The sequence below is a fragment of the Diaminobutyricimonas aerilata genome (genome assembly GCF_002797715.1).
Taxonomy (GTDB): Bacteria; Actinomycetota; Actinomycetes; order Actinomycetales; family Microbacteriaceae; genus Diaminobutyricimonas; species Diaminobutyricimonas aerilata.
The window spans coordinates 2,712,578-2,826,546 of the sequence record NZ_PGFF01000001.1; the positions used below are offsets into that span (position 1 = coordinate 2,712,578).

General features: G+C 70.8%; 109 protein-coding genes, 1 tRNA gene and 1 riboswitch (2 of these 111 running past the window's edge). Of the genes, 54 read left to right on the top strand and 56 right to left on the bottom strand.

Annotated elements, in window-relative coordinates:
• The 3 genes in view from cysS to CLV46_RS13080 are tightly spaced (at most 38 nt apart) and all read right to left on the bottom strand, a layout consistent with a single transcriptional unit that may run on beyond the window.
• A protein-coding gene (cysS, locus tag CLV46_RS13070; RefSeq protein WP_100366058.1) for a cysteine--tRNA ligase crosses the window boundary here: on the bottom strand, positions 1-829 show its 5' portion. The gene continues 590 nt to the left of window position 1, outside the view; only the first 829 of its 1,419 coding nucleotides appear in the window; its start codon is at positions 827-829; the stop codon falls past the left edge of the window.
• A 38-nt stretch (positions 830-867) separates the two neighbouring features.
• Positions 868-2,055: a 2-C-methyl-D-erythritol 4-phosphate cytidylyltransferase gene (gene ispD / locus CLV46_RS13075; RefSeq protein ID WP_100365179.1), complete on the bottom strand. Its 1,188-nt coding sequence runs from the start codon at positions 2,053-2,055 to the stop codon at positions 868-870.
• Between the two features lie 18 nt (positions 2,056-2,073).
• Entirely contained in the window at positions 2,074-2,556 is a 483-nt protein-coding gene (locus CLV46_RS13080) for a CarD family transcriptional regulator (RefSeq protein WP_100365180.1), read from the bottom strand.
• Positions 2,557-2,684: 128 nt separating this feature from the next.
• On the opposite strand from CLV46_RS13080, the gene CLV46_RS13085 reads away from it, so the two are divergent.
• The gene (locus tag CLV46_RS13085) at positions 2,685-3,269 is read left to right on the top strand and encodes a hypothetical protein (RefSeq protein WP_100365181.1); all 585 of its coding nucleotides are present in this window, start codon (positions 2,685-2,687) and stop codon (positions 3,267-3,269) included.
• Positions 3,270-3,604: 335 nt separating this feature from the next.
• On the opposite strand, the gene CLV46_RS13090 is transcribed toward CLV46_RS13085, so the two are convergent.
• Both CLV46_RS13090 and CLV46_RS13095 read right to left on the bottom strand, forming a co-directional pair.
• Positions 3,605-4,285, bottom strand: a complete 681-nt coding sequence (locus tag CLV46_RS13090; protein WP_100365182.1) for a response regulator transcription factor — start codon at positions 4,283-4,285, stop codon at positions 3,605-3,607.
• Positions 4,282-5,433, bottom strand: a complete 1,152-nt coding sequence (locus tag CLV46_RS13095) for a sensor histidine kinase (protein ID WP_100365183.1) — start codon at positions 5,431-5,433, stop codon at positions 4,282-4,284. Before CLV46_RS13095 ends, CLV46_RS13090 begins: the two co-directional genes overlap by 4 nt.
• A gap of 163 nt (positions 5,434-5,596) precedes the next feature.
• On the opposite strand from CLV46_RS13095, the gene phoU reads away from it, so the two are divergent.
• Together phoU and CLV46_RS13105 are read left to right on the top strand one after the other, a co-directional pair.
• Entirely contained in the window at positions 5,597-6,250 is a 654-nt protein-coding gene (gene phoU, locus CLV46_RS13100; protein ID WP_100365184.1) for a phosphate signaling complex protein PhoU, read from the top strand.
• A 164-nt stretch (positions 6,251-6,414) separates the two neighbouring features.
• On the top strand, positions 6,415-6,972 hold the full coding sequence (locus tag CLV46_RS13105) for a P-loop nucleotide/nucleoside kinase family protein (RefSeq protein WP_157802330.1): 558 nt from the start codon (positions 6,415-6,417) through the stop codon (positions 6,970-6,972).
• A gap of 197 nt (positions 6,973-7,169) precedes the next feature.
• Here the strand turns inward: CLV46_RS13105 and CLV46_RS13110 are convergent, their stop codons facing one another.
• A complete protein-coding gene (locus tag CLV46_RS13110; protein ID WP_100365186.1) occupies positions 7,170-7,913 on the bottom strand; it encodes a phosphoglyceromutase in 744 nt (247 codons plus the stop codon).
• 212 nt (positions 7,914-8,125) lie between these two features.
• On the opposite strand from CLV46_RS13110, the gene CLV46_RS13115 reads away from it, so the two are divergent.
• Both CLV46_RS13115 and CLV46_RS13120 read left to right on the top strand, forming a co-directional pair.
• Positions 8,126-8,899 carry a class I SAM-dependent methyltransferase gene (locus tag CLV46_RS13115; protein ID WP_100365187.1) on the top strand — a complete coding sequence of 258 codons (774 nt, stop codon included), beginning with the start codon at positions 8,126-8,128 and terminating at the stop codon, positions 8,897-8,899.
• Between the two features lie 31 nt (positions 8,900-8,930).
• Positions 8,931-9,731 carry a DNA/RNA non-specific endonuclease gene (locus CLV46_RS13120; RefSeq protein WP_100365188.1) on the top strand — a complete coding sequence of 267 codons (801 nt, stop codon included), beginning with the start codon at positions 8,931-8,933 and terminating at the stop codon, positions 9,729-9,731.
• A gap of 127 nt (positions 9,732-9,858) precedes the next feature.
• On the opposite strand, the gene ygfZ is transcribed toward CLV46_RS13120, so the two are convergent.
• From ygfZ to CLV46_RS13135, 3 genes are all read right to left on the bottom strand, one after another.
• Positions 9,859-10,968, bottom strand: coding sequence for a CAF17-like 4Fe-4S cluster assembly/insertion protein YgfZ (gene ygfZ, locus CLV46_RS13125; RefSeq protein WP_100365189.1), 1,110 nt, complete (start codon positions 10,966-10,968; stop codon positions 9,859-9,861).
• Positions 10,965-11,561 (bottom strand): nitrobindin family protein, encoded by a 597-nt coding sequence (locus CLV46_RS13130; RefSeq protein ID WP_100365190.1) that lies wholly within the window; start codon positions 11,559-11,561, stop codon positions 10,965-10,967. The genes ygfZ and CLV46_RS13130 overlap by 4 nt, the downstream gene beginning before the upstream one ends.
• A gap of 143 nt (positions 11,562-11,704) precedes the next feature.
• Entirely contained in the window at positions 11,705-11,965 is a 261-nt protein-coding gene (locus CLV46_RS13135) for a hypothetical protein (protein WP_100366059.1), read from the bottom strand.
• An 86-nt stretch (positions 11,966-12,051) separates the two neighbouring features.
• On the opposite strand from CLV46_RS13135, the gene CLV46_RS13140 reads away from it, so the two are divergent.
• The 7 genes from CLV46_RS13140 to pstB all read left to right on the top strand — a co-directional run bounded on the left by CLV46_RS13140 (position 12,052) and on the right by pstB (position 20,071).
• Positions 12,052-12,741 (top strand): winged helix-turn-helix domain-containing protein, encoded by a 690-nt coding sequence (locus CLV46_RS13140; protein ID WP_100365191.1) that lies wholly within the window; start codon positions 12,052-12,054, stop codon positions 12,739-12,741.
• 42 nt (positions 12,742-12,783) lie between these two features.
• Positions 12,784-14,958: an RNA degradosome polyphosphate kinase gene (locus CLV46_RS13145; RefSeq protein WP_100365192.1), complete on the top strand. Its 2,175-nt coding sequence runs from the start codon at positions 12,784-12,786 to the stop codon at positions 14,956-14,958.
• Positions 14,955-15,893, top strand: a complete 939-nt coding sequence (locus CLV46_RS13150) for an NUDIX hydrolase (protein WP_100365193.1) — start codon at positions 14,955-14,957, stop codon at positions 15,891-15,893. Before CLV46_RS13145 ends, CLV46_RS13150 begins: the two co-directional genes overlap by 4 nt.
• A 134-nt stretch (positions 15,894-16,027) precedes the next feature.
• Positions 16,028-17,128, top strand: coding sequence for a phosphate ABC transporter substrate-binding protein PstS (pstS, locus tag CLV46_RS13155; RefSeq protein ID WP_100365194.1), 1,101 nt, complete (start codon positions 16,028-16,030; stop codon positions 17,126-17,128).
• A gap of 132 nt (positions 17,129-17,260) precedes the next feature.
• A complete protein-coding gene (pstC, locus tag CLV46_RS13160; RefSeq protein WP_100365195.1) occupies positions 17,261-18,208 on the top strand; it encodes a phosphate ABC transporter permease subunit PstC in 948 nt (315 codons plus the stop codon).
• Positions 18,208-19,281 carry a phosphate ABC transporter permease PstA gene (pstA, locus tag CLV46_RS13165; protein ID WP_100365196.1) on the top strand — a complete coding sequence of 358 codons (1,074 nt, stop codon included), beginning with the start codon at positions 18,208-18,210 and terminating at the stop codon, positions 19,279-19,281. The genes pstC and pstA overlap by 1 nt, the downstream gene beginning before the upstream one ends.
• A 10-nt stretch (positions 19,282-19,291) precedes the next feature.
• A complete protein-coding gene (pstB, locus tag CLV46_RS13170) occupies positions 19,292-20,071 on the top strand; it encodes a phosphate ABC transporter ATP-binding protein PstB (RefSeq protein WP_100365197.1) in 780 nt (259 codons plus the stop codon).
• A gap of 75 nt (positions 20,072-20,146) precedes the next feature.
• On the opposite strand, the gene CLV46_RS13175 is transcribed toward pstB, so the two are convergent.
• The 3 genes from CLV46_RS13175 to CLV46_RS13185 all read right to left on the bottom strand — a co-directional run bounded on the left by CLV46_RS13175 (position 20,147) and on the right by CLV46_RS13185 (position 23,575).
• Positions 20,147-20,998 carry an anti-sigma factor gene (locus CLV46_RS13175; RefSeq protein ID WP_100365198.1) on the bottom strand — a complete coding sequence of 284 codons (852 nt, stop codon included), beginning with the start codon at positions 20,996-20,998 and terminating at the stop codon, positions 20,147-20,149.
• The gene (locus tag CLV46_RS13180; protein WP_100365199.1) at positions 20,995-21,597 is read right to left on the bottom strand and encodes a sigma-70 family RNA polymerase sigma factor; all 603 of its coding nucleotides are present in this window, start codon (positions 21,595-21,597) and stop codon (positions 20,995-20,997) included. Before CLV46_RS13180 ends, CLV46_RS13175 begins: the two co-directional genes overlap by 4 nt.
• Positions 21,598-21,850: 253 nt before the next feature.
• Entirely contained in the window at positions 21,851-23,575 is a 1,725-nt protein-coding gene (locus CLV46_RS13185; RefSeq protein WP_245866844.1) for a cytochrome c biogenesis protein DipZ, read from the bottom strand.
• Between the two features lie 209 nt (positions 23,576-23,784).
• Here CLV46_RS13185 and CLV46_RS13190 point away from each other — a divergent pair, with 209 nt between their 5' ends.
• Together CLV46_RS13190 and CLV46_RS13195 are read left to right on the top strand one after the other, a co-directional pair.
• Positions 23,785-24,441, top strand: coding sequence for a fasciclin domain-containing protein (locus CLV46_RS13190; protein WP_100365201.1), 657 nt, complete (start codon positions 23,785-23,787; stop codon positions 24,439-24,441).
• Between the two features lie 124 nt (positions 24,442-24,565).
• Entirely contained in the window at positions 24,566-25,909 is a 1,344-nt protein-coding gene (locus CLV46_RS13195) for an FAD-binding oxidoreductase (RefSeq protein WP_157802331.1), read from the top strand.
• A 159-nt stretch (positions 25,910-26,068) separates the two neighbouring features.
• Here the strand turns inward: CLV46_RS13195 and CLV46_RS13200 are convergent, their stop codons facing one another.
• Positions 26,069-26,701 carry a DNA-directed RNA polymerase subunit beta gene (locus tag CLV46_RS13200; protein ID WP_100365203.1) on the bottom strand — a complete coding sequence of 211 codons (633 nt, stop codon included), beginning with the start codon at positions 26,699-26,701 and terminating at the stop codon, positions 26,069-26,071.
• Positions 26,702-26,870: 169 nt separating this feature from the next.
• On the opposite strand from CLV46_RS13200, the gene CLV46_RS16795 reads away from it, so the two are divergent.
• Positions 26,871-27,038, top strand: a complete 168-nt coding sequence (locus CLV46_RS16795) for a hypothetical protein (RefSeq protein WP_170028574.1) — start codon at positions 26,871-26,873, stop codon at positions 27,036-27,038.
• A 146-nt stretch (positions 27,039-27,184) separates the two neighbouring features.
• Here CLV46_RS16795 and CLV46_RS13205 read toward each other — a convergent pair whose 3' ends face one another.
• A complete protein-coding gene (locus CLV46_RS13205) occupies positions 27,185-27,586 on the bottom strand; it encodes a hypothetical protein (RefSeq protein ID WP_100365204.1) in 402 nt (133 codons plus the stop codon).
• Positions 27,587-27,754: 168 nt separating this feature from the next.
• Here CLV46_RS13205 and CLV46_RS13210 point away from each other — a divergent pair.
• Positions 27,755-27,827: transfer RNA gene (locus CLV46_RS13210), tRNA-Lys, on the top strand.
• 288 nt (positions 27,828-28,115) lie between these two features.
• Positions 28,116-28,442, top strand: coding sequence for a hypothetical protein (locus tag CLV46_RS13215; protein WP_100365205.1), 327 nt, complete (start codon positions 28,116-28,118; stop codon positions 28,440-28,442).
• On the opposite strand, the gene CLV46_RS13220 is transcribed toward CLV46_RS13215, so the two are convergent.
• Positions 28,439-29,845, bottom strand: a complete 1,407-nt coding sequence (locus tag CLV46_RS13220; protein WP_245866847.1) for an MFS transporter — start codon at positions 29,843-29,845, stop codon at positions 28,439-28,441. The genes CLV46_RS13215 and CLV46_RS13220 overlap by 4 nt on opposite strands.
• A gap of 120 nt (positions 29,846-29,965) precedes the next feature.
• On the opposite strand from CLV46_RS13220, the gene CLV46_RS13225 reads away from it, so the two are divergent.
• Complete coding sequence (locus CLV46_RS13225; RefSeq protein WP_245866850.1) at positions 29,966-30,331, top strand: winged helix-turn-helix transcriptional regulator; 366 nt, start codon at positions 29,966-29,968, stop codon at positions 30,329-30,331.
• A 75-nt stretch (positions 30,332-30,406) separates the two neighbouring features.
• Here CLV46_RS13225 and CLV46_RS13230 read toward each other — a convergent pair whose 3' ends face one another.
• From CLV46_RS13230 to CLV46_RS13240, 3 genes are all read right to left on the bottom strand, one after another.
• The gene (locus CLV46_RS13230; protein ID WP_100365208.1) at positions 30,407-30,682 is read right to left on the bottom strand and encodes a hypothetical protein; all 276 of its coding nucleotides are present in this window, start codon (positions 30,680-30,682) and stop codon (positions 30,407-30,409) included.
• Between the two features lie 154 nt (positions 30,683-30,836).
• A complete protein-coding gene (locus tag CLV46_RS13235) occupies positions 30,837-31,748 on the bottom strand; it encodes an aldose 1-epimerase family protein (protein WP_100365209.1) in 912 nt (303 codons plus the stop codon).
• 4 nt (positions 31,749-31,752) lie between these two features.
• Complete coding sequence (locus CLV46_RS13240; protein WP_100365210.1) at positions 31,753-32,553, bottom strand: DeoR/GlpR family DNA-binding transcription regulator; 801 nt, start codon at positions 32,551-32,553, stop codon at positions 31,753-31,755.
• A gap of 48 nt (positions 32,554-32,601) precedes the next feature.
• Between CLV46_RS13240 and galT the strand changes: the two genes are divergently transcribed.
• From galT to CLV46_RS13280, 8 genes are all read left to right on the top strand, one after another.
• Positions 32,602-33,711 carry a galactose-1-phosphate uridylyltransferase gene (galT, locus tag CLV46_RS13245; protein WP_100365211.1) on the top strand — a complete coding sequence of 370 codons (1,110 nt, stop codon included), beginning with the start codon at positions 32,602-32,604 and terminating at the stop codon, positions 33,709-33,711.
• The gene (galK, locus tag CLV46_RS13250) at positions 33,708-34,868 is read left to right on the top strand and encodes a galactokinase (RefSeq protein WP_100365212.1); all 1,161 of its coding nucleotides are present in this window, start codon (positions 33,708-33,710) and stop codon (positions 34,866-34,868) included. The genes galT and galK overlap by 4 nt, the downstream gene beginning before the upstream one ends.
• 38 nt (positions 34,869-34,906) lie before the next feature.
• Positions 34,907-35,659 carry a LamB/YcsF family protein gene (locus CLV46_RS13255; RefSeq protein ID WP_100365213.1) on the top strand — a complete coding sequence of 251 codons (753 nt, stop codon included), beginning with the start codon at positions 34,907-34,909 and terminating at the stop codon, positions 35,657-35,659.
• Entirely contained in the window at positions 35,656-36,273 is a 618-nt protein-coding gene (locus CLV46_RS17005) for a 5-oxoprolinase subunit B family protein (protein WP_245866854.1), read from the top strand. The genes CLV46_RS13255 and CLV46_RS17005 overlap by 4 nt, the downstream gene beginning before the upstream one ends.
• Entirely contained in the window at positions 36,270-37,142 is an 873-nt protein-coding gene (locus CLV46_RS17010) for a 5-oxoprolinase subunit C family protein (protein ID WP_100365214.1), read from the top strand. The genes CLV46_RS17005 and CLV46_RS17010 overlap by 4 nt, the downstream gene beginning before the upstream one ends.
• A gap of 79 nt (positions 37,143-37,221) precedes the next feature.
• On the top strand, positions 37,222-37,902 hold the full coding sequence (locus CLV46_RS13270) for a DedA family protein (protein ID WP_100365215.1): 681 nt from the start codon (positions 37,222-37,224) through the stop codon (positions 37,900-37,902).
• Between the two features lie 76 nt (positions 37,903-37,978).
• A complete protein-coding gene (locus tag CLV46_RS13275; RefSeq protein WP_100365216.1) occupies positions 37,979-39,175 on the top strand; it encodes a sensor histidine kinase in 1,197 nt (398 codons plus the stop codon).
• Positions 39,172-39,846 carry a response regulator gene (locus CLV46_RS13280; RefSeq protein ID WP_100365217.1) on the top strand — a complete coding sequence of 225 codons (675 nt, stop codon included), beginning with the start codon at positions 39,172-39,174 and terminating at the stop codon, positions 39,844-39,846. The genes CLV46_RS13275 and CLV46_RS13280 overlap by 4 nt, the downstream gene beginning before the upstream one ends.
• A 183-nt stretch (positions 39,847-40,029) precedes the next feature.
• On the opposite strand, the gene CLV46_RS13285 is transcribed toward CLV46_RS13280, so the two are convergent.
• Positions 40,030-46,704: a DUF7507 domain-containing protein gene (locus CLV46_RS13285; RefSeq protein ID WP_100365218.1), complete on the bottom strand. Its 6,675-nt coding sequence runs from the start codon at positions 46,702-46,704 to the stop codon at positions 40,030-40,032.
• 304 nt (positions 46,705-47,008) lie between these two features.
• On the opposite strand from CLV46_RS13285, the gene CLV46_RS13290 reads away from it, so the two are divergent.
• A complete protein-coding gene (locus CLV46_RS13290) occupies positions 47,009-48,271 on the top strand; it encodes an acyltransferase family protein (RefSeq protein WP_100365219.1) in 1,263 nt (420 codons plus the stop codon).
• Here the strand turns inward: CLV46_RS13290 and CLV46_RS13295 are convergent.
• Together CLV46_RS13295 and glyA are read right to left on the bottom strand one after the other, a co-directional pair.
• The gene (locus CLV46_RS13295; protein ID WP_100365220.1) at positions 48,268-49,143 is read right to left on the bottom strand and encodes a bifunctional methylenetetrahydrofolate dehydrogenase/methenyltetrahydrofolate cyclohydrolase; all 876 of its coding nucleotides are present in this window, start codon (positions 49,141-49,143) and stop codon (positions 48,268-48,270) included. The two genes, CLV46_RS13290 and CLV46_RS13295, sit on opposite strands and share 4 nt — an antisense overlap.
• Before the next feature lie 2 nt (positions 49,144-49,145).
• A complete protein-coding gene (gene glyA / locus CLV46_RS13300) occupies positions 49,146-50,423 on the bottom strand; it encodes a serine hydroxymethyltransferase (RefSeq protein ID WP_100365221.1) in 1,278 nt (425 codons plus the stop codon).
• 30 nt (positions 50,424-50,453) lie between these two features.
• Positions 50,454-50,537, bottom strand: a riboswitch (ZMP/ZTP riboswitch).
• A gap of 479 nt (positions 50,538-51,016) precedes the next feature.
• Here glyA and CLV46_RS13305 point away from each other — a divergent pair.
• Positions 51,017-52,375 carry an HNH endonuclease signature motif containing protein gene (locus CLV46_RS13305; RefSeq protein WP_100365222.1) on the top strand — a complete coding sequence of 453 codons (1,359 nt, stop codon included), beginning with the start codon at positions 51,017-51,019 and terminating at the stop codon, positions 52,373-52,375.
• Positions 52,376-52,436: 61 nt separating this feature from the next.
• Here CLV46_RS13305 and CLV46_RS16725 read toward each other — a convergent pair whose 3' ends face one another.
• The gene (locus CLV46_RS16725) at positions 52,437-52,589 is read right to left on the bottom strand and encodes a toxin-antitoxin system YwqK family antitoxin (RefSeq protein WP_157802332.1); all 153 of its coding nucleotides are present in this window, start codon (positions 52,587-52,589) and stop codon (positions 52,437-52,439) included.
• Positions 52,590-52,907: 318 nt separating this feature from the next.
• On the opposite strand from CLV46_RS16725, the gene CLV46_RS13310 reads away from it, so the two are divergent.
• The 5 genes from CLV46_RS13310 (at position 52,908) to CLV46_RS13330 (ending at position 56,400) form a co-directional block, all read left to right on the top strand.
• Positions 52,908-53,330, top strand: coding sequence for a YciI family protein (locus CLV46_RS13310; RefSeq protein WP_100365223.1), 423 nt, complete (start codon positions 52,908-52,910; stop codon positions 53,328-53,330).
• A gap of 27 nt (positions 53,331-53,357) precedes the next feature.
• Positions 53,358-54,593: an RNA polymerase sigma factor gene (locus CLV46_RS13315; protein ID WP_100365224.1), complete on the top strand. Its 1,236-nt coding sequence runs from the start codon at positions 53,358-53,360 to the stop codon at positions 54,591-54,593.
• A gap of 328 nt (positions 54,594-54,921) precedes the next feature.
• Entirely contained in the window at positions 54,922-55,620 is a 699-nt protein-coding gene (locus CLV46_RS13320) for a serine protein kinase RIO (RefSeq protein ID WP_245866857.1), read from the top strand.
• A gap of 51 nt (positions 55,621-55,671) precedes the next feature.
• Complete coding sequence (locus CLV46_RS13325; RefSeq protein WP_100365226.1) at positions 55,672-56,061, top strand: MerR family DNA-binding transcriptional regulator; 390 nt, start codon at positions 55,672-55,674, stop codon at positions 56,059-56,061.
• Positions 56,062-56,073: 12 nt separating this feature from the next.
• A complete protein-coding gene (locus tag CLV46_RS13330) occupies positions 56,074-56,400 on the top strand; it encodes a thioredoxin family protein (RefSeq protein ID WP_100365227.1) in 327 nt (108 codons plus the stop codon).
• A gap of 4 nt (positions 56,401-56,404) precedes the next feature.
• Here CLV46_RS13330 and CLV46_RS13335 read toward each other — a convergent pair whose 3' ends face one another.
• Entirely contained in the window at positions 56,405-57,622 is a 1,218-nt protein-coding gene (locus CLV46_RS13335) for an MFS transporter (RefSeq protein WP_100365228.1), read from the bottom strand.
• 144 nt (positions 57,623-57,766) lie between these two features.
• Here CLV46_RS13335 and purU point away from each other — a divergent pair, with 144 nt between their 5' ends.
• From purU to CLV46_RS13350, 3 genes are read left to right on the top strand one after another with little or no spacing between them, the layout of a single operon-like run.
• Positions 57,767-58,621: a formyltetrahydrofolate deformylase gene (gene purU, locus CLV46_RS13340; RefSeq protein ID WP_100365229.1), complete on the top strand. Its 855-nt coding sequence runs from the start codon at positions 57,767-57,769 to the stop codon at positions 58,619-58,621.
• 13 nt (positions 58,622-58,634) lie between these two features.
• Positions 58,635-59,765 carry an N-acetylglucosamine-6-phosphate deacetylase gene (nagA, locus tag CLV46_RS13345; protein ID WP_100365230.1) on the top strand — a complete coding sequence of 377 codons (1,131 nt, stop codon included), beginning with the start codon at positions 58,635-58,637 and terminating at the stop codon, positions 59,763-59,765.
• Positions 59,766-59,818: 53 nt separating this feature from the next.
• Positions 59,819-61,210: a glucose-6-phosphate dehydrogenase gene (locus tag CLV46_RS13350; protein ID WP_100365231.1), complete on the top strand. Its 1,392-nt coding sequence runs from the start codon at positions 59,819-59,821 to the stop codon at positions 61,208-61,210.
• A gap of 13 nt (positions 61,211-61,223) precedes the next feature.
• Here CLV46_RS13350 and CLV46_RS13355 read toward each other — a convergent pair whose 3' ends face one another.
• The 8 genes from CLV46_RS13355 to CLV46_RS13390 all read right to left on the bottom strand — a co-directional run bounded on the left by CLV46_RS13355 (position 61,224) and on the right by CLV46_RS13390 (position 72,475).
• Positions 61,224-61,994, bottom strand: a complete 771-nt coding sequence (locus CLV46_RS13355) for a glucosamine-6-phosphate deaminase (protein WP_100365232.1) — start codon at positions 61,992-61,994, stop codon at positions 61,224-61,226.
• Positions 61,994-62,896 (bottom strand): ROK family protein, encoded by a 903-nt coding sequence (locus CLV46_RS13360; protein WP_100365233.1) that lies wholly within the window; start codon positions 62,894-62,896, stop codon positions 61,994-61,996. The genes CLV46_RS13355 and CLV46_RS13360 overlap by 1 nt, the downstream gene beginning before the upstream one ends.
• On the bottom strand, positions 62,893-64,287 hold the full coding sequence (locus CLV46_RS13365; protein WP_245866859.1) for a glycoside hydrolase family 3 protein: 1,395 nt from the start codon (positions 64,285-64,287) through the stop codon (positions 62,893-62,895). Before CLV46_RS13365 ends, CLV46_RS13360 begins: the two co-directional genes overlap by 4 nt.
• Before the next feature lie 2 nt (positions 64,288-64,289).
• Positions 64,290-65,198: a carbohydrate ABC transporter permease gene (locus CLV46_RS13370; protein ID WP_425430412.1), complete on the bottom strand. Its 909-nt coding sequence runs from the start codon at positions 65,196-65,198 to the stop codon at positions 64,290-64,292.
• Complete coding sequence (locus tag CLV46_RS13375; protein WP_100365235.1) at positions 65,195-66,172, bottom strand: carbohydrate ABC transporter permease; 978 nt, start codon at positions 66,170-66,172, stop codon at positions 65,195-65,197. The genes CLV46_RS13370 and CLV46_RS13375 overlap by 4 nt, the downstream gene beginning before the upstream one ends.
• Before the next feature lie 97 nt (positions 66,173-66,269).
• Complete coding sequence (locus tag CLV46_RS13380; RefSeq protein WP_100365236.1) at positions 66,270-67,532, bottom strand: extracellular solute-binding protein; 1,263 nt, start codon at positions 67,530-67,532, stop codon at positions 66,270-66,272.
• Between the two features lie 70 nt (positions 67,533-67,602).
• Positions 67,603-68,742, bottom strand: a complete 1,140-nt coding sequence (locus CLV46_RS13385; RefSeq protein ID WP_100365237.1) for an ROK family transcriptional regulator — start codon at positions 68,740-68,742, stop codon at positions 67,603-67,605.
• A gap of 133 nt (positions 68,743-68,875) precedes the next feature.
• Entirely contained in the window at positions 68,876-72,475 is a 3,600-nt protein-coding gene (locus CLV46_RS13390) for a S8 family serine peptidase (protein ID WP_100365238.1), read from the bottom strand.
• A gap of 303 nt (positions 72,476-72,778) precedes the next feature.
• Here CLV46_RS13390 and CLV46_RS13395 point away from each other — a divergent pair, with 303 nt between their 5' ends.
• Entirely contained in the window at positions 72,779-73,207 is a 429-nt protein-coding gene (locus CLV46_RS13395) for an Hsp20/alpha crystallin family protein (RefSeq protein ID WP_100365239.1), read from the top strand.
• A 58-nt stretch (positions 73,208-73,265) separates the two neighbouring features.
• On the opposite strand, the gene CLV46_RS13400 is transcribed toward CLV46_RS13395, so the two are convergent.
• The gene (locus tag CLV46_RS13400) at positions 73,266-74,231 is read right to left on the bottom strand and encodes a malate dehydrogenase (RefSeq protein WP_211282202.1); all 966 of its coding nucleotides are present in this window, start codon (positions 74,229-74,231) and stop codon (positions 73,266-73,268) included.
• Positions 74,232-74,305: 74 nt separating this feature from the next.
• On the bottom strand, positions 74,306-75,520 hold the full coding sequence (locus CLV46_RS13405) for an NADP-dependent isocitrate dehydrogenase (RefSeq protein ID WP_100365241.1): 1,215 nt from the start codon (positions 75,518-75,520) through the stop codon (positions 74,306-74,308).
• Between the two features lie 140 nt (positions 75,521-75,660).
• Between CLV46_RS13405 and CLV46_RS13410 the strand changes: the two genes are divergently transcribed.
• Positions 75,661-76,113 carry a GNAT family N-acetyltransferase gene (locus CLV46_RS13410; protein WP_100365242.1) on the top strand — a complete coding sequence of 151 codons (453 nt, stop codon included), beginning with the start codon at positions 75,661-75,663 and terminating at the stop codon, positions 76,111-76,113.
• Positions 76,113-76,430 carry an MGMT family protein gene (locus tag CLV46_RS13415; protein WP_100365243.1) on the top strand — a complete coding sequence of 106 codons (318 nt, stop codon included), beginning with the start codon at positions 76,113-76,115 and terminating at the stop codon, positions 76,428-76,430. The genes CLV46_RS13410 and CLV46_RS13415 overlap by 1 nt, the downstream gene beginning before the upstream one ends.
• 39 nt (positions 76,431-76,469) lie before the next feature.
• Here the strand turns inward: CLV46_RS13415 and CLV46_RS13420 are convergent, their stop codons facing one another.
• The 5 genes from CLV46_RS13420 to CLV46_RS13440 form a co-directional block, all read right to left on the bottom strand.
• Positions 76,470-78,275 carry an ABC transporter ATP-binding protein gene (locus tag CLV46_RS13420; protein ID WP_100365244.1) on the bottom strand — a complete coding sequence of 602 codons (1,806 nt, stop codon included), beginning with the start codon at positions 78,273-78,275 and terminating at the stop codon, positions 76,470-76,472.
• On the bottom strand, positions 78,272-80,047 hold the full coding sequence (locus CLV46_RS13425) for an ABC transporter ATP-binding protein (RefSeq protein ID WP_245866861.1): 1,776 nt from the start codon (positions 80,045-80,047) through the stop codon (positions 78,272-78,274). Before CLV46_RS13425 ends, CLV46_RS13420 begins: the two co-directional genes overlap by 4 nt.
• A 390-nt stretch (positions 80,048-80,437) precedes the next feature.
• Positions 80,438-82,051 carry a bifunctional phosphoribosylaminoimidazolecarboxamide formyltransferase/IMP cyclohydrolase gene (gene purH / locus CLV46_RS13430; RefSeq protein WP_100365246.1) on the bottom strand — a complete coding sequence of 538 codons (1,614 nt, stop codon included), beginning with the start codon at positions 82,049-82,051 and terminating at the stop codon, positions 80,438-80,440.
• On the bottom strand, positions 82,048-82,638 hold the full coding sequence (gene purN, locus CLV46_RS13435; RefSeq protein ID WP_100365247.1) for a phosphoribosylglycinamide formyltransferase: 591 nt from the start codon (positions 82,636-82,638) through the stop codon (positions 82,048-82,050). Before purN ends, purH begins: the two co-directional genes overlap by 4 nt.
• 9 nt (positions 82,639-82,647) lie before the next feature.
• Positions 82,648-84,009, bottom strand: coding sequence for a cell division protein PerM (locus CLV46_RS13440; RefSeq protein ID WP_245866865.1), 1,362 nt, complete (start codon positions 84,007-84,009; stop codon positions 82,648-82,650).
• Positions 84,010-84,215: 206 nt separating this feature from the next.
• On the opposite strand from CLV46_RS13440, the gene CLV46_RS13445 reads away from it, so the two are divergent.
• Genes CLV46_RS13445 through CLV46_RS13455 form a run of 3 tightly spaced genes read left to right on the top strand, consistent with a single transcriptional unit; the run spans position 84,216 to position 86,067 of the window.
• A complete protein-coding gene (locus CLV46_RS13445) occupies positions 84,216-84,815 on the top strand; it encodes an SRPBCC family protein (RefSeq protein ID WP_100365248.1) in 600 nt (199 codons plus the stop codon).
• The gene (locus tag CLV46_RS13450; RefSeq protein WP_245866868.1) at positions 84,812-85,486 is read left to right on the top strand and encodes a DUF4166 domain-containing protein; all 675 of its coding nucleotides are present in this window, start codon (positions 84,812-84,814) and stop codon (positions 85,484-85,486) included. The genes CLV46_RS13445 and CLV46_RS13450 overlap by 4 nt, the downstream gene beginning before the upstream one ends.
• Positions 85,483-86,067, top strand: a complete 585-nt coding sequence (locus CLV46_RS13455) for a DUF4166 domain-containing protein (protein WP_100365249.1) — start codon at positions 85,483-85,485, stop codon at positions 86,065-86,067. Before CLV46_RS13450 ends, CLV46_RS13455 begins: the two co-directional genes overlap by 4 nt.
• Positions 86,068-86,090: 23 nt before the next feature.
• Here the strand turns inward: CLV46_RS13455 and dhaM are convergent, their stop codons facing one another.
• From dhaM to sucC, 5 genes are all read right to left on the bottom strand, one after another.
• Complete coding sequence (dhaM, locus tag CLV46_RS13460; RefSeq protein ID WP_100365250.1) at positions 86,091-86,846, bottom strand: dihydroxyacetone kinase phosphoryl donor subunit DhaM; 756 nt, start codon at positions 86,844-86,846, stop codon at positions 86,091-86,093.
• Positions 86,843-87,484, bottom strand: a complete 642-nt coding sequence (gene dhaL, locus CLV46_RS13465; protein ID WP_100365251.1) for a dihydroxyacetone kinase subunit DhaL — start codon at positions 87,482-87,484, stop codon at positions 86,843-86,845. The genes dhaM and dhaL overlap by 4 nt, the downstream gene beginning before the upstream one ends.
• A gap of 4 nt (positions 87,485-87,488) precedes the next feature.
• On the bottom strand, positions 87,489-88,487 hold the full coding sequence (gene dhaK / locus CLV46_RS13470) for a dihydroxyacetone kinase subunit DhaK (RefSeq protein ID WP_100365252.1): 999 nt from the start codon (positions 88,485-88,487) through the stop codon (positions 87,489-87,491).
• 164 nt (positions 88,488-88,651) lie between these two features.
• A complete protein-coding gene (sucD, locus tag CLV46_RS13475; protein WP_100365253.1) occupies positions 88,652-89,539 on the bottom strand; it encodes a succinate--CoA ligase subunit alpha in 888 nt (295 codons plus the stop codon).
• 34 nt (positions 89,540-89,573) lie between these two features.
• Positions 89,574-90,737 (bottom strand): ADP-forming succinate--CoA ligase subunit beta, encoded by a 1,164-nt coding sequence (gene sucC / locus CLV46_RS13480; protein WP_100365254.1) that lies wholly within the window; start codon positions 90,735-90,737, stop codon positions 89,574-89,576.
• Between the two features lie 304 nt (positions 90,738-91,041).
• Between sucC and CLV46_RS13485 the strand changes: the two genes are divergently transcribed.
• Complete coding sequence (locus CLV46_RS13485) at positions 91,042-91,500, top strand: hypothetical protein (protein WP_100365255.1); 459 nt, start codon at positions 91,042-91,044, stop codon at positions 91,498-91,500.
• Here CLV46_RS13485 and CLV46_RS13490 read toward each other — a convergent pair.
• Positions 91,476-92,261, bottom strand: coding sequence for an SDR family NAD(P)-dependent oxidoreductase (locus tag CLV46_RS13490; protein ID WP_100365256.1), 786 nt, complete (start codon positions 92,259-92,261; stop codon positions 91,476-91,478). The genes CLV46_RS13485 and CLV46_RS13490 overlap by 25 nt on opposite strands.
• A gap of 75 nt (positions 92,262-92,336) precedes the next feature.
• Between CLV46_RS13490 and CLV46_RS13495 the strand changes: the two genes are divergently transcribed.
• The 6 genes from CLV46_RS13495 (at position 92,337) to CLV46_RS13520 (ending at position 97,872) form a co-directional block, all read left to right on the top strand.
• Positions 92,337-93,062, top strand: a complete 726-nt coding sequence (locus CLV46_RS13495) for an SDR family oxidoreductase (protein ID WP_100365257.1) — start codon at positions 92,337-92,339, stop codon at positions 93,060-93,062.
• Positions 93,059-93,730, top strand: a complete 672-nt coding sequence (locus CLV46_RS13500) for a FadR/GntR family transcriptional regulator (protein ID WP_100365258.1) — start codon at positions 93,059-93,061, stop codon at positions 93,728-93,730. Before CLV46_RS13495 ends, CLV46_RS13500 begins: the two co-directional genes overlap by 4 nt.
• 9 nt (positions 93,731-93,739) lie before the next feature.
• Positions 93,740-94,354, top strand: a complete 615-nt coding sequence (locus tag CLV46_RS13505) for a TMEM175 family protein (protein ID WP_100365259.1) — start codon at positions 93,740-93,742, stop codon at positions 94,352-94,354.
• A gap of 93 nt (positions 94,355-94,447) precedes the next feature.
• On the top strand, positions 94,448-96,241 hold the full coding sequence (locus tag CLV46_RS13510) for a thioester domain-containing protein (protein WP_100365260.1): 1,794 nt from the start codon (positions 94,448-94,450) through the stop codon (positions 96,239-96,241).
• A gap of 9 nt (positions 96,242-96,250) precedes the next feature.
• Positions 96,251-96,994, top strand: a complete 744-nt coding sequence (locus CLV46_RS13515; protein ID WP_100365261.1) for an oxygenase MpaB family protein — start codon at positions 96,251-96,253, stop codon at positions 96,992-96,994.
• Positions 96,995-97,068: 74 nt separating this feature from the next.
• On the top strand, positions 97,069-97,872 hold the full coding sequence (locus CLV46_RS13520) for a GNAT family N-acetyltransferase (RefSeq protein WP_100365262.1): 804 nt from the start codon (positions 97,069-97,071) through the stop codon (positions 97,870-97,872).
• A gap of 21 nt (positions 97,873-97,893) precedes the next feature.
• Here CLV46_RS13520 and CLV46_RS13525 read toward each other — a convergent pair whose 3' ends face one another.
• The gene (locus tag CLV46_RS13525; protein WP_100365263.1) at positions 97,894-100,272 is read right to left on the bottom strand and encodes an ATP-dependent helicase; all 2,379 of its coding nucleotides are present in this window, start codon (positions 100,270-100,272) and stop codon (positions 97,894-97,896) included.
• A 59-nt stretch (positions 100,273-100,331) separates the two neighbouring features.
• The gene (locus CLV46_RS13530; protein ID WP_100365264.1) at positions 100,332-101,339 is read right to left on the bottom strand and encodes a glycerophosphodiester phosphodiesterase family protein; all 1,008 of its coding nucleotides are present in this window, start codon (positions 101,337-101,339) and stop codon (positions 100,332-100,334) included.
• Positions 101,340-101,404: 65 nt separating this feature from the next.
• Here CLV46_RS13530 and CLV46_RS13535 point away from each other — a divergent pair, with 65 nt between their 5' ends.
• From CLV46_RS13535 to CLV46_RS13545, 3 genes are read left to right on the top strand one after another with little or no spacing between them, the layout of a single operon-like run.
• Positions 101,405-101,638, top strand: coding sequence for a zinc ribbon domain-containing protein (locus tag CLV46_RS13535; RefSeq protein WP_157802333.1), 234 nt, complete (start codon positions 101,405-101,407; stop codon positions 101,636-101,638).
• A 3-nt stretch (positions 101,639-101,641) separates the two neighbouring features.
• Positions 101,642-102,178 carry a hypothetical protein gene (locus tag CLV46_RS13540; protein ID WP_100365266.1) on the top strand — a complete coding sequence of 179 codons (537 nt, stop codon included), beginning with the start codon at positions 101,642-101,644 and terminating at the stop codon, positions 102,176-102,178.
• A gap of 49 nt (positions 102,179-102,227) precedes the next feature.
• Entirely contained in the window at positions 102,228-103,040 is an 813-nt protein-coding gene (locus tag CLV46_RS13545; protein WP_100365267.1) for a Bax inhibitor-1/YccA family protein, read from the top strand.
• 58 nt (positions 103,041-103,098) lie between these two features.
• Here the strand turns inward: CLV46_RS13545 and CLV46_RS13550 are convergent, their stop codons facing one another.
• The 8 genes from CLV46_RS13550 to CLV46_RS13585 all read right to left on the bottom strand — a co-directional run bounded on the left by CLV46_RS13550 (position 103,099) and on the right by CLV46_RS13585 (position 110,588).
• Positions 103,099-103,554: a DUF6941 family protein gene (locus CLV46_RS13550; RefSeq protein WP_100365268.1), complete on the bottom strand. Its 456-nt coding sequence runs from the start codon at positions 103,552-103,554 to the stop codon at positions 103,099-103,101.
• 158 nt (positions 103,555-103,712) lie between these two features.
• Entirely contained in the window at positions 103,713-105,290 is a 1,578-nt protein-coding gene (guaA, locus tag CLV46_RS13555) for a glutamine-hydrolyzing GMP synthase (protein ID WP_100365269.1), read from the bottom strand.
• On the bottom strand, positions 105,287-105,742 hold the full coding sequence (locus tag CLV46_RS13560) for a DUF3817 domain-containing protein (protein WP_100365270.1): 456 nt from the start codon (positions 105,740-105,742) through the stop codon (positions 105,287-105,289). Before CLV46_RS13560 ends, guaA begins: the two co-directional genes overlap by 4 nt.
• Complete coding sequence (locus CLV46_RS13565; protein ID WP_100365271.1) at positions 105,739-106,533, bottom strand: SURF1 family protein; 795 nt, start codon at positions 106,531-106,533, stop codon at positions 105,739-105,741. Before CLV46_RS13565 ends, CLV46_RS13560 begins: the two co-directional genes overlap by 4 nt.
• Positions 106,533-107,936, bottom strand: coding sequence for a cation:proton antiporter (locus CLV46_RS13570; RefSeq protein ID WP_100365272.1), 1,404 nt, complete (start codon positions 107,934-107,936; stop codon positions 106,533-106,535). Before CLV46_RS13570 ends, CLV46_RS13565 begins: the two co-directional genes overlap by 1 nt.
• A 3-nt stretch (positions 107,937-107,939) precedes the next feature.
• Positions 107,940-108,476 (bottom strand): cation:proton antiporter regulatory subunit, encoded by a 537-nt coding sequence (locus tag CLV46_RS13575; RefSeq protein ID WP_100365273.1) that lies wholly within the window; start codon positions 108,474-108,476, stop codon positions 107,940-107,942.
• A gap of 94 nt (positions 108,477-108,570) precedes the next feature.
• Entirely contained in the window at positions 108,571-108,822 is a 252-nt protein-coding gene (locus tag CLV46_RS13580) for a hypothetical protein (protein WP_100365274.1), read from the bottom strand.
• A gap of 35 nt (positions 108,823-108,857) precedes the next feature.
• Positions 108,858-110,588, bottom strand: a complete 1,731-nt coding sequence (locus CLV46_RS13585) for a glycerol-3-phosphate dehydrogenase/oxidase (RefSeq protein WP_100365275.1) — start codon at positions 110,586-110,588, stop codon at positions 108,858-108,860.
• Positions 110,589-110,710: 122 nt separating this feature from the next.
• Here CLV46_RS13585 and CLV46_RS13590 point away from each other — a divergent pair, with 122 nt between their 5' ends.
• Positions 110,711-111,259 carry a DUF488 domain-containing protein gene (locus CLV46_RS13590; RefSeq protein WP_245866873.1) on the top strand — a complete coding sequence of 183 codons (549 nt, stop codon included), beginning with the start codon at positions 110,711-110,713 and terminating at the stop codon, positions 111,257-111,259.
• A gap of 29 nt (positions 111,260-111,288) precedes the next feature.
• On the opposite strand, the gene CLV46_RS13595 is transcribed toward CLV46_RS13590, so the two are convergent.
• Positions 111,289-112,410, bottom strand: a complete 1,122-nt coding sequence (locus CLV46_RS13595; RefSeq protein WP_100365277.1) for a GuaB3 family IMP dehydrogenase-related protein — start codon at positions 112,408-112,410, stop codon at positions 111,289-111,291.
• A 97-nt stretch (positions 112,411-112,507) separates the two neighbouring features.
• On the opposite strand from CLV46_RS13595, the gene CLV46_RS13600 reads away from it, so the two are divergent.
• Positions 112,508-113,644 carry a MalY/PatB family protein gene (locus CLV46_RS13600; RefSeq protein WP_100365278.1) on the top strand — a complete coding sequence of 379 codons (1,137 nt, stop codon included), beginning with the start codon at positions 112,508-112,510 and terminating at the stop codon, positions 113,642-113,644.
• Positions 113,645-113,776: 132 nt separating this feature from the next.
• On the opposite strand, the gene CLV46_RS13605 is transcribed toward CLV46_RS13600, so the two are convergent.
• Positions 113,777-113,969, bottom strand: partial view of a DUF4832 domain-containing protein gene (locus tag CLV46_RS13605; RefSeq protein ID WP_100366063.1) — the end only. 1,379 nt of this gene lie beyond the right edge of the window; the window shows 193 of its 1,572 coding nt (coding positions 1,380-1,572); its start codon lies beyond the right edge, outside the window; it ends in the stop codon at positions 113,777-113,779.

Genomic DNA, 113,969 nt, shown 5'->3' on the forward strand with positions numbered 1-113,969 from the left:
TGCCGAGCGACTTCGACATCTTCTGCCCGTTCACGTTGACGAGGCCGTTGTGCACCCAGTGCCGGGCGAACGCGTGCCCGGCCGCCCCGGACTGCGCGAGTTCGTTCTCGTGATGCGGGAACCGCAGGTCGAGACCGCCGCCGTGGATGTCGAACTCGCCGCCGAGGTAGCGCTCGCTCATGGCCGAGCACTCGATGTGCCAGCCCGGGCGACCGTCACCCCACGGCGACGACCACGAGGCCGACGCCGGCTCCTCGGGCTTGCGGCCCTTCCACAGGGCGAAGTCGCGGGGGTCGCGCTTGGCACGCGGATCGGCATCGGCTGCCGCGACCATGTCGGAGGGGTCCTGCCGGGTCAGTTCACCGTAGGCGGGCCACGATCCGGTGTCGAAGTACACGTCTCCCGAGCCGTCCGCGGCCGGATACGCGTGACCGCGCTCGATGAGTCGGGCGATGAGCTCCTGCATGCGGTCGACGCTCGCCGTCGCCCGCGGCTCGTAGGTGGGGGCGAGGATGCCGAGCCGGCGGTAGCCGTCGGTGAACTCGAGCTCGTACCGGTAGGCCAGCGCCCACCACTCCTCGCCGCTCTGCGCGGCGTTGACGAGCACCTTGTCGTCGATGTCGGTGACGTTGCGCACGAGGGTCACCTTGTAACCGCGGTACGAGAGCCAGCGTCGCCACAGGTCGTAGACGAGCGCACTGCGCAGGTGACCGATATGCGGGGAGGACTGCACGGTGGGTCCGCACACGTACATGCCCACTTCGCCCTCGACACGGGGATCGAGGTCGACGAGGCCCTGGGCACGCGAGTCATACAGCCGGACGGTCACCCGCCCCATGCTACCGAGGGGCGGGCCGTGTGTCGGGGTCAGCGGTCGTCGCGATCGAGCACGAGCGCGGTCGCGACGGCGGTGAGTCCCTCGCCGCGACCGGTGAAGCCGAGGCCGTCGGAGGTCGTCGCCGACACGCTCACCGGCGCCCCGACGAGGTCGGTGAGCCGGCGCTCCATCTCCGCACGTCGTGACGCGAGGCGGGGCCGGTTGCCCACGATCTGCACCGCGACGTTGCCGATGCGCAGCCCGGCGGAATTCACGAGGTCGACCGTCGCCCGCAGGAACACATCGCCGTGCGCCTTCCGGTAGCGCTCGTCCGAGGTGCCGAACCTGCTGCCGATGTCGCCGAGCCCGGCCGCGGAGAGCAGGGCGTCGCAGATCGCGTGCGACACCGCGTCGCCGTCGCTGTGACCCGCGAGCCCGGGCTCATCCGGCCAGTGCAGACCGCCGAGCCAGAGCGGGTCGGCGTCGTCGTACGCGTGCACGTCGATGCCGATGCCGGTGCGGATGCCGACCGGGCGTCGCAGCATCGTCTCGGCGCGGCGCAGGTCCCACGGCGTCGTGATCTTGAAGGCCGCGTCATCGCCGGCGACGGTCGTCACCGGGTAGCCGGCGGCGGCCACGAGTGCCGCGTCGTCGGTGTGCTCCCGCTCGGCGCGCGCGTAGGCGTCGACGATCAGCTCGCGGGGGAAACCCTGCGGCGTCTGCACGTGCACGAGCTCCGACCGGTCGACGGTACCGAGCACCGCCCCCGCCGGGTCGACGCGCTTGATGGTGTCGGCCACCGGCTGGACCGGGATCACCCCTGCGCCGGTCTCGCGGACCGCATCCACGACCCGCTGGATCGCGTCGGTCGGCGTGAGGCAGCGGGCGGCATCGTGCACGAGGACGACGCGCGGCGCCTCCCCGAGCGCGGCGAGACCCGCCGCGACGGACGCCTGGCGGCTCTCGCCCCCCGACACGACCGAGACGTACCCGCGGGCGGCGCCTGCGACCTGCGCGACCACCGCATCCGCCGCGTCGAGCCTGCTGCGGGGCGCGACGATCACGATGCGCGCCGGTTCCGCCAACTGCAGCACGCCCTCGAGCGCGTGCGCGAGGATGCTGCGTCCCGCGAGGGACACGAACGCCTTCGGTTCGCGGCGCCCGAGACGGGTGCCGCTCCCCGCGGCGACGATGATGATGCCGAGCGCAGGCTCGTCAGGATGCTCCGGCTCGCCCACGCGCGCTCGTCCGCTCGATCAGGAGGCGAGGACCTCGTCGAGCACGGTCGAGGCCTGCTCCTCGTCGGTCTTCTCGGCGAGGGCCAGCTCGGAGATCAGGATCTGACGCGCCTTCGCGAGCATGCGCTTCTCGCCGGCGGAGAGCCCGCGGTCCTGGTCGCGACGCCACAGGTCGCGCACGACCTCGGACACCTTGATGACGTCGCCGGAGGCGAGCTTCTCGAGGTTGGCCTTGTAGCGGCGGCTCCAGTTGGTGGGCTCCTCGGTGAAGGGGGCGCGCAGCACCTCGAACACGCGGTCGAGGCCCTCCTTGCCGATCACGTCGCGCACGCCGACGAGGTCGACGTTGTCGGCCGGAACCTCGATCGTCAGGTCGCCCTGCGTCACGTTGAGCTTCAGGTAGGTCTTCTCTTCACCCTTGATGACCCTGGTCTTCACCTCGGTGATGGTTGCTGCACCGTGGTGCGGGTAAACGACGGTTTCGCCGACCTCGAAAAGCATGGAATATAGTCCCTCCGCAGAACTCCCAGTTTACCACAGGGCCTTTCCAGCCGGACCTGTGCGCCGACCGGGGCTGCACCGTCGCTACGGTAGGCTCGACGCCGGTAAGACCGACCTGGAGGGGTTCCGTGAGAGCACGCGCCGCCGCATCCGTCGCCCTCGCGGGCATCATCGCCGTCATGAGCGCGGGATGCGCCTTCGTCACGCCGCAGGCGACGCAGGAGATCAACGACGTGGTCGACGGCGCGAGCGGTCGCGTCGGTGACGTGGCGATCGAGAACGCCCTCGCCATCACCGAAGACGGCGAGACCGTCAACGTCGTCTTCTCCGTCGTGAACGAGAGCGACGACAACGTGCGCCTCGACATCAGCTACGACGAGGGCAGCGTGCAGCTCTCCGAGCAGGTGTGGGTCGACGCGGGTGAGCAGAAGACGATCGGCGTCCCCGGCGACCGTCAGGTCATCTTCGAGGGCGTCGACGCCCCGCTCGGCTCGCTCATGCCCGTGTACGTGCAGTACGGCGACGCCGAGGGCAACGAGCTCATGCTGCCCGTGCTCGACGGTCGCCTCGACGAGTACCGCGACCTGCTGCCGACGCCGCAGCCCACGGTCGATCCCTCGCCGACCCCGACGAACACCCCGACGCCGTTCCCGACGCCCGACGGCGACACCGAGGACAGCCCCGGCGACGAGACGGACACCGAGGAGGAGTAGGCCCCGCGTCTCCCCCTCCCGCTGGTCGAGCAGGCGCGGCGGAGCCCGCCGTATCGAGGCCTCCCCATCGCAGGCGGCAACCAATCGCCTCCGGCGCCCGCCCGCTCGACCGGCCGTGATACGGGCCTGCTCGCTCGACCAGCGGTCATCCTCCGCCGTCCCGCCGCGCATCCTTCGCCCCGCCGTGAGAATCACGCGCGCGCTCGGGAATATGGACGGCGGAATCACCGCGAGTGCGGCGTGTACACGCGGCACTCGGCACCCGGACGCGGCGAAAGCGACCGCAGGCGCGAGGCGCCCCGGCGGAGGCGGCCCGCGCCGGCGGCACCGGGAGGCTACGCCTCGAAGCGGTAGCCGAGGCCGCGCACCGTCACGAGCAGCTGCGGGTCGGAGGGCACCTTCTCGATCTTCGAACGGATGCGCTTGATGTGCACGTCGAGGGTCTTGGTGTCGCCGAAGTAGTCAGCACCCCACACGCGGTCGATGAGCTGCCCGCGGGTGAGCACGCGGCCCGCGTTGCGCAGCAGCAGCTCGAGCAGCTCGAACTCCTTGAGCGGCATCGGGGTCTCCTTGCCCGCGACCGACACGGTGTGACGCTCGACATCCATCCGCACATCACCGGCCTCGAGGATGCCGTCGCCCGGCCCGTCGGATTCGACGTGGCGGCGCAGCACGGCGCGGATGCGGGCGAGCAGCTCACGCGTCGAGTACGGCTTCGTGACGTAGTCGTCGGCGCCGAGCTCGAGTCCCACGACGATGTCGACCTCACTGTCCTTCGCGGTCAGCATGATGATCGGCACGTTCGAGCGGGTGCGCAGCTCGCGGCACACCTCCGTGCCGGGCAGGCCGGGCAGCATGAGGTCGAGCAGCACGAGATCTGCGCCGGCACGATCGAACTCGACGAGGGCGCTCGGCCCGTCGGCGGCGATGGTCGTCTCGTACCCCTCGCGGCTGAGCAGGAAGGCGAGCGGCTCACTGAGCGACGACTCGTCTTCGACGATGAGGATCCTGGTCATTTCTGCGCCCCTACTCGCGTGCCGGTCTGCGCTGCCTGCGGAAGCCGGATGGTGAAGGTCGACCCGTATCCGGGTTGCGACCAGACTCGGATGTCGCCGCCGTGGTTCTGCACCACGTGCTTGACGATGCTCAGGCCGAGACCCGAGCCACCGGTGTGCCGGCTGCGCGCCGGGTCCACACGGAAGAAGCGTTCGAACACCCGGTCGAGTTCGTCCTCGGGGATGCCGACACCCTGGTCGGTGACCGCGATCTCGACGGTGCCGTCGCGGTTGGTGACGCCCACGCCCACGCGCGAGTTGCCGCTGGAGTACTGGATCGCGTTGGCGATGAGGTTGTGCACGGCGGTGATGAGCAGCGACTCGTCGCCGTAGACGGTCGCGCCCTTGTCCCCGCCGCCGACGAGCTGGATCGCCTGCGCATCCGCCGCCACCCGGTTCTGGTCGATCGCGGAGGCGATGACGTGGTCGATGTCGACGAGGTCGGGGTTGTGCAGGGCGTCGGCCGCCTGCAGCCGGCTCAGCTCGATGATCTCCTGCGTGATGCGCGCGAGCCGTTCCGACTCGGTCGTGAGGCGCTTGGCGAACCGGCGCACCTGCACCGGGTCGTCGCTCGCGGACTCGAGCGCTTCGGCGAGCAGGCCGACGGCGCCGATCGGGGTCTTGAGCTCGTGCGAGATGTTGGCCACGAAGTCGCGGCGCACCTCGTCGAGCCGGTACGACTCCGTGCGGTCCTCCGCGAGCAGCAGGATGTAGCGGGCGCCGAGGCGGGCGACCCGCACCGACAGGTAGATCTGCGCGTCACCGAACGGACCGCGGTGCAGGTGCAGCTCCTCGGTGATCGGCTGCCCGGTGCGGCGGGCGCGGTCGACGAGCGCGACGAGCTCCGGATGCACGAGCGCCTGATTCCACACGAGGCCGAGGGCCATCGCCCCGGGAGAGGCGCGGATGACGTTGTTCGACGGGTCGATGACGACGCCGGCCGACTCGAGCGCCTCGATGACCTCGTCGACGCCGTCCGGCACATCCGCGCTCGCCACCGCGACGGCACGGCGGCCGCGCTGCGCGGAGATCACGATGATGCACACGAGTCCCGCGCCGAGGAGGATGCCGAAGGCCAGCGAGACCGGCACCAACCAGGGCGAGTCCATGCGACTAGATTAGTTACCGGGCGGGGTGCCTTCGTCGGTCACCCGTGCCTTGGGCCCGGATTGCCCCGAAGTTCAACCGGGCGACACCGACTGTTCACCCGCCGACGGCATCGTTGCCGGGAATGCGCGGGCTCCGCTGCCCCGCCACCGAAAGGTTTGAAGGATGCGCGAAGTCTTCCAGCAGGAACTGCGCGAGGTGCAGGAGCGCCTCGTCGAGATCGCCGAGCTCGTGGCCGAGGCCATCGAGCGTGCGACGCAGGCCTTCAACGAGTCCGATGTCGCCCTGGCCGAGAAGGTCATCGAGGACGACGCCAAGATCGACGAACTCGCCGTCTCGCTCGACGAGCTGGCGATCAACATCCTCGCCCGCCAGCAGCCGGTCGCCCGCGACCTGCGCATCGTCGTGAGCGCGCTGCGTATCTCGGCGTCGCTCGAGCGCATGGGCGACATGTCGGAGCACATCGCGCAGCTGTCGCGGTACCGCTTCCCCGACAAGGTCGTGCCGAAGTCGCTGCGCCCGACCTTCGCCGAGATGGGCGCGCTCGACGTGATGATCGCGCGCAAGCTCGTCACCCTCCTGCGTTCGGAGGACGTGCGCGTCGCCGAGGAGATCCGCAACGACGACGACAAGGTCGATGCGCTGCACCTGAGCGTGTTCGACAAGGTGCTCGGTGCGACCTGGAACGGCGAGGCCGTCGACACGGTCGATGCGACGCTCGCCTCGCGCTACCACGAGCGCTTCGCCGACCACGCGGTGTCGATCGCCAAGAAGGTGCAGTACCTCGCGACGGGCGACTGGATCCCCGCCGACGCCTGACCCGCACCTGGGACCGCACGGCACCGACCCGGAGCCTCGAGGTCGCACTCGGGCACGGTCGCGCGTCGCACTCACCGTGCGCACCTGCGACTTCGCGGCACCGATGCGGCGAGAACGCTGAACACTCCGGCCGGAGCCGCGGCCGGAACGACAGGATGGGCGGCATGGCGAATCCCCTGCTGCTCATCAACGGACTGCCCGCCTCCGGCAAGTCGACGCTCGCCGAGGACATCGCGACGCGGCTCGGTTGGCCCCTGCTGTCGAAGGACGACATCAAGGAGGCCCTCGCCGACCTCGTCGGCCCCGCCGTCCCGTCGTCGAATCTCGGCATGATCGCGATGGACACCATCTGGTCGCTCACCGCCCACATCGGAACCGGTGTGGTCGTGGAGTCGTTCTGGTGGGCGCACCGCGACCGCGAGCACGTCGAACGCGGCGTGCGCGAGTCGGGCGCCGAGACGGTGGTCGAGTTGTGGTGCGAGGTCGACGACGAGGTCGCGCGGCAGCGTTACGAGGAGCGCGAACGGCACGTCGTGCACGAGCCGGACTGGGACCTGTGGGACTCCGAGGAGTGGAAGCAGAACCCGCCGGTGCCGCTCGACCTCGGGCCCGTCGTGTGGTTGCGCACCGACTCGGAGTACGACGTCGACGCGGTCATGGCCGAACTCGGCGCGGCGTTCTCGAACACGGACGACCCGGAGGTCATCCGCTCGGAGAGCTGAGCCGGCGCCGCGTCACCGGGCCCGGGCGGCCGGCGGCCGACATCCGCTCTCGCTGCACCCCGACGAACGGCCGGCTGCACACCGACGACCGATCGCCGCGCCCCGACGACCGATCCGTTGCAGCCGACGACCGCGGGCACCCGGAACGACGGAGCCCCGCGCCGGTCGGCGCGGGGCTCCTCGAGAGTGGGTCCGTTCTACTTCTTGCCCTGGCTCGCCACGGCGGCGGCGCCGGCGGCCGCGGCCTCCGGGTCGAGGTAGCGCGAGGGTCCGACCGGACGGAAGTCGTCGTCGAGCTCGTAGACGAGCGGGATGCCGGTCGGGATGTTGAGGTTCGCGATCTCGTCGTCGCCGATGCCGTCGAGGTGCTTCACGAGGGCGCGCAGGCTGTTGCCGTGCGCCGTCACGAGCACCGTGTGCCCGGCCGCCAGATCGGCGGTGATGTCCGACTCCCAGTACGGCAGCATCCGGTCGATGACGAGCTTGAGCGACTCGGTGCGCGGCAGGTCGTCGCCCAGGTCCGCGTAACGCTCGTCGTCCGCCTGGCTGTACTCCGCGTCGTCGTCGAGCGGGGGCGGCGGCACGTCGAAGCTGCGGCGCCAGGTCATGAACTGCTCCTCGCCGAACTCCGCGAGGGTCTGCGCCTTGTCCTTGCCCTGCAGCGCGCCGTAGTGGCGCTCGTTGAGGCGCCAGCTGCGCTTGACCGGGATCCACAGACGGTCGGCGGTCTCGAGGGCGAGGTTCGCGGTCTGGATCGCGCGGGTCAGCAGGCTCGTGTAGAGCACGGTGGGCTTGAGTCCCGACGCGGCGAGCAGCTCGCCCGCGCGCTTGGCCTCACCGACGCCCTGCTCGCTGAGCCGCACGTCCACCCACCCGGTGAACAAGTTCTTCTGGTTCCAGTCGGAGTTGCCATGGCGGAGCAGGATGAGCGTGCTGGTCATGCCGTCAGCCTACCGAGGGCGGCGCGCGCGCATCCGCTCGCCCACCGGATGCCCATCCCCCCGTTTCACCGCTGCGCGCCCCTCGCTCGTCATGTCCGCTGGCGGCACAAGCCCCTCACCACGCCCGCATGCGGGGCCTCTGCCGCCAGTGGACATAACGAGCGGGGGACGGCGCTCCGGGATGGAGGGCGGCGCTCCGGGATGATGGACGGATGGCGGAGGGGCGGATCACGCGCGGCACGACCGGGGTCAACCGGCTCCGCCGCGTCGACCGCTGGATCGCCGCCCAACCGGTGCTGCGCCGCAGCGACGACCCGGTCGTCGTGGACCTCGGCTACGGCGCGTCCGCCACGACCCCCCTCGAGCTGCACGAGCGGCTGCGGCGCGTGCGACCCGACGTCGAGGTCGTCGGCATCGAGATCGACCCGGAACGCGTGCGCATCGCCCGCGAGCGGGAGCGTCCCGGGGTCAGCTTCGCGCTCGGCGGGTTCGAGGTGCCGCTGCCGGGCGGTCGCCGCGCCGCCGTCATCCGCGCGTTCAACGTGCTGCGGCAGTACGACGAATCGGAGGTCGCGGACGCCTGGCAGCGGATGACCGCGCGGCTGCAGCCGGGCGGCGTGCTGGTGGAGGGCACGTGCAACGAGATCGGACGCGTCGCGAGCTGGGCCGCGATCGACGCGGGAGGGCCGCGCACCCTCACGATCGCGCTGCGCCTGACCGACCTCGAGCGCCCGTCGATCGTCGCCGAACGACTGCCGAAGGCCCTCATCCACCGCAACGTGCCGGGCGAGCGGGTGCACGATCTGCTGCAGAGCCTCGACCGGCACTGGGCCTACAACGCGGGGTTGTCGAACTTCGGGCCGACGCAGCGGTGGATCGCAACGGTCGAGGGGATGCGCGCGGACGGCTGGCCGGTGCGCGACGGCCGCGCGCGGTGGCGACTCGGGGAACTCACCGTCGACTGGGAGTCGGTGCGTCCCGGGTGAGTTCACCGGCCGGTCATGCGTGCATGGTCGTATGGGCGACGTGGGCTACGACAGCGGATTCCTCGGACTCGACGTTCGGCTGCCCTGGCATCCGCTCGTCCCCCTCGTGACGCTCGACTACACGCACTTCACCGTCGGGATGAACACCGCTCGCCGGCTCGCGGCGTTCACCGCCGTGAACATCGACGGACGGTCCCTCGTCGAGCTCGAGCGCGGCGACGACTGGCACCTCGACGAGCGGTTGCCCGAGGACCAGCAGGCGGGCGAAGAGCTGTACGCCCGCAACGACCTCGATCGCGGGCACCTCGTGCGCCGACGCGACCCGGTCTGGGGCGACCGCGACACCGCGGAGCGCGCGAACACCGACACCTTCGCGTACACGAACGCCGCTCCGCAGGCGGCCGAGTTCAACCAGTCGAAGGAGCTCTGGCTCGGCCTCGAGGACTACGTGCTCTCCGCCGCCCGCGCCTCGCGGAGCCGGCTGAGCGTCTTCACCGGCCCCGTGCTCGCCGTCGACGACGAGGAGTACCGCGGCGTGCGCATCCCCCGCCAGTTCTGGAAGGTCGCCGCGTGGGTGGAGGACGGCGTGCTCGCGAGCACCGGCTACGTGCTCGACCAGAGTCCCGCCCTCGACGACGTCGACCTCGGCGCGCGTCCCGGGTCACCGTCGCTCGGTCCGTTCCGCACCTTCCAGGTGCCGGTCGCGGATGTGGTGGCGCTCACCGCGCTCGACCTCGGCACCCTGCCGGAGGCGGACCGCTTCGCGCCGGGCGCGACCGCGCAGGTGACCGAGTGGCGCGAGCTCACAGTGTTCGGGCAGATCGAGCTCTGAGACGCGGGTCCCACGGGCTCAGTTCGACAGGCTCAGTGAGCGGTCGTCCGTCGTCCACGGGCTCACTTCGACGGGCTCAGTGAGCGTTGCGTTCCCTGAGCCTGTCGAAGGGAACCGCGGATCCGGCCTACTCGACCGGCGGGTCCGCGGGGCGGGCTGCCGCGGCGGCCGCCGCACGGCGAGCGAGGGAGCGCGGCATCCGCGGCACCTCGACGGTCGCGCCGGCGTCGTCGGGCACGGCGACCTCCTGCGCGGCCGCGACGACCGTGTCGTCGACGCGCACGCCGAGGGTCGCGGCGGGGTCGGTGCGGCGCTTCACGACGGCGAGGGCGATCGGCCCGAGTTCGTGGTGCAGGGCGGAGCTCGTCACGCGTCCGGCGACGTCGCCGCCGAACTCGACCTCGGCGCCCGAGGGCGGCAGCACCGCGTCCGATCCGTCGAGGTGCAGCATCACGAGGCGACGCGGCGGGTGGCCGAGGTTGTGGACCTTGGCGATGGTCTCCTGCCCGCGGTAGCACCCCTTGCCGAGACTGACCGCGGTACGCAGCCAGTCGAGCTCGTGTGGGATCGTGCGCTCGTCGACCTCGCGGCCGAAGCGCGGGCGCCACGCGGCGATGCGCAGCGCCTCGAGGGCGAGCGTGCCCGCCACCGGCAGGTCGGTGTACTCGGCGAGCGCCGTGCGCGGCACGAGCACCTCGCGGTAGGTCCACTCCTCGCCCGGATGCGGTTGCGCGGTCGCGTAGGTGTGGCCGGTCGGCGCGCTCCACGGGTCCACCCAGACGAGCGGCACCCCGTTCGCCTCCGCGGCGCGGCCGTCGAGCGCCGCACCGAACGTGCCGAGCGTCGCGAACTCGTCGCCACGATCGGCGACCTCGACGCGCATCCGGAATCGCATCCGTTGCAGCCACGCGACCCATTCGGCCGGGGTCTCGGTGAGCAGCCACGCCGTCTCGCCGTCGTCGATGAGGTGCGCGGCGAGCTCGACGTGCCCGTTCGGGTCGAGCTGCAGCAGCTCGGTGCCGACGCCGGGGGCGAGGGTCGCGACGGCCTGCGTCGTGAGCGAGTCGAGCCAGGTGAGCCGGTCGGCGCCGGTGACGCTCACGACACCGCGGTCGGAGAGGTCGACCACGGCCGTGCCGGCGACGAGCCGGCGCTGCTCGACCACGGGGTTGCCATAGTGCTCGGCGACGGGGTCACCGACCGCGCCGTCGAGAGCGGAGAACGGAGAACCGGTCAATCGATCCGCCCCAATCGGGCCGACGCGTGGGTGCGCAGGTCCTGTCCGAGTGCGGCGATGTCCCACGCCCACAGCAGGTGGCCCTCGACGAGCCCGTAGAGCCGCGTCGCGGCGGCGTAATCCTTGGCGCTCGAGGAACGCATCACCGCATCCGTCTGCAGGTCGATGCGGGGTCCCTTGACCTGTCCGACGTAGAGCTCGCTCACCCCGCCGGGGTGCACCATCGAGACCTCGACGTCGAACCCGTCACGGGAGTTGCGCAGCTCCTCGACCTGCTCGGCCGTGCGGAACGGTGCATCGCCGACGCCCGGCAGCATGCCGGGGCCGGGGTCGCCCTGCTCGGCCGGTCGCGACAAGCGCCAGTAGCCCGTCTCGGTGATGAGCGGCGTGTGCTGGTCATCCAGAAGCCAGGTGTACGAGGTGTAGTTCAGGTGCGGCAGCCCGTCGTGGCTGAACGACATGCGCTGGCCGAACTCGTGGGTGCGCACCTCGTCGCCGACGCGGTAGTTGACCACGCCGGTGCCCTCCCAGACGCCGAGCAGCCAGGAGAGGGGCACGAGCTCCGCGGGAAGATCCGCGTCGAGATCGAACACGGGTCTAGCGCTGGCCGCGGAACAGGTTGTAGAGCACGACGAGCGAGACCCAGCCGATCGCCAGCGACGCGAGCCCCAGAAGGCCGACGTAGAAGAGTTCGAGGGCGAGCAGCATGCCCTCAGTCTACCCCTCGGTCCGAACGTCAGAGGGCGACGAGGCCGAGCACCAGACTCGCCACGGCGAGGACGACGGCAGCGCCGCCGACGCTCGCGGTCATCCGCCCGACGAGGCCCTGCTTGACCGGCATGGCGAGCTGGATCACGAAGGAGAGCAGCAGGCAGAGCGCGAACACCATGGGGATCGCGGTGAGGTACAGGTCCGGATGCACGACGATCGCGACACCGACGGCGCCGAGCAGCGCGACCGCCCAGACGGGGAACACGCTCGCGAGGGGCCGGGACACGGAGCCCATGGTAGAGGTGCCGCCCGCACGTCCGCCGCGAGACGACGGCGCTTATAGACTGAGGGCTCTCTCGTGGGAGGACACCCGTGGCCCAGTTGTTGATCCTGACCTCCGCGGTCGGCAACGACGTGCTGCCGTCGCTCGCCCTGCTGAGCCACCGCACGCGGCAGATCCCCGCCTCCCCCGCGTCGCTCGTGAACGCTCCGGCGTGCGACCTCATCTTCATCGACGCGCGGCAGGATCTCGCGAGCGCCAAGTCGCTGTGCAAGATCCTCACGACCACCGGCGTGACGGTGCCCCTCGTGCTCGTGCTGACCGAGGGCGGGCTCACCGCGGTGAGCGCGGACTGGGGCGCCGACGACGTCGTGCTCGAGGCGGCCGGACCCGCCGAGCTGGACGCCCGCATCCGTCTCGTCATCGGCCGGTTCGCGCAGGACAAGTCGGCGTCGAAGATCCAGGCCTCCGGCGTGGTCATCGACGAGGCGAGCTACTCGGCGAAGGTGCACGGGCGCCCGCTCGACCTGACCTTCAAGGAGTTCGAGCTGCTGCGCTTCTTCGCCACGCACCCGTCGCGGGTGTTCACCCGGGAGCAGCTGCTCAGCGAGGTGTGGGGCTACGACTACTTCGGCGGCACCCGCACCGTCGACGTGCACGTGCGGCGGCTCCGCGCGAAGCTCGGCGACCTCGAGTCGCTCATCGGCACCGTGCGCAACGTCGGCTACCGCTTCAACGTCTACGAGGACGAGCCCGACCGCGCGGGTGCCGTGCCCTCCTGATCGAGTCATCCGCCGTTCACCGGGCGGTGGCAGGATGGGCGCGTGACCGACACCTACCTCGGCGACAGCGGCCTCAGCCCGGATCTGCTCGACGACGACTTCGACCTCGACTACGGGGATGACGAATCGCTGCCCTCCGACCGGTTCCTCGACCGGGAGCTGAGCTGGCTGGCGTTCAACCAGCGGGTGCTCGAACTCGCCGAGGATCCGCTCGTGCCGCTGCTGGAACGGGCGAACTTCCTCGCCATCTTCGCGAGCAACCTCGACGAGTTCTTCATGGTGCGCGTCGCCGGCCTCAAGCGCCGCATCGCGACCGGGATCGCCGTGCCGACCAACGTCGGCCGACCCCCCGCCGAAGTGCTCGCCGGCATCTCCGCGCGGGCCCACGAGCTGCAGGAGCGGCACGCCCAGGCGTTCCGCACCCTCGTCAAGCCGGCCCTCGACGAGGCGGGCATCCACATCGAGTCGTGGGCCGACCTCGACGACAACGACCGCTCGCGTGTGGACGAGATCTTCTCCACTCAGATCTTCCCGGTGCTGATGCCGCTCGCCGTCGACCCGGCGCACCCGTTCCCCTACATCTCCGGCCTCTCGCTCAACCTCTCGGTGCGGGTGCGGAACCCGAAGACGGGCCGGGTCGAGTTCGCGCGTCTCAAGGTGCCGCAGGTGCTCCCCCGCTTCGTGCAGCTTCCGGATGACGGCAGCGGCCTGCTGCGCTTCATCCCCCTCGAGGACCTCATCTCGAACCACCTCGGCGACCTGTTCCCGGGCATGGAGATCCTCGAACACCACGAGTTCCGGGTCACCCGCAACGAGGACGTCGAGATCGAGGAGGACGAGTCCGAGAACCTCATCCAGGCGCTCGAGAAGGAGCTGCTGCGCCGACGGTTCGGCCCGCCGATCCGTCTCGAAATCACCGACGACATGGACGAGGTGACCCTCGGCCTGCTCATGCAGGAACTCGACATCACCGAGCAGGAGGTCTACCGCCTGCCCGCTCCGCTCGACCTGGGCGGCCTGTTCGAGGTCACCAAGATCGACCGGCCGCGGCTGAAGTACCCGAAGCAGGTGCCGACGACCGCCGTGCAGCTGTTGCCGAGCGATCCGACGAGCCCGAGCGACATCTTCGGATCGATCGCCCGGCAGGACGTGCTGCTGCACCACCCGTACGAATCGTTCGCGACGAGCGTGCAGGCCTTCCTCGAGCAGGCCGCCGCCGACCCGAACGTGCTCGCGATCAAGCAGACCCTCTACCGCACGAGCGGTGACAGCCCCATCGTCGAGGCGCTCATCGATGCCGCCGAGGCGGGCAAGCAGGTGCTCGCGCTGGTCGAGATCAAGGCGCGGTTCGACGAGCAGAACAACATCAGCTGGGCACGCAAGCTCGAGAAGGCCGGTGTGCACGTCGTGTACGGCCTCGTCGGGCTGAAGACCCACTGCAAGCTGCTGCTCGTGGTGCGGCAGGAGGCGGATGGCCGGCTCAAGCACTACAGCCACATCGGCACGGGCAACTACAACCCGAAGACCAGCCGCATCTACGAGGACATGGGACTGCTCACCGCGAGCGATGAGGTCGGCAAGGACCTCACCCGGCTCTTCAACGAGCTGTCGGGCTACGCGATCGAGAAGAAGTTCAAGCGGCTCCTCGTCGCCCCGCTGCACCTGCGCAAGGGGCTGCTCAAGCGCATCCGCACCGAGACGCAGAACGCGAAGGCCGGCAAGCCGTCCGGCATCCGCATCAAGGTCAACTCGATGGTCGACGAGGCCATCATCGACGCGCTCTACCGGGCGAGCAACGCGGGAGTGCCGGTCGACATCTGGGTGCGCGGCATCTGCTCGCTGCGCCCCGGGCACAAGGGACTGAGCGAGAACATCCGGGTGCGCTCGATCCTCGGCCGGTACCTCGAGCACTCGCGGATCTTCGCGTTCGCGAACGACGGCGACCCGGAGGTCTTCATCGGCAGCGCCGACATGATGCACCGCAACCTCGACCGTCGCGTCGAGGCGCTCGTGCGGCTGACCGACGAGCGGCACCTCGCCCAGATCGACTACATGTTCGAGCGGGCGATGGCCGACGACACGTCGTCGTGGTGGCTCGACGAGGACGGCGACTGGGCGCGGCACTCGCTCGACGACAAGGGCACCCCGCTCGCCGACCTGCAGAACACGCTCATGCGCCGCACCGCGCAACGCAAGCGACCGGGCACCCTGCGGTGACCCCACCCGAGGCGCCGGTCGTCGCGGCCGGCGCCCTCTGCTGGAAGCTCGTCGAGGGACGGGTGCGCGTGCTGCTCGTGCACCGCGCGCGGCGCGACGATGTGTCGCTGCCGAAGGGAAAGCTCGACCCGGGCGAGACCCTCCCGGAGACGGCGGTGCGGGAGATCCGCGAGGAGACGGGGCTGAAGGTCGCGCTCGGCGCGCCGCTCGGCACCGTCGACTACTCGCTGCCGGGCGGTCGTCGCAAGGTCGTGCACTACTGGGCGTCGCAGGTCGACCCGGATGCGCGCAGCCGGTTCATACCGAACGACGAGATCTCGGCGGTCGAGTGGGTGTCGCTCCGGCGCGCCCGCCAGTTGCTCACCTATCCGCACGACGTGTCGGTCGTCGACCGGTTCGCCGAGCGGATCGAGAGCGGACGCGCGCGAACGTTCGCGATCATCGCGCTGCGCCACGGCAAGGCGGTGGCTCACGAGGATTGGGACGGCGCCGACGCGGAGCGGCCGCTGCAGGCCCGCGGGCAGCGGCAGGCCGAGAGCGTCGCGCGGGCGATCGCCGCGTTCCGCCCCCGCAAGCTCGTGAGCAGCACGGCGGTGCGCTGCCTCGAGACGATCGCGCCGCTCGCGGAGCGCACCGCGCTGCGGGTGAGCCGCACCGATGCCATCAGTCAGGACGCCTACCGGCCCGACGGCGCGGGGGTCGAGACGGTCGTGCGCAAGCGGCTCGAGCGCGCGACGACGGCGGTGCTGTGCAGCCACGGTCCGGTGCTGCCGCAGATCGTGACGGCGGTCGCGATCGCGACGAACACCCCCGCGGATGCGCTGCTGCGTCGCGCGGCGCTGCTCGGCACCGGCGAGTACGCCGTGCTGCACGTCGCGGCCGACGATCCGACCTCCGGCCTCGTCGGCGTGGAGATCCACGGGCCGGCCCTGTAACGGCTCGACCGGAACTTAACGTCGCGTTCACCCTCCGTTCACCATCCGGGCCGAACCTGGTTAATCGGCGTTCGTATCGTCACGGCGTGTGAGTCGCACCGACTCCCCTGTAATCCATTCCCGAAGGGACAACCGTGAACATCAAGCGCTATGGCAGCATCGCTGCTATCGCACTGGCCGGAACCATCGTGCTCTCGTCGTGCGCAGCGAACGAGGGCAACGCCGGTGGCGGCACCGAGGACGAGGGCGGCAGCACGCTCTCGGGCACCCTCGACGCGTCGGGCGCCTCGTCGCAGCAGGCCGCCCAGGAGGCATGGGTCGCCGCCTTCCAGGAGGAGAACCCCGACGTCACGATCAACTACGACCCGACCGGGTCGGGCACCGGCCGTGACAACTTCATCGCCGGCGCGAGCAACTTCATCGGCTCGGACCGCGCGTTCGACGACGAAGAGATCGCCGCGGGCGAATGGGGCGCCTGCGCCGCCGACTCCGGCATCGTCGAGCTCCCGCTCTACATCTCGCCGATCGCCGTGATCTTCAACCTCGAGGGCGTCGACACGCTCAACCTCGACGCGGCCACGATCGCCAACATCTTCCTCGGCAACATCAAGACGTGGAACGACCCGGCCATCGCCGCGCTGAACCCCGACGCGACCCTGCCCGACACGGCGATCGCGCCGGTGCACCGCGCCGACGACTCGGGCACGACCGAGAACTTCACCGACTACCTCTTCACGGCTGCTCCGGACGTGTGGACCGCTGAGCCCGACGGCGTGTGGCCGCTCGAGGGCGGCGAGGCCGCTCAGGGCACCTCGGGTGTCGTCGACGCCGTCAAGGGCGGCCAGGGCACCATCGGCTACGCCGACGCGTCGCGCGCCGAGGGCCTCGGCACCGTCGCGGTGCAGGTCGGCGAGGACTTCGTCGAGTACTCGCCGGAGGCGGCCGCCGCCCTCGTCGACGCCTCGCCGAAGGCTGAGGGCCGCACCGATGGTGACCTCGCGATCGAGCTCGACCGCACCACCACCGAGGCGGGCGTCTACCCGATCGCCCTCGTCAGCTACCTCATCGGCTGCGAGCAGTACGAGGACGAGACCGTCGGGTCGCTCGTGAAGGAGTACTTCTCCTACATCGCCAGCGAGGACGGCCAGAGCACGGCCGCCGAGAACGCGGGCGCTGCCCCGATCTCGGACGACCTCCGTGGTCAGATCGAGACGGCCATCGAGCTCATCAAGTAACACCTCCGGCCTGTCCCACCCCGTCGTGCAACGCGACGGGGTGGGGCAGACTGAGCGAGGGGTTCGGGCCCATCCGCCCGAACCGTTCGCTGAGTTCTCCGGACCCCCACCCCTCGAGGAGACCCGAAACCCATGACGACAACCCGCGAGCCCGGAGTGATCCGGGCGAAGCAGCGGCCCGGCGACCGGATCTTCTCCGGCACCGCGATCGGAGCGGGGGTGACGATCCTCCTGGTGCTCGCCGCGGTCACGATCTTCCTCATCGCGGAGAGCGTGCCCGCCATCACGGGCGATTCGGAGAAGAATCCGATCCTCGAAGGACGCAACTTCTTCGCCTACGTCGGACCGCTCGTGTTCGGAACGCTGTGGGCCGCGTTCCTCGCCCTCGTGATGGCGACGCCCCTCTCGATCGGCATCGCGCTGTTCATCTCGCACTACGCGCCGCGGCGCCTCGCGCAAACGCTCGGCTACATCATCGACCTGCTCGCGGCCGTGCCGTCGGTCGTCTACGGCCTCTGGGGCGGCCTCGTGCTCGCCCCGACGGTGCAGCCGCTCTACGCGTGGTTCAACGAGAACCTCGGCTGGTTCCCGCTCTTCAGCGGCGACGTCTCGGCGACCGGACGCACGATCTTCACCGCCGCGATCGTGCTCGCGGTCATGATCCTGCCGATCATGACCGCCATCTCGCGCGAGATCTTCCTGCAGACGCCGGTGCTGCACGAAGAGGCCGCCCTCGCCCTCGGGTCCACCCGCTGGGAGATGATCAAGATGGCGGTGCTGCCCTTCGCCCGTCCCGGCATCATCTCCGCCGCGATGCTCGGCCTCGGCCGCGCCCTCGGCGAGACGATGGCCGTCGCGATGGTGCTCTCCGCATCCGGCGGCGTCACCTGGCAAGTGCTCACCGCGAGCAACCCGAGCACGATCGCCGCGAACATCGCGCTGCGGTTCCCGGAGGCGCACGGTGACGGCATCAGCGTGCTCATCGCCTCCGGCCTGGTGCTGTTCGTGGTCACCTTCGCCGTCAACGCCGCGGCCCGGTTCGTCGTGAACCGCCGCAAGGACTTCTCGGGAGCCAACTGATGACCGCGGTCGCCACACCCAACGCTCTCGCCTCCGGGCGGCTGCCCAAGATGGCCCCGTGGGGGGTGCTCGTCGGATCCTGGGTGGTCATGGGCGGCATCCTCGCCCTGCTCGCCGCGGGCGGCCTGCTCGACGCGGTGAGCCCCGTCGCGGTGATCTTCTGGGGCACGGTGCTCTACATCGGCGCGATCTACGTGATCTCGCGGCTCGTCGAGGGTCACCGCCAGGCGACGGACCGCTTCGTCACGGCCCTCGTCGTGACGGCGTTCATCATCGCCCTGCTTCCGCTCGTCTCGCTGCTCACCACGGTGATCGGCAACGGCCTCAACCGCTTCGATCTCGAGTTCTTCACCTTCTCGATGCGCAACGTCGTCGGGGAGGGCGGCGGTGCCGCGCACGCGATCTCGGGCACGCTGCTCATCACGCTCGCGGCGACGATCATCTCGGTGCCGATCGGCCTGATGACCGCGATCTACCTCGTGGAGTACGGCAACAACAGCCGCCTCGCGAAGGGCGTCACGTTCCTCATCGACGTCATGACGGGCATCCCGTCGATCGTCGCCGGTCTGTTCGCCTACGCGCTCTTCGCGATCTTCCTCGGCCCGGGCGTGCGGCTGGGCTTCGCCGGCGCGATCGCCTTGTCGGTGCTGATGATCCCCGTCGTCGTCCGCTCCTGCGAGGAGATGCTGCGCCTCGTGCCCAACGAACTGCGCGAGGCGTCGTTCGCGCTCGGGGTGCCGAAGTGGCTCACCGTCGTGAAGGTCGTGCTGCCCACCTCGATCGCCGGCATCACCACGGGCATCATGCTCGCCATCGCCCGTGTGATCGGCGAGACGGCCCCGCTGCTCGTCGTCGCCGGCTTCACGGCGAGCCTCAACACCAACCTGCTCGCCGAGCGCATGCAGAGCCTGCCGGTGTTCGTGTTCTCGTCGTACGCCAACCCGGGCGTCGACACGCAGGCCTACATCGACCGCGCATGGGCGGGAGCACTGACGCTCATCCTCATCGTCATGCTTCTCAACCTCGTCGCGCGGCTCATCGCCCGCTTCTTCGCCCCCAAGCTCGGCCGCTAAGGAGAAACCCGTGTCCAAGCGCATCGAGGTCCGTGACCTCAACGTGTACTACAGCAAGTTCCTGGCGGTGGAGGGCGTCTCCCTGACGATCGAACCGCGCACCGTGACGGCCTTCATCGGCCCGTCCGGGTGCGGCAAGTCCACCTTCCTCCGCACCCTCAACCGCATGCACGAGGTCATCCCCGGCGCCCGCGTCGAGGGCGAGGTGCTCATCGACAACAACAACCTGTACGCCCCCGGCGTCGATCCGGTGCTCGTGCGGCGTCAGGTCGGCATGGTGTTCCAGCGCCCCAACCCGTTCCCGACGATGTCGATCCGCGACAACGTGCTCGCCGGCGTGAAGCTCAACAACCGGCGCATGTCGAAGAGCGATGCGGATTCGCTCGTCGAGAAGTCGCTGCAGGGCGCGAACCTGTGGAACGAGGTCAAGGACCGCCTCGACCGCCCGGGCGCCGGTCTCTCCGGTGGTCAGCAGCAGCGACTGTGCATCGCCCGCGCGATCGCCGTCTCGCCCGAGGTCATCCTCATGGACGAGCCGTGCTCGGCCCTCGACCCGATCTCGACGCTCGCGATCGAGGACCTCATCGAGGAACTCAAGCAGGAGTACACGATCGTCATCGTGACCCACAACATGCAGCAGGCGAGCCGCGTGAGCGACCGCACCGCGTTCTTCAACATCGCGGGCACCGGCAAGCCGGGCAAGCTCATCGAGTACGACGACACGAACACGATCTTCTCCAAGCCGAGTGTGCAGGCGACCGAGGACTACGTCTCCGGCAAGTTCGGATGATCCTCCCCCACGCATGAGAAGGGGCGCGACCGCTGCGGCGGTCGCGCCCCTTCCGTGTTGCGGAACCGACGCGGGTCAGGTCTCGAGCACCGTCACGAGACGTTCGAGGGTGGGCTCCTTCGAACCACCCTCCGGCTCGATCGTGATCCCGACCGCGTCGCCGGCGTTCATCTCGCCGTCGAGCACCGCGAAGTTGTCGCCGGAGCCGGCTCGGAACAGTCCCGCCGATACCGTCTCGTCACCGATGTACCAGAGCTCGTAGACCTCGCCCTCGGGCAGCTCGTCGAGACCGTCCCAGCTGATCGCCGATCGCTGCAGCTCGAGCGAGTAGTACATCGAGAGCGTGGCTCCGGTCGGCAGCTGCTGCACGACCCGACGGGCATCCGGGGCCGCGGCCACTTCGGCGAACGCGGCCGCCTCGGTCGACACCGCCGGCGGTCGGTCGAGCGATCGGCCGATGGCGACCCCGCCGAAGAGCAGGCCGGCTGCGGCCGCGACCGCTCCGAGCACGGCGACGGAGGTGCGCACCCAGCTCCGCCGGGCGCGTCGCTCGGCGGGCCCGGCGTCCGGCGTGGCCGCCCGCTCGATGCGGGGGTCGACGGTCGCCACAGGGGGCACCGACGCGGCGCGGGTCACCGTGGCCGGTGCGACTTCCGCCGGGGAGACGGCGGTGGGGCCGGCGGGCGTCTCGCGCGGCAATTGCGGCGTGGTGGCGACCGCCGCCATCAGCCGCGCCTTCAGGTCGGGCGACGGTGTCACCGGCTCGACGGCGAGCCCGAGCACCACCGCCGTGTCCGCGAGTTCGGTCACCTCGTGCGGCAGCGATCCGGATTCGGAGACGCGCGCCTCGAACTCGGCGCGTTCGCTCTCGGACAACGCGTTGAGCACGTAGGCGCCGGTGGAGTTCTCGTCGTCGTGGCGGGTCATGAGGTCACCCCCATCTCGTCGCGCAACCGGATCATGCCGTCGCGCAATCGTGTCTTGATCGTGCCGATCGGCACGCTGAGGATCGACGCCACCTCGCTGTGGCTGTAGCCGCCGTAGTAGGCGAGGGTGATGGCCTGCCGCTGGAGCTCGGTGAGCCGGGACATGGCCTTCTTCACCCGTTCGGATTCCATGGTCACCTCGACCGATTCGGACACCGAATCGTAGTCGGGCGACCAGTCGCGGATGCCGATCCTGGTGTCGCGGTCCCGCCCCGCCTGCGAGCTGCGCACGCGGTCGACCGCTCGGCGGTGGGCCATGGTGAGGATCCAGGTCACGGCACCGCCCTTGCCGGCGTCGTAGCGCGTGGCGTTCTGCCAGACCTCGAGGAAGATCTCCTGCGTCACCTCCTCCGACTGGGCGCGGTCGCGCAGCAGCCGGGTGACGAGGCCGAGCACGCGCGGCGCGATGCGGTCGTACAGCTCCGCGAACGCCTGCTGGTCTCCCTCGGCCACGCGGGCGAGCAGGGCGTCGAGGGCGGGCGCGCCGGACCGGTCGGTCTGGTGTCCGCCTTCGATTCCGTCTCGCACGGGCTCCAGCATGACAGGTCGTGCTGCGCGACGCATGGGCCCGCCCGCGGTGCGGATGGTCGTCGATGCGGTCATCGGGTCGCCTCACGGTCGGGCACCCGCCTGCGGCACGGGCGGGTTCGGGTCGGGCCCACCGGGGCGGGCTTCGGGGCTGGGAGAGCGCGCACCGCCCCGGTGGGTGGGGAGGGCGACGCGGCCGGCCCTGGGACGACCCGGCGCGTCGGCGCCTCACTCTTCATTCGGTGCCGAGCGCCGGAGGGATTGGTCATCCGAAGGTGAACGAGTACACCTCGACGCCCGGATCGACCGTGACGTCGAGCACCCCGCGATCCAGATCGTCGAACTCGGCGATCGGGTACGAGGTCGGCACTCCGCCCACCTCGAACTCCTTCAGCTCGCCATCGATCCGGTAGCTCACCGTGCCTTCGCCGCCGAGCACCATACGGATCTCCCGCGCGGTGTAGTCGAGTCGGATGCGGGCGTCACCGGAGGTCGGGGTGGCGTTCTGGAAGTCGATCGTCCAGTCGCCGTCGAGGGCGAAGCTGTCGCGCTTCAGCTCCTTCGGCAGCGAGTAGGAGCCCTCGCCGTTGCGGTAGTCGCCCTTCCCCGCGTAGTTGACCTCCTTGCCGACGGAGAGGTAGGTCTCCGGAGTCGTCGAGCCCGCGTCGGGTGACGCGTCCGCCACCTCGGTGGCGTCGGGCAACCGCACGTCGGGGTCGGCGTCCTGCAGGAGTTCGCGGATCAGCTTCTCCGTGGTGTCGTAGTCGCCCTCACCGAACTTGATGTGCCGCACGGTGCCCTCGGCGTCGACGAGGTAGTGCGCGGGCCAGTACCGGTTGCGGTAGTTGGTCCAGGTGGAGAGCGAGTTGTCGAGCGCGACCGGGTACTCGATGCCGAACGAGGCCGCACCCGCCTTGACGTTGCGCGGCTCCTTCTCGAAGGCGTACTCGGGAGAGTGCACGCCGATCACCTCGAGGCCGGCATCCGCGTAGGCGTCGTACCAGGCGGTGACGTGCGGGATGGAGCGCTGGCAGTTGATGCAGGAGTACGCCCAGAAGTCGATGAGCACGACCTGGCCGCGCAGCTCGTCGAGCGCGATCGGCGCGTTCCCGGGGGTGTTGAACCACTCCTGGATGCCGCGGATCGACGGCGCCGTGCCGCACGACTCGAGTTCGGTGGCGCCCTCGGTGCATTCCGAGAGGGCACGGTTCTCATCGGTGACGAGCCCGCCGAGGTCGAGCTGTTCCTGCACCTGCTCGGAGTTGCCGATGGTGTCCTGCAGGTAGCTCGTGTAGTCCGGGATGATGCGCTGCAGGTACTGCGGCAGGTTGAAGACGAGACCGATCGCGAGAGCGATCATGAGGATGCCGCCGGTGAGCCGGATGCCCTTCTGACGGCGGCGGAAGGTCTTGACCCGCTCCCCCACGCGACGTCCGGCGAGCGCGAAGATGAGCAGCGGCAGGGCGGCGCCGACGGCGAAGGTGAGGGTCAGCACGACCGTCTCGACGCCGATCTGCCCGGTCGATCCGGCGACGGTGATCGCGGCGAGCACGGGGCCGGCACACGGCACGTAGACCGCGCCGAGCGCGAGCCCGAGCACGAACCCGCCGCGGTCGGTGCCGACGTTCTTCTGCGGGATCCACGAGAACGGCTTCTCGAGGATGTGCTGGAACGCCGGCACGATGAGCCCGATGCCGATGAGCACGAGCACGACGATCCCGGCCCAGCGCAGGAAGTCCTGCGGCAGTCCGAGCAGGCCCAGGATGAGCGAGCCGATGAGCGTGAAGACGCTGAACGCGGTGACGAGGCCGAGGATGACGAGGTAGGGCCGCCACCTCGAGACCTTCGGCGCTGCGGCATCCGTACCTCCCTCCCGGGCGGACTGCACCCCGCCGGAGAGGAAGATCACCGGCAGCACGGGCAGGATGCACGGCGAGATGCCGGTGATCAGGCCACCGATGAGGCCGATGAGGGCGAGCGAGACGAGCACGGGGACTCCAGACGGTGCGGGGAGCGGTCGGTTCCGCTCGCCGTCTCTTCGGCGCGACGTGCTCCGTCGACGGGTGCTTCGGGGCGGAATCCCAGGCTTCGGAATCCGACCCATCGGATGCGGGCGAGGCTCCGAAACCCCTGTCGAGACCGCTTGAGGCGGGGCGCCGGAACCCCGGGGCGTTCTCACCGAAACCAAGGAGACAGTTCATGCGAGTTACGAAGCGCACCCCCTTCGCCGCAGCGACCCTCGCCGCCATCGCCCTCTTCGGGCTGGCCGCGTGTGCGCCGATGGCCGAGGAGCCCGCGGCCCAGCCGTCGACGGAGGAGTCGATGCCGGCCGAGGACATGACCACGGACCCCGCCTTCGACGACCTCGTCGGCAGCGGCTGCGCCGCGTACGCCGAGCAGGTGCCGGATGGCGCCGGGTCCGTCGTCGGCATGTCGCAGGACCCGGTCGCCGTCGCAGCCTCGAACAACCCGCTGCTGACGACGCTCGTCGCCGCGGTCTCGGGCCAGCTGAACCCCGACGTGAACCTGGTCGACACCCTCAACGGTGCCGAGTTCACCGTCTTCGCGCCGGTGGACGACGCCTTCGCGAAGATCGACGCCGCGACGATCGAGTCGCTCAAGGACCCGGCCAACGCGGCCATGCTGTCGAGCATCCTGACCTACCACGTCGTGCCCGGCCAGATCCTGCCCGAGGACATCGTGGGCGAGCAGACGACCGTGCAGGGCGGCATGGTGACCGTCGCCGGCGAGGGTGACGCGCTCACCGTCAACGACGCCAACGTCATCTGCGGCGGCGTGCACACCGCCAATGCGACCGTGTACCTGATCGACACCGTGCTCATGCCCGCCAGCTGAGTCGGTTCCCCTCATACGGCGAAGGCCGGTCGCGGACGCGGCCGGCCTTCGTCGTGCGGCAGCGCCGATGCATACGCGAGCATCGTTCCTGGCGAGATCCGCCGGGCGGCGCTATCTTCCCGGCATGAACCCGACTCACTCCTCCGACGCCGGCGTCGTGGACGACCTGATCACGGGGTACGCGCTCTCACCGGGTGACCCCGGATGGGACGACGCGGCCCTCCCCCACTCCGCGCACGGTGCCCCCACCCGCATCGCCCGCCCCCGCTCCGCCGATGAGGTCGCCGTCGCCGTCCGGTACGCCACCGCACGGGATCTCGGCGTCGCGGTCCGCAGCGGCGGCCACGGCGCGATGGCCTTCTCGGCGGCCGACGCCGTGCTCATCGACCTCGGCGGCCTCGACACGATCGAGGTACGCGAGGAGGGGATCGTGCAGATCGGCGGAGGCGCCACGTGGGGCGCGATCGCCGACGAACTCGGGCGACACGGACTCGCGCTCACCTCGGGCGACACCCGCTCGGTGGGCGTCGGCGGTCTCACGCTCGGCGGCGGCATCGGCTGGATGGTGCGCGAACACGGGCTCGCCCTCGACCAGCTCGTGGGCGCCCAGGTCGTGCTCGCCTCCGGCGAGATCGTCGAGGCGTCCGAGACCGAGCATCCGGACCTGTTCTGGGCGCTGCGCGGCGGCGGCGGCAACTTCGGCGTCGTCACGCGGTTCGACTTCCGCGCGCATCCGGTGACGGGCGTCGTCTTCGGCACCCTCGCCTTCGGGGCGGACCGGCTCGTCCCGCTCATGCGCGTCTGGCGGGACGTCATGCGCGACGCTCCGGAGCGGTTGACCACGACTCTCGTGGCGATGCCGTCGTTCGGCGAGGCCCCGCCGACGGTGCAGCTGGTGGTGTGCTGGGGCGATGACGACGTGGCGGCCGCCGATGCCGCGCTCGCCCCTCTGCGCGCGCTGCCGGGTCTGCTGAGCGACGACGTCGGCACGCGGGCGTACGCGGAGGTGCTCGAAGACCCGCACGGTCCCGAAGGGCCGATCACGGTCGTCGACCACAACTCCTTCTGGCGCGAACTCGACGACGACGGGATCGCCCTCGTCGCAGCGGCGCACGCGGACACGGCCCCCTCGGTGCTCATGATCCGCTACCTACGCGGCGCCTCATCGCGCGTGGACCCCGCTGCGACCGCGTTCGCGCACCGATCGGCCGAGGTCCTCGTGATCGCCGCCGCGTTCGTGCCGGCTGATGCGGGCGGCGAGGTGACCGAGCGCATCCGCGGGGTCTGGGCCGGGCTCGAGCGACGTGCGATCGGTCGGTACGGCAACTTCTCGCTCGCGACCGGTGAGGCGACCGTCGCGGCGATGTACCCACGGGCGACGCTCGATCGTCTGCGCGAGGTGAAGCGGCGGTACGACCCGGCGAACCTGTTCGACCGCAACCACAACGTGGTACCGGTCGGGGCATGAAGAACCGGGCCGCAGAAACGCCTCTCGGCGCAAGGCCGCTCGGAGCGGCGAAATGTGGAGCCCGGGGTTACTGCGGCCCGGCTCGTCAAGACTAACGATCCACCTGCGACGTCGCGAGTCGGTTCGCTCTCCGCGAGATGAGCCGGGAATCGTGTGGGATCAGTCGAGCTCGCCGCGCCGCCACAATCGCGCGCACGCCGTGAGCTCCGCGGCCGTCGTGTCGTAGCGCAGGGCCCGGCTGGTGAGTTCGGAGGCACGCTCCGGCGCCGCCGTCGCGTCCGAATCGTCCGCGATGCTCGCCGCACCGGCTCCCGCCACGCGGCAGAACGAGGCCGCACGATCGAGGGCCACCGCGAAGTCGCCGCGGAAGACGCCACGCAGGATCTCGTCGGCGAGATCGCGGATCTCCGCGGGACCGGTGGGCATGCTCGCGCCGGCGACGAGCGGGTCGATTGTCGTCATGACGTCGCTGCCACGCTGGAACAGCGTGCTCGTGCCTTCCGGGTCCTGGTTGATGAGCACCCGCAACAGATAGATGCGCCAGAGCGCACCCGGGAGGCTGCGGGGACTGGATCGCGCCCACAGTTCCGCGAGCGCGTCGATGCCGTGCGTGTCGGTGTATTCGACGAGCCGTTCGACGATGTCGGGCTCGGGGTTGTCGCGCACCCGGTCGACGAGCGAGTGCGCGGTGTCGTGCGCGATCCGGAGGATCGTGGCCGGGTCGTTGCCGCTCTCGTAGCTCTCGAACTTGTCCGTCGAGAACTTCGTCGGCTTGTGGAAGTCTGCACTCATCGCGGACAGGGTAGCCCACTACGCAAGTTGCTGAATGTTACCTGAGTGCGGAACCGGCGCCAGCCGGGAGCCACTACGTTCGGGGAACTGGGATTGCTGACGACAAGCCGACCGACGAGCGCGCCATCCGGCGCAGGGGCCGGTCGGATGAAGAAGCAAGGAGAACGCAATGAACCTTCTACTCATCATCATCATCGTGGTTGCCATCGTGCTCGCCATCACCGGCGGACTCGTGCAATCGCTGCAGTTCCTGCTCTGGGTCGGCCTCGTGCTGGCCGCCATCGCGATCATCGCCTTCTTGCTGCGCTCGCTCAGCGGTCGCCGCCGCGGCGTCTGACCGCTCGTACCGATCGGGTCCGGAGGCCCGTGTTCCCGCGGCAATCCGACACGGGAACACGGGCCTTCGGCATGTTCGGGGTCGGGTAGGTCATGTGGAGTTCACGGCTCCACACGACCTACCTGCCCCAGCTCCGATCCGGGCGCTCAGGCCGCGCCGCGGACGACCGACCGCGTCGTGGACGACGACACCGTCGCCACGGGGGCCATCTCGACCGCATCCGCCTCTCGCACCTCGATGACCTGGTGCGGCAGCTCCCACAGGAAGGTGTGCGGACGCACGAACTCGTGCACCACGGCGTCGAGGTCGACGCAGTAGTGCCTCACGTAGGGGCGGCCCACACGGACCGCTTCGTACAGGCCGGCGCGCTGCACGACGAAGCCGAGCAGCCCGCGCAACGCTGTGCGGGCCTGACGGCGATCGATGACCATCCACTCGTGGTCCGAGACGGGCGTGACGATCACGTCGCGCGCAGTCAGAGGACGGGGGACGGATGTCGGAATACTCATGTTCGACGCTCCCAGCTGCTCGACGAGGGCGACGGTCACCCATCGGACCCTCGGTATGTGACTCGGTCCCCGCGGCACCGACGGCGCCGCGTAGTCATATGAAACGCCACATTCCGCCCTCGGAGTAGGGGGTTGACAAACGGCCCCGACGTGGTAGGGACTTTGGTCCCACGAGCGCCCGGCGCGCACCGCGCTATGTTGGTGCGCGGGCCTCTAGCTCAGTCGGTAGAGCAAGGGACTTTTAATCCCTGGGTCGTGGGTTCGAGCCCCACGGGGCCCACCCGAGATCACCCGTCAAGACTGTGTCCCCGGTGTGACCGCGCGCCGACGCCGCAGGCACCCCGACCCCGCCGCTTAGGCTGGCGCACGCGTACAGAGTCCCCCGCCTGTATCGCACGGAGGGCCGGGTCGCATGCCCCCGAAGTCTGCCCGGCCCTCCAACACTCCCGCGCACCTCCCGGCGTCGAGGCGCCTCTGCGCGCATCCCGATCCGAGCTCCTGGCCGTGAAAACGATGACGACCTGCCTCTCGATTGGCCGCCGCGGCGGGACCGCGCTAGGAAAGAAGGATGATGCGGATCACCTACGCCGGAGTGACGGTGATGACGGGCGACGAGGCGGCCAACACCCTCATGGACCTCGCGTCCGCGCTCGCCAAACACCAGACCTCCGACGAGGTCTGGATCCGCACGATCCAGGCGAGCGGCGAGCCGGGCGTCTCACGGTTCCTGATCGGCCCGGCGAGTCAGATCGTGATCACCACCGACGTGACCGCCCTCGCCGAGCCGGACAACGATGACACCGTGGCCGAGATGCGGCAGAAGATCCGCGATCTCGACGGCTACGAGGTGCGCGCCGTCGACGACGCCCTCGACCACGCCGACCCCGACATCTAGGCCCGTCGCACCCGACGAGGCCGTCCGACGACAGTGATCACGAGGGCGAGCACGGCGGTCGCGAGCGGAACGATGAGTGCGAGGCGGTAGGTCTCCAGCGGATCGGCCACGGCGTCGGCCGCAGCGATGTAGACGGCGGTCGCGATCGAGAGTCCGAGCGCCCCGCCGAACTGCGAGGCCGTGTAGAGCAGGCCGCTCGCGAGGCCCTGCTCGCTCTCGACGACACCGTCGGTGGCGGCGATGGTGAGCGGTCCGTAGGCGAGCGTGTACGCGATCCCGAGCAGCAGGAAGCTCGGGAACATCGCGGCGTAGGTCCAATCCGACGCCACGGGCAGGAACAGCGCGTACGAGGCGATCGCGGAGACGAAACCCGCCGCCGCGACGCGGCGCGTGCCGAAGCGCGCGACGAGGCGCGGAGTGAGGGTCGGGGCGAGGATGCCGTCGATCGCCACGACGAGCATCGCGAGGGAGGTCTCGAGAGCGGTCCACCCGCGGAACTCCTGCAGGTAGAGCACGACGATGAACTGGAACCCCATGAACGCCGCCGCGAGCAGCGCTCCCCCGAGGTTCGCCCGCACGAGCGGAGCCGACCGCAGCACTCCCAGGCGCACGAGCGGATGCGATGCTCGCCGTTCGATCGCCACGAACGCGGCGATGAGCGCAGCGCTCGACACCAGCCCGGCGGCGGTGAGGAGGGCGGGGGTGTGCGGCGCCTGCTCGATCGTGAGCACGAGCACCACGAGGGCCGCGGTGATCGTCACGGCGCCGAGCACGTCGAGGCGGCCCCGCGCGGCGGGGTCGGCACCCACCTTCGGGATGAGGGGGATCGCGAGCGCGAGCAGCAGCGCGGAGAGGATGACCGGGGCGATGAACACCCACCGCCAGCCCAGCACCGTGAGCAGGCCGCCGGCGACCAGCCCGATCGAGAAGCCCGCCGCTCCCACCCCCGAGTAGATCAACACGGCGCGATTGCGGGCGGCACCCTCGGCGAACATCGTCGTGATGATCGACAAGCCGGCCGGGGTCATGAACGCGGCGGCCACACCGGTCACGACCCGCGCGGCGATGAGCATCCATCCCTCGGTCGCGATCGCGCCCAGCCCGGAGAACGCGAGGAACACCACGAGCGGCACGAGGAACACCCGTCGGCGGCCGAAGAGGTCCGCCGCACGGCCGCCGAGCAGCATGAACCCGCCGTAGCCGAGGATGTACGCGCTCATCACCCACTGCAGCTCGCCCGTCGTGAGGCCGAGGTCGGCGCGGATCGCGGGAAGCGCGATGTTGAGCATCGCGACGTCGATCCCCTCGAGGAACAGCGCCCCGCAGAGCACGAGGAGGACGGCGAGCGGACGGCCGGTCAAGCGTGCGACGGGCGCGAGCGGCTCCGACGTGGTGGACGACACGGGACCCCTTCCTCGGTTACCTCTTGTAACCGCATCCATCGTGCGCCACCATGGGGTGCCATGGAAGACGGCACTTTCGAGTCACCCGGTTACTCCACGGATACCTGCGCGGATCCGTTCGTGTGGGACACGCGCGAGGACTGCGACGTGCGGCAGATCCTCGATCGGATCGCGGACAAGTGGTCGCTGCTGGTCATCGCGCTGCTCGACACCCGATCGCTGCGATTCAGTGAGCTCAAACGCGCGATCGACGGCGTGAGTCAGCGGATGCTCACCGTCACGCTCCGCCAGTTGGAACGCGACGGACTCGTCTCGCGCACCGTGCATCCGGTCGTGCCGCCACGCGTCGAGTACGCTCTGACACCCCTCGGCTCGTCGTTGCACGAGACCATCCAGAGTCTCGTCGCGTGGACGGAGCTGCATCAGGACGACATCGCGCGGGCCCGGCAACGCTACGACGACGCCCGCGAACCGCAGTCGGTCTGACGGCGAGCACCCGACCGGCGAACGCAGTCGCGCCCCGCTCGAGGAGCGGGGCGCGAGAGCGTGTGCAGCTGAGGGTCAGTCGTCGTCGCGACCGCGCACGCCGGACTTCGCGAGTCCGCGGCTGATCATGTAGCCGACGGTGAGCAGCGCGACGTACTGCCACGCCTTGTCGGCGCCGAAGCCCTGGCCGTCTTCGCCGTTGTCGACCATCGCCGAGGCGATGAGGACGGCGAGCGTCGCGAGCACGTACACGATGAACTCGCTCGTCTTGTAGAACGCCTTGGTCTCGGCGAAGCGGGTGCGCACCGTGCGGTCGTGATGGGCGGCAGTGCCGCCGGGGGTGTTCGTCATGTCGATCTCCTGTGGGTAAAGAGCGGGGCGGGCTCCCCGCGTTCTCCCTCCACAGTGGGGCCCGGCTCTCGCAGCGCCTAAGTTCCTGGGTGCCGGCCCGGGTGATTAGGTGAAACGGCGAGCAGAGGAGACACTGCCCCCGTACGGAGACGCGTCAGGCGCTGTAGCGCACTCCCCAGCTGCCGTGCCAACTCTCCCCCGCATCGAGCCAGATGAGGCTCTGGCCGGAGTTGAGGGCGTTCGGCGGCGCCGTCATCGGCTCGATCGCGATGGCCGTGCCCTTCCCCCCGCCCTTCGGGAAGATCGGCGTGGTGAACACCTGCACGTAGGGCCAGACGGTGTCGTCCTGCAGCAGGGAGACCCGCCGTCCGTCGGCCGCCTGAAGCGAGGCGCTCGCGCCGTCGACGGAGGAGACCCCGCCGAACGCGTCGTCGAGGAACGTGCCGCCGAGCAGCCTGCCGGAGCGGAAGTCGTAGTCGGTGCCCTCGACGGGCACCTCGCCGGTGGGGTTGAGGCGGTCATCCGTCTCGAACCGGGTGCTCGCGTGCACCGTGAGCACCAGATCCTCGGTGGGCACGCCGCCGATGGTGAAGAACGGGTGGGTGCCGACGGCGTAGGGAGCGCGCGCCTCGGACGCGTTGGTCACCCCGTGCGTCACCCGGAGTCCGTCGTCGACGAGTTCGTAGCGCACCGTCGTGTCGAGCAGGAAGGGCCAGCCACGGGTGGGGAACACCGTCGCCGCGAGCGTGATCGCCTCCGCGGAACGGTCCACCACCTCGTAGGGGCGATCGCGGAGCAGCCCATGGAGGGCGTTGTGCCGGTGGGGCTCGGTGAGGTCGAGCTGCAGCTCCTCGCCGTCGTGCACCCAGATGCCGTCCTTCACCCGGTTGGGCCACGGCACGAGCACCGCCCCGTTGCTGAACGGCGGACGCACGTCGGGTCCGAACGGCTCGGTGAGGTCGGTGCCGTCGATCGACAGCTCGCGCAGGGTCGCCCCGACGCCTGCGATGGTGGCGCGGACTCCGCCGCGCTCGAGGGTGTACTGCTCTCCGGTGACGGCACGCATGGGGTCAGCCTAGCGAGCCGGCCTCGCCCGCGACGAGTACGTCGAGACCCGCTCGTTCGAGGTCGCCGATCACCGCCCGGGGAGGGTCGCCCCCGGTGACGAGCGTGTCGAACACGGCGAGCGGGGCGACCCCGCCGAGATGGGTGCGGCCGAGCTTGCTCGCGTCGGCGACGAGCACGCGCCGTTCGGACCTCGCGACCATCCGTCGCTTGACGTCGGCCTCGGCGAGGTTGATGTTCGTGACGCCGCCCTCGACGTCGACGCCGTTGCACCCGATGACGGCGAGATCGGCATGCAGCTGGTCGAGCAGGGTGCCGGCGAGGGGGTCGACGAGGGAGTGCTGCAGCGGTCGCAGGGTGCCGCCGATGACGACGATCCGGAACCGCGGATGGGCGGGCTCGAGCGCGAGCGCCACGGTGAGTCCGTTGGTGATGACGGTGACGTCCTCGAGCTCCGTGCGCCGCACGAGCGCTTCCGCCACGGCGAGCGCGGTGGAGCCGACGTCGAGCATGAGGCTGTTGCCCGGGGCGACGAGCGCGGCAGCCGACTCGCCGATCGCGCGCTTGACCGACGCATCCGTCTGCACCGAGTGCTCGAGGGGCGACTCCGATCGGATGGAGCCGGCCGGCACCGCACCGCCGTGGATGCGCGCGACGGTCCCCTCCCCCTCGAGGCGGGCGAGATCGGCGCGCACCGTCACCTCGCTCACGCCGAGCAGGATGCTCGCATCAGCGACGCGCAGGAACCCGCGCTCGGCGACCAGCCGCGCCAGCTCGCGGCGCCGGTCGGAGGCGGGGTCGGGCATGCTCGATCCTTTAGGTTCGAAAGCGTCGATTTACGTTATCGTAATGGGATGACCACCGGAGGCATCGTCAAGCGCGAGAGCCGTCTCGCCGACGGACGCGAGCTGTTCTACTTCGACGACGCGGACACCACCCTTCCCCCCGAGCGCGCGATCGACACCCGCGACCTCGACACCCGTCCCGCGACCGCGACCATGCGGCAGGACGTGCTCACCGGCGACTGGATCTCGATCGCCGCCGCGCGGCAGAACCGGGTGTTCCTGCCGCCGGCCCACCTCGATCCGCTCGCCCCGGCGACACCCGACAACCCCTCGGAGATCCCGAGCCGCTACGACGTGGCCGTGTTCGAGAACAAGTCGCCCTCGTTCGGTCCCTCGCTGCCCGAGCCGGGCACCCCGTCGGCGCTCGACGACCTGCGCGAGGTCGGTTTCGAGCGTACCCGCGTCTCCTTCGGCCGCTGCGAGGTCGTGTGCTTCAGCCCCGAGCACGAGGGGTCCTTCGGCACGCAGACCGTGTCGCGCGCGCGCACCGTGATCGAGGCGTGGGCGGATCGCACGGCCGCGCTCTCCGCGCTGCCGGGCGTCGAGCAGGTGTTCCCGTTCGAGAACCGCGGCGAGGCGATCGGCGTGACGCTGCACCACCCGCACGGGCAGATCTACTCCTACCCCTACATCACCCCGCGCACCGAACGATTGCTCGCCTCGATCGAATCCGTCGGACGCGACCTGTTCGAGCGCATCCTCGAGACCGAACGCGCGGGAGACCGCGTCGTGCTCTCCGGCGAGCACTGGACCGCGTTCGTGCCGTTCGCCGCCCGCTGGCCGATCGAGGTGCACATGCTGCCGCACCGCCACGTGCCCGACTTCGCCGCGACGAACGAGGCTGAGCGCGACGAGCTCGCCGTGCTCTACCGCCGCCTGCTGCGCGGCATCGACGCGATGTACGACACGCCCACGCCCTACATCGCCGCGTGGCACCAGGCACCGGTGAACGTCGGCCGCGACACCGTGCGGCTCATGCTGCAGGTCACCTCGCCGCGACGCGCGGAGAACAAGCTCAAGTACCTCGCCGGCTCCGAAGCGGCGATGGGTGCATGGATCGGCGACGTGCCGCCCGAGCAGTCGGCGGCTCTCGTCAGGGAAGGGATCGAGAAGGCATGAACGACATCCGAGACGACGCCGTACAGGGCTTCCGCGACACCTTCGGCGGAGAGCCGGTCGGCGTGTGGTCCGCACCCGGGCGCGTGAACCTCATCGGCGAGCACACCGACTACAACGAGGGTTTCGTGCTGCCGTTCGCGATCGACCGTCGCACCGTCGTGGCCCTCGCACCGCGTGAGGACCGCGTGCTGCGCGTCGCGAGCGCGTTCGCCGACGAGGTGGCCGAGATCGACCTGGCCGACCTCGACCCCGAGCGACTGCACGGCTGGGCGGCGTACCCCCTCGGCGTCGCGTGGGCGCTCGGCCGCTTCGGTGCCGATCTCGCCGCCGTGCCGGGCGCCGACCTCTACATCGACTCCGACGTGCCCGTCGGCGCGGGCCTGTCGTCGTCCGCCGCGATCGAGAGCTCCGTCGCGGTCGCGCTCGACGAGGTGTGGCACCTCGGCTTCGACCGCCCGACCCTCGCGAAGGTCGGGCAGCTCGCCGAGAACGACGCCGTCGGCGCGCCGACCGGCATCATGGACCAGTCCGCCTCCCTGCTGGGGCGCCGCGACCACGCGGTGTTCCTGGATTGCCGCAGCCTCGAGGCGATCGTCACGGAACTCGGGTTCGCGGAAGCGGGCCTCGAGCTCCTCGTGATCGACACGCACGTCGACCACGCCCACGCGACCGGTGGCTATCGGGACCGTCGCGAGGCGTGTGAGCGCGGCGCCGCGGCCCTCGGGGTGTCGTCGCTGCGCGACCTCACCGTCGACGATCTCGACCGCGCCCGCACGGAACTCGACGACGTCACCTACCGGCGTGTGAAGCACGTCGTCACCGAGAACCAGCGCGTGCTCGACACGGTGCGCGCGCTGCGCGACGAGGGACCCACCGCGATCGGCGAGCTGCTCGACGCCTCGCACCGGTCGATGCGCGACGACTTCGAGATCTCGGTGCCGGAGCTCGACCTCGCGGTCGAGACGGCGCAGGCCAACGGCGCGCTCGGGGCCCGGATGACCGGCGGCGGGTTCGGCGGATCGGCGATCGCCCTCATCCCGGCCGAGGCCCGCTCCCGGCTCCAGGTCGCGATCGACGGCGCGTTCGCCGAGCACGACTACGGCATCCCGACGACCTTCGTCGTGACCCCCTCGGACGGCGCCCGCCGCGACCGCTGACCCGCGCCCGAACGCTCCGCCGCGGCTAGGCTCGCCGCATGACCACGGTCGACCTCAACAGCGACCTCGGCGAATCGTTCGGCGACGTGCGCGTCGGCGACGACGCCGCCATGTTCCCGCTCGTGACGAGTGCGAATCTCGCGTGCGGATTCCACGGCGGCGACCCGGTGACGATGCTCGACTCCTGCTGGCTGGCGTTCGAGCACAGCGTGACCATCGGCGCCCATCCGTCGTACCGCGACCTCGAGGGCTTCGGCCGTCGCGCACAGGAGCGCACGTGGCGCGAGCTGTACGCCGAGGTGCTGTACCAGGTGGCTGCGCTCATGACGATGGGACCGACCTCGGGTGGATCGGTGAAGTACATCAAGCCGCACGGCGCCCTGTACAACCGCGTGATGGTCGACCCCGAGCAGGCGGAACCGGTCGCGGCGGTGGCGCGCAACCTGCAGCTGCCGCTGCTGGGGCTCGCCGGCTCGGCCCTGCACCGTGCCGCCGAGAGCATGGCGGTGCGGTTCGTGCGCGAGGCCTTCGTCGATCGCGCGTACGCCCCCGACGGCACCCTCGTGCCGCGCTCGGAACCCGGCGCGGTGTTGACGGATGCGGCGGCGGTCGCGGACCGGGCGCTGCGGATGGTGCGGGAGGGCACGGTCGAGGCGATCGACGGCACCGTCATCCGGGTGGAGGTCGATTCGCTGTGCGTCCACGGTGACTCCCCGCACGCGGTCGAGATGACCCGGGCCGTGCGGGATCGCCTGCTCGGAGCGGGCGTCGAGCTGCGGGCCTTCGCGTGACCGTGCAGGTGCTGCCGTTCGGGGAGACGGCCGTGCTCGTCGAGTACCCGGACCTGCCCGCCGCGCTGCGCGCCTACCGCGGCCTGGCGACCTCCACGCCCCGGGGAGTGGTCGATCTGGTGCCGGCGGCGCGCACCGTGCTCGTGCGCTTCGATCCGACGATGCTCGGCACCCGCGCGGTCACCCGATGGGTTCTCGACACGGCGCCGGTCGCCGTCGAGAGCGCGGTCGAGCAACCGATCGTCGTGCCGGTCACCTACGACGGCGCCGACCTCGAGTCGACCGCGGAGACGCTCGGGCTCGGTGCCGACGAACTCGTCCGTCGCCACACGACCGCGACCTGGACGAGCGCGTTCATCGGCTTCGCCCCCGGATTCGCCTATCTCGTGGCGCACGACCTCGACCTCGCCGTGCCCCGCCGTGCGACGTCGCGGGAGCGGGTGCCCGCCGGGTCGGTGGCCCTCGCGGGAGCGTTCAGCGGCGTCTATCCGCGCGAGTCCCCCGGCGGCTGGCAGCTCATCGGGCGCACCGACGTCGACCTCTGGAACACGGAACGCACCCCGCCCGCCCTGCTCGCCCCCGGCGTGCGCGTGCGCTTCGAGGCCGTCGGATGAGCCGGCTCGAGGTGATCGCTCCGGGCGCCTCCGCGCTCGTGCAGGACCTCGGCCGGCCGGGGCTCGCGCACCTCGGCGTGGGCGCCGCCGGTGCGGCGGACCGGGCGGCGCACGCCCTCGCGGACCGTCTCGTCGGGAACCCGCCGGAGGCGGCGACGCTCGAGATCGCGGTCGGCGGCGCACGGCTGAGGTTCCCCGACGGCGCGTGGATCGCCGTCACGGGCGCCTGGGGGCCGCTGACCATCGACGGGATGCCGCTCGAACCGCACACCGCGACCCGCGTGTCCGCCGAAGCGGTCGTCGACCTGCCCCTCGCGACCCACGGCATCCGCTACGTGCTCGCGGTGCGGGGCGGCATCGACGTCCCCGTCGTGCTCGGATCGCGCTCCCGCGACACCCTCGCCGCGCTCGGACCGGCGCCGCTCGCCGCCGGGGACGTGCTGCCCATCGGGCCGGAACCCGCGACCCCAGTGCCCGTCGTCGACCTCGTGCCGGTGGACCCGCCCACCCTCGGAACGATCGACCTCGTCGTGCATCCGGGGCCCCGTCTCGACTGGTTCGCGCCCGACACGTGGCGTCGGTTGCTCGAGCAGGAGTGGACGGTGTCCGCTCGTTCCGACCGCACGGGCGTTCGACTCGAGGGCGCACCGCTCGAACGATCCCGATCGGGCGAGCTGCCGAGCGAGGGCATGCTGCCCGGGGCGATCCAGGTCTCCCCCGATGGCGCCCCCACCGTGCTCGGCGTGGACGGACCGGTCACCGGCGGGTACCCCGTGGTCGCCGTGGTCACGTCCCACGCGCTCGACCGCCTCGCGCAAGCGCGACCCGGCCAGCGCATCCGCTTCGTCGGCGCGGCACTGCACGTCTGAGCGGGAGTCATCCCACGGTAGGGGGTGATGGCGACCCAGGGGTGACGCGCCGGCGCGAGCCCGTCCGTAGCTTCGGATCATGGAGCTGCTCACCGACGCCATCCTCGCCATCGCACAGTCCCCCTGGGTCCTGATCGCGATCGTCGGGATCTGCCTGATCGACGGATTCTTCCCGCCCGTGCCGAGCGAGACGCTCGTCGTGGCGACGGCCGCCGTCGCCGCCGCGGCCGGCAACCCGCTGCTCATCGTCGGCATCGTGCTCGCCGCGGCGCTCGGCGCCGTCATCGGCGACAACATCGCGTACTCGCTCGGCCGTGCGGTCGGCGTCGAACGCTGGCGGTGGATGCGCACCGACCGGGTGCGCGCGGTCGTCGAGTGGGCCCGGCGAGGGCTGCACCGCCGCACCGCGGCGCTCGTGCTCACCGCGCGCTACATCCCCGTCGGTCGCATCGCCGTGAACATGACCGCCGGCGCGACCGGCCTGCCGCGCCGCCGGTTCCTGCCCCTCACGGTGCTCGCCGGCATCTCGTGGGCGGTGTACTCCACGGGCATCGGCGTGCTCGCCGGCGTGTGGCTCAAGGAGAACCCGCTGCTCGGTGCCGCGATCGGTGTCGTCATCGCGATCGCGCTCGGTCTCGTCATCGACCGCGTCGGCGAGCGCCGCACGCGGCGACGTGCCGAGCGGGAGCGGCTCGAGGAATGCGACGAGCGGGACGGGCACGCCGACTCGGGTCCGCTCCCCGTCTACGTCGCGTACTGACCCGTACTGCCGTAGGGGTCGGGAATCGCTCCGCCGGTCGATGACGCGGACGCCGTCCACGCCGTAGTTTCGGGGTATGACAGCTCACGACAGTGCGGCCCGGCCCGCCATCGACCCGTGGTGGTGGGTCGCGACCGGGGCCCTCGCGATCGGTTTCGCGTCCGTCGACATCCCGATGCTCGCGGTGATGTACGAGGTCCCTCTGCTGCTCGCGTTCGTGATCGGCATCGCCTACGGAGGCGCGCTGCCCCTCTCGCTGCTGCGCCCCCGGGTGTCCGCCGCCGCCGTCGTCGCGGCGAGCGCCGCCGTCATCGTCACCGGAGCGAACCCGCTCGGGGCGCCCTGGCCGATCCCGGTCGTCACCCTGTTGAGCGTGCACGCCCTCATCGCCGTGATCACCCTCCGCGGGTCGTGGCGGCTCGGCCTCATCATCCTCGGTGCCGTCGCCGCGGTCGGAGTGCTCGCCGTGTTGGGTGCGCCCGACGACGCGGCGCTCGGGATCGGCGTCAACGTGATCGTGTTCGTCGGAACCGGTGCCGTCGTCTTCGGAACGGCCCTCGCGATCACCCAGCGCGCCGTGCTCGCCCGCGAACTCGCCACGGCACGCCGCGCCGCGGACGACGAACACGAGCGGCGGATGATCGTGGAGGAACGTTCGCGCATCGCCCGCGACCTGCACGACATCGTCGCCCACAGCATGTCCGTCGTACACATGCAGGCCGGTTCGGCGCCGTACCGGCACCCGCAGATGGACGACGCCGTGCGCGAGGAGTTCGCCGCGATCGCCGGCACCGCCCGCGGCGCGCTCACCGAGATGCGCTCGATGCTCGGGCTGCTGCGCGGCGACGACGACGCCGCGCACACCGCACCGCAGCCCGGGGTGAACCGCATCCCAGAGCTCATCGAGCAGGCGGAGCGGGCGGGCGTGCCCGTCGACCTCACGGTGGGAGCCGACGTCGCCGAACTGCCCGCGTCGCTGCAGCTCATCGCCTACCGCATCGTGCAGGAGGGCCTCGCGAACGTCGTGCGGCACGCGCCGGGCGCCCGCACCACCGTGCGCGTCACGGTCGGGCACGGCACCCTCACGGTCACGGTTGTGAACGACCGTCCCGCCGCGGCCGTGACGCCGGTCGACGAAGGCGGTCACGGGGTCGCCGGGATGCGCGAGCGGGCGGCCGCCGCCGGCGGAACGTTCTCGAGCGGACCGACCGCGACGGGCGGCTTCCACGTGGTCGCGGAGCTGCCGCTCACTCCCGCTACGGTGATCGCGTGAGCATCCGCGCCCTCGTCGTCGACGACCAGCCGATGATCCGCGCCGGCATCAGTGCGATCCTCGCCGCCCAGCCCGACATCACGATCGCCGGCGAGGCCGCCGACGGGGCCGAGGGCGTGCGTCTCGCACGTCGACTGACGCCGGACATCGTGCTCATGGACGTGCGCATGCCCGTGATGAACGGACTCGACGCCGCCCGGGAACTGCTCGCGCCGGGACCGGTCACGCCGCCGAAGGTGCTCATGCTCACGACGTTCGACATCGACGACTACGTCTACGACGCGTTGCGCGCGGGGGCGAGCGGGTTCCTGCTCAAGGACGTGCCGCCGGATGACCTCGTCGCCGCCGTGCGGACGGTCGCCGCGGGCGAGGCGCTGCTCGATCCGCGCGTCACCCGCCGGCTGATCGAGAACTTCGTGAGCGCGCAACCCGCCCCGCCCGCGTCGACGGCCCGGGTGGACCAGCTCACCGATCGTGAGCGGGAGGTGTTCGTGCTCATGGCGCGCGGGTACTCCAACACCGAGATCGCTGCGGAACTGTTCATCGCCGAGCAGACGACGAAGACGCACGTCAGCCGCATCCTCGCCAAACTGCAGTTGCGCGATCGCGTGCACGCCGTCGTGCTCGGCTACGAGACCGGTCTCGTCACCCCCGGATCCAACCCGGTCTGACCGCGCCCCGTGTGCACTGCCGCCCGCGGCGGAGTTCCCCACGTCGCGCGCCAGTTACGTCGTGCCGCGCCGATCTCTTCTGCCGCGCACCGGCGGATCTGTAGCGCGACCGAAATTCGAGCGCCGTCCGAGCATGACGAAGGGGGCGGATGCCGCGGCATCCGCCCCCTCACCGTCATCCGGCTATGCCGTGCGTCGGCGGCGCAGGATCAGCAGCAGCGCACCGGTCACGAGCCCGCCGAGGGCGGTGACGAGTGCGCCGACCGCGACCGTTCCGCCGGTGACCGCGAGCGGCGGCACCGGGGTGGCCACGACGGTCACGGTGGCGGAGGCCACGTTCGAGGTGATGACCGTTCCGTCGAGACCCGTGCCGGTCGCGGTCGCCGAGTTGACGACCGAACCCGTCCGCACGTCGGCGGCGGTGATCGTGCGGTCCTCCACGGTGGTGCAGTCCATCGATCCGCCCGGGGGCAGGATCGTCGCCGGGCAGGTCACCGGACCGCCGGTCGGGTCGTTCACCCCGATCTCCGAGACGGTGGTCAGCCCGGTGTTGCGCACGACGAACGACCAGCGGATGCGGTCACCCGGGTCGGTCACATCGTTCCGGTTCACATCGATGACGGTCGAGCTCTTGACGAGCTCGAGCGCGGAGGAACCGGCGAACGGGATGTCGCGCGTCGACTCCGCCGAGACGGTGCGGGTGGTCCCGTCGGGGCTGAGCCCGGATGCGGTCGCCGTGTTCGACAACTCGCCCGCGTCGAGGTCGGCCTGGGTCACCTCGTACGACGCGACGCACGTGGCGACACCGCCGGGCAGCAGCGGATCGGCCGGGCACTCGATCACCGACAGCTCGCCGCTGCCCGAGAACTCCGTCTCCTCGATCGCGATGTCGCTGAGCGTGACGTTGCCCGTGTTCTCCACCTCGAACTCGTATCCGATGACCTGGCCCACTCCGGTGAGCGCGTCCGCATCCGAGGTCTTCACCAGGGTGAGGGCCGGGGCCGGGATGTTCGGGATCACGATCTCCGACGGCGGCGACACCGGCGGGGTGCCCGACGGCGGGGTGCCCGTCGCGGTCGCCGAGTTCGACACCTCACCGGTGTCCACATCGGCCTGCGTCAAGGTGTACGTGGCGGTGCAGGTCACCTGCGCGCCCGGCGCGAGCGATGCGGCGGCCTCGGGGCACACGACATCCGACAGCTCACCGGTTCCGGTGAACTCGCTGTCGTCGACGGTCACGTCCGCGAGGGTCACGTTGCCCGTGTTCGTCACGACGAACGAGTACTCGATCACCTGACCGGCGAGGAAGGACTCCTCCGTGTCGGGCGACGCCGACTTCACGACGCGGATGCCCGGGGCCGGCGGGATCTCGACCGTGAACTCGGACGGCGGCGACACCGGCGGCGTGCCGCCACCCGGCGGCGTCCCCGTCGCGGTGGCGCTGTTCGTCACCGCACCGGCGTCCACGTCCGCCTGAGTCAGCGTGTACGTGGCCGTGCAGGTGACGTCGGCACCCGGCGCGAGGGACGCGGCGCCCGTCGGGCAGACGATCTCCGACAGCTCGCCGGTCCCCGTGAAGGCGCCCTCCGTGACCGCGACGTTCGTCAAGGTCACGTTGCCGGTGTTCTCGATCCGGAACGCGTAGGTGATCACGTCACCCGCCTTACCCGCGGTCGTCGGCGTGGCCGTCTTGGTCACGGCGAGGGCCGGCGCGGGCGGGATCTCGACGGTGACCTCCGACGGCGGCGACACCGGCGGGGTGCCGGTCGGCGGCACACCCGTGGCGGTCGCCGAGTTCGTGACCGAACCCGCATCGACGTCCGCCTGCGTCAGCGTGTACGTCGCCGTGCAGGTGAGACGCTCACCCGGCAGCAGCGACACATCCGCCGGGCACTCGATCGCGGAGAGCTCGCCGGTGCCGGAGAACTCACCCTCGACGACGGTCACGTCCGTGAGCGTCACGTTGCCGGTGTTCTCGACCAGGAACGAGTACTCGATCTCGTCGCCCAGCTCGGCGGCGGTCGTCGGCGTCGCCGACTTCACCACGGTGATGCCGGGCAGCGCCGGTGTGGGGATCGTGAACTCCGACGGGGGCGAGGTCGGCGGCGTGCCGGTCGGCGGCACACCGGTCGCCGTGGCCGAGTTGGTCACGGAACCGGAGTCGACGTCCGCCTGCGTCACCACGTAGGTCGCCGTGCAGGTGACCTGCGCGTCCGGTGCGAGCGTGGCAGCTCCCGCGGGGCAGACGATGTCGGAGAGGTCACCGGTGCCGGTGAACTCGCCCTCGTCCACCGACACGTCGGTGAGGGTCGTGTTGCCGGTGTTGGTGACCACGAACGAGTAGGTCACCTCCTGCCCGGCGAAGAAGTCCACCTGCTCGGACGGCGTCGCCGATTTGACCACGGAGAGACCGGGAGCCGGCGGGATCTCGACCGTGACCTCCGACGGCGGCGACACCGGCGGCGTGCCGGTCGGGGGCACGCCGGTCGCGGTCGCCGAGTTGGTGACCGAGCCGGCGTCGACGTCCGCCTGCGTCAACGTATAGGTCGCCGTGCAGGTCACGTCGTCACCGGGAGCGAGCGAGGCGGCGCCGGCCGGGCAGACGATCTCGGAGAGGTCGCCCGTGCCGGAGAAGTCGCCTTCGTCCACGGCGATCTCGGTGAGGGTGACGTTGCCGGTGTTCGTCACGAGGAACGAGTAGGTGATCTCATCGCCCGCTTCGGCCGCGGTCGCCGGTGTGGCCGTCTTCGCCACGGTGATGGCCGCTGCCGAAGGGATCTCGACGGTGTTCTCCGACGGCGGCGACACCGGCGGGGTGCCGGTCGGCGGCACACCCGTCGCGGTCGCCGAGTTGGTGACTTCGCCGGCATCGACATCAGCCTGCGTCAGCACGTACGTGGCGGTGCAGGTGACGCCATCGCCCGGAGCGAGGGACGCTGCACCCGCGGGGCACACGACGTCGGACAGGTCGCCGGTGCCCGAGAACTCGCCCTCGACCACGGCCACATCGGTGAGAGTCACGCTTCCGGTGTTGGTCACCAGGAACGAGTAGGTGATCTCGTCACCCACCGCGCCGGCGGTCGCCGGCGTCGCCGTCTTCGTCACGGTGATCGCCGGCGCCGGAGGGATCTCGACGATGACTTCCGACGGCGGTGAGGTCGGCGGCGGGGTCGTGCCCGGCGGCGTTCCGGTGGCGGTCGCCGAATTGGAGACCGACCCCGCATCCACATCCGCCTGCGTCAACGTGTACGTCGCCGTGCAGGTGACGTCGTCGCCGGGGGCCAGGGATGCCGCGCCGGCGGGGCACACGACGTCGGACAGGTCGCCGGTGCCGGAGAACGCCCCCTCGGCGACGGTCACGTCGGTGAGCGTGACGTTGCCGGTGTTGGTCACGAGGAACGAGTAGGTGATCTCGTCGCCCACCTCACCGGCCGTGGCCGGAGTCGCGGTCTTGGCGACCGTCATGGCGGGCGTCGGCGGAAGCTCGATCGTCACCTCGGAGGGCGGCGACACCGGCGGGGTGCCCGACGGCGGCACACCGGTGGCCGTCGCCGAATTGCTGAGCGTGCCCGCGTCGATGTCGGCCTGGGTGAGTTCGTAGGTCGCCGTGCAGGTGACTCGGGCGCCCGGGATGAGCGAGGCCGCGCCGGCGGGACAGTCGATCGCGGAGAGGTCACCCGTGCCGGAGAAGTCGCCTTCGTCCACGGCGATCTCGGTGAGGGTGACGTTGCCCGTGTTGGTGACGAGGAACGAGTACTCGATCTCGTCGCCTGCCTCCGCCGAGGTGATCGGCGCGGCGCTCTTCACGACGCTGATGCCGGGCACCGGCGGGGTGGGGATGGTGAACTCCGACGGCGGCGACACCGGCGGGGTGCCCGAGGGCGGCGTGCCCGTCGCGGTCGCCGAGTTCGAGACCGAACCGGCGTCGACATCGGCCTGGGTCAGAATGTATGTAGCGGTGCAGGTGATCTGCGCATCCGGCGCCATGGATGCCGCACCGGCCGGGCAGTCGATGGCCGACAGGTCGCCCGTGCCGGTGAAGGTGCCCTCGTCGACGGAGACGTCGGTGAGGGTGGTGTTGCCGGTGTTGGTCACGACGAACCGGTACTCGATCTCCTGGCCGGCGCGGAACTCGTCGGCGCTCGACGGCGTCGCGGACTTCACCACCGAGAGGCCCGGGGTGGGCGGCACCTGCACGACGGCGGTCGACGGCGGCGACACCGAGGGCGATCCCGTCGGGGGCACGCCCGTCGCGGTCGCCGTGTTCGTCAAGGATCCCGCGTCCACGTCGGCCTGGGTCAGCTCGTACGCGGCGGTGCAGGTGACGGTCGCGCCCGGGGCGAGGGAGGCCGCACCGGCGGGGCACACCACGTCCGACAGCTCGCCGGTGCCGGTGAACGCGCCCTCATCGATGGCGACGTCGGTCAACGTCACCCCGCCGATGTTGGTCACGAGGAACGAGAACTGGATGTCGTCGCCCGCCTCGCCGGCGCTCGCCGGGGTGGCGGTCTTGGTCAACGTGATCCCAGGTCCGACGGTGACGAGGTGGTCCTCGACCTCGCCGTTGGACGCGGTGCCGACCGAACGCTCGTCGACCGCGGGCGTGGCGGCGACGTCGGCGAGGGCGTCCGTCGTCAGCCGCAGTCGCATCATCCGGGGCGCACCGTCGGTGGGCTGCCCGGCGAAGGTGAGGTTCGCGGTCGTCGCTCCCCCCGGCACGGGCACGGACGCGAATTCGGTCGCCTCGAAGCGGCCATCGCGGTTCGCGTCGATCCATCCGTAGAGCGTCGCCGCGGTGGTGCCCGGGTTCGACACGGCCACCGGGACGGTGACCGTCGTCGCACCCGCGGGGAACACGAAGGCGCCGATGCCGTCTTCATCGTCGGGCGTTCCCGCGGCGTCGTCGCCCGTGGCGGTCGCGTTCGGCTGTCCGTCCGCTTCGGCATCGCGAGCCGCGCCGATCGTGGGGCCGGTCGCGATGTGGGCGGGACCGTTGGTCGCGATCGAGGTGCCGTACGACTCGGGCGCGTCACCGAAGTCCTCGCACGGGGCCGCGCCGCTGAACTTGAAGTTGTCGATGAAGAGGCCGGTGTTGAACGACGAGGGCGCCGTCTGGTTCTGGATGCGCACCGTCGCCGTGGTGCCCGTCGCGGTGAAGGTGTGGGACGAGTTGGCCCACGCAACCGTGAACGATGGTCTCGTAGGTGTCCCCGACGTGCCGTTGCTCACCGCGTTCGTCGTCGGCGCGAGAGTCGCCAACGTGCTGAACGCGCCCCCCTGGCTGAGCTGCACCGTCGCGCGGGAGCTGGTGGTCTCCATACCGCTGTAGTCGAGCGAGAAGGTGTATCGGCCACCCGGGATCAATCCGGAGAACGTCTGCTGGATCGTGGCGGGCGCGGTGCCCCAGAGGTCGATGCTCTGTGCTCCGTCGCTCGCGTTGTTGTAGTACCGGAGGATGTCGATCGTTCCGGCGACCGTCTGCCAGCCGCTGATCGTGCCCTGGCTCGTGCGGAACTGGTTGTAGCCACCTTGATAGGCGTCGCCTGCGACCGGGTTGGCGGGGTCTTGGATGTTGGGCGACTCGAACGAGCCGTTCGTCGCGACGCTGCAGCGCAACGACGGCGGCACGGCGACTGTGAGCGTCGAGTCGCCGGGGGCGTTCAGGCCGGTGGTGGTGACGTTCGCGGGGCCGTTGGTGTAGGTGCCGGCCGCCGAGGCGACGACGTTCACCGTGATGGTGCACGACGCCAGCCCGGCCGTGAGGTTGCCCGCCGCGGTGATGCTCGTGCCGCCCGCCGCCGCGGTGACGGTTCCGGCGGGACACGTGGTCACCGCCGCAGTCGGGGTGGCCAAACGCACGCCGGCCGGCAGGGTGTCGGTGAACGACCACCCGTTCTTGGCCGCGAGTTCCGCGGTGTTCGTGACGGTGAACGTCAGCGGAGTGGGCTGGTTCGGCGCGACCGTCGTCGCGACGAAGGACTTGTCGAGCTGCGGCGTGACGTCGAGGATGCGGATGTTGTCGAATGCGGCGTCGTTGCCGGTGCCCGAGCCGTTCGCGTTGCGCATCTGGACGCCGAGCGAAGTGCCGTTGAAGAGCACCGAACCGTTCGAGGTGTAGGTCCCGACGTTCACGACGTTCGGCCCGAGGACTCCCACGGCCGGCGTGGTGACGGTCTTGGTGGAGGTGCAGGCATTGAGCTGACCGCCGACGTTCGTCGCGACGCCGGCCTGGTTGAGGAAGGCGAACTGGTACTGGGGAGCGGTGGCGAAGCAGTTCGCGGCGGCGGCATCCACGCTGAAGGTGAGGAAGCGGCCGGAGGTCGACGCGAGCGGGATGTTCGAGACGGTGCGGAACTCGATGGCGTTCGCGCCGGGGTTGCCTTCGGTGTACGCGGTGACCGCGTGGTTGGTCTGTGGGGTGGCGGAGCCGACGTGCGCCCCGAGCGCGTACGCGAGCTGGCGGGTCGCCGACGAGGAGCTGGGCTGGGCGCAGTTGCCCATGCTCGTGTACGGGGCGTTGAAGTTCACGACGAGGCCGTTACACGCGGTGAGCCACACGTTGTCGGCCGTGTACTTCTGCCCCGATGCGCCGGTGTACGCGGTGAGGAGCACGGGCGTGTTGGCGACGCCGTTTTCGAATCCCTCGGAGAACACCGCGGTGTTCGGCTGCGGAGTGCCCGGGGTTCCGGGCGCAGCCTCTGCGGGCGTCGGCGAAGCCAGCAGGGCGACTCCGCTGAAGCCGCTGACCGCGAGCCCGAGGCTCAGCACGGCGGAGATCACGCCCCGTCTCCGGCTGCCGCCGAACACCAGACGCCGTCCGGTCTTCGATGAATTGCGTCGCTGCGAACCGATGCGCACGTGAACCCCTTCGGTACGCCGAGGGGACATCCGGATGCTCCGGCCCCCCGACGAATGAACTCCAGCCGCGTCACCCCAAACGACGCAGACCTGCTCACCCTATAGGCGTTCTTTCAGGTTCGAAACCCTCGAGGAAGCGCCCGAGCGTCAGCCGGGCTTGCGCTGAGCCCGCCGCCCCGTTCGCGCAGCGGCGGCGATGGTACGCGGGTAGGGGGTGGAACGGTTCCCCCGGTCCATGTGCGGTGGCGAACCCCGTTCGTAACCTCGGGCAGCCGGAAGCCGCCGGCCCGACCCGGAGGCGATCATGACCGCGATCCAGAGCCCGCCCATCCGCAGCCGCACCCTCATCGACCGCGACCCCGTCGTCGACCTCGTGCGCTCGGTGAGTCTCGTCATCGTGGTGCTGCTGCACGCGGCGATGACCGGCGTGCACATCGGCGCCGACGGGCTCGTCATCGGCAACGCCCTCGAGGCGCACGCCGGGTTCGCGGCGCTCAGCTGGGCACTGCAGGTCATGCCGCTCTTCTTCGCCGCGGGCGGGTTCACGGCGCTGAGCCAGTGGCGCCGGATGCGCGTCCGAGGGGCCACGCCCGCCCAGTTCGTGCGGTCGAGGGTCGAGCGGCTCGCCGTTCCCGCGCTCGCGATGATCGGCACCGTCGTCGTGGTGCTCGCGGCACTCGCGGTGCTCGGGGTGCCGGGCGAGCTCGTGCACGAGATCGGCTACCGGATCGGGCAGCCGCTGTGGTTCCTCGCGGTGTTCATCCTCGCCTCCTGCCTCGTACCGGCCCTCGCCGCCGCGCACGAGCGCGCCCCGCGGCTCACGCTCGGGCTGCTCATCGGCGCGGCCGTGGCGGTGGACGTCGCCGCCCGCAGCACCGGGATCGAGGGGATCGGCTTCCTCAACCTCGCGTTCGTGTGGCTCGCCGTGCAGCAGCTCGGATTCTTCTGGCGCGACGGCCGCATCCACTCGGGGCGCCGCGCTCTGGGGACGGCGGCAGGCGGCTACGCGGTGATGGCCCTGCTCGTGGCGGTCGGCGGCTACCCGCTCGACATGCTCGTCGGCAACAACAACCCGCCGACGGTGGCGCTCATCGCCCTGGGCATCGCCCACCTGCACCTCGTGGTCGCCGCGGCGCCGACGCTGCGCCGCCTGGCCGAGCGCGGGGCGACGCCGGTCGCCTGGGTCGGGGCACGCGCCATGACCGTCTACCTGTGGCACATGCCGGTGTCGATCGTGCTCGTGGCCGTGCTGCTCGGTGCCGGCGTGCACCTGCCGGAGCCGCTCAGCGACGACTGGTGGGCCGGTCGCGGCGTCTGGCTCGCCGCGGTGCTCACCCTCAGCCTCGTCGCCGCGAACCGGCTGCACGTGCTCGAACGCCTGCTCTCCCCCGCGACCGGTCGCGCGGCGCTGCTTCCCACCGCATCCGGAGCGGTGCTCGCCACGGCCGGGGTCACGACGCTGCTCGTCGGGGGTTTCGCCGGCGAGACGGGGGTCATCGCGGTCGCCCTGCTCGCCGGCGGGCTCACCCTCGCCCGCCGGAGCGGACGCAACGCGGTCGCGGTCTAGCCGCGGTCGGCCATGTCGACGACGTTCTTCAGCAACAGCGCTCGGGTCATAGGACCCACTCCGCCCGGGTTCGGCGACACCCACGACGCGACCTCGGCCACCCCGTCGGCGACGTCGCCCGCGATGCGGCTCTTGCCGGTCTCCGGATCGGTGACGCGGCTCACACCCACGTCGAGCACGATCGCGCCGGGCTTGATCTCCTCGGCGGTGATGATGCCGGGCACTCCCGCCGCAGCGACCACCACATCCGCTTCACGCAGGTGCGCGGCGAGGTCGACGGTGCCCGTGTGGGTGAGGGTGACGGTCGCGTTGAACTCCTTGCGGGTCAGCAACGGCCCGATCGCACGCCCCACCGTGACGCCGCGGCCGACGACGACCACGTTCTTGCCGTTCCACGAGATGCCGTGCCGCTCCACGAGCTCGATCACGCCGCGCGGGGTGCAGGGCAGCGGCGTCTCGATCGGGTCAATCACGTTGAGCACGAGTCGGCCGAGGTTGGTCGGATGCAGTCCGTCGGCATCCTTCGCGGGGGCGACCCGCTCGAGGATCGCGCGGGTGTCGATGTGCGCCGGCAGCGGCAACTGCACGATGTAGCCCGTGGTCGCGTCATCCGCGTTGAGCTCGTCGATGACCGCCTCGAGCTCCTCCTGCGTGACCGTGTCGGGCAGGTCGCGGCGGATCGAGGCGATGCCCACCTCGGCGCAGTCGCGGTGCTTGCCCGCGACGTACCACTTCGAGCCCGGGTCGTCGCCGACGAGCACGGTACCGAGTCCGGGCGTGATGCCGCGCTCCTTGAGTGCGGCGACCCGCTCGGTCAGCTCGGCCTTGATCGCCGCGGCGGTCGCGGTGCCGTCGAGGATCTGCGCGGTCACGGTCAGAGCCCCGGGTAGAGGGGGAAGCGGTCGGCGAGGGTCGCGACGCGCTCGCGCAGCACGGGAACTTCGGATGCTCCGGTGAGCGCCTGCGCGATGACGTCGGCGACCTCGGCGAACTCGGCGTCGTCGAAGCCGCGGGTCGCGAGCGCCGGGGTGCCGATGCGCACGCCCGAGGTGACCATCGGCGGACGCGGGTCGAACGGCACCGAGTTGCGGTTCACGGTGATGCCGACCTCGTGCAGCACGTCCTCCGCCTGCTTGCCGTCGATGTGCGACTCGCGCAGGTCCACCAGGGCGAGGTGCACATCCGTGCCGCCCGTGAGAACGCCGATGCCCGCGTCGCGCGCGTCGACGGCGGTGAGACGGTCGGCGAGGATCTGGGCGCCGCGGATGGTGCGCTCCTGGCGGTCACGGAACTCGGGCGACGCGGCGAGCTTGAACGCCGTCGCCTTCGCGGCGATCACGTGCATGAGCGGCCCGCCCTGCTGGCCGGGGAAGACCGCCGAGTTGAGCTTCTTGAACAGCGACTCGTCGTTGCTCAGGATGAAGCCGGAGCGGGGCCCGCCGATCGTCTTGTGCACCGTGGAGCTGACGACGTGGGCGTGCTCCATCGGCGACGGGTGCAGTCCGGCGGCGACGAGGCCGGCGAAGTGCGCCATGTCGACCCAGAGCTTCGCGCCCACCTCGTCGGCGATCGCGCGGAAGGCGGCGAAGTCGAGCTGCCGCGGGTACGCCGACCAGCCGGCGATGATCACCGCGGGCTTGTGCTCGAGCGCCTTCTGCCGCACCACATCCATGTCGATGAGGAACGTCTCGGGGTCGACGCCGTACGCCACCGCGTTGTAGAGGCGGCCGGAGAAGTTGAGCTTCATGCCGTGCGTGAGGTGACCGCCGTGGGCGAGCTCGAGACCGAGGATGGTGTCGCCCGCGTTGGCGATGGCGTGCAGCACGGCGGCGTTCGCCTGGGCGCCGGAGTGGGGCTGCACGTTGGCGAACTGCGCGCCGAAGAGCGACTTGGCGCGCTCGATGGCGAGGTTCTCGGCGATGTCCACGAACTCGCAACCGCCGTAGTAGCGGCGACCGGGGTAGCCCTCGGCGTACTTGTTGGTGAGCACCGAGCCCTGCGACTCGAGCACCGCACGCGGCACGAAGTTCTCGCTCGCGATCATCTCGAGCGTCGAGCGCTGGCGGCCGAGCTCCTGCTCGAGCACGGCGGCGATCTCGGGATCGACGACCGAGAGGGGTTCGTTGAAAGTGGACGGCAGGCGATCGGACACGGGCGCTCCTTCAGACAGGCAACCAGGTGGCGTCGTGGCCCAGGCGTACGGCCACCAACCGTGTCAGTCGCTCCCCGATGGTTCCCCATCCGAACGCCAGTCGCGACCGGTCAAGCATAACGGGCGACGCACGCCCCCGCGAGGTGCGATCGGACTCCCCCGATCACGCGCGCCGCCGCTCCGTCTGCTGCGGAGCCGCGCCACCGTTCGGGCCGCACGAGCCATGCGCCCGCACGACCCATGGGCCCGCTCGTCGAATAGCGACGCACCCCGCTCGTCGAATAGCGACGAAGGAGCGTATCGAGACGCCCACGATCCACCTCGATCTGCGTGATCGCTCAGCCCCGCTCAGTCGACCTGCACGCACGACCCGCTGCTGTGCCGAAGAACCCGGTCGCTGAGCCTGTCGAAGCGAGCCCCCGACTGTCTCCCGCTGCGCTGCCGAAGAACCGGTCGCTGAGCCTGTCGAAGCGACGATCCGAACTGCCTCCTGCTACTCCTCCACAGTCGGGCTCCGGTCGCGCTCATCCCCAGCAAAACGGGCTTCTGATCGGGGGAAACGGAATGTCGGTGGTCGGGTTCACACTCTTGATATGGACGAAGCAGCGGCGCTGATCGAGCAGGCGGAACACCTCCTGCGCCGTGCCGCCGCCCTCCCCGTCGACCACCTCACCGACAGGGCCCTGTGCGACCTCACCGGTCGCACCGAGCAGGTGGGTCGTTTGGCTGACGCGCTCCGGATCGCCACGGCGGGTGAGATCGCCGAACGCTCCCGCCCGGAACTGCGCACCGAGGGGCTCGCCTACCGGCACGGCTGCGCACGCCCGGCCCACCTGATCGAACGCATCACCCGCGTTCCGCAGGCCGAGGCGACCCGCCGGATCCGGCTCGCCGGCGCGCTTCGGCCGCGGGTGGCGCTCTCGGGCGAAGTGCTGCCCGCGACCCGTCCGGTGGTGGCGGATGCGGTGCGTGACGGGCGGATCGGTATCGAGTCGGCCGGGCACATCGTCCGCATCCTCGACAGCGCCGACACCGCCACCCCCAAGCAGCTCGAGCACGCGGAACGGATGCTCGTCGACGCCGCCGAGATCGACTCCGCCGACCTGGTGAAGACGCAAGCCGTGGTGTGGCGCGAGTACCTCGACCCGGATGGTGCCCGTCCCCGCGACGAGGTATTGCGGGCGCAACGGCGGTTCTCGATCGGACGGGAAGTCAACGGGATGACCCCGTTCACCGGACTCGCCGACCCGCTCTCCGCCGGACTCCTCCGTGCCGCGATGGCCGAAGGAACCGCCCCCGACCGGCAACCGAGGTTCCTCGACCCCGACGAGGTGGACCCCGCCGACCCACTCCTGGACCCGCGAACGCGGGATCAACGCCAGTTCGACATCCTCATCGGACTGATCACGGCCGGCGTGCGGGCTCCGAGCGGATCGTTGCGGCCGACCGCGATGGTGAACATCGTCGTCCAAGCCGACCACCTCGACCGCGGCACCGGGGCGGCGTGGATCGACGACGTCACCGAACCGATCAGCGCGTTCACCGCCCGCACCCTCCTGTGCGACGCCGACACGAGCACCATCGTTCTCGGCGCGAACGGCGAAGTGCTCCACCTCGGCCGACGGGAACGGCTGTTCACCCCCGCGCAACGCCGCGCTCTCGCGGTCCGGGACGGCGGATGCGTGTGGCCGGGCTGCACCGCCCCACCGTCCTGGTGTCACGCCCACCACCTCCTCGAATGGGAACACGGCGGCCCCACCGACCTCGACAACGGGGTGCTGCTCTGCTCGGCACATCACCACATGCTCCACAACAGCGGCTACCGGATGAAGGCAATCCGCGGAAAACCCCACCTGCTCGCCCCACCCCACATCGACCCCCACCGACAGTGGCGACCACTCGGACGACAACGCGCCACCCGAACACCCGCCACCGCCGCACGCTCCGGCTGAGCAACACGGCGCCGAGCCTGTCGAAGCGACCACGTCATACGGCGCTGTCCCTTCGACAGGCTCAGGGAACGCAACACCCCGACCATTTGCCGTGCACCCACTCGCCCTCGTCCATGAGCCCACCGGTCGCATGCCAGCGCCGCCAGAACTCGTGCTGCCGGCCCTCGACGAACGTGCCCTTCTGCAGCAGCACCCCGTTCTCGCGCCACCACACCCACTCTCCGGTGAAGACCCGTCCGCGAACTGTCCGCGCGCCTTCACACGACCGTTCCGGTACCGGTACTCGCAGGGCCCCGAAGTCACCCCACCCGCGGAATGTTCCACGGCGTCGAGGGAACCGTCCGCGAAACGGGTGCGGCGTTCCCCATCCCCGGGCGGCGTGGTCGTCGACATGGAGGACGTCAACGAGCGACGACCGGTCCGTGGAAAAAGCCGCAGAAAAAATCCGCAGCCGATGTCGATCCGCGATCCGGCCGTTCGACGCGATAGTAGAAGGAGCCGACCGGCACCTCAACGAACGAGGAGACATCCCATGAAGTACATGCTCATCATGCGCGCGACCGCCGAGGCCGTGGAGGCGTACAAGGACATCGACTTCGAAGAGGTCATCAACAAGATGGGCGCCTACAACGAGTCGATGATGAAGGCCGGAGTGCTGCTCGCCGGCGAGGGCCTCTCCGACACCGACCAAGGCTTCGTCGTCGACTTCTCGAGCGAGAAGCCCGCCGTCACCGACGGCCCCTACGGCGAGGTCCACGAGCTGTTCAACGGCTTCTGGATCATCCAGGTCTCCTCGAAGGAGGAGGCGATCGAGTGGGCGTCACGCGCTCCGCTCGGACCGGGCAGCAAGCTCGAGGTGCGCCGCGTCACCGAGATGGAGGACTTCGCCGACTTCGCCGACAACGAGTACCTCAAGAAGGAGGAGGGCTGGCGGGCAGAACTCGGCACCGACTGACCGACGGCCGCACGGCGAGGAACGACGATGACGGACATCCGGCGCACCGTCGACGCGGTGTGGCGCATCGAGAGCGCCCGCATCGTCGCGACCCTCGTGAAGATGGTCGGCGACGTCGGACTCGCCGAGGATCTCGCGCAGGAGGCGATCGTCGACGCGCTCGCGCAGTGGCCGGAGTCGGGCGTCCCGCAGAACCCGGGCGCCTGGCTCACGGCCGTCGCGAAGCGCAAGGCGATCGACGGATGGCGCCGCCGCGAGCGCCTCGACGACCGCTACCGCACGCTCGCACACGAACTCGACGAGTCCCGCGCCGACGAGTGGGAACCGATCGACGACGACGTGCTGCGGCTCATCTTCACCGCCTGCCATCCGGTGCTGAGCCGCGAGGCGCAAGTGGCCCTCACGCTCCGCATCGTCGCGGGTCTCAGCACGGAGGAGATCGCACGCATGTTCCTCGTGCCGGTCGCCACCGTGCAGCAGCGCATCGTGCGGGCCAAGAAGACGCTGTCCGCCGCGAAGGTGCCGTTCGAGACCCCGGAGCCCGCCGAGTGGAAGAGCCGCCTGAACGGGGTGCTCGGCGTCATCTACCTCGTCTTCACCGAGGGTTACGCCGCCACCTCGGGCGACCGCTGGATGCGCGTCGACCTCGCGCACGAAGCGCTGCGACTCGGCCGTGTGCTCGGCGGACTGCTGCCGCGCGAGCCGGAGGTGCACGGCCTCGTCGCACTCATGGAGTTCCAGGCCTCCCGCTTCGCCGCCCGCACCCACCGAGACGGAACGCCCATCCTGCTCGCAGATCAGGATCGCTCCCGGTGGGATGTCGCGCAGATCCGCCGCGGCAGCGCCGCCCTGGCGCGAGCGGATGCGGTGGGTCGTGGCCGTGGGGCGTATTCGCTGCAGGCGGCGATCGCCGAATGCCACGCGACCGCCCCGAGCGTGGAGCAGACCGATTGGGAGCGCATCGTGCTGCTGTACGAGGCACTCGGGCGACTCGCTCCGAATCCGGTCGTCGAACTCAACCGCGCCGTGGCCGTGTCGATGGCGACCGGTCCCGCGTCGGCGCTGCGCCTCGTCGATTCCCTCGCCGAAGAGGGCGCGTTGCGTGGATCGCACCTGCTGCCGAGCGTGCGCGGAGAACTGCTCGCGCGTCTCGGCCGCGTCGACGAGGCACGCTCCGAGCTCGTCACCGCGGCAGAACTCGTCGGCAATGAGCAGCAACGGCAGGTGCTGCTCGCCAAGGCCGCCGCCCTGAAAAGCCTCTAGCGCTGCGCGCGCGGAAGGTCTACAGTGACCGTGGTTCACCACGCATGCGAGTCGAGAAAGGGGTGTGTGAAAGATGACCGTCTACTTCGTGACGTCTCCCACGTCCACATCCCCCGAGGTCTCCGCGCACTGACCCCTTGAGACCGATCCTCTGAACGATCGGCTCCCGCGGTGACCTCCCTTCCCGGAGAACACCACCGTGACTTTTCGTGACGATCCACTCGTCTTCAGCTTTTCCACTATCGAGCCCGGTGACGGGCAACGCTGGTCCACCTGGCCGGCGACCACCCCATCCGAACGCGGACCGCGCCCCTGGCCGGCTTGGCTCGTGACCTCCGCCGGCGCGATCGACACCGAACTGGGTGTCGTGAAGGGCGGTAAGGAGGCCGACGTGTTCCTCATCGAACGCGCCGTGCCCGACGACCCGACGCAGAGCACGATCCTCGCCGCCAAGCGTTATCGAGGTGCCGAGACGAGCGACTTCCACCGCTCCTCCCAGTACGTCGAGGGACGCAAGATGCGCAACACCCGCGACTCGCGCGCGCTCGCGAAGAAGACCTCCTACGGGCGGTCGGTCGCGTCCGCCCAGTGGGCGTACGCGGAGTTCGTGGCGTTGAGCGCGCTGTACGAACGCGGCGTGGCGGTGCCGTACCCGGTGCAACTCCACGGCACCGAGGTGCTCATGGAGTTCATCGGCACCGGCATGTCCGCCGCGCCGCGCCTCGCGCAGATCCGCGGCACGGATGACGAACTGGCCGACCTGTTCGAGCAGGTCGTCGAGATCATGCGCGGCTTCGCCCGCGCGGGCTACGCGCACGGCGACCTGTCGCCGTACAACCTGCTCGTGCACGAGGGACGCGTCGTCGTCATCGACCTGCCGCAGCTGGTCGACGTCGTCGGCAACCCGGCCGGCATGACGTTGCTCGAACGGGACTGCCTCAACGTCTGCACCTGGTTCACCCGGCGCGGGCTCGAGCGCGATCCCGGCGAGCTGCTCGGCGACCTCGTCGTCGAACTGTTCGGATGACGATGCGGCCGGCTTGACCTTGCCCCTGAGGGCAGGGTCTATCGTCGCCGCATGAGGATCGGAGAACTCGCCCGGCGGGCGGGCGTGACCGTGAAGGCCGTGCGCTACTACGAGTCGCTCGGCTTGCTGAGGGCCGGTCGTTCGGCGAACGGCTACCGCGATTTCGACGAGGTGCACCTCGCGCTCGTGCGCGAGGTGCACCTCCTCGGCAGCCTCGGCATCCCCGCCGACGAGACCCGCCCGTTCCTGGACTGCATCCTGACGGGCAACTCGCGCGGGGATGACTGCTCCGAGTCGCTCGAGACCTACCGGGCGACTCTCGCGACCCTCGATGACCGCATCCGCGACCTCGCCGCTCGACGCGACCGCATTGCCACGCTGCTCTCCGCGGCGGACGAGCGGAGCACCCCACGCTGCGAGTTCAGCACGACCATCGTTTGAGGAAAGGGAACCATGTCCGCTCTACCCGAGGTGACCGACGCCACCTTCCGCACCGAGGTGCTCGACGCCGACGACACCGTGCTCGTGAAGTCCTGGGCCGACTGGTGCCCGCCGTGCCGGGCTCTCGACCCCATCCTCGACACCCTCGCCGCCGAGCAGCACCCGGGACTGCGGATCGTCGGCATCAACGCCGACGACAACCCGCGCATCGCCGCCGAGTACCGCGTGCTCGGCCTGCCGACGATGAAGGTGTTCCAGGGCGGGGAGGTCGTGAAGACCGTGCTCGGAGCGAAGCCGGCCCCCGCGCTGCGGGCGGAGTTCGCCGACTACCTGCGCTGACCCGTCAGGCCGAGCCGTCCCGTCGCACGTGATGGTACTGGGCCCGCAACCGCGCGCCGTCGCTGAGTGCCACGAAGAGCAGTCCCGCGGCGACGAGCCCGATGAGGGTCCACGGGAGCACATCGATCCCGGCGGCGTCGAGCAGGCTGCCGCCGAGGATCGCCCCGCCCCCGATCGCGATGTTGAACGAGGTCGTGATCCACGCCGAGGCGACGTCGCGGATGCGCGGCGAGGCGGAGTGCAGCATGCGGGCATGGAAGAGGGAGGGCAGCCCGCCGAACGCGATGCTCCACGCGACGAGACCGGCGATGACGACACCGGGACTGCCCGCACCGAGCGAGAGGGTCGCCACCGCGACCGTGACCCCGGCGATGAGCCCGTAGGCGGTGGCACGCGGGTACCGGTCGCCGAGCGCACCGGCGAGCACGAGCCCGACCGCCCCCGCCGCGCCGTAGACGAAGAGCAGTCCGCTGACGGCGTCCTCCGGGAAGCCCCCCTCGCGGATGAGCCACGGGGCGATGTAGGTGTAGAACACGTTCTGCCCGGTCATGATGAACAGCACCGAGACGCACACGATGATGACGGCGGGCACCGTCGGGTCCTTCCGCCCGGGCAGGGTGATCTCCCCCGTCGCCGGCTGGTGGAGGTGCTGCACGGGGGGCAGGAACGCGATCACGAGCAGCATGAACACGACCACGACGGCGCCCATCACGAGGAATGCGAGACGCCAGCCGAGGGCGTGACCGAGCGCCGTGCCGAGCGGCACCCCGAGCACGAACGCGATCGTGCCGCCCGAGTTCGTGACCGCCACTGCACGCGCGAGCTGGTGACGCGGAACGAGATGGGCGGCGTACGGACCGGTCACGGCCCAGAACAACCCGTGGGCGAGTCCGCCGATCACGCGGGCGACGACGAGCAACTCGTAGGTGGGGGCGAGGGCGGCGAGCACGTTGCCGAGCGCGAAGACGGCGAGCAGCAGCACCATGAGCCACTTGCGCGACAGCCGTTGCGTGATGATCGTCAGCGGCGCGGTGCTCACGACCACCGTGCCCGCGAAGATCGTGACCAGCAGGCCCACCTTCGACTCGGACACGTCGAGGTCGCGGGCCATGTCGGGCAGCAGCCCGGTCGGCAGGAACTCGCTCGACACGGAGACGAAGATCGCTCCGGTGAGCACGAGCAGACGGAACAGGGGGAAGGTCGAGACCGAAACGGCGCTCATCGGTGTGCTTTCCAAGTGAGGGTGGTGGCTCGGTCGCCGGCCGCGGGATGCGCGTGCCGCGGCATCCCTTCCACCCTAACGACCGTCCGGCGAGCGGGAGGCGTGCTGCGGCCGGAGGCGACGACGGCCCGCTACTGTGGGCCCGTGACCGACGCGACGCACTGGATCCTCACGCTCGTCTGCGAGGACCGGCCCGGGATCGTGCACGCCGTGAGCGGCGCGATCGTCGAGGCCGACGGCAACATCACCGAATCGCAGCAGTTCTCGAGCGGCGACACCGGCAAGTTCTTCATGCGACTGCAGGTCGAGTCCGCGGCGACCCGCGAGCGATTCGAGCAGGCGCTCGCCCCGGTGACCGAGCGGTACGGCATGACCTGGCAGCTGGATGTCGTCGGGCGTCCGCTGCGCACGCTCGTGCTCGTGTCGAAGGCGGCGCACTGCCTCAACGATCTCGCATTCCGGCAGCGTGCCGGGCAGCTCGCGATCGAGGTGCCGCTCGTGCTGAGCAACCACGACGTGCTCGCCGGTCTCGCCGAGTTCTACGGGCTGCCGTTCGAGCACCGGCCGGTGACGGATGCGGAGAGCAAGGCCGCGTTCGAACGCCGGGTGCTCGAGGTGGTCGAGCAGCACGACGTCGAACTCGTCGTGCTCGCCCGGTACATGCAGATCCTCTCCCCCGAGCTGTGCGACGCGCTCGCGGGCCGCATCATCAACATCCACCACTCGTTCCTGCCCGGGTTCAAGGGCGCCAACCCGTACCGGCAGGCGCACGCGCGTGGCGTGAAGCTCATCGGGGCGACGGCGCATTTCGTGACGAGCGACCTCGACGAGGGCCCGATCATCGAGCAGAACGTCGTGCGGGTCGATCACTCGAAACCGCCGGAGGAGCTCGTCGCGATCGGTCAGGACGTCGAGTCGCGCACCCTGACGCAAGCGGTGCGCTGGTTCTCGGAGGACCGCGTGCTGCTCGACGGTGCCCGCACGATCATCTTCCAGTGAACGGCGGTCCCCGATGAGCGTGCTGATCCGTGACGTGCGGCTGCTGGATGCCCGCACCGACGAGCCCGGATGGGTGCTGTTCGACGGAGCCGCGATCGCGGCGACCGGCACCGGCGCGGCGCCCGACGCCGACGACACCGTCGACGGCGGCGGGCGCACCCTCGTTCCCGGATTCATCGACCTGCACGAGCACGGCGCGGGCGGCCACTCCTTCGACGACGGCCCCGACGCGATCCGGGCGGCACTCGCCGTGCACCGGGCGCACGGCACCACCCGGTCGGTGATCAGCCTCGTCACGAACCCGGTCGACGTGCTCGAGAGCAGCCTGCGCGGGATCGCCGAGCTCAGCGCGACCGACCCTCTCGTGCTCGGGGCGCACCTCGAGGGTCCGTTCCTCGCCCCCGAGCGTCGCGGCGCGCACAACGTCGACTTCCTGCGCTCCCCCGACTCCGACACGATCGAGCGCCTGCTCGCGGCGGCCGACGGATCGCTGCGGCAGATCACGATCGCCCCGGAACTGCCCGGAGCGCTCGACGCGATCGAGCGCCTCACCGCCGCGGGCGTCGCGGTCGCCGTCGGGCACACCGAGGCGGACGCCGACCGCACGCGCGAGGCCTTCGACCGCGGGGCGCGACTGCTCACCCACGCGTTCAACGCGATGCCGGGCATCCACCACCGCGCGCCGGGTCCCGTCGCGACGGCGCTCGCCGACGAACGGGTGGTCGTCGAACTCATCCTCGACGGCGAGCACGTGCATCCGGATGTCGCCGCGCTCACCTTCGCCGCGGCCCCCGGCCGCGTCGCCCTCGTGACCGACGCGATGGCCGCCGCCGGCGCGCACGACGGCGACTACCGGCTCGGCTCGCTCAACGTGACGGTCGAGAACGGACTGGCCGTGCTGAGCGGCACCCACACCATCGCGGGGTCGACCCTCACCCAGGACGCCGCGCTGCGGTTCGCGCGGGAACGCGTCGGGGTCACCGACCGCGCCGCGGTCGAGGCGGTCACGCTCGCGCCTGCCCGCGCCCTCGGGCTCGACGACCGCCTGGGGCTGTTGGCGCCGGGCTACGCCGCGGACGCGGTGCTGCTCGAGGCCGACGGGAGTGTCGCGCGAGTGTGGGGCGACGGCTCCCCGATCGCCTGAGAGCCGCGTGGCAGTCGCCGCGTCGACGTGCCGGCTCCCCTAGCATCCGGACCATGACGACCGAACCGGCGACCCTCATCGTTCTCGGCGCGAGCGGCGATCTGGCCTCGCGACTCCTGCTCCCCGGACTCGGCGAGCTGCTCGCCGCCGAACCCGAGCGGCAGCTGCAGCTCATCGGGGCGGGCGTCGAGGAGTACGACGAGCCGGCCTGGCGCGACCGGGTGCGCACCGCGTTCGAGAGCGCGGGGGCGTCGGGCGAGGCGGTGGACCGCGCGCTCGAGTCCACCGTGTATCGCACGACGGACGTGACCACCGTCGACGACCTGCGCGAGCTGATCGCCCTCGCCGAGCATGCCCCGGCCCTCTACTTCGCGCTGCCGCCCGCGGTGACCGTGCGCGCATGCGAGCAACTGCGCGAGGTCGACCTTCCGGAGGGCACGACGCTCGCGCTCGAGAAGCCGTTCGGCAGCGACGCCGCCTCGGCGGCGGACCTCAACCGGCTGCTGCTCGAGCTCGTGCCCGAGGAACGTATCCAACGCGTCGACCACTTCCTCGCGCGCGCGACCGTGCTCAACCTGCTCGGCTTGCGGTTCGCGAACCGCACGATCGAGCCGCTGCTCAGCAGCGAGCACGTCGAGAGCATCGAGATCGTCTACGACGAGGACCTCGCCCTCGAGAACCGCGCGCGGTACTACGACAAGGCGGGCGCACTCGTCGACATGATCCAGAGCCACCTCCTGCAGGTGCTCGCGCTCCTGACGATGGAGGCACCCGGATCGCTCTCGGCCGAGGAGGTGCGCGACCAGAAGGCGATCGTGCTGCGCGCGACCCGGTTGTGGCGCGGCGACCCGGCGCTCTCGAGCCGCCGCGGTCAGTACGGGGCGGGGCGCATCGGCGACCGCGACCTGCCCGCATACGCCGACGAGCCCGGGGTCCACCCCGCCAACGCCACCGAGACGCTCGCCGAGATGACCGTCGAGGTCGCGAACTGGCGCTGGACGGGAGTGCCCATCCTGCTGCGGTCGGGCAAGGCGATCGGCACCACGCGCAAGGAGATCCTCATCACCTTCCGCCCGCCGCCCCGCGTGCCGGACGGCTTCTCGGGCGAGGTGCGCCAGGACCGCCTGCGGCTGACGTTCAAGCCCGACGGGATGGCGTGGGAGATCAACGTCAACGGTCCCGGCGATCCGTTCACGATCGACCCGGCCGAGATCGCGGCCGACTTCAACCCCGGCGCGCTGCCGGCGTACGGCGAAGTGCTGTCGGGCATCCTCGCCGGCGACCCGCTGCTGTCGGTGCGCGGCGACTCGGCCGAGGAGTGCTGGCGGATCGTCGAACCCGTGCTCGACGCGTGGCGCCGCGGGGACGTGCCGCTCGAGACCTACCCGGCCGGGTCCGCCGGCCCGGACGGCTGGTCTGAGCGACCGATCCCCGGCGTCGACTGACCGCCGAGCGCGCTCAGCGCTCGAAGTCGAGCCGGTTCTCCCACGCGAATCGGTGGTAGTCGGCGTGCGCGAGCCGCGACGCGGCCGCCTCGTCGACGATGACCATGACCTCCGGGTGCAGCTGGATCACCGAGCCGGGCAGGCTCGAGGTCACCGGTCCCTCGACCGCGCCGGCGACCGCTTCGGCCTTCGCCTCGCCGAACGCGAGCAGCACGAGCCGCCGGGCGCGCAGGATCGTGCCGAGGCCCTGCGTGATGCAGTGCCGCGGCACGTCGTCGAGCGAGTCGAAGAAGCGCGCGTTGTCGAGGCGGGTGCGCTCGGTGAGCGTCTTGATGCGCGTCGGCGACGCGAGCGACGAGCCCGGCTCGTTGAAGCCGATGTGTCCCGTGCGGCCGATGCCGAGGATCTGCAGGTCGACGCCGCCGGCCTCGGCGATGGCGCGCTCGTAGCTCTCCCCCGCCTGCGCGAGCGGCCCGCCGTCGTCGCCCGGCACACGCACGAGATCCGGATCGAGTCCGAGCGGCTCGACCACCTCTCGGGTGATGACCGCGCGGTAGCTCTCCGGGTGCCCCGGCGGCAGGCCGATGTACTCGTCGAGCGCGAAGCCGCGCACCGCGCTCAGGTCGAGCCGCCGTTCGGCGAGCGCCCGGTACGTCGACAACGGAGTGGATCCCGTGGCGAACCCGAGCACCGCATCCGGTTTCTGCCCCACCACGGCGGCGATCTGAGCCGAGGCGAGCCGACCCGCCTCCTCCTCGTCACGCACGATCACGACTTCTGCCATCAGATCCTCCCTACCAGGGCCGCGCCGACGGCGGCGGCCGGGAATCCGTCGGGGACGAGCTGCACGCGACCCGCGAGCCCGAGCGAGGCGAGGAACGGCGAGTCGCCCGACCAGCGGTCGAGCACGGCCCGCACGTCGTTCAGGAGCGGCTCGCCGAGCGAGCTGAGCCCTCCCCCGATCACCACCGAATCCACATCCACGGTGAGCACGAGCAGCCGTACCGCCGCGGCGACGTTCTCGACGAGACGATCGCGCACCGCCGTCGCCTCGGCGTCGCCGGCGGCGGCCGCCGCGAAGAGGGCGCTCGCGGGGCTCGGGTCGTCGGTCGGCCATTGCCGGGCGATCGCCGATCCGGACGCGGCGGTCTCGAGGCACCCGCGCTGACCGCAGACGCACACGACGCCGTTCGGATCGACGGGGATGTGCCCGATCTCGCCGGCGATGCCGTGCGATCCGCGCCACAGCCGCCCCTCGATCACGAGGCCGGCGGCGAGTCCGGTGCCGAGGTTGAGGTACGCCATCGAGTGGGTCGGGTCATGCTCGAGCAGGTGGTAGGCGCCGAGCGCGGCGGCGTTGACGTCGTTCTCGACGCGCACGTCGCGACCGAGCCGCGCGGTGAGCTGCCCGCCGAGTTCGAGCCCCTCGAGGCCGAGGTTCACGGCGTGCGCCACCCGCCCTGAGGCGCTGTCGACCGCGCCGGGGATGCCGATGCCGATCGACTCGAACTCCCCCGCGCGGATGCCGGCGAGCTCGGCCAGCCGGGTGACCGCACCGAGTGCGGTCTGCAGCACCGCATCCGGACCGAAGCCGGTGGGCACGCGGAAGCGCTGGGCGAGGGCACCGTCCGCGGCGATCGCCACCGCATCGGTCTTGGTGCCGCCGATGTCGATGCCCGCTCTCACCGCACGCTCCCGTCGAGGGCCTGCACGAGCGCCTCGGCGACGTGCCGCGAGGCGCCGAACGTCGCGAGGTCGCTGTAACGGCGGTCGGGTGCGGGCCAGCCCATGTCGACCACCACGGTACCGGGTCGCTCCGTACGGGCGCGGTCGATCAGTTCGCGCACCCAGGCGTGCCGGTGGTTGTCCTTGCCGATCAGCACGAGCTGGTCGGCCTCGGGCAACGGCTCCCCCTCGGCGACGTGCCGCACGGGGGCTCCGACGGCGGCGGGTCCCCACGGCGCGACGCCGATCGCGATGTTGCGCGTCGTCTCGAGCTGCACGAGCAGCCGGTCCGGGTGGAGCGCGGGCAGTTCGCCGTCGAACGCGCCGCGGGTCGGCGCGGTGTCGAACGGCACGTCGTCCGCTCCGTCCGCCGGGGGCACGGGGGCCGCTCCGAGCTCGCGCACGCGGGTCGCCGCCCGCGCGAGGCGCTCGGCGGGCAGCCGGCCGTCCGCCACGGCGTCGACGATCGCGTCCTCGATCGAGGCGAGCTCCTCGTCGCTGTTGTCCGTACCGATGCACAGCAGGTCGGCGCCGGCGACGAGCGCACGCACGGCGGCCTCGGGGATGCCGTGCTCTCCGCTCGCGCCGACCATGTCGAGCGCGTCGGTCACGATGACCCCGTCGAACCCGAGTTCGTCGCGCAGGAGTCCTTCGAGGATGCGCCGCGAGAAGGTCGCGGGCTCGTCTGCGTCGAGCTGCGGCAGCAGGATGTGCGAGGTCATCACGGTCCGGGCGCCGGCGGCGATCGCCGCACGGAACGGCGCCAGTTCGCGCTCGCGCAGCACCTCGACGGGCGCATCGACGACGGGTAGCGCGAGGTGCGAATCCGCGGAGGTGTCGCCGTGGCCGGGGAAGTGCTTGAGGCACGCGGCGACGCCGGTGGACTGCAGGCCGCGCACCCACGCCGCGGCGTGGCGGGCGACGAGCCCGGGGGCGGCCCCGAAGCTGCGCACACCGATGACGGGATTGTCGGGATTGGAGTTGATGTCGACGTCGGGCGCGAGGTCGAGGTTGATGCCGACCGCCGCGAGTTGTGCGCCCACCGCGCGGGCGACCCGTTCGGTCGCCGCCTCGTCGTCGATCCTCCCGAGCACCGCGTTGCCGGGGAACGGAGAGCCCGTCGCGTAGTGCAGGCGGGTGACGTCGCCGCCCTCCTCGTCGATCGAGACGACCGCGGCGGGGTTGGCGGCGCGGATCTCGGCGGTGAGCTGCGCCACCTGGTCCGTGTCGCGCACGTTGTCGCCGAAGAGGCACACCCCCCCGAGGCCCGCCCGCAGGCGGTCGCGCACCCATCCGGGCAGCACGGTTCCCACGAAGCCGGGCATGAGCACCGCGGCCGCGTCGTCGCGCACGCTCATCCCTTGACCGCCCCGGCCACGAGACCCGAGGTCATCCGGCCCTGCACGATGAGGAAGAACACGATGACCGGGATGGACATGAGCGTCGACCCGGCCATGATCGCGGCCCAATTGGTGGTGGTGGTCGCCTCCTGGAAGGTGCGCAACCACACGGGCAGCGTCTGGCTGTCGGGTCGGCTCATCACCACGAGGGCGAGCACGAACTCGTTCCAGGCCTGGATGAACCCGAACACGCCGGTCGCGACGAGGCCCGGGGCGAGCAGCGGGAAGGTGACCCGCCAGAACGCCTGCATGCGCGAGCATCCGTCGATCATCGCCGCCTCCTCGAGCTCGAGCGGCACACCGTTCACGAAGCCGCGCAGCGTCCAGACCGTGAACGGCAGCACGGTGGCGACGTAGACGAGCGAGAGCCCGGCGAGGGTGTTGAGCAGCTGCCAGTCATCGAGCACGCGGTAGGTCGAGATGAGCATCGCCTCGCCCGGGATCATCTGGATGATCAGGATGGCGACGATGAACGACCCGCGACCGCGGAACCGGAATCGCGTCACTGCGAGGGCCGCGAGGAACGCGAAGACGAGCGCGACGGCGACCGTGATGAGGGTGACGGCGAGTGAATTCCCGAGCGCCGGGAGGAACGGCGACCGGGTGTCGCCGAACAGCACGAGCTCGTAGTTCTTGAAGGTGAACTCGTCGGGCCAGAAGTGCGGCACCGCCGTGCGGGTGAGGTTGTTCGGCAGCAGCGACGTGTTGATCATCCAGTACACGGGGAACGCCGAGACGAGGAACACGATCACGGCGACCGCGCTGAGCACGACGCTCCCGACGCGGCGGCGCCTGCGTTCCGGGCTGGTCCGGCGGCCCGTGCTGCCGGCACGGGCCGGGCGGGCGGTGGCGAGCGCGGTCACAGCTCCTCCTCGCGGATGGTCTTGCGGACGTAGAAGAACGAGACGGCGAGCAGGATGACGACGAGGATCACGGCGGTCGCGCCGCCGATCCCGTACTCCCCCGTGCCGAGCGAGGTCTTGTAGATGTAGACGCCGATCGTCGAGGTCTGCTCCCGCACTCCGCCGATGCCCTGCAGGGCGTAGATCTGGGCGAAGACGCGCATGTCCCAGATGATCGAGAGGATCGTGAGCACCACGAAGATCGACCGCAGGTACGGGAAGACGATGAGCCGGAAGCGCTGCACGCTCGTGGCCCCGTCGAGCTGCGCCGCCTCGAGCACTTCTCCCGGCACCTGGGTCAGACCCGCGTAGAGCGAGAAGGCGACGAACGGCACGGCTCCCCAGGTGACGATGACGGTCGCGACGGCGAAGAAGCTCACCGGGTCGATCAGCCAGGAGTGGCCCATGAAGTCGATGCCGGTCAGCTGGGTGAGCGTGTAGTTGACCACGCCGAACTGCGTGTCGAAGAGCCAGCCCCACACGATGGTGGCGGTGAGCGCCGGCATGGCCCAGGCGAGCAGCAGCCCGACCGAGACGAGCAGCCGGAAGAAGCGGTTGAGGCGCGTCATCATGAGCGCGACGAGCGTGCCGAGGACGATCGTGAGGGCCACGTTGACGATGCAGAACGCGATGCTGCGGGTGAGCACCGCCCAGAACTGCTCGTCGCCGAGCACCTCGATGTAGTTGTCGAGCCCGTTGAAGGGGGCGGGGGCACCGAAGGCCTGGGCACGCCCGTACTCCTGGAACGACATGATGAGCAGCTGCACGAGCGGCCAGCCGATGACGGCGGCGAGCACGGCGATGCCCGGGACGAGCAGGACGAGCGGGGTGAACCGGCCGGCGCGGCGGCGCGGCGGCGGGGGCACGCGGCGCACCTCCGACGCGAGAGGGTCGACCTCCTGCAGGGCAGGGCCGGCCTCGGGGGCGAGGGTCATGTGGGAACGCTCCTATTAGTCTGGATGCGCCTTCACCTTCCTAGGGCGATGGCGCCGGGGGCGGTCGGCGCGCACACGCCGCCCGCCCCCGGGTGCATCAGTCGCCGCTCAGGATCTGGTCGATCTCGCCGTCGAGCTCCTCCGCGAGCGCCTGGACGTCGCCGCCCTGCGCGATGTTCACGAAGAAGTCGGTCAGCAGACCCGACGCCTCGACCTCGGCCCACTGCGGAGCCGGCGGGGTCAGCTTCGCGTTCGCCGCCGCATCCGTCTGCGCCGTCGCGACCTCGTCGCTGCCGATCGTGTCGGCGAGCGAGAGCTTGGCCGGCACGAGGCCCGCCTCACCGAGGATCGTCTGGTACTCGTCGCTGAGCATGATCTTCAGCGCCTCCTTGGCGAGTTCGGGGTGAGCCGACTTCGCCGAGACCGCGATGTTCGATCCTCCGGCGAAGACCTTGGCGGCCCCGCCGTCCTTGCCCGGGAGGGCGAAGACGCCGAGGTTGGCCTCCTGGTCGGGGCACCCGGGCGCATCGGCGTCGGCCGGCGCGAGGATCGACCACTTCACCCAGCTGGGGGCGGAGAGCTGCGCGACCGTGCCGGCGCAGAAGGGCACCTGCGGGTCGGTCTCGTTGCCGTCCTTGGGGGCGAGCGACGCGTTCTGCATCACCTGCTGCACCTGCTCGAGACCCGCGATCGACTCGGGGCTCGAGAAGGAGCTCTTCCATCCGTCGCCGTCTTCGACCGCGATCTCGCCGCCGTTCTCCCAGATGTAGGGCAGGGCGTTGTACCAGTCCTGTCCCGGGAAGTAGATGCCCGAGACGGGGTTCGCCGCGGCGAGCGCCTCGCCGTTGGCGATGTACTCGTCGAGCGTGGTCGGCACCGACAGTCCCGCGGCCGCGTACAGGTCCTTCTTGTAGAAGACCAGGCGCGAGCCGGAGTAGTACGGAGCGGCGTAGAAGGTGCCGTCGTAGGTGCCGGCCTCGACGAAGCCGGGCAGCAGGTCGTCGCCGCCGAGATCCTCGTACTCGTCGCTGAGGTCGAGGAACGCGCCGACGGACGTGAACGCGGGCGACTGGGTGTTGCCGACCTCGACCACGTCCGGGCTGTCACTGCCCGACAGGCTCGTGGTGAGCTTGTCGACGAGCCCGGTCCAGCTCTGCTCCTCGATCGTGAGGGTCGAGCCGGGGTTCTCCTTCTCGAAGGTGGTCTTGAGGTACTCGCGCGCCTCGTCGGGGGTGTCCGTGCCGTTCAGCCAGACGCGGATCTCGGCGGACTCGTCGCCTCCGGACGAACCGCCGGACGCACAACCAGCCAGGGCGAGAGCGGATGCGGCCAGCAGGCCGACATATCCGAGCTTTCTCATCGTGAGTGCTTTCCTTTCCTAGGGCGTGGCGCCGGCCGGGGTGCCGGCACCTCGTGGTGCATGGGAGCTCTTACGAGACCCCGAGTCGTCCTGACAGCACCATGGCGGCGGCGCCGCGCATGACGATGTCTCTGCCGAGGGCGGTCATCCGCAGAGTGAGATCGCCGTGGAACTCGGCCATCGTGCGCCTGCGGAGGGTGTCGACGGTCGCGCGGGTGAGCGTTCCGTCGAGCAGTTGCGCCGGGCCGCTGACGACGACCTCGGCGAGATTGAGGGCACCGACGACCGGTGCGAGGGCGATGCCGAGCCGCTGCCCGGCTTCGGTGAGCACGGCCTCGCGGTCGGCGTCGGTGGTCGCCGCGGCGAGCGCGGCGTCGAGTCGCGGTGTCGCGAGCCAGGTCTCGAGGCAGCCGTGCTTGCCGCACGCGCAGGCGGCACCGCCGTCGGTGCCGACCACGACGTGTCCGATCTCGCCCGCGGCGAAACGGCTGCCGAAGACCGGGGTGCCACCGAGCACGAGGCCGGCGCCGACACCGTGGCCGATCTTGACGAGCATCATGTCGCTCAACGCGCCGCCGAAGCTGTGCTCGGCGAGGGCGGCGGCGTTCGCGTCGTTCGCGACGACGACGGGCAGGTCGAACCGCTCGGCGAGCAGGCCCTGCAGGTCTTCTCCGCTCCAGCCGAGGTTCGGAGCGCTCAGCACGACCCCGCCGAGGTCGACGACACCGGGCGATCCGACGCCGATGCCGAGCACGGGTCGGCTCGCGTGGGTGAGGAGCGTCTCGATGAGGGCGACGACCTTCGCCGTCGCCTCGGTGCCGGTGCTGCCGGCGAGCGCGAGCTCCTCGCGGTGCAGCACGCCCCCGTCGATGCCGAGCACGGCGCCGCTGAAGGTCTCGGCTTCGGAGAGGTCGACGCCGACGATGTGGAACGCCTCGCGGTCCATGTCGATGAGGGTGGCCGGCTTGCCGGGGCGCGCGTCTTCGCGCTGACCGAGTTCCACGACGAGTCCCTCGCCGATGAGTTCGGCCACGAGGTCCGAGACGGTCACGCGGGTGAGGCCGGTGGCCCGGGCGACGTCGGCGCGACTCTGGCTGCCGGCGCGGTACAGGGTCTGCAGCACGAGCGCCCGGTTGTTCTGCCGTGCGTGCTCCGGCAGGACCTTGCGCGTCGGGCGGAGAGCCCGGCCGTCCGCATACCCCGTTGTCATGTTTGTTAGTAAAGGTTACGAACATTCTCGGACGCAAGGGGTTCGCCCGAGGTTTACCAGTTCGTAACATCCTCCGACATGCGCCGGCGCCCTCCCCGCCGAAGCGGAGAGGGCGCCGTTCACTGCGGACGGACTACAGGATGATCCAGACCTGCTTCGACGCGCTCTTCGAGCCCGCCGTGGTCTCGTCACCCGAGTAGGTGGCCGAGACGACGTGCAGGCCGCGCGAGAGCTTCGGCAGACGGAAGCTCGCGCGCCCGTCCTCGCCGATCGACGCCGGGACGTCGTAGCTCTTGCCGTCGACCTTCACGGTCAGCGTGCCGCCCGGGGCCGTGTCGGCGCCCGAGGTCACCCGCAGGTTGACCGTGACGCGCTGCCACGAGAAGGCCACCTGCGGCGACACGGCGATGCCGAGCTTCGAGGCGTACTTCACGAGCACCGGCTCGGAGGTGGCCGTGGCCGGGTCGAGGCCCTCGCCGGTCGCGGTCACGACGACCGTGAGCTCGGAGCCCTCGTCCGCCGCGGTCACGACATAGGTCGACGACGTCGCTCCGGCGATGTCCTCGCCGTCACGCTGCCACTGGAAGGCGAACTCGAGCCCCTCGGTGTCCCACTCGCCCGGGTTAGCCGTCAGGGTCTGGCCCGCGACGGGCGTTCCCTCGATGGTCGGCGGAGCGGTGTTGACCGGGGTGTCCGGGCCCGGCGCCTCGCCGGTCTCGACCGAGATCGCCGTGGCCTCACCGGTGTCGCCGTACGAGACCAGGCCGAGGTAATCGCTGTTCGGCTGCAGCCCCGTCCATGACGCGGTGTAGGTGATCGGCTGGCCCTGCACCGCGGCGAGCACGGCCGGGTCGAGCGTGAGCGGAGCCGCACCCTCGGGCACGACGTTCGTCGTCACGAGATCCCACGCGGTCGACGGGTTGGCGGCGAACACCGACACCTCGACGAGGTAGGTCCCCGCCTCGGGCTCCGGCAGGTCGACGCGCTCGTCGGCCGCACCGGTCGCCGACTGCCAGCCGGCGACGGGGTCGCCCGCGTCGTCGAGCAGGTAGACCACGAGGTCGAGGTCGGCCGTGTCGTCGAGCGAATCGAGATCGAATCGCGACCACGCGGTGCCCTCGGGCACCTCGACCGTGTACTCCACCAGGTCGCCGCGCGATCCGGAACCGGAGTGCTCCGGCTCGGCGCCGCTCGGGTCGGGGTGGCGCACGCCGGCGCTCAGGCCGGTGGTGCCGAGCACGATGTCGCCGGTGCCGCCCGGGGTGACCTCGACCTGCACCGATCCGTCGACGCCCTCGCCCGCGACCTCATCCGGAGCCACGATGGTGACCGGCTGGATCGCGATGGGGCTGCGCACCTCGGTGTCGCCGCTCGTCCAGGTCAGCGACCCGGTCGAGAACTCGTCGAGGGGCGCCGTCGTGCGGTTGAACGTGACGGTGTAGTCGTAGCTCTCACCCTCGACGACCTCGAGAGTCGACGGCTCGACGGTCACGTCGATGCCCTCGAGTCCCGCGACGCTCGCCGTGAACGTTCCACTCTGCGTCGCCGTCACCGTGCGGGTGACGGTCTCGGCGGCGGTCAGCGCACCGACCGCGATCGAGGCGAGGTTGAGGTTGCTCGGATCGATGGGGTCGACTCCGGCGTCGTAGCCGATGCCCTGGATGTACGCGAGCCAGTCGCCGATGCCGTTCTGGTAGACCAGGCCGGGCTCGAAGAACTCGGTCGGGTCCACGTGACCGGCACCCTGGGCGAACGGGTCGGTGAACTGCTCGCCGTTCTCGTCGACGGTGTCGTAGGCGGTGGTCATCAACGCCGACTTCACCTCGGCCGGCGTCGCGTCCGGACGCTCACCCAGGTAGAGGGCCGCGAGTCCCGCGATGTGCGGGGCCGCCATCGACGTGCCGGAGAGGAAGCCCCACTGCGGGTCCTCGCCCTCGGCGTTCGCCTCGGCAGCGAGGATCGCCACGCCGGGCGCCGCGATGTCGGGCTTCAGGATGTCGGAGCCGTCCGCCAGCACCGGACCGCGCGACGAGAATCCGGCGACCTGCGGGGTCGGCGGCGTGTAGTCGGTCTGGTTGCCGGGCGTGAAGGTGACCGTGGCTCCCGGCGTCTGCGCGTAGGCGGTGACCGCCGCGTAGTACCGGTCCGAGAGGTGGATGGTCGGGATGGCGTGGAGGTCGACGTCGATCGAGTTGGGCGTCGGGTTGACCAGCAGCACTCCGATGCCGCCCGCATCCGCGACGACCTGCGACTTCTCCGCGCGGGCGTTGCCGCCGCGCTCGCACAGCACGATCTTGCCCTCGGTGAGGGCCGGGTCGAGCGTGCCGGGGAGGCACAGTCGCGCGTCCACCGCACCGGCCACCGCGACCGAGGTCGCGGTCACGAGCGGTCCGCTGAGCGGCTCGGCACCTTCCGTGCGGTCGACCGTGATCGACAGACCGGCGTACTTCTCACCGTTGCCGAGGGTGGCCGTGGCCTCGTAGCTCGGGATCGTCGTCGCGGCGACCGTCGTGATCCACGGCGACGCGTTGTCGAGGGTCGAGGCACCCGGGCCGTCGTTGCCGGCCGACGCCGCCACGAAGATGCCCGCCGCGGCCGCGCCGAGGAACGCCTCGTCCGTGGCGGAGATGGTGGTCTGCGCCGCGCCGCCGCCGATCGAGAAGTTCAGCACGTCGACGCCGTCTTCGACCGCCTGGTTGATGGCGGCGAGCATGTCGGAGGTGGTGCAGCCGTCGTCGGCGGTGTCGGCCGGATCGGGGCCCGACCAGCACACCTTGTACGCCGCGATCTTGGCGGCCGGGGCGACACCGGTGATCGTGTCGTATTCGACTCCGCCCACGGTGGCCGGCACGTCGATGTTGCCGACCGCGGTGGATCCGGTGTGCGAGCCGTGCCCGTCGCCGTCGCGCGGGGAGACGTATTCGCCCTGCTCGACGCTGCCGAGGTTGGATTCGCCGAAGCCCTGCAGGAAGTAGCGGGCGCCCACGATCTTGGTGGAGCAGTCGTCGACGGTGAACTGCACGCCGGTCTGGCAGGCACCGGTGAAGGTGTCGCCATCGCCCTTGGTGTAGGTGATCGTCTCACCGTCGCGGTACGGCGCGTCGCCCGGCTCGGTGCCCAGCGGATCCCCCGCGAACGACGGGTTCTCGGGCGCGATGCCGGTGTCGAGCACGCCGACGACGACGCCCTCACCGGCGGTCTCGACGCCGCCCGTCTCGGCCCAGACGCCCTCGGGCCCCTCGAGACCGAGGAACTCGGTCGAGGGCACGGCCTCGGTGACGTGGAGCATCTCGTCCGGGGCGACCGCGGCGACGTTCTTGTCGGCCGCGAGGCGCGCCGCCTGCTCGGCGGTGAGATCGGCGCTGAAGCCGTTGAGCGCGAGCGTGTAGGAGTAGTCGATGTCGGCGCCGACGGCGGCGGCGACCTGCTCCTGCTTCTCGGTCAGGTACCCGGCGTAGTCCGTGACGGGGGCGCGGCGCGCATTGAGCTGCTCCCCCTCCTCGGGCTTGGTGGCGCCGAAGCCGCGCACGCCGCCTTCATAGGTGGCGACGGCGTCGTCGACGAGCGTCACGATGTAGCGACCGGGTTCGAACGCGGTCTGTCCGCGCCCGCCGATGGAGGCGGGCGTGGGGGCCGCCACGGCGGGGGCCGCGACGAGCGCCGACGCGACCACCGCACCGCCCGCGAGGGCGGAGACGAGCAGCCGCGATGGGGCGCGGAGGGATCGACTCACAAGCAATTCCTTACTCGAGACAGAAACAAGAGAGGTGGTGCTGTCGAGCAGTCGGGTCTGCGCGTGAGCACAAAAGTATCTGTCAGATCCCCCCGAACGGGGGTAGACCGCCACAGCCGCACGATCGTTGCGCGAGGCCGATCCCCACGCAACGGATATCGGCGCGCTTGCAACATCCACGCTCGAGATCTTCCCGGCGTTCGCCCAGGGCGAAGGGAATGGAACTTAGCACTCTCGGGTTGAGAGTGCTAACATTTCCGTAGTTGAGTCACAGGGACTCAACCTGGAACCAAGGAGTACATCATGACCGTGTTCTTCGACCCGTTCCGCGAACTCGACCGCATGACCTCGCGGCTGCTCGACTCCCGTCAGGGTCCGCGGCTCATGCCGATGGATCTTTATCGGGACGGCGATCACTACATCCTCAACGCCGACCTCCCCGGCGTCGACCCGGGGTCGATCGACGTCGACGTCGACGGCCAGCTGCTGACGATCCGCGCCGAGCGCACGCCGCGCAGCCAGGAGGGTGTGCAGTGGCTCAGCCGTGAGCGCGCCTTCGGCAGCTTCCTGCGCCAGTTCACCCTCGGCGACGGGCTCGCCGCCGACGGCATCACCGCGAACTACGACAACGGTGTGCTGAGCGTCATGATCCCGGTGAGCGAGAAGGCGAAGCCGCGCAAGATCGCGGTCAACGCGAGCTCGACGCCGGCTCAGGCCGAGGTCACCGCGTAACGCGACCCGCACAGAAGGGCCCGGATGCTCGCATCCGGGCCCTTCTCGTCGTCCGGCTTCAGGGGATGAGGCCGAGGGAGCGCACCGCATCGCGCTCCTCGAGCAGCTCGGCCACCGAGGCGTCGATGCGTGACCGAGCGAACGCGTCGATCTCGAGACCGTCGACGATGCGCCATCCGGTGCCGTCCGAGGTGACCGGGAACGAGCTGACGATGCCCTCCGGCACGCCGTACGCGCCGTCGGAGATCACACCGGCACTCGTCCAGTCGTGCGGAGAGGTGCCCTGCACCCAGTCGCGCACGTGATCGATCGCGGCGTTCGCGGCACTCGCCGCGCTCGAGGCGCCCCGGGCCTCGATGATCGCGGCTCCCCGGCGTGCGACCGTCGGGATGAAGTCGTCCTCGACCCAGGAGCTGTCGACCGCGACGGGCTCACCGGAGATGCGCGCGTGCGCGAGGTCGGGGAACTGCGTCGTCGAGTGATTGCCCCAGATGGTGACGCGTGACACGTCGCCGACACGGGCGCCCGTGCGCGCGGCGAGCTGGGCGACCGCGCGGTTGTGGTCGAGCCGCGTCATCGCGCTGAACCGGTCCGCGGGCACGTCGGGGGCGTGCGAGGCGGCGATGAGCGCGTTCGTGTTGGCCGGGTTACCGACCACGAGCACACGCACGTCGTCGGCGGCCCGGGCGTTGATGGCCGCGCCCTGCGGGGCGAAGATGGCGCCGTTGGCCTCGAGCAGGTCGCTGCGTTCCATCCCCGGGCCACGCGGCCGGGCCCCGACGAGCAACGCGATCTGCGCACCGTCGAAGGCGGTCCCGGCGTCGTCGAACACGTCGACGGACTCGAGCAGCGGGAACGCGCAGTCGACGAGTTCCATCGCGGTGCCCTCGGCGGCACCGACCGCGGCGGGCACCTCGAGCAGGCGCAACCGCACTGGTTCATCGCCGAGCATGGCACCCGACGCGATGCGGAACAGCAGGGCGTAGCCGATCTGTCCGGCGGCGCCCGTCACCGTGATTCTCATGCCCGGCATGATATTCGCCCCGCACGCGAAAGGGCCCGGATGCAGCGCATCCGGGCCCTCCGTCGCTGTCGGGATCAGCCGAGGCGCGACTTGAGGTTCTCGTCGAGGGTGGAGAGGAACTCCTCGGTCGTCTGCCACTCCTGCTCGGGGCCGACCAGCAGCGCGAGGTCCTTCGTCATCTTGCCGGACTCGACGGTCTTGATGACGACGTCTTCGAGCTCGGTGCTGAAGCCGATGAGCTCCGAGTTGCCGTCGAGCTTGCCGCGGTGCGCGAGGCCGCGCGTCCAGGCGTAGATCGAGGCGATCGGGTTCGTCGAGGTCCGCTTGCCGGCCTGGTGCTGACGGTAGTGGCGGGTGACGGTGCCGTGCGCGGCCTCCGCCTCCACGGTGCGACCGTCCGGGGTGGTGAGCACGCTCGTCATGAGGCCGAGCGAGCCGAAGCCCTGCGCGACCGTGTCGGACTGCACGTCGCCGTCGTAGTTCTTGGCGGCCCACACGTAGCCGCCCTCCCACTTGAGGCTCGCCGCGACCATGTCGTCGATGAGACGGTGCTCGTAGGTGAGCCCGGCCGCGTCGAACTGCTGCTTGAACTCGGCCTCGAAGACCTCCTGGAAGAGGTCCTTGAAGCGGCCGTCGTAGGCCTTGAGGATGGTGTTCTTCGTCGAGAGGTACACCGGGTAGTTGCGGGCGAGTCCGTAGTTGAGCGACGCGCGGGCGAAGTCGCGGATCGAGTCGTCGAGGTTGTACATCGCGAGCGCGACGCCGCCGCCGGGCGCCTGGAACACCTCGTGCTCGATCGGCTCGGAGCCGTCCTCGGGCACGAAGCTCACGGTGAGGGTGCCGGGGCGGTCGAACACGAAATCGGTCGCGCGGTACTGGTCGCCGAACGCGTGACGGCCGACGATGATCGGCTTGGTCCAGCCGGGCACGAGGCGCGGCACGTTCGAGATGATGATCGGCTCGCGGAAGATGACGCCGCCGAGGATGTTGCGGATCGTGCCGTTGGGGCTGCGCCACATCTTCTTGAGGCCGAACTCCTCGACACGCGCCTCATCGGGGGTGATGGTGGCGCACTTCACGCCGACGCCGTGCTTCTGGATGGCGTGGGCGGAGTCGATGGTGACCTGGTCGTCGGTCGCGTCGCGGTTCTCGATGCCGAGGTCGTAGTACTCGAGGTTCACGTCGAGGTAGGGGTGGATGAGGGAGTCCTTGATGCGCTGCCAGATGATGCGCGTCATCTCGTCGCCGTCGAGTTCGACGACGGTTCCCTCGACCTTGATCTTCGCCACAGTGTTCCTTCCTACGCGAGTCGGCCCGTGCGGCGTCGACTCGGGCGGTGCGCCGCCGCCGACAGCATAGTCGCTGCGCCTAACTATCTCGACGTCGAGATATCTGTTGCACAGCATCCTCGACCGGTTAGCCTCAGTGCATGGGCGAGTTGCGACTGGAAGAACTGTCGGCGCGCACGATCGTGGCCGCGAACAGCCTGACTCTGCGTCCGGGGCAGGAGCAGTTCGTCACGCCGGTGTCGTACTCGATCGCGGACGCGTACATCAACCCGGCCACGACGTGGCCCCGAGTCGTGCTCGACGATGACGAGGTGGTGGGGTTCATCCGCGGCAACTTCGACCCGGAGTCCGACCAGGAGGAGTTCCGCAGCTGCGTCTGGCGCATCAACGTCGCCGCAGACGCGCAGGGTCGCGGTGTCGGCCGGTTCGCGGTCGAAGGCCTCGCCGACGAGGCGCGCCGGCGCGGTTTCGAGCGGCTGACCGCCATCTGGGAGCCCGGCGAGGAGGGACCGGAGCGGTTCTTCACCAACCTCGGCTTCGAGGTCATCGGCGAGACGCAGTACGGCGAGAAGATCGGCGCCCTGCACCTCTGATGGAGCGGCGACCGCTCGCGGACGACTTCGTCTCCCGCGTGCTCGAGGTGGTCCACGGCATCCCGGAGGGCCGCGTGATGTCGTACGGCGACGTCGCCGCGGCGATCGGTTCGCGCGCGGCCCGCGGCGTCGGGCAGGTCATGGCGTATTACGGGTCGGATGCGCCGTGGTGGCGCGTCGTGCGGGCGAGCGGTCACCCCGCGGTCGATCACGAGTCCCGCGCGCTCGAGTACTACCGTGCGGAGGGCACACCACTGCTGTGGTCGGCGTCGGGCGTCTTCCGCGTCGACCTCCGCCGCGCTCGTCACACGCCGTGACGGACGCCGGGCCGCGGTCTCCCCCGGCCCGGCGACGCGTCAGACGAGCGAGTCCTTCCACGCGGCGTGCAGCTGGGCGAACTTGCCCTCGCCCGCGATGAGCTGCTCGGGCGTGCCGTCCTCGATGATCCGCCCGTGCTCCATGACGAGCACCCGGTCGGCGATCGCGACGGTCGACAACCGGTGCGCGATGATCACCGCGGTGCGATCCGAGAGCAGGGTCTGCAACCCCTCCTGCACGAGACGCTCGCTCGGGATGTCGAGCGACGCCGTCGCCTCGTCGAGGATGAGCACCTGCGGGTCGGCGAGGAACGCGCGCGCGAACGAGAGCAGCTGACGCTGCCCCGCCGAGACCCGACCGCCGCGCTTGTTGACGTCGGTGTCGTAGCCCTGCGGCAGCGACATGACGAACTCGTGCGCTCCGACCGCCTTCGCGGCCGCCTCGATCTCCTCGCGGGTCGCATCCGGCTTGCCGAGGGCGATGTTGTCGGCCACGGTGCCCGAGAACAGGTACGCCTCCTGCGTGACCATGACGATCGCGCGGCGCAGGTCCTTCGGATGCAGGCGCCGCAGGTCGACGCCGTCGAGCGACACCGTGCCCTCGGTCGGATCGTAGAAGCGCGAGATGAGTTTCGCGAGCGTCGACTTGCCCGCCCCGGTCGTGCCGACGAGGGCGATCACCTGACCCGCCGGGATGTCGAGGTCGAAGTGCGGCAGCACGACCTGGTCCGCCTTGTACGCGAACTTCACCCCGTCGAAGCGCACGTTGCCGCGTGCCTGCCACAGGTCGATCGGGCGGGTCGGGTCGGGCACCGTCGGACGCTCCTCGAGCACGCCGGAGATCTTCTCGAGCGCCGCCGCCGCCGACTGGTAGCCGTTGTAGAACATGGCCATCTCCTGCGCCGGTCCGTAGAACGATCGCGTGTACAGCAGCGCCGCGAGCAGCACGCCGACCGCGAGGTCGCCCGAGGCGACCCGCAGGCCGCCGACGAGCAGCACCGAGGCGAGCGCCACGTTGCCGATGAGCACGAGGCCCGGGTCGAACGTGCCGAAGATGCGGAACACCTTCGCGTTCACGTCGCGGTAGTCCTCGACGAGGTCGCCGAACTCCTTCTCGTTGCGCTTCTCCTTGCGGAACGCCTTGACGGCGCGGATGCCCGTCATGGTCTCGACGAAGTGCACGATGAGGCGCGCCGACGCGACGCGGGTCTGCCGGAACAGCTGCTGCGACTTGACCTGGAACCAGCGCGAGAGGATCGCCAGCGGCACGAGCGAGGCGAGCAGCACGAGACCGCTCACCCAGTCGAGCAGGAACATCGCCCCGGCGATGAACAGCATGTAGAGCGCACCCTGCACGAGCTGGTTGATGCCCGAGTTGAGCAGTTCCTTGATCGAGTCGAGGTCGCTCGTCTGGCGCGCGATGATGCGGCCCGACGTGTAGCTCTCGTGGAACTCCAGACTCAGCTTCTGCGTCTGCTGGAACACCCGCTTGCGCAGGTCGATGAGCATCGCCTGGCTGATGCGCGCCGTGAGGATCGTGTACCACGCGATGAGCGCGGCACCACCGAGCCCGGCGAGCAGGTACGCGACCACGGCGAGCGACACGGGGAACCAGTCCTGCTTCAGCAGGGCCGGGATTCCGCGGTCGATGCCGAACGCGATGAACGCCGGTCCGGCGACCTGCAGCGCCGTGCTCACGATCACCACGGCGACCGTGAGCGCGACGGTGCGGCGCACCGGGTGCAGCAGGCTGCCCAGCAGCTTCAGTGAGCGCTGGCGGATCTGCTTCGACTCCGCGCGATCCAGGTCGTCGCGCTCTTCTCCGTCTACTCCGAGCATGCTCATGCGCGCACCCCCATCCGTTCCTTCTCTTCGTCTTCGAGGCTCGAGATCACGAACCGGTAGTGCTCACTCGTGGCCAGCAGCTCGGTGTGCGTGCCGACCGCCGAGATGACGCCGTCCTGCATGAGCGCCACGCGATCCGCGAGCTGCACCGTCGAGGGGCGGTGCGCCACGATGAGCGCCGTCGTCTTGGCGAGCACGCGCCGCAGCGCCGCCTCGACGAGGGCCTCGGTGTCGACGTCGAGCGCCGACAGCGGGTCGTCGAGCACGAGCACCGCGGGCTGCGCCGCGACGGCCCGGGCGAGCGCGAGGCGCTGCCGCTGGCCGCCGGAGAGACTGAGCCCCTCCTCGCCGACCTTGGTGTCGAGACCCTGCGGCAGCGCGTACACGAAGCCGGCCTGCGCGATCTCGAGCGCTTCGGCGAGGTCCTCCTCGCTCGCGTCCGGGCGGCCGAGGAGCACGTTGTCGCGCACGGTCGCCGAGAACAGCGTCGCGTCTTCGAACGCCATCGCGAGGTGCGTGCGCAGCTCCTCACGCGTGAGGTCGCGGATGTCGACGCCGTCGATCGTGATGCGTCCGCCGGTCACCTCGTACAGCCGCGTGGTGAGGGCCGTCAGGGTCGTCTTTCCGCATCCGGTCAGTCCGACGAGCGCCATCGTCTCACCCGGCTCGATGGCGAGGTTCACCCCGTCGATGAGGTCGGCGTACTGCTTCGGCGAGTCCTGATAGCGGAAGTGCACGTCTTCGAACACGAGGCGGCCGCGCACCTCCTCGACCGAGCGCGGGTGCTCCGGATCGGTGATGGTGTTGGTCTCGTCCATCACTTCGAAGAAGCGGTCGACCGCCGTGCGGGCGTCGAACGTCATCGACAGCAGGAAGCCGATCGACTCGACCGGCCAGCGCAGCACCGTCGCGGTGGCGAAGAAGGCGAGCAGCTCGCCGACGGTGAGGTCGCCGTTGACGGCGAGCAGCGCGCCGCCGAGCAGCGACAGGGCGAAGGTCACGTCGGGGACGAGCAGCAGCCACCACCAGATGCCGGCGATGGCGCGCGCCTTCTCCATCTCGGTGTCGCGCAGCCCCTCCGCCTGGTCGGCGAAGTTCTTGAGGGCGTGGCCGCCGCGGCCGAACGCCTTGAGCACACGGATGCCGTGCACCGACTCCTCGACCGCGGTGGCGAGGTCGCCGGCCTGGTCCTGGCTGCGGCGGGCGACCGTCGAGTACTTCTGCTCGAACAGGTAGCCGTACACCCACAGCGGGATCGAGCAGACCATGAAGAGCACGCCGAGCTGCCAGCTGATCGAGACGAGGAACACGAAGCCGATGACGATCGTCATCACGTTCACCGAGAGCAGCACGATGCCGAACGACAGCCAGCGGCGGATCAGGTTGAGGTCGCTCACCACGCGCGAGAGCAGCTGACCGCTCGGCCAGCGGTCGTGGAAGGCCACCGGCAGCTGCTGCAGGTGGTTGTAGAAGTCGTTGCGCATGCGCGCCTCGACCATCGTGTTCGGCACGAGCACGAACCAGCGGCGCAGTGCGATCATGGCCGCCTCGATGATGCCGAGGGCGAGCACGACGCCGACCGCGGGCCACACGGCCGAGGCGATGCCCTCGCTGAGCGGACCGTCGACGAGGCCGCGGAGCACCTGCGGGATGAGCAGCGCGACGACGGCGCCGATGAGCGCGGCGAACGTGCCGAGCACGATGCGTGGCATCGCCGGCTTCACGTAGGGGTAGATGCGCAGGATGGCGCGCGTAGTGGACAGGGTGGACATGGTCTCGGTCTTCGCCGAAGGCGCAGGCATGGATGTTCCCGGGAAACAGGGTCGACGGTGGACGTCGACCGGGATGTTCGGTGTGCGGTGTGCCCGGCGTTCGGATCGCCGGGTGGGAGGGCGGTGTCGGCGGGGCCGGTCAGTCCCGCGGACGGACCGGGAGGGTCGTGCCGCGAGTGACGGCGACCACGGCTCCCGCGATTCGGGTGTCGGTGGGCTTGGTCGTCATGGCATCCTCCGTCGTTCCGCGTCGCTCGATCGCCGCCGGGCGGGGCCCGCGCAGCCTTTCACCCTAGACCCGTCGACGACGGCGGATCAAGGGTGACGGGAGAACTGCTCACTACGGATGCGCGATCCGTCCCGATCCGAGAAGGGGGAGGCCCCCTCGACTCAGTGGAAGAAGTGCCGCTCGCCGGTGAAGTACATCGTGGCACCGGCGGCCTTCGCCGCGGCGATGACCTCTTCGTCGCGCACCGAGCCGCCGGGCTGGACGATCGCCCGCACGCCGGCATCGAGCAGGATCTCCGCACCGTCGGCGAAGGGGAAGAACGCGTCGCTCGCCGCGACGCTGCCCGCGGCGCGGTCGCCCGCGCGGCTGACCGCGAGGCGGCAGCTGTCGACCCGGTTCACCTGACCCATGCCGACACCGACGGAGGCCCCGCCGGAGGCGAGCAGGATCGCGTTCGACTTCACCGCACGGCAGGCGCGCCACGCGAACTCGAGATCACGGCGGGTCGCCTCATCCGCGGTCTCACCCGCGACGAGGGTCCACTCCTCGAACGGCGCGAAGTGAGCATCCGTGGTCTGCAGCAGCAGGCCGCCGGAGATCTGCCGCACCTCGCTCGCCGCGCGGGCGAAGCCGTCGGGCAGACGCAGCAACCGGATGTTCTTCTTCACCGTGAGCAGTTCGAGCGCGGCCGGCTCGAAGTCCGGGGCGACGAGCACCTCGGTGAAGATGTCGGCGACGCGCTCGGCCATCGCGGCGGTGACGGTGCGGTTGGTCGCGATGACTCCGCCGAACGCCGACACCGGGTCGCACTCGTGCGCGAGCCGGTGGGCCTCTGCGATCGAGTCGGCAGTCGCGATGCCGCACGGGTTCGCGTGCTTGATGATCGCGACGGCGGGCGTGTCGAAGTCGAAGGCGGCGCGCAGCGCGGCATCGGCGTCGACGTAGTTGTTGTACGACATCTCCTTGCCGTGCAGCTGCTCGGCCTGGGCGATGCCGTGACCGGCACCGTCGAGGTAGAGCGCGGCGCGCTGGTGGGAGTTCTCGCCGTAGCGCAGCACGCTCGCGCGGCTGCCCACGACGCGCACGGTCTCGGGAAGCTGCTCCTCGGATCCCTCCGCCTGGCGACGGTCGGCCTCGGCGCGCAGCCCGACGTTCCCTGCGAACCACTCGGCGACGGCGGTGTCGTAGGCGGCGGTGTGCGCGAACGCCTCGCCGGCGAGGCGCTGCCGCTGGGCGAGGGTCGTGCCGCCAAGGGTGAGGGCCTTCACGATCTGCGGGTAGTTCGCGGGCGAGACGACGATCGCGACGTTCGCGTGGTTCTTCGCCGCGGCACGCACCATCGCGGGGCCGCCGATGTCGATCTGCTCGACGACCGCATCCCCCTGCGCCCCGCTCTTGACCGTCTCCACGAACGGGTACAGGTTCACCACCACGAGTTCGAACGCGGCGATGCCGAGCTCGGCGAGCTGCTGCTCGTGGGATTCGAGCCGCAGGTCGGCGAGGATGCCCGCGTGCACCGACGGGTGCAGGGTCTTGACCCTGCCGTCGAGCGACTCCGGGAACCCCGTGACGGCGCTGACCTCGGTGACCGGATGACCGGCGTCGGCGATCGTCTTGGCGGTGGACCCGGTCGACACGATCTCGACACCCGCCGCGGCGAGCGCCGAGGCGAGCTCGAGCAGCCCGGTCTTGTCGCTCACAGAGACGAGTGCCCGACGGATCGGCACGGCGTCGCGGTCGCGGTAGGCGTTCGGGTCGTGCGTTCCGGCGCTCATCGGGCCAGCTCCTTCAGGTCGACGTGTCCGTTGGCGATGTCGAGCACGCACTGCACGAGCAGCTCGCGTTCGACGATCTTGATGCGGTCGTGCAGGCTCGCCTCGGAGTCGCCGGGCAGCACGGGTACGCGCCGCTGGGCGATGATCGGGCCGGTGTCGACACCGTCGTCGACGACGATGACGCTCGCGCCGGACTCCGTCGCGCCCGCGGCGATCGCGTCGCGCACGGCGTGCGCGCCGGGGAACTCGGGCAGGTAGGCCGGATGCGTGTTGATGAGCCGCGGAGAGAGGGCGGCCACGACGCGGGGCGGCAGCAAGCGCATGAACCCGCTCAGGATCACGAGATCGGGCTGCCACAACTCGATCTGCGCGAGGAGTTCGTCGCCCCACTCGTCGCGGCTCGAGAAGTTGCTCAGCGCGACCGTGAACGTGGGGATGCCGAAGTCCTCGGCGTGGTCGAGTCCGTCCGCCGGGCGGTCGGCGCCGACCGCGACGACGCGCGCGGGGAACTCGGCGTCTTCCGACGCCTGGAGCAGGTGGCGGAGGTTCGAGCCCGCGCCGGAAATCAGCACGACGAGGCGAAGCACCCGGTCAGCCTATCGCCAGAGCACCCCGTGGCCGGGTGGGGTGGTGTCCTCGGGCGGGACGGCGTCGTCCGAGTCGCTACCTCGGTCGGTCCCGTGCGCGTCGGGCCGGTGGGCATCGGCCCGGTCGGTGGCGGCGGCCTGAGTCTCGCGACGTCGCGGCCGCTCGCCCGCATCCGGCCGGTGCCCGCGACCGGCCGCGAAGGCGCCGGCGAGCGCGGCGAGCGCGATCTCGAGGGCCGCCCACGCGCCCACGAGCAGCGGATCCGGTCCGACGTCGACGAGGCGTCCCGGTCCGGCGCTGCCGGCGGCGGCCCACGCCAGCAGACCGAGCAGCACTCCCCCGACGATGCCCGTACCGGTACCGGCCACGACCCGCGCCCACGGGGAGTGCTCGCGCAGCGCCCGCGTGAACAACGCTCCCGCGACGAAACCCGCGACGACCGGTACGAGCACGCCGGCGAAGGCGAAGCTCCCGTCGTCCGTCGGCAGTGCCCCGAGCACGGGAACCGCGGGCAGCGGGCCGAGGTCGGTGCCGAGCGGGGAGACGGAGGAACCGGTGCCGATGGCGAAACCGGGTCCGACGAACCAGGCGGCCGCCCAGATGACGAGGTCGGGCAGCAGGGCGAGCTGCGCGGCGGTGAGGGTGATGCCGCCGAGCACGTCGGCGTGCAACTGCTCGTACAGCGCGATGACTTGCGCGTACCCGAGCAGCACGAGCACGGCGACCGCGATCGCGGAGACCGTCACGACGGCCGCCGCGGCGGCGGTGCCGGCGCGCAGCGCCGCGCGCACGGTCTCGCGCGTCACCGGTCGCCAGTCGTCGATCCAGTCCCGCAGCGAACTGCCGTGGTCGTCGGCCGGATTGAGCAGCCGCGCCCGGGTCGAGCCGACGAGCACGCCGAGGGCGAAGCACAGGGTGGGCAGCAGCACGCCCTGCCACAGCGACGGACGGGCGGACGGGTCGAGCGCACTCGAGGTCGCCGCGAGGGCGAGCACGGCGAACGTGCCGATCGCGACGGCCTCCCCCGTCAGGCGGTGCGACGTCTCGGCGATGCGCCGGCCGGCGCGGGTGCCGAGCAGCACGGTGAGCAGGGCGAATCCGAGCAGCGCGATCGTGATCGGGATGGGTCGTTCGGCTCCGGGGATGCCGGTCGCCGCGGCGAGCGCCGGGTCGAGCAGCAGGGTCACGTCGACGCCATGGCCGAGCAGCCAGATGTCGACCGCGCCGCGCCAGAACACCGGCCAGTCGATCCCGAGTTGGAAGTGGAACCCCCACAGCAGCGTGAGCGGCACGAGCGGGATGGCGATGCCGATGGCGACGACGAGCACCGCCTCGAAGGCGGAGTAGAGGGCGGTGCGGGCGCGGTTCATACCGCGTCGACCCTACCCGCGGCCGCCGGGCCGACGGCGCCGCCCCTCCGTGCGTCCGCGACCCCGCGCCGTCGATCCGCCGAGCGTGCCTTCATCCGACGTTTTCACGCCGGATCGGTCGCTGAAACGTCGGATGGGGGCACGCTCGGCGTCGAGGCGGCGGGGGCGAGTGGACGCGAGCGCCGCTCACAGGCCAGAGTGGGCGCATGGGGCGGGGGATCTACGTCGAGGTGCTCATCGCCGCGCCGCTCGAGCGGGTGTGGGAACTGACGCAGGACCCGGAGTCGCACCCCCGCTGGGATCTGCGCTTCAGCCGCATCACCCCGGTCGCCGATCTCGAGTCGGGCGGATACCGCTTCCGTTACGAGCGCCGGATGCCCGGGCACACCATCGTCGGCACCGGCACGTCGATCGGCGAACGTCGACGCGCCGACGGCACCCGCACGTCGGCCCTGCGGTTCGATACCGACGACCGGTGGTCGCCGCTCGGCGAGGGTCGCGGCTACTGGCGCTATGTGCCGACGGATGACGGCATCCGCTTCATCACCGGCTACGACTATCGGCCCGCGTGGGGCCCGCTCGACCTCGTCGTGCGACCGTTCGTCGGGTGGATGACCGCGTGGAGCTTCGACCGATTGCGGATCTGGGCCGAACGTGACGAGCCGCCGGAGCGGTGGCCACTCGCCACGGCTCTCGCCTTCTGGCGACGGGACCGCCCGCGGGCGGCGAACTGCGCCCGTCGTCCACCCGGCAGGAGCGCCCTCGACGACGCCCCGTCGACCCTCGGCACCCTGGAGGCCCCGTGAGCATCTTCCGTCGAGCGCTCGGCGCCGACTTCGACCGGTTGCACCCGATGCTGCAGCGGCGCTTCGGCGTCTCCCTCGACGCCGGCTACGCGTGCGTCGGGCGCGGCACGATGTCGAGCATCCGCCGGGGGCCGTGGTGGACGGTGCCGTTCCTGCAGGTCGGCCGGCTGCGCAACATCCTCATCCCGGATGTGGGCAGCTCGGTGCCGTTCACGATCGAGAACTACCCGTACCGCGACCCGTTCGGGCGCGAGACCGTCACCTTCGTGCGCGAGTACCGCGTGCGGGAACGCCCCAGCCGCTTCGACGCGACCATGGTCTACAGCGACCGGTCCCGGCGGGTGATCGACTACCTCGGCACGCATCAGCACCTCGCCGTCGATCTCGACCTGACGGTGGAACCGGATGGCTCGCTGCTGCTGCGCAGCGAGGCGCAACGTTTCTATGAGGGGCCGCTCGTCGGGTTCCGCTTCCCGATGCTCTTCAGCGGCCGCGCCGAGTTGCGCGAGCGTTTCGACGACGCGACCGGCCTGTTCCACATCCACCTCGAGGTGCGCAACAGCGTGTTCGGGTTCCTGTTCGGCTACGAGGGCTCGTTCGCGTGCGAGTTCCCGCCGGCGGTCGACGCCCCCGAGCACCTCAAGCCGCGCCGCCACGAACGGCGCGAATGAGCTCGCTCTACCTCCGACTGCTGGGACCGTCGTTCGAACGGCTCGATCCCCGGTTGCGTCCCTACTTCTCGCTCGAGCCGGGCGGATCGGCCCGTGCGAGCGGAGTCTTCGAGATCGCGGGCTCGCGGGTGCGCTGGCTGAGGCCGCTGTGGGCGTTCCTCGCCTGGCGGCACGTGCTGTTCCCCGAGTTCGGTCGCGACGTGCCGTTCGAGGTGGTGAACACCGCGGCGGTGGACGGCACGCTGAGCGCGGTGCGCACCTTCCGGTTCCCCGGTCGGGATCGGGTGATGGAGGACTCGATGAGGATCGAGGGCGGCCGGCTGCACGACCGGCTCGGTCGGCGTCGTGGACTCGAGGTCGAGTTCACGGCGACGGTCGACCACGGCGGGCTCGTGCTCGAGTCCGCGCGCGAGTGGCTGCACGGCGGACCGCTGCGCATCCGTATCCCCGCGCTCGTGCGGGTGCGGCTCTCCGAGCGCTGGACCGAGGCGGGGCAACGCGTCGAGGTGCGCCTGTCGATGCCCGTGCTCGGCACGGTCTTCGAGTACGCGGGCCGGGTCGGCGCGAGCACGCCGGTTTAGTCCCGGGGCGGACCCGCCGACGGTCACCCGGACTCGGTGTCCCCGTCGCCCAATTCGCCGAAGCCGGCGCGGGCCGCCGAGAGCACGGCGTCGACGGCGTCGCGCGCCTGTGCCCCCGTCGCGGTGATCCGCAGCGTCTCGCCCTGCTGCACGCCGAGCGAGATGATGCCGAGCACGCTCGCTCCGGGCACGGGACCCGCACCGGAGGACGCGTTCGCGAGTCGCACGTCGGCGTCGAGCCGTCCGAGCAGACCGGCGAGCTCCGCCGCGGGTCGCGCGTGCAAGCCCACCGGGTTCACGATGACGACCTCAGCGGTGACCACGTCGCCGTCCGTGCCGGGGGCCGCCGTCGGCGCGGGCGCCGCGTCGTCGCCGTCGTCGCCGAGGTGCTCGCGCTTCGCCGCGCTCGCGCCCTCCGCCTCCGCCCGCACCGCGTCGAGCGACCCGCCGCCCGCCGCCGTGACCACGGCGGCGACGAGCCCCTCGACGAACGGTGCCGAGCTGAGTTCGACCCGCGGGGCGGGTTCGTCGAGCAACTCCACGGCGAGCTCCGCGCTCATCACCGCGGACCCCAGGTCCATCAGTACGAGCACGCCGTCGTCGCCCGCCACCTCGACGATCGCCTCCGCGACGCGCGCGGCGTCGGTGCCGAAGCCGCCGTCCGGGGTGCCCGCGGCGAGGGCGATGCGCGGCCGTTCGCCGTGCACCATCTCGAGGGCGAGCCCGAGTGCGGCCTCGGCGAGCGCCGCGCTGTGCGAGACGACGACGATGCCGATCACGCGGCGGACCCGGTCGCCGTTGCGAGCGCGTCGAAGAGGTAGGCGGTCGAGGTGGCACCCGGGTCGACGTGGCCGATGCTGCGCTCCCCGAGGTAACTCGCACGCCCCTTACGGGCCTGCAGCGGCTCGGTCGCGTCGCGACCGGCCGCGGCGGCGTCGCGTGCCGCGGCGATCGCCGCCTCGAGACCCTGATCGACGGCCGCGTCGAACGCGTCGAGCGCCGGACCGAGCGCGTCGATCATCGTCTTGTCACCCGGCTCCGCCTTGCCACGGGCGAGCACGCCCTCGAGGCCGGCCCGCAACGCGGCGCCGAGCGCCGCCGCGTCGAGCTCGGTCGCGTCGCCGCCGCTCGCGCCGAAGCGCAGGAAGAACGTGCCGTAGAGCGGCCCGCTCGCCCCGCCGACGGAGCTGACGAGGGTCATGCCCACGGACTTGCCCCACGCGCCGACGGTCTCCGGCGCGGTCTGCTCCAGTTTCTCGACGGCGGACTGCATGCCGCGTGCCATGTTCGACCCGTGGTCGGCGTCGCCGATCGCGGAGTCGAGTTCGGTGAGCGCGGCACGGTGCTCGACCATGAGGTCGCGGAACCGCTGCGTCCAGGCCACGAGGTCCGCGACGGTCAGCGAGGTGCGTGCCATCCGCTCAGACCCCCCAGCGCAATCCGGGAGTGGCGACGGGCGCATCCCACAGCCCGAGCAGCTCGTCATCGGCGCGCAACAGCGTCACCGAGCATCCGGCCATCTCGAGCGAGGTGATGTAGTTGCCGACGAGGCTGCGGGCGACCGTCACCCCCGAGGCCTCGAGGATGCGCTGCACCTCGCCGTACATCAGGTAGAGCTCGAGCAGCGGGGAGCCGCCCATGCCGTTGAGCAGCACGATCGCCGGGGCGCCGGTGAAGTCGTGGTCGGCGAGGATCGGCTCGACCAGCTGCTCGGCGATCTCTCGCGCGCCGGCGAGCGGCACCCGGTGTCGGCCGGGCTCGCCGTGGATGCCGATCCCGATCTCCATCTCGTTCTCGGGCAGGTCGAAGGTCGGCTTGCCCGCGGCGGGCACGATGCAGCTCGTGAGCGCCATGCCCATGGAACGGCCGGATGCGTTGACCCGGGTCGCGAGCTCGGCGAGGGTGTCGAGGTCGCGGCCCTCCTCCGCCGCGGCACCGACGATCTTCTCCAGCAGCACGGTGACGCCGACGCCGCGGCGCCCGGCGGTGTAGAGCGAGTCCTGCACGGCGACGTCGTCGTCGGTGACCACGGAGGCGACGCGCACCCCCGTCTCGGACTCGGCCAGTTCGGCGGCCATCTCGAAGTTCATGACGTCGCCGGTGTAGTTCTTCACGATGTGCAGCACGCCGGCGCCGGAGTCGGCGGTCTTCGTCGCCTCGACCATCTGGTCGGGCGTCGGCGAGGTGAACACCTCACCGGCGCACGCGGCGTCGAGCATCCCGAAGCCGACATACCCGCCGTGCAACGGCTCGTGACCGGATCCGCCGCCCGAGATGAGGGCGACCTTGCCGGGTCGGGTGGGCTCCCGGCGGTAGATGATGCGGTTCTCGTGGTCGACGCGCAGGTCGGGGTGTGCGACCTCGATGCCCACGAGGGCGTCGCGCACGACGCCGTCCGGATCGTTGATGAGCTTCTTCATGCGGGCGCTCTCCTCGTCGAGTCGCGGGCACGCCGGGTCGCGGTGCCCCTCGGGTCGAGGATGCTCCCGCGCCGAGCGCGGTGTCAACGTCGGCGGGGTGAACATCCGTGCAGATGCGGGAAGGGCCCGCACGCGACGCGTGCGGACCCTTCCGTGTCGACCGATCAGAGGGTCGCGAACACCTGACGCATGAGCTCGGCGGTCTCGCTCGGGGTCTTGCCGACCTTGACGCCGGCGGCCTCGAGGGCCTCCTTCTTCGCCTGCGCGGTGCCGGAGGAACCCGACACGATCGCGCCGGCGTGGCCCATCGTCTTGCCCTCCGGCGCGGTGAAGCCCGCGACGTAGGCGACGACCGGCTTGGTGACGTTCGCCTTGATGTATTCGGCGGCGCGTTCCTCGGCGTCGCCGCCGATCTCGCCGATCATCACGATCGCCTGCGTCTCGGGGTCGGCCTCGAACGCGGCGAGCGCGTCGATGTGCGTCGTGCCGATGATCGGGTCGCCGCCGATGCCGACGGCGGTCGAGATGCCGATGTCGCGCAGCTCGAACATCATCTGGTAGGTCAGCGTGCCCGACTTCGACACGAGGCCGATCGGTCCGGGGCCGGTGATCGTCGCGGGGATGATGCCCGCGTTCGACTTGCCGGGGCTGATGACGCCGGGGCAGTTCGGGCCGACGATGCGGGTCGCGCCGCCCTTGGCCTTCGCGTGCGCCCAGAACTGCGCCGAGTCGTGCACCGGGATGCCCTCGGTGATGACGATGGCGAGCGGGATCTCGGCGTCGACCGCCTCGATGACCGCGCTCTTGGCGAAGGCCGGCGGCACGAAGATGACCGACACGTTCGCGCCGGTCTCGCTCATCGCCTCCGCGACGGTGCCGAAGATCGGCAGGGTCTGCCCGCCGATCTCGACCGTGGTGCCCGCCTTGCGCGGGTTGACGCCGCCGACGACGGCCGCGCCGCTCGCGAGCATGCGCGTGGCGTGCTTGGTGCCCTCCGAGCCGGTGAGGCCCTGGACGATGATCTTGCTGTTCTCGTCGAGGAAGATCGACATCGCTGTTCCTAGTCCTTTACTGGTCGGTCTTCGGTCACCGGTGGGCGAGCTCGGCGGCCTTGTCGGCGGCGTCGTCCATGGTGTCGACGACGGTGACGAGCGGGTGCGCGGCCTCGGCGAGGATGCGGCGCCCCTCTTCGACGTTGTTGCCGTCGAGGCGCACGACGAGGGGCTTGGTCGCGGTGTCGCCGAGCTTCTCGAGGGCACCGACGATGCCGTTCGCGACGGCGTCGCAGGCGGTGATGCCGCCGAAGACGTTGACGAAGACGCTCTTCACCTGCGGGTCGTGCAGGATGACGTCGAGGCCGGCGGCCATGACCTCGGCCGAGGCGCCGCCTCCGATGTCGAGGAAGTTGGCGGGCTTGACAGTGCCGTGGTCCTCACCGGCGTAGCTCACGACGTCGAGGGTCGACATGACCAGTCCCGCGCCGTTGCCGATGATGCCGACCTCGCCGTCGAGCTTGACGTAGTTGAGGTCGCTCTCCTTGGCCTTCGCCTCGAGCGGGTCGACCTCGCCCGCGTCGGCGAGCGCCGAGTGGTTCTCGTGACGGAAGTCGGCGTTCTCGTCGAGCGTGACCTTGCCGTCGAGGGCGATGACCTCGCCGCTCTCGGTGAGCACGAGCGGGTTCACCTCGACGAGCGTCGCGTCCTCCTCGATGAAGACCTTCCACAGGCGTTCGAAGACCGGCACGACCTTGGCGCGCACGTCGTCGGGGAACCCGGCGGCCTCGGCGATCTCGTTCGCCTTCGCCTCGTCGATGCCGGTGAGCGGGTCGACCTCGACCCGGGCGAGCGCCTCGGGCTTCTCGACCGCGAGCTGCTCGATCTCCATGCCGCCCTCGACGCTCGTGAGCGACAGGAACGAGCGGTTGGCCCGGTCGAGCAGCACCGAGAAGTAGAACTCCTGGGCGATGCGCGCACCCGCGGCGATCATCACGCGCTTGACGACGTGACCCTTGATGTCGAGGCCGAGGATCTTCTCCGCCGCCTCGAACGCCTCGTCGGGCGAGTGCACGACCTTGACGCCGCCGGCCTTGCCGCGACCTCCGGTCTTGACCTGGGCCTTCACCACGACGGTCCCGCCGAGCTTCTCGGCCGCGGCGCGGGCCTGCTCGGGGGTGTCGGCGGTGAGGCCGGGAAGCACGGGCACGCCGTAGGACTCGAAGAGGTCCCGGGCCTGATACTCGAATAGATCCACGCTGTTCGTCCAATCGCGTGTCGGGGTGTTCAGGGAGGTGTCTCGACACCGAGATAGTTCGATATCGAGAGATTTCGACCGCCCCAAAGCCTACCCGCTACGGCCTGCTCGTCGGCACCGCGTCCAGAACGCTCCCCGCCTTGCCCTGAGCCTGTCGAAGCGCCTGTGCTGAGCCTGTCGAAGCGCCTGTGCTGAGCCTGTCGAAGCGCCTGTGCTGAGCCTGTCGAAGCATCCCTCCGACGATGGACACCGGTACGCCCACGGTGGGATGCGTCGCGCAGGTCGCACCCGCGATGCTGGAGACATGGACGATCCCCGCCCCGGCCCCGAGCAGCTCGCCCGCATCGCGGAGCGGCTCGCGCTGCGCACCGACGACCCCCGCCGGTTCCTGCGCGGCCTCGCCTGGAACTGCGCCCGCATCCGGCCCGGCCTGCTCGGCATCGCCGATCTGGCCTCGGGCGGCGGGAACCGCTTCCGCGGCACCGGCTTCCGTGCGGAGTTCGACGACGGCACGCGCGGCCAGGTGCGGCACTTCGCGGGCGTGGCGGTGGCTCCCGTGCTGCTCGGCGACCGGCTCGCGCGGATCGCGCTGCGCTGGGCGCTACGGGACCCGGACGGCTCGGCCGACGACAACCTCAGCCACGCCGCACTCGCGTTCTCGGCCGCGCTGCGTTCGGGCGGACTTCCCGTGTCGGCCGCGGCGCAGTGGATCCGCGAGAACCTCGCCGCGCACGCCGATCAGCCGGCCGCCGCCCGCTCGTAGGCGGCGCTCGGGATCTGCGTCGCGAGCTTGCCGCCCGAGACGTCGAGCAGCGTGCCGGTCACGTAGCGCGCCGCATCGCTCGCGAGGAAGCACACCGCATCCGCCACCTCCCGCGGGTCGCCCCAGCGGCGCAGCGACAGCGTGTCGAGCAGTCGGTCCTGCGCCTCGGCGGGCAGCTCGGCGAAGCCGTTCATGGCGGTGGGGATCATGCCCGGCGCGTACGCGTTGACGGTGACCCCCCACGGGCCGAGTTCCCCCGCGAGCACCCGGGTGAACTGCACGACGGCCGCCTTCGAGGCGGCGTAGGCGGCGCTGCCGATGCTCGGGACGATCGCGGCGAACGACGCGGCGTTGATGATGCGGCCCGCTCGCTGGCGCTTGAGCTGCGGGATGACCGCACGACACGCGCGGAAGACGCCCGCCACATTGACGTCGAAGCAGCGCGCCCAGGCCTCGTCGTCGAGTTCCTCGACCGTGCCGGTGACATTGATGCCCGCGTTGTTGACGAGCACATCGAGGCGGCCGAAGCGCTCGACCACCTCGGCGACCGCCGCGTCGACGCTCGCCCGGTCGCGCACGTCGCACGCGAGCGCCGCGCCCCGCGGCTCGAACGTTCCGCGGGCGGCGTCGAGGTCGTCCCCCGGGAGGTCGAGCACGATGACCCGCGCGTCCTGTTCGACGAACGTCTCGGCGATGACCCGACCGATGCCGCGTCCCGCTCCCGTCACGACGACCACCCGGTCGGCCAGTTCGAACTGCATGTCGACTCCACTTCCTCGTGAATAGTCATACTATTCAGCACGGATGTCGGGCGACAGCGGATCGAAGGGGTGCACATGACCGGGACGGCGCGAGTGCTGTGGGTGACCGGGGCGGGCAGCGGCATGGGACGCGCCGCCGCGATCGCCGCGGCCCGAGCGGGGTGGCGGGTCGCCCTGAGCGGACGCCGCGCCGAGGCCCTCGCCGAGACGGCCGCCACCGTGCGCGCGGCCGGCGGGGAAGCGCTCGAGCTGCCCCTCGACGTGCGGGACGCGGCCTCCGTGCGCGACGCGCTCGACCGCATCCGCGCCGACTGGGGCGCCGTTCACGACCTCGTGCTGTCCGCGGGACTCAACGATCCCCGCCGCCGCTGGGACGACCAGAGCGTCGACCGGTTCGACGAGATCGTGCAGACGAACCTCGTGGCGGTCGCCCGCGTGGTCGACGCCGCCCTACCCGACCTGCGGGCGTCGCGGGGGACGGTCGTCGTGGTGTCGTCGTACTCCGGATGGCGGTTCTCCCCCGGCGCCGGCGTCGCGTACGGCGCGAGCAAGACGGCGCTCGCGACGCTGTGCGCGACCCTCAACGCCGAAGAGGCGGGCTCGGGGGTGCGGGCCTGCCACCTGTGCCCCGGCGACGTCGACAGCGACTTCCTCGCGATGCGCCCGAACGTGCCCGACGCGGCCTCCCGCTCGCGGATGCTCACCCCCGACGACGTCGCGCGGGCCGTGCACTTCGTGCTCTCGTCGCCCGCCCACGTGCGCATCGACGAACTCGTCATCAGTCCGGTCAGCCAGGCGTGAGCGCGTTCGAGCGCGCGCTCGACGAGCTGGGCTCGGCGATCGTGCGCGGCGAACTCGCCGCCGGCCACGCCACGACCGTCGAGGAGCTCGAGCGGCGCACCGGGTGCTCCCGCGGGGTCGTGCGCGAGACGACGCGCGTGCTCGTCTCGCTCGGGATGCTCTCCGCCCGGCGCCGCGTCGGTCTGCGGGTGCTGCCCGACACGGACTGGGACGTGCTCGATCCGCACGTCATCCGGTGGCGGCTCGCGGCCGACCCGACGCGGGTGCGGCGCGAGCTCGCCGACTTGCGCGGCGCGATCGAACCCCTCGCCGCGCGCCTCGCGGCGACCGAGCGCACGGAAGCGCAGGCGGGAGCGCTGCAGGCTGCCGCCGAGGCTCTCGCCGGAGCGGGCGGCGACGCGGCGCGGTTCCTCGACGCCGACCGCGACTTCCACGACGTGCTGCTCATCGCATCCGGCAACCCGTTCTCGGTGCGCCTCGGCGCGGTGGTGCACGCGGCGCTGCGCGAGCGGGCCGAGCACGAGCGGGCCGGACTCGCCCCGGATGCGGAGGACGTCGCGTTGCACACCCGCGTCGCCGAGGCGGTGCGCGATCGGGATGCGGGCGCCGCCGAGTCCGCCATGCGCGCTCTCGTGATGCGGACGCACCCGGAGCACCCGTCCGAGTAGGGTGGCGCCGTGACGCCCAGGCGAACCGAGCGCGGACTGGACCGGCTCGTGAACTTCTCCGACGCGACGGTGGCGATCGCCATCACGCTGCTCATCCTGCCGCTCGTCGAGGTCGCGTCCGAGTACGACGGCGATCTCGGCCGGCTCGTGGGCGACAACGTGGGCACCTTCCTCGCCTTCGCGATCACGTTCCTCGTGATCGGCCGGTTCTGGGTGCTGCACCACGGTCTGTTCGAGCAGGTGCGGGGGTACACGGGGCGGCTGCTCGAAGCGAACCTGGTGTGGCTCGCGAGCATCGTGTTCCTGCCCTTCGCGGCGAACGTGCTGTCGCACGCCGACGGCGGCCCGGCGGCTCACGGGCCCGTGTACGCGCTCTACATCGGCACGATGATCGTCACGAGCGGATCGACGCTGTGGATGCGCGCGCTGCTCTCCCGCGATCCCGCCCTCGTCGCCGATGACGGGGACGTGCAGGTGCTCCCCGCGGCGGTGGCGGTGATCACGCTCGCGGTCGCGCTCGTGCTCGCCCTGCTCGTGCCGCAGGTGGGCATGCTGTGGCTGCTCCTGCTCGTGCTGGCGGGACCCGCGACGCGGATCCTCCGGCGCCGCTCCCGGCACTCCTGACGCTCCTCCTCCCCAGCGCTGCGGCGGGGCGCGCCATCCCCGGTCCACGCCCCGGCGCGATCGCGGCGGAGCCGCACGCCGCACCCTCGGTGCATGCCGCTGCTGTCGCGCCTCGCCGCCCTGCTCCTGTTGATCTCCGCCCTCGTCGCCGCGCCGGTCGCGGCGTCCGCCGTCGTCTCCACCGGACACGGGCACGGCCACCTCTGGAGCCGCGACGGCGCCTCGTGGCTGGGCTCGTACCGCCTCGCCGACGGGCGACTCGGCTTCTGCCTCCAGGTGGATCGGCCCGTGCCCACCGGGCACGACTACACCGTCGGCGAGCAGCTGCTCGAGGCGTTGACCCCGGACGACGCGGCGCGGCTCGCCTGGATCTCACGCGCCCACGCGGGCTCGGCCGACGCCGACACTGCGGCCGCGGGACAGCTCGCGACGTGGACGCTCACCGGGCTCGGCGGGCGGTCGCCGGAGTGGTACGCGGCTCGGGCGAACGGGTCCGCCTCGCGGGTGGCGCAACTCGCCCGCGACCTGCTCGCCGCGGCGTCCGCGCCGGGCGGCGCGTCCCGCGGCGCCTCCGCCACGCTCACCCTCGACCTCCGCCCCGACGGCACCGGCACGGTGCGGTCGGACCTGCTCGTCGACTGGGTCGCCACCGGGTCCACACCCGCAGCGCCCGCCACGGCGACGGGCACGGTGACGCTCACCGGTGCCGTGTTCGCCGACGGCACGGCGAGCGCCGCCGTGCCGAACGGCTCGACCGTGGAGGTGCGCGCCATCGGATCCCCCGCCGTCCACGAGGTCTCGGCGGAGGTCGCCTACACGGGACTGCCGTTCGGCGCCGCGGTGACCGTCGCGAGAAGCGCCACCGGATCGCAGGACCTCATCGTGGTCAACGAGACGAGCGCGCACGCGTCCGCCCGATCGAGCGCCTCCGTCGTCTCGTCCCTGCCGTTCCAACCGCGCGTGCAGACGCAGACGAGCGCCGCGACGGCCGAGGCCGGGGCGCTCGTGCACGACGTGCTCGAGGTGACGGCGCTACCCGGCGACGGGCTGTCCGACGGATGGGGCGTGTACGAGGCCGCCGACGGCACGCGCGCCCCGGTGCCCGTCACGGTGCGCAGCACGCTGCTCGGCCCCTTCCCGGCCCCGCCCGTGCACGCCGCGCAGGCGCCGCCCGGCGCGCCGGTCGCGTGCGAGGTGGCGACGGAGATCGGCGCGGGGCCCGGTCGGTACACGACACCGGCTTGCGCGCTCCCCGCGACCGGGTACTTCGTCTGGGTCGAGCGCATCTCCCCCGACGACACCCCACCGGACCGCGGGCGCGACCGCGTGCGCCCGTGGGTGTCGGAGTTCGCCGTCGCGAGCGAGATCACCTTCGTGCCCTTCCCTCCGCGCATCGCGACCGTCGCGACGGCGGCACGCGTCGAGCCGGGCGGGTGCGTGGCCGACCACCTCGACGTCACCGGGCTGAACCCGGCGGCCGGAGCACTCGAGGTGACGAGCATCCTGCTCGGCCCGTTCACCGAGCCGCCGACGGTGGGCGCCGAACTCGCCGCCGCGGCACCCGAAGCCGGTCGCGTGTCGACGAGCGTCACCGCGGACGGTCGGCACACGACGACGTGCATCCCGGTGCCGCACCCCGGCCATTACGTCTTCGTCTACGAGTCGCCCGGCGTGACCGATGCGGCCGGCACGACGATCGTGCCGCCGTTCGCCGACCGCCGCGTCCACGCGAGCGAGACCGTGCTCGTCGCCGAGGCCGCTCCGACGCTCGCCGTGACCGGTCCGCTCGCGACCGGAGCCGTGCTCGCCCTCGCCGCATCCCTGCTCGCGACGGGAACGGGTGTCGTCTCCCTCGGCCGCGCCCGCCGTGCAGCGCGGGCGGGTTAGAGTGCGCGGGTGCGGGCGGATGTGCGACAGGTCGCCGGGGAGGGCATCCTCCTCGCCGGGGGCGGCTGCGCGATCCTGCTGCAGGTCGCCGACCCGGTGGTCGCGGCCGGGGTCGCTCGGCACAGCGATTTCGCGGAGCGGCCGATGGCCCGCCTGCGCGGCACCCTGCGGTACGTCTACTCGATCGTGTTCGGAACGACCGCTGCGGCGGATCGCGCCGCTCGCCATGTCGACCGCGCCCATGCGCCGGTGGCGGGGGCGCGCGACCCGCACCGTCAGTTGTGGGTCGCTGCGACCCTGTACGACACGGCCATCCGCATCCACTCCCGCGTCTTCGGGCCGCTCGACGAGGCCTCCGCCGACGAGGTGTACCGGGCGTACGCGGTGCTCGGCACGGCGCTGCAGGTGCCCGCCGAGCTGTGGCCCGCCGATCGCGCCGCGTTCGCCGAGTACTGGCGCGCCACCCTCGCGACACTGCGGGTCGGGGATGACGCCCGCCGGATCGCCCGCGACCTGCTCCACCCGCGGAAGGCGCCGCTCTGGTTGAAAGCCGCGATGCCGCTCGCGCGACTCGTCACCGCGGGGCTCCTTCCCGCCGAGCTGCGCGCCGCGTATGGGCTGCCGTGGTCGGCGCGCCGCGCGCGCCGTTACGAGCGGGCCTTCACCGTCATCACCGCCGTCTACCGGGGCCTCCCCCGCCCTCTGCGCGAGTGGCCGATGCGGCACTACCTCCCGCGCGCGGACCGGGCCTGAATTCCCGCCGTCCCCGGATCGGTCGGCGCTTGCCGTCGCCCGCCCCGAGTGCGACGCTGATCGTGGAGGATCCCATGGACGCGCTCCCCGCCACCGTCGACGACGCTGCGCTCGCCCGCGCGGTGGAACGGAACACGGCCGAGCTGCTGCTGCGCATGGGAGACGTCGGAGGCGGAAGCCGCCGCGACGGCGACGTCGCGTGGACCCTCGGCGGGTCTCCCATCGACTACCACAACGCCGTCGTCGGGGCGGCGCTCGACGCCGCCACGGCGCCCGCCGTCATCCTCGAGAGCCGCGAGACGCTCGCCCGCGCCGGGGTTCCCGGCACCTGGCACGTCGGACCATCGATGCGTCCGACGGATCTTCCCGCCCGCCTCGAGGCTGCGGGGTTCGCACCGGATGGGGAGGAGCCCGGTATGGCGGCGTCGCTCGATCGCGAGCTGACCGCCGACCGCACGGACATCGAGTTCGAACGGGTGCACGACCTCGAGACCCTCGGCGAGTGGGTCGATGCGCTCGGCCGAGGCTTCGGCGAAGGACCCCGCGAAGCCGAGTGGGTGGGCGCGATGTTCGCGCGGCTGGGTCTCGACCGTCCCGACTGGCATCATCTGCTCGCGCGCCGCGACGGTCGCGTCGTCGGCACCGCCACCGTGCTGCTCGCCGCAGGAGTGGCGGGCGTGTATTTCGTGATGACGATGCCCGAAGCGCGCCGGCAGGGCATCGGCGCCGCGATCACGCTCGCGGCGATGCGCGTCGGTCGCGACGCCGGTGCGCACCACGCGGTGCTCACGTCGTCGCCGATGGGTCGCTCCGTCTACGAGTCGGTCGGTTTCCGCGAGGTGTGCACGATCCGACTGCACACCTGGCGCCCGGCGTGACCCGGGCGGACCGATCGGCGGCTACAGCTTCTCGATCGGGGCGATCTTGATCAGCAGCCGCTTGCGTCCGGCCGTGTCGAACAGCACCTCGGCGATCTTCTTCGCGCCCACGCCGGTCACGTCCACCACACGTCCGTCGCCGAAGTCGACGTGCCGGATGCGGTCGCCCGGTTCGAGCGTCAGGTCGCCGTTGTCGCGCACCTGCCCGGTGACCTTGTTCGCCCACTCCGTCTTCGGCTTGGGGGCTGCCGGCATGCCGCCGCCCGACGGCAGCGAGTTGCGGTACGAGAAGCCCTCGCGGCGGGCGTTGAGCGCCCGCGGACGCAGACCGCCGCGGCTCGTCGCGTCGCCGGGCGACTGCTTCCACTCGATCAGCTGGGGCGGGATCTCCTGCAGGTACCGGCTCGGCATCGCGACCGACACGTCGCCGAACGCGGCGCGTGTCATCGCGAGCGACAGGTAGAGCCGCTTCTTCGCGCGGGTGATGCCCACGTAGAACAACCGCCGCTCCTCCGCGGGACCGCCCGGCTCGTTCGCCGACATGCGGTGCGGCAGAAGATCCTCCTCGACACCGGTGATGAACACCGCGTCGTATTCGAGGCCCTTCGCCGTGTGCAGGGTCATGAGCGAGACGGTGCCGCTGGAGTCGTCGAGCTCGTCCGCCGCCGCGACGAGGGCGACCTCGGTGAGGAAGTCGAGCAGCCGTCCACCGGGGTTGTTGCGCTGGAACTCCTTCGTCACCGCGACGAGCTCGTCCACGTTCTCGGCGCGCGCCTCGTCCTGCGGGTCGCGCGACGCGCGCAGTGCCTCGACGTAGCCGGTGCGCTGCAGCAGCGTCGTCAGCACGTCCGGCACCTGGGTCTTCTCGACCGTCGACCCGACCTCGTCGAGGATCTCGGCGAGCCCGGTGATCGCTCCCGTGACCTTCGGCCCGAGGCCGAGCTCGCCGGCGTGCCGCATCGCCTCACGCAGCGACTCGTCGCGCGCATCCGCCCACGACTGCAGCGCCGCCTCGGTGGCCGGGCCGATGCCGCGCTTGGGCACGTTCATGATGCGCCGCAGCGCCATCGGGTCGGCCGGGTTCGCGATGCAGACCAGGTACGCCATGACGTCCTTGATCTCGGCGCGCTCGTAGAACTTCGTGCCGCCGAGCACCCGGTACGGGATGGCCGAGCGGATGAAGATCTCCTCGAGCGCTCGCGTCTGTGAGTTGGTGCGGTAGAACACCGCGATGTCCTTGTAGTCCGTGCCGTTGCGGTGCAGCTCCGTGATCTCGTCGGCCACGAACTGCGCCTCGTCGTGACCGGAGTATCCGGTGTAGCCGACGATCTTCTCGCCCGCGCCGAAGGTCGTGAAGAGGTTCTTGTCCTTGCGGTCGAAGTTGTTCGAGATGACCGCGTTGGCGGCGTCGAGGATGTTCTGCGTCGACCGGTAGTTCTGCTCGAGCAGGATCACCTTGCTGCGCGGGAAGTCCCGCTCGAACTCGACGATGTTGCGGATGTCCGCCCCGCGGAAGGCGTAGATCGACTGGTCGGAGTCGCCCACCACGGTGAGCGACGACTCGTCGAGCGGGGTCTTCGAGATGCGCAACGGCTGCCCGTCGAAGCCGACCGCGCCCTCGAGCAGCTCCATGTCGGGACGCCGCGTCAGCTCGCGGATGAGCGCGTACTGGGCGTGGTTGGTGTCCTGGTACTCGTCGACGAGGATGTGGCGGAACCGCCGCTGGTACAGCGCCGCCACCTGGGGGAACGCGCGGAACAGGTAGACCGTCTGGGCGATCAGGTCGTCGAAGTCGAACGCGTTGGCCCGCTGCAACTCCCGCGTGTACTGGCGGAAGATCTCGAGGAACATCGCCTCGTTCGGGTCGTTGAAGTTCGCCTGCCGGGCGTAGCTCTCGACGTCGGTGAGCTCGTTCTTGAGGCGCGAGATCTTGTTCGCGGCGCTCGAGACGGTGTGACCCATCGTGTCGGCGTCGAGCTCCTTGATGATCCGCTTGATGAGCGCGCGACTGTCGGCCGAGTCGTAGATCGTGAAGCTGCGGGTGAAGCCGAAGTGCTCCGCCTCGCGACGCAGGATGCGCACGCATGCGGAGTGGAAGGTCGAGATCCACATCCCCTCGGCGCGCTGACCGAGCAACTGCTCGACGCGCTCCCGCATCTCCGCCGCGGCCTTGTTCGTGAAGGTGATCGCGAGGATCTGGCTCGGGTACGCCTCACGGTTCTGGATGAGGCTCGCGATGCGGCGTGTGAGCACGCTCGTCTTGCCGGAGCCGGCTCCCGCGACGATGAGCAATGCGGGGCCGCGGTACTCGACGGCCTCGCGCTGCTGCGGATTGAGCCCCTCCAGCAGCCGGTCGCTCGCGTGGGGAGCCGGATCCATGCCGTCGAGAACGTAGGTCATTGCCCTATGAGTGTAGGCGCGCCCTCCGACGCTGGACTTCCGGGATCCGGATGCGGCGGTCAGCCCTCGTCGCGGGCGGCGACCGCGAGGTCGGGCTGGTCGGCGAAGATGCCGTCGACCCCCGTCTCGGCGAGCGCGCGGTACGCCGCGGCCCAGTCGCCGATGCGTCCGGGGCGCGACCCGATGCGGAGGTTGCGCGGCAGGAACTGGTTCTCGCCCCGGAAGGTCCAGACGAAGGTGCTCAACCCCGCCGATCGGGCCCGCTCGATGACGTCGGTCGTGCCGGTCAAGTTTCCCGCCGCATCCGTGCGCAGTACGAGGGAGCGGGAGACGCTCACCCCGTCGACCTCGCCGGCGAGCTTCTGCAGCCCTGAGTCGGTGAGGTGCGCGGCGTAGCTGCGCGCCCGCGCCCCGTGGGCCGAGACGAGGTCGGGCGGGGCGCCTTGCGATTCGACGAGATACACGTAGCGACCGGTCACCCCGCGCTCGCGGATCCGCCCGAGCACCGTCTGCTCGAACGACTCGACGATGAGGTTGTCGTCGGTGGCCCATCCCTCGACCTCGGCGGCGAACAGTTCGTCGAGCGGCAGCCCGATCGAGGAGAAGTAGGTGGCGTGCTTGATCTCGGCCACCATGGCGACCTGACGGCGCAACCGGTCCGCTCCATCGTCGAGGATCTCCATGAGGTCGCGCAGGCGCAGCACACCGTACCGACCGTCGAAGGTCGCACTCGTGCGCCGCAGCTTGGGCAGCCGTTCGACGGCACGCAGGGTGCGCAGCTCGTCCCACGTGAAGTCCTCGGTGAACCAGCCGGTGATCCGCCGACCATCGATGGTCTTCGTCGTGCGGCGATCCGCGAACTCGGTGCGTCGCGCGACATCGGTGGTGCCCGAGATCTCGTTCTCGTGCCGCAGCACGAGCACCCCGTCGCGGGTGGCCACGATGTCCGGCTCGATGGCGTCGGCGCCGAGGGCGACGGCGAGCTCGTATGCGGCGCGGGTGTGCTCGGGGCGGTATCCGCTGGCTCCACGGTGGGCGATGACGAGCGGATGCGGCTGGCTGCTCACGCGGTCACCTTACGGGGCGACGGTGAACGGGAATGCACGGGATGACGGCAATACACTGGTCGACCATGGCCGGGTGCGAGAACTGCGGTGCGCAACTGGCGCCCGAATGGAAGTTCTGCATCTACTGCGGCGAGCGGGTGGTGCGTGACGTGCCGGGCGCGATCCGGCCCGACGGCGCCGCCCCCGTACCGGCCCGTCGGGTGAGCCCGGGGCTCGTCTTCGGCCTCATCATGCTCGGGCTCGGCGTGACGCTCGCGATCGCGGCGGTGCTCATGTTCACCGTCGGGAACGTCGCCTGAGACATGGCCGGCTGGAGGGAACCGGCCTCGCGCCTGCCGCTGCGGTGGGGCACCTACCGCGGCCGGTACCTCGCCGGGCTCGTGCTCATCGCCGGCGGCATCCTGCATCTGCAGTCGTCGACGACGCATCTGCTGCTGCCGTTGCTCGTGGGCACGACCGCGCACGTGATCGGCTGGTGGATCCTGCCCGGCCGCGGGGTGCCGCGGCTCATGGTCGTGCTGCCGTGCTGCGTGGCGCAGTGGCTGCTGCTCACCGGGCCGCAGTCCACGTGGGTGCTCGCGGTGCCGTTCCTCGCCTGGTTGTGGGTGCGCGGTCGGCCGCTCTTGAGCGTGCCGACGGTGCTCATCGTCGTGCTCACGGGCGTGGCGGTGGCGCAGGGGCTGCACGAGTACTCGTCGATGTGGATCGCGATCTCGATCACGGGCGCCTCGCTCGTCGTCGCGGCGTGGGCCGCGCGATGGATCGCCGTGCGGGTGCCGGTGCGCCTTCGGCGAACACGGCGCGATCGTCGGTATGACCGGGCGAATCCTCAGCGCTGAACCATAGACTGACACCCGAGTTCAGACCGCGATCACACAGAGGAATCACATGGCCGGCTCCAACCCCGCATTCTCCAGCTCTCCCGCCTTCAGTTCGAACCCGCAGACGGCGGCGCAGTTGCGCTCCACCGCGCCGCAGATGAGCGCCGAGCAGCTCGACGAGCTGTACGGTCGCCCGGCGGCGTCGCCGGTCGAGACCGATCGGATGACCTACGAGGACACGATCGTCAAGACGGTCGTCTCGTTCGCCGTCCTGCTCGCCGGCGCGGCGGTCGGCTGGATCGTCCCGGTGCTCGCGCTGCCCGCGGCCCTCATCGGCTTCGTGCTGGCGCTCGTCAACATCTTCAAGAAGAAGCCGTCTCCGGCGCTCGTGCTGTCGTACGCGGTGTTCGAGGGCATCTTCGTCGGCGGCATCTCGTACACGTTCTCCCAGATGTACGACGGCATCGTCACGCAGGCGCTGCTCGGAACCCTCGGTGTCGTGGGCGTCACCCTCGCGCTGTTCGCGAGCGGCAAGGTGCGTGCGAGCAAGCGCGCGACGAAGATCTTCCTCGTCGCGATGATCGGCTACGCGGCGTTCTCGCTCGTCAACATGGGCCTCATGCTCTTCGGCGTGACCGACACCCAGTTCGGCCTGCGCGACGTGACCTTCATGGGCATCCCGCTCGGCGCGATCATCGGCGTCGTCGTGGTGCTGCTCGCGGCGTACTCGCTCGTGCTCGACTTCGACAACGTCAAGACCGGTGTGGAGCGCGGTGCCCCGCGCATCTACGGCTGGACCGCCGCGTTCGGCATCATGGTCACCGTCGTCTGGCTGTACCTCGAGATCCTGCGACTCATCGCGATCTTCCGCAGCGAGTGATCCCCGCTTCGACATGAGAAGGGCCGCCCCTCGGGGCGGCCCTTCTTCGTTGCGCGAGTCAGCCCTGAGTGGCCTGCACGACGCGCATCGGCAAGCGGTGCACGATCTCGCGGTCGACGGTGAGCACCCACGAGTAGCCGCCGGCGCGCGCGAGGCGCAGGTCGTTGATGGTGAAGGTGATCGGATGCGCGAGGTCGTCACCGGGTCGCTGCAGCGGTCCGCGGGTGGCGGTGAAGCGGTGCCCGATCATGCCGATGACGCTCGATCCGTCTCCGGCACCGTTCCGCCCGAGCGGCACCGGTTGCCCGTCCTCGGTCTCGAGGCGCACGGCGACCTCGTGCTCGATGTCGGTGTCGTTCCATCCGACGTGCACGATCACCCCGATCGCGACGCGGGAGTGCACCGCGGGGAACGAGGTCGCGCCGATGGTGTCCCATCCCGCTCCGAGCACGTACAGCTTGCCGTTGAGCGCCTCCGCGGAATCCGCGAGGAACGCCGTGATGCGGACCGTCATGCCCTCACTCTCTCACGCCCCCGTCACCGGTGAGCGGGATGCGGCGATGGCGCGACTCGCGAGTTTCGATGAGAAAGGGACGACCGAAGGCCGCCCCTTTCTCATCGATGTCTGAGCTGGAGCGGCATCGCCGCATCCCGCTCACACCCCGGACGAACTCACTCCCATTCGATCGTCCCCGGCGGCTTCGACGTGACGTCGAGCACGACCCGGTTGACGCCGGGCACCTGGTTGGTGATCCGGTTGGAGATGCGCGCGAGCACCTCGTAGGGCAGGCGCGTCCAGTCGGCGGTCATGGCGTCTTCGCTCGAGACGGGGCGCAGCACGATGGGGTGACCGTAGGTGCGGCCGTCGCCCTGCACTCCCACGGAGCGCACGTCGGCGAGCAGCACGACCGGGCACTGCCAGATCTCCTCGTCGAGTCCCGCGGCGGTGAGTTCGTCGCGCGCGATCTGGTCGGCCTGGCGCAGCAGGTCGAGACGCTCGCGGGTGACCTCGCCGATGATGCGGATGCCGAGGCCGGGTCCGGGGAACGGCTGACGGCCGACGATGACCTCGGGCAGGCCGAGTTCGCGGCCGATGGCGCGCACCTCGTCCTTGAACAGGGTGCGCAGCGGCTCGACGAGTTCGAACTCGAGGTCTTCGGGGAGCCCGCCCACGTTGTGGTGGCTCTTGATGTTGGCGGTGCCGCTGCCGCCGCCGGACTCGACGACGTCGGGGTAGAGGGTGCCCTGCACGAGGAACTTGACCGGCTCGCCGCCTTCGGCCTTCGCCTCGAGCACGAGGGCCTCGGCCGCGTTCTCGAAGGTGCGGATGAACTCGCGCCCGATGATCTTGCGCTTCTGCTCCGGGTCGGTCACCCCGGCAAGCGCGTCGAGGAACTGCTGTTCCGCGTCGACCGTGATGAGCCGCACGCCGGTGGAGGCGACGTAGTCGTTCTCGACCTGTTCGCGCTCGCCCGCCCGCAGCAGGCCGTGGTCGACGAAGACACACGTGAGCTGGTCACCGACGGCCTTGTGCACGAGCGCGGCCGCGACGGCGGAGTCGACACCGCCGGAGAGACCGCAGATGACCCGCGCGTCGCCGATCTGCTCGCGGATGCGCTCCACCTGCTCCGCGATCACGCTGCCGCTGTTCCACTCGGCGGGGATCCCGGCGGCGCGGTGCAGGAAGTTCTCGAGCACCTGCTGCCCGAAGGTGGAGTGCTTGACCTCGGGGTGCCACTGCACGCCGTACATCCGCTTCTCGTCGCTCGCGAACGCGGCGACGGGGGTGGAGTCGGTCGAGGCGAGCACGTCGAAGCCGTCCGGGGCTTTCGCGACGGAGTCGCCGTGGCTCATCCACACGGTCTGCGCCTCGGGCTGCCCGGAGAGCAGGCTGCCGCCGTCGCCCGAGAGCGTGACGTCGGTCGAGCCGTACTCTCGCAGTCCCGTGTTGGCGACCTCGCCGCCGAGCTGCTGCGCCATCACCTGGAAGCCGTAGCAGATGCCGAGCACGGGCACTCCGAGCTGCAGCACCTGCGGGTCGAGCGTCGGAGATCCGGGCTCGTACACGCTCGACGGTCCACCGCTCAGCACGATGCCGACCGGGTTCTTCGCGGCGATCTCCTCGGCGGTGACCGTGTGCGGCACGATCTCGGAGTAGACGTTCGCTTCGCGTACGCGTCGGGCGATCAGTTGCGCGTACTGCGCGCCGAAATCGACGACGAGTACCGGGCGCTGCTCGGTCTCGGTCACGGGGCCACCTCCACGGTCGGGGTCTGGAGCGCGGCGAGCTGGTCGCGCACGATTCGGGTGATCCTCGCTTCGACGATGAAGGAGAGGAACGGCACGACGCCGCCGGCGGCCATGAGCAGCAGGCGGATCAGGTTCCAGCGCATGAGCGTCCAGACGCGGAAGCTCGAGATGAGGTACACGACGTAGAACCAGCCGTGCACGATGAGGATGCCGATGGAGAGGTTGACGCCGTCGCCGGTGCTCTCGAGCCCCTCCGGTCCTTCGAGCACGGGCTCGAGGCTGAGCAGCCCGCCGCTGCCGAAGGCGAACAGCTCGAGGTGGGCGACGTACTTGAGCAGCATCTCGGCGACGAGCAGCAGCAGCATCACGCCGGTGATGTACGAGCAGACCTGGTAGAACTTCAGCGCGCTCCGGATGCGAGGGAACGTCTCGGGCTTCGGAGCGAGCGTCATGCGTCGATTTTACCGGCCGCCGGGGTGGCCGCCTGCGCGGCGAGGTCGCGCTCCTTCTCCCACTGGTCGCGCACGAGGCGGTACCAGAGGTAGACGGCGAACCCGGCGAAGACGACCCACTCGACCGCGTAGAAGATGTTGAGCCAGTTGAGGGTCACTTCGGCTTCGGGCACCGGCGAGTGGATGGGCTGCAGCGGGTCGACCGCACCGTCGGCGACGATGTACCCGGAGTACGCGGGTGCCGGCACCTCAGCCCAGCGGTTGACGAGTTCCGCCGGCGACACGGCGGTGAGCTCGCCGGCCTCGAGATCCGACTCGGTGGGGGCGTCGCCCGGCAGGTAGCGTCCGACGATCTCCCGCTGCCGCGGGGCGCCGTCGAGCGCGTCGCGCGCGCTCTCGATGTCGTCGAGCTCCGGCGACCAGCCGAGCGCGACGGCGACGGATGCCGTGTCGTCGTCGCTCACGAGGTGCCCGACGAGCCAGTAGCCGCGTTCGCCCTCGTCGATCCGGCCGCTGTGCACGGTGTAGTCGCCCGGCTGGAGCGTGCCCGTCACCTCGACGACCTGGCTCGCCTGCGTCTCGGTGACGGCGGTGCCCGGTCGTGCGACGTCCGCGAGCGGTCGGGGCGTCTCGGTGTCGCGTTGCACGACGGTGGCGCCTTCGACGCTCCGTTCGATCTGCCACTGCCCCAGGGCGGCGAACCCACCGGCGACCGCGAGGGCGAGCAGCAGGGCGCCGATCCACGCCGGCCGGCGGGCGACGCTCCAGACGGAGGCGGGCGCGACGGTCATCAGTACTCCGGATCCCGGCGGCGCTCGGGGGTCTCGGCGGGTTGATCGGTGCGCTGCATCGCCTCGTCGACGAGCCGGTCGAGTTCGGCGCGCTCGTCGGAGGGGACCGGGACCGCCTGTTCGCCGTCGTCGGTGTCGGTGTCGGTGTCGGTGTCGGTGTCGATCTCGGCGCTCAGCTCGGCGAGTTCGCGGTCACGCTGGGCGGCGAGCTCCAGCCGTCGGGCCCGTTCCTGCTTGCGTCGGGTGCCGAGCACGAACGATCCGATGCGTTCGGAGTTGGTCGCGAGGATGGGTCCGACGACGGCCATGATGAGCACGTAGAGACCGGCGAACGGCAGGATGCGGTCGTCGAGTCCGGCCGAGATGCTGAGGGTCGCGAGGATGAGCGCGAACTCGCCGCGGTTGACGAGGATGCCCGCGGTGTTGATGCCCGCCTGCGGTCCGAGCTTGTTGAGCCAGGAGACGAACTGACCCGCCGCGATGTTGAGCACGATCGTCATGCCGACGGCCGCGAGTACGGGCCAGAGCACCGCACCGAAGGCGCTCTGGTCGAGGGAGAGCCCGAAGTTGAGGAAGAAGAAGGCGCCGAAGACGTCGCGCAGGGGAACCGCGAACTGCTCGACCCGGGCGCGGTACCGGCTGGCTCCGAGCACGAGTCCGATGAGGAAGGCGCCGATCGCATCCGTGACGCCGAGGAGCTCGCCGATGCCGCCGAAGGCGATCGCGAGACCGAAGAAGAGGATCGTGAACAGCTCGTCGTCGCGCGTGCGCAGCAGGCGCGAGACCACCCGTCCGCCCCAGCGTGCGATCGAGAACATGAGCACGAGGAACAGGAACGAGATGCCCAGGCGCGTGATCACCGGCCACGGCTCGGTCTCGCCGCTCAGCACGACCGAGACGATGGCGAGGTAGATCGCGATGAAGATGTCCTCGACGACGGTGACGCCCAGGATCATCGGCGTCTCGCGGTTGGCGAGCCGCCCGAGTTCGATGAGCAGCTTGGTGACGATGGCGCTCGACGAGGTCGCCGTCATGCCGGCGATGACGAGCGCCTCGCGGGTGCCCCAGCCCACCATGAAGCCGAAGACGAATCCGACGCTCATGTTGATGAGCACGTACCCGCCGCCGCTCAGGATGAGCCGCCACGCGTTGCCGAAGAACTCCTCCTGGTCGAACTCGAGTCCGAGGTTGAACAGCAGCAGGATGAGCCCGAACAGGGCGATGAGTTCGACGTTCTCCGACTCGAAGCTGAGCGGGAACCAGCCGGTGTGCGGGCTCGCGATGAAGCCGACGATCATGTAGATCGGGATCGAGGGCAGGCCGATCAGTTTGCCGAGCCGCCCGAGCACGTAGGCGATGACGAACAGCGCGCCGAGGACGACGAGCTCCTCGCCGTGGTGCACCGGTTACGCCCCGGTGGGCGCGTCCGCGGGCGCCTTCGGCCGGATCTCTCCTGTGCGGTAGAACGAGAACGCCTTCGCGACCTTCTCGGGCGAGCCGGCGACGACGAGCGTGTCGCCGGGGAACACCTTGAAGTCGTCGGCGGGCGCCGGGTTGGTCACGTCGTTGCGTACGACGGCGACGACGGCGACGCCGATGACGCCGTGCGCGCCGAGGTCGCCGAGCGGCTGACCGGCGATGTGGTCTTCGTAGTCGACCGAGAACCAGTCGATCGAGAGGCCGGGCACCTGTTCGAGGCTCGAGAGCGACTCGGTGATCTGCGTGCCGCCGAGCAGCTCCGCGAGCGTGCGTGCCTCATCCTCGGCGAGCCGCACCGTGACCTTGGTGTTCTGCGCCTCCGGCGAGTCGTCGTAGTCGGCGAATGCGACGAGGTCGCTCGCGCCGGAGCGGTGGGTGATGACGCCGACCTTGCCGCCGTCGTCGGTGCGGAAGGTGTGCAGCACACCGACGCCCGGCAGTTTCACGCGCCGAACATCGACCATGGACCAGCACCTCCGTCTGTGGGTATGACCCCAGTTTACGCGCGCGTCGGCGCGCCGACGCCGTCGTTCGCTGAGGGCGCGAGGAGGCTCGGGCTCAGTCGAGGCGCTTGGTCTCCTCCGGACGCACCATCTCGTCGCCCGAGTCGATCCGTGCGAGCAGGGCGTCGAACTCCTCGGTGCTGAGGTCGAGCTTCTGGTCTCGCACGCGCTGTTCGAGCAGTCGCCGGGCGCCCTCGCCGGGGCGCGCCTGCAGGTCGTTGCGGATCTGCACGAGGATGCCCTCGATGCGCTCCGGCTGCTCGGCCTCGGTGCTGCCGGCCTGCATCGGCTCGTCCTGGGTGGCCATGTGTACTCCTCGTTCGGATTCTCGGGTGCTGCGGTTCAGGGGATGGCGATGATGTCGGGCGCCTCGAGCCGGGCCCGGTCGGCGGACTCGTCGTCCGGCTGCTGCTGACTCGCCCGTTCGGCGGCGACGCGCTTGAGGTAGTGGTTGACCTCCCGGTCGACGCGCGCGTCGTCCCAGCCGAGCGCGTCGGCCATGAGCCGCGCGGCGACGGGCGCGGCGGAGACGCCGCGATCCCACGCCTCGATCGAGATGCGGGTGCGCCGCGCGAGCACGTCCTCGAGGTGCATCGCCCCCTCGTGAGTCGCGGCGTAGACGACCTCGGCCTGGATGTAGTCGTCGGCTCCCGGCAGCGGTTCCTGCAGTTCGGGGCGCTTCCGGATGAGGTCGAGCAGTTCGTCGGTCATGACCCCGTAGCGATTGAGCAGGTGCTCGATGCGCACGGGGTGCACTCCGAAGGCCGAAGCGATCTTCGCGCGCTTGTTCCACGCGGCCTGGTAGCCCTCCGCCCCGAGCAGCGCGATGTCCTGCGTCACACTCGGCGGCACCTTCGCGTCGAGCGCCGCCGCGGCAGCGTCGATCGCGTCCCTCGCCATGACGCGGTAGGTGGTCCACTTGCCGCCGGCGACCACGACGAGGCCGGGAACGGTGTGGGCGACGATGTGCTCGCGGCTGAGCTTCGAGGTCTGATCCGACTCGCCGGCGAGCAGGGGGCGCAGGCCCGCGTAGACGCCCTCGACGTCCTCGCGGGTGAGCGGAACGGCGAGCACCTCGTTGACCCGCTCGAGCAGGTAGTCGATGTCGGCGGCCGTCGCGGCGGGATGCGCCTTGTCGAGATTCCAGTCGGTGTCCGTCGTGCCGATGAGCCAATGCCGCCCCCACGGGATGACGAAGAGCACGCTCTTCTCGGTGCGCAGCAGCAGGCCGACCTTCGATTGGAATCGGTCACGGGGCACGACGAGGTGGATGCCCTTCGAGGCGCGCACCTTGAACTGACCGCGCTCCCCCACCATCGACTGGGTGTCGTCGGTCCACACGCCGGTCGCGTTGACGACCTGCTTCGCGCGGATCTCGAACTCCTCGCCGCTCTCGAGGTCTCGGGCCCGCACGCCGACGACCCGCTCGCCGACCTTGACGAACCCGTCGACGCGCACCCGGCTCGCGACGTGGGCGCCGTAGGCGCTCGCCGTGCGGGCGAGGGTGGAGACGTAGCGGGCGTCGTCGACCTGGGCGTCGTAGTAGACGAGCCCGCCGACGTACGCGTCGGACTTGAGGCTCGGGGCGGCGCGCAGCAGCTGACGCCGGGTGAGGTGACGGTGGTGGGGCACGCCGGGCGGGCGTCCGCCGCTGTAGCTGAAGAGGTCGTAGAGCGTCATGCCGGCGCCGATGTAGAAGCGCTCGATGAGCGGCTTCGTCAGGGGGTAGAGGAATCGCACGGGCTTCACGAGGTGCGGCGCGATCCGCTGCAGCAGGAGCCCGCGCTCGATGAGCGCTTCCCGCACGAGCCGGAAGTCGAGCTGCTCGAGGTAGCGGATGCCGCCGTGCACGAGCTTCGACGAGCGGCTCGAGGTTCCCGAGCCCCAGTCGCGCGCCTCCACCATGCCCGTGCGCAATCCGCGGGTGACCGCGTCGAGTGCGGAACCGGTGCCGACGATGCCGCCGCCGATGACGAGCACGTCGAGTTCCTTCTCGCGCATCGATGCGATGGCGGCGGCCCGTTCCTCCGGACCGAGCCTGGTTGACCTGCTGACCGAGTTTGCCTCCGACATGACTGCCTCCCGGCGCGAGCCTAGGGATGGCGCCTGAACGTCAGGTGGACTTTTACCGGATGCGCCTCGTGCGACCCCGGCGAGCGGGGTGGACGCGCACGGTGCGGGGCTACCGTGGATCCGTGACGGACGGAGACGGCGCGACCCGGACGGTCTACACGATCGGCCACTCGACCCGCTCGCCCGACGAGTTCGTCGAGGCGTTGCGGCAGCACGGCGTCCAGGTGGTGGCGGATGTGCGGGCGGTGCCCGGGTCGCGGCGGAACCCGCAGTTCGGACCCGAGGAGTTGCCGCGCTCGCTCGCCGAGGCCGGGATCGACTACGTCGCCTTCACGGAGCAACTCGACGGTCGGCGTTACTCGCGCGTCGGCGAGCCGACCGTGAACGGGGCGTGGCGCAACCACAGCTTCCGCAGCTACGCCGACTACATGCAGACGCCGGGGTTCGCCCGGGGCGTCGACGCCCTGCTGGAACTCGCCGACGCGAGACGTGTCGCGATGATGTGCGCGGAGGCGGTGCCGTGGCGCTGCCATCGCTCGCTCATCGGTGACGCCCTCGTGGCCCGAGGTGTGCCGGTCGCCGACATCATGACCGCGACCGCCAGCCGACCGCACGAGCTCCGGTCGTTCGCGCGCGTCGACGGGCACCGCGTCTGGTACCCGCCCGAGTAGGGCGGTGCCCGCTGGAGTAGCGGCGCGGGTCAGTGCGGCAGGTAGGGCGCGATGACGACCTCGACGCGCTGGAACTCCTTGAGGTCGGAGTAGCCGGTCGTCGCCATCGAGCGGCGCAGCGCACCGATGAGGTTCACGCGTCCGTCGGGCGCCGACGAGGGGCCGTGCAGGATCTGCTGCAGCGGGGCGAGCGTGCCGACCTCGACGCGGTTGCCGCGGGGCAACTCGGCGTGGTGCGCCTCGGGTCCCCAGTGGTAGCCGCCGCCCGGGGCGTCCGTCGCCCGTGCGAGCGCGGAACCGAGCATCACGGCGTCGGCGCCGACCGAGATCGCCTTGACGATGTCGCCGCTCGTGCCGAGACCGCCGTCGGCGATGACGTGCACGTAGCGGCCTCCCGACTCGTCGAGGTAGTCGCGGCGTGCACCGGCGACATCCGCGAGAGCGGTCGCCATCGGCGCGTGGATGCCGAGGCTCGCCCGCGTGGTCGAGGCCGCGCCGCCGCCGAAGCCGACGAGCACGCCCGCCGCTCCGGTGCGCATGAGGTGCAGGGCGGCCGTGTAGGTGGCCGCGCCGCCCACGATGACGGGCACGTCGAGTTCGTAGATGAACCGCTTGAGGTTGAGCGGCTCGGTCGTCTTCGACACGTGCTCGGCGCTCACGGTCGTGCCGCGGATGACGAAGAGGTCGACGCCGGCGTCGACGACGGTCTTGTAGTGCTCCTGCGTGCGCTGCGGGCTGAGGGCGCCCGCGACCGGCACGCCGGCGGCGCGGATCTCGGCGATCCGTCCCTTGATCAGCTCCGGCTTGATCGGCTCGGAGTAGAGCTCCTGCATCCGCTTGGTGGCGCGGTCGGCCGGCAGGGAACGGATCTCGGCGAGCGCCGCCTCCGCGTCGTCGTACCGCGTCCACAGTCCCTCGAGGTCGAGCACGCCGAGCCCGCCCATCCGGCCGAGGGCGATCGCGGTCGCGGGCGACACGACGGAGTCCATGGGCGCGGCGAGCACCGGGATGTCGAAGGTGAAGGCGTCGATCGTCCAGGTCACCGACACGTCCTGCGGGTCACGCGTGCGCCGGCTCGGCACGATCGCGATGTCGTCGAACGCGTAGGCGCGACGGGCGCGCTTGGCGCGGCCGATCTCGATGTCACTCACCGGGACAGCCTACCGGCGACCCGCATCCGAACGCCGGTCGCCCACAGCGCAGACCGTTCGCCCGCGACGTGCGGCGTCGGTGGGTGAGGATGGGCTCATGCTCAGCGCCGATCCGATCGAGTCCCTGCGCCGCCGCACGAGCGAGAAGTGGACGACGTACCCCGCCGACGTGCTGCCGCTCTTCGTCGCCGAGATGGACTACCCCCTCGCTCCGCCGATCATCGCCGCGGTGACCGAGCGGATCACCGCGTCGGACACCGGGTACGTCGGCTCCCCCGGTCCCCTCGCTCCGGCGTTCGCCGGGTTCGCGGCGCGCCGGTGGGGCTGGGAGGTCGACGAGGCCGGGCTGCGCACGGCGACGGACGTGAGCGTCGGCATCGTCGAGACGCTGCGGCAGGCGATCCGGCCGGGCGACCGTGTCGTGATCACTCCTCCCGTGTATCCGCCCTTCTTCGACCTCGTGCCGGAGGCGGGCGGCGTCGTCGAGAAGGTGCCGCTCGTCGACGGCGGCGACGGGTGGGCGCTCGACCTCGACGGGATCGAGCGGGCCCTCGCCGCCGGGGCGCGGGCGGTGCTGCTGTGCAACCCGCACAATCCGCTCGGGCTCGTGCACCCGCGCGAGCACCTCGAGCGGCTCGCCGAGCTCGCCGCCGAGCACGACGCGACGATCGTGAGCGACGAGATCCACGGGGCCCTCGTGCACACCGATGCGCGCTTCATCCCGTTCCTGTCGGTGTCGGATGCCGCGCGGCGGCACGGCGTGACGATCACCTCGGCGAGCAAGGCGTGGAACGTCGCCGGCCTCAAGTGCGCACTCATGGTCGGGGCATCCGACCGCACCGTGGCCCTGTTCGAGCGGATGCCCGAAGAGGTCGGCTACCGCGCGAGCATCCTCGGGCTGCACGCGAACGCCGCCGCGTTCGGCGAGGGCGACGCCTGGCTCGACGACGCCCTCGCGGCGATCGAGCACAACCGGCGACTGCTCGCCACGCTCCTCGAGGAGCACCTCCCCGGCGTGCGCTATCGGCAGCCGCGGGCGAGCTACCTCGCGTGGCTGGATTTCCGTCAGGCGGAGGGATGGGGCGCCGACCCGAGCGTCCGCGCGCTCGAGCGGGGTCGGGTCGCGCTCAACCCCGGTCCCACCTTCGGCGAGCAGGGCCGCGGTCACGCGCGGCTCAACCTCGCGTGCTCCCCCGAGGTGCTCACCGAGGCGATCGAGCGCCTCGCCCGCTGACCGCTGTCGTGGTCCGCTGGTCGAGGAGGCCGTTCACGGCCGTATCGAGACCTCCTTCCGGCACACCCGCGTCCGCGGAATGGAGGTCTCGATACGGCGGGCTCCGCCGCGCCTACTCGACCAGCGGTGACGTCAGCGGGCGCGCTGCGGGCGACGTGCCACGAGCAGCGCGCCGAGGGCGAGCACCCCGAGCCCGACGACGCCGAGCGCGACGGCGGACCCGTCGACACCCGTCTCGGGGAGGGTCGGCGCGCCGCCGGCGGGGACCGCCGCGGTGCCGATCGTCACGGTCTGCTGGAGCGCGTTGAGACCGGTCGCGGCGTCC

Coding starts and splice junctions, on each gene's coding strand:
- CLV46_RS13330 (WP_100365227.1), top strand. CDS start 56,074: ATGTCCGCTCTACCCGAGGTGACCGACGCCACCTTCCGCACCGAGGTG.
- CLV46_RS13510 (WP_100365260.1), top strand. CDS start 94,448: ATGCCGCTGCTGTCGCGCCTCGCCGCCCTGCTCCTGTTGATCTCCGCC.
- sucD (WP_100365253.1), bottom strand. CDS start 89,539: ATGTCGATCTTCCTCGACGAGAACAGCAAGATCATCGTCCAGGGCCTC.
- CLV46_RS13335 (WP_100365228.1), bottom strand. CDS start 57,622: ATGAGCGCCGTTTCGGTCTCGACCTTCCCCCTGTTCCGTCTGCTCGTG.
- CLV46_RS13445 (WP_100365248.1), top strand. CDS start 84,216: ATGGGGCGGGGGATCTACGTCGAGGTGCTCATCGCCGCGCCGCTCGAG.
- CLV46_RS13540 (WP_100365266.1), top strand. CDS start 101,642: ATGGCCGGCTGGAGGGAACCGGCCTCGCGCCTGCCGCTGCGGTGGGGC.
- CLV46_RS13415 (WP_100365243.1), top strand. CDS start 76,113: ATGGAGCGGCGACCGCTCGCGGACGACTTCGTCTCCCGCGTGCTCGAG.
- pstC (WP_100365195.1), top strand. CDS start 17,261: ATGACGACAACCCGCGAGCCCGGAGTGATCCGGGCGAAGCAGCGGCCC.
- CLV46_RS13080 (WP_100365180.1), bottom strand. CDS start 2,556: ATGCTTTTCGAGGTCGGCGAAACCGTCGTTTACCCGCACCACGGTGCA.
- CLV46_RS13575 (WP_100365273.1), bottom strand. CDS start 108,476: ATGGTCGATGTTCGGCGCGTGAAACTGCCGGGCGTCGGTGTGCTGCAC.
- CLV46_RS13090 (WP_100365182.1), bottom strand. CDS start 4,285: ATGACCAGGATCCTCATCGTCGAAGACGAGTCGTCGCTCAGTGAGCCG.
- phoU (WP_100365184.1), top strand. CDS start 5,597: ATGCGCGAAGTCTTCCAGCAGGAACTGCGCGAGGTGCAGGAGCGCCTC.
- CLV46_RS13490 (WP_100365256.1), bottom strand. CDS start 92,261: ATGCAGTTCGAACTGGCCGACCGGGTGGTCGTCGTGACGGGAGCGGGA.
- CLV46_RS13290 (WP_100365219.1), top strand. CDS start 47,009: ATGACCGCGATCCAGAGCCCGCCCATCCGCAGCCGCACCCTCATCGAC.
- CLV46_RS13120 (WP_100365188.1), top strand. CDS start 8,931: ATGGGCGACGTGGGCTACGACAGCGGATTCCTCGGACTCGACGTTCGG.
- CLV46_RS13195 (WP_157802331.1), top strand. CDS start 24,566: ATGAACCCGACTCACTCCTCCGACGCCGGCGTCGTGGACGACCTGATC.
- pstA (WP_100365196.1), top strand. CDS start 18,208: ATGACCGCGGTCGCCACACCCAACGCTCTCGCCTCCGGGCGGCTGCCC.
- CLV46_RS13275 (WP_100365216.1), top strand. CDS start 37,979: ATGACAGCTCACGACAGTGCGGCCCGGCCCGCCATCGACCCGTGGTGG.
- CLV46_RS13585 (WP_100365275.1), bottom strand. CDS start 110,588: ATGTCGGAGGCAAACTCGGTCAGCAGGTCAACCAGGCTCGGTCCGGAG.
- nagA (WP_100365230.1), top strand. CDS start 58,635: ATGAGCGTGCTGATCCGTGACGTGCGGCTGCTGGATGCCCGCACCGAC.
- CLV46_RS13325 (WP_100365226.1), top strand. CDS start 55,672: ATGAGGATCGGAGAACTCGCCCGGCGGGCGGGCGTGACCGTGAAGGCC.
- CLV46_RS13200 (WP_100365203.1), bottom strand. CDS start 26,701: ATGAGTGCAGACTTCCACAAGCCGACGAAGTTCTCGACGGACAAGTTC.
- CLV46_RS13215 (WP_100365205.1), top strand. CDS start 28,116: ATGATGCGGATCACCTACGCCGGAGTGACGGTGATGACGGGCGACGAG.
- CLV46_RS13105 (WP_157802330.1), top strand. CDS start 6,415: ATGGCGAATCCCCTGCTGCTCATCAACGGACTGCCCGCCTCCGGCAAG.
- CLV46_RS13350 (WP_100365231.1), top strand. CDS start 59,819: ATGACGACCGAACCGGCGACCCTCATCGTTCTCGGCGCGAGCGGCGAT.
- CLV46_RS13235 (WP_100365209.1), bottom strand. CDS start 31,748: ATGCGTGCCGTCACCGGAGAGCAGTACACCCTCGAGCGCGGCGGAGTC.
- CLV46_RS13425 (WP_245866861.1), bottom strand. CDS start 80,047: ATGTCCACCCTGTCCACTACGCGCGCCATCCTGCGCATCTACCCCTAC.
- CLV46_RS13400 (WP_211282202.1), bottom strand. CDS start 74,231: ATGAGAATCACGGTGACGGGCGCCGCCGGACAGATCGGCTACGCCCTG.
- CLV46_RS13190 (WP_100365201.1), top strand. CDS start 23,785: ATGCGAGTTACGAAGCGCACCCCCTTCGCCGCAGCGACCCTCGCCGCC.
- CLV46_RS13410 (WP_100365242.1), top strand. CDS start 75,661: ATGGGCGAGTTGCGACTGGAAGAACTGTCGGCGCGCACGATCGTGGCC.
- CLV46_RS13440 (WP_245866865.1), bottom strand. CDS start 84,009: ATGAACCGCGCCCGCACCGCCCTCTACTCCGCCTTCGAGGCGGTGCTC.
- dhaL (WP_100365251.1), bottom strand. CDS start 87,484: ATGGCACGCACCTCGCTGACCGTCGCGGACCTCGTGGCCTGGACGCAG.
- CLV46_RS13545 (WP_100365267.1), top strand. CDS start 102,228: ATGGCCGGCTCCAACCCCGCATTCTCCAGCTCTCCCGCCTTCAGTTCG.
- CLV46_RS13580 (WP_100365274.1), bottom strand. CDS start 108,822: ATGGCCACCCAGGACGAGCCGATGCAGGCCGGCAGCACCGAGGCCGAG.
- galK (WP_100365212.1), top strand. CDS start 33,708: ATGAACGACATCCGAGACGACGCCGTACAGGGCTTCCGCGACACCTTC.
- CLV46_RS13230 (WP_100365208.1), bottom strand. CDS start 30,682: ATGACGAACACCCCCGGCGGCACTGCCGCCCATCACGACCGCACGGTG.
- CLV46_RS13095 (WP_100365183.1), bottom strand. CDS start 5,433: ATGGACTCGCCCTGGTTGGTGCCGGTCTCGCTGGCCTTCGGCATCCTC.
- CLV46_RS13520 (WP_100365262.1), top strand. CDS start 97,069: ATGGACGCGCTCCCCGCCACCGTCGACGACGCTGCGCTCGCCCGCGCG.
- CLV46_RS13420 (WP_100365244.1), bottom strand. CDS start 78,275: ATGAGCATGCTCGGAGTAGACGGAGAAGAGCGCGACGACCTGGATCGC.
- CLV46_RS13380 (WP_100365236.1), bottom strand. CDS start 67,532: ATGAGAAAGCTCGGATATGTCGGCCTGCTGGCCGCATCCGCTCTCGCC.
- CLV46_RS13385 (WP_100365237.1), bottom strand. CDS start 68,742: ATGACAACGGGGTATGCGGACGGCCGGGCTCTCCGCCCGACGCGCAAG.
- CLV46_RS13270 (WP_100365215.1), top strand. CDS start 37,222: ATGGAGCTGCTCACCGACGCCATCCTCGCCATCGCACAGTCCCCCTGG.
- CLV46_RS13180 (WP_100365199.1), bottom strand. CDS start 21,597: ATGCTGGAGCCCGTGCGAGACGGAATCGAAGGCGGACACCAGACCGAC.
- CLV46_RS13115 (WP_100365187.1), top strand. CDS start 8,126: ATGGCGGAGGGGCGGATCACGCGCGGCACGACCGGGGTCAACCGGCTC.
- CLV46_RS13550 (WP_100365268.1), bottom strand. CDS start 103,554: ATGACGGTCCGCATCACGGCGTTCCTCGCGGATTCCGCGGAGGCGCTC.
- CLV46_RS13600 (WP_100365278.1), top strand. CDS start 112,508: ATGCTCAGCGCCGATCCGATCGAGTCCCTGCGCCGCCGCACGAGCGAG.
- CLV46_RS13355 (WP_100365232.1), bottom strand. CDS start 61,994: ATGGCAGAAGTCGTGATCGTGCGTGACGAGGAGGAGGCGGGTCGGCTC.
- CLV46_RS13240 (WP_100365210.1), bottom strand. CDS start 32,553: ATGCCCGACCCCGCCTCCGACCGGCGCCGCGAGCTGGCGCGGCTGGTC.
- CLV46_RS13310 (WP_100365223.1), top strand. CDS start 52,908: ATGAAGTACATGCTCATCATGCGCGCGACCGCCGAGGCCGTGGAGGCG.
- CLV46_RS13175 (WP_100365198.1), bottom strand. CDS start 20,998: ATGACCCGCCACGACGACGAGAACTCCACCGGCGCCTACGTGCTCAAC.
- CLV46_RS13565 (WP_100365271.1), bottom strand. CDS start 106,533: ATGACCGTCGCGCCCGCCTCCGTCTGGAGCGTCGCCCGCCGGCCGGCG.
- CLV46_RS13560 (WP_100365270.1), bottom strand. CDS start 105,742: ATGACGCTCGCTCCGAAGCCCGAGACGTTCCCTCGCATCCGGAGCGCG.
- purH (WP_100365246.1), bottom strand. CDS start 82,051: ATGAGCGCCGGAACGCACGACCCGAACGCCTACCGCGACCGCGACGCC.
- CLV46_RS13525 (WP_100365263.1), bottom strand. CDS start 100,272: ATGACCTACGTTCTCGACGGCATGGATCCGGCTCCCCACGCGAGCGAC.
- CLV46_RS16795 (WP_170028574.1), top strand. CDS start 26,871: ATGAACCTTCTACTCATCATCATCATCGTGGTTGCCATCGTGCTCGCC.
- CLV46_RS13315 (WP_100365224.1), top strand. CDS start 53,358: ATGACGGACATCCGGCGCACCGTCGACGCGGTGTGGCGCATCGAGAGC.
- CLV46_RS13535 (WP_157802333.1), top strand. CDS start 101,405: ATGGCCGGGTGCGAGAACTGCGGTGCGCAACTGGCGCCCGAATGGAAG.
- CLV46_RS13305 (WP_100365222.1), top strand. CDS start 51,017: ATGGACGAAGCAGCGGCGCTGATCGAGCAGGCGGAACACCTCCTGCGC.
- dhaK (WP_100365252.1), bottom strand. CDS start 88,487: ATGAAGAAGCTCATCAACGATCCGGACGGCGTCGTGCGCGACGCCCTC.
- CLV46_RS13485 (WP_100365255.1), top strand. CDS start 91,042: ATGGACGATCCCCGCCCCGGCCCCGAGCAGCTCGCCCGCATCGCGGAG.
- CLV46_RS13255 (WP_100365213.1), top strand. CDS start 34,907: ATGACCACGGTCGACCTCAACAGCGACCTCGGCGAATCGTTCGGCGAC.
- CLV46_RS13455 (WP_100365249.1), top strand. CDS start 85,483: ATGAGCTCGCTCTACCTCCGACTGCTGGGACCGTCGTTCGAACGGCTC.
- CLV46_RS17010 (WP_100365214.1), top strand. CDS start 36,270: ATGAGCCGGCTCGAGGTGATCGCTCCGGGCGCCTCCGCGCTCGTGCAG.
- CLV46_RS13395 (WP_100365239.1), top strand. CDS start 72,779: ATGACCGTGTTCTTCGACCCGTTCCGCGAACTCGACCGCATGACCTCG.
- CLV46_RS13495 (WP_100365257.1), top strand. CDS start 92,337: ATGACCGGGACGGCGCGAGTGCTGTGGGTGACCGGGGCGGGCAGCGGC.
- galT (WP_100365211.1), top strand. CDS start 32,602: ATGACCACCGGAGGCATCGTCAAGCGCGAGAGCCGTCTCGCCGACGGA.
- CLV46_RS13110 (WP_100365186.1), bottom strand. CDS start 7,913: ATGACCAGCACGCTCATCCTGCTCCGCCATGGCAACTCCGACTGGAAC.
- CLV46_RS13375 (WP_100365235.1), bottom strand. CDS start 66,172: ATGACCCTCGCCCCCGAGGCCGGCCCTGCCCTGCAGGAGGTCGACCCT.